Origin of the sequence: Phenylobacterium sp. (assembly GCF_031984885.1) — a bacterium.
In the GTDB taxonomy this organism is placed as follows: domain Bacteria; phylum Pseudomonadota; class Alphaproteobacteria; order Caulobacterales; family Caulobacteraceae; genus Phenylobacterium.
The window spans coordinates 225,878-336,650 of the sequence record NZ_DAMABV010000002.1 but is presented as its reverse complement, the minus strand read 5'-3'; the positions used below and the strand labels follow the sequence as shown (position 1 = coordinate 336,650).

The window sequence follows — 110,773 nt, the reverse complement described above, 5'->3', positions numbered from 1 at the left end:
ACACGGCCTGATCCAGGACGGCCTTCCTGACCCCTTCAGGGGCGCCGGGCGCGCAGGCGCCCAGGGCCGCTGCGGAAAGCACTGCGGCGGAAAGGCCGAGCGCAGCCAGGCGGCGCATCAGGCGGCCTGCTTGATCTCGTTGCCGTCGTCCAGCAGCACGACGCTGGGGGAATAGTTGCGGGCCTCTTCGGCCGGCAGCATGCCGTAGGTGACCACGATCACCTTGTCGCCCTTCTGGACCAGGCGCGCGGCCGCGCCGTTGACGCCGATCACCTTGGATCCGCGCGGAGCCTCGATGGCGTAGGTGGTGAACCGCGCGCCGGTGGTGATGTTCAGAACGTCCACCTGCTCGTGGGGAAGGATGCCCGAGGCGTCCAGCAGATCGCGGTCGATCGCGATGGAGCCTTCATACTCAAGATCGGCCTGAGTCACCGTCGCGCGGTGGAGCTTGGCCTTCATCAGGGTCACCAGCATAGGCGGTCCTTCTAAGTGCGGCGCACAAACCCTCGAAAACGAAGGGCCGCCGGATATAGCGTCGAATGCCCCTGACCACAATTGCGGCGGCGCAGCAAGGTTGACCTAACGGCAATATGTCGCGGGCGAACGGCGGTCTTCGGACATCCATATCATCTGGAATTTCCGACAGTTACGCCCGAAGATTTGCGCTTGTCCTCAAGGCCCGCGATGGGTGACAAACGCGTGAGCGGACGGGGCGTCAGCCACCTGGCCCATGAAGCCCGCGATGTCGTCCAGCACGCTCGCCCGGTCGCGGAACGGGCGCGACATGGCGGCCATGATCTCGTTGTGCCCGACGCCCGGATAGCTGCGGGTCTCCACCTGGCCGCCCGCGGCCCGCAGGGCGCGGCCCAGGGAGTCGGTTTCGGCGGGATCGACGACGGTGTCGGCGTCGCCGGTGACCAGCAGCATCGGCGGGGCGTCGGCCCGCGCCAGCCGCACCGGCTGGGTCTGGCCCAGATCACCGCCCCCGAACACCTCGGCCATGTGTCCCTTCAGGGGCGTGAAGTCGTAGGGGCCGGCGATGCCGACGATTCCGGCGATCCGCGCCGGATCGACGCCGGCCTCTTTCAAGTAGCTCGGCTCCAGGCCCAGCATCACGGCGTTGTAGGCCCCGGCCGAATGGCCCAGCAGCACGATGCGCGAGGGATCGCCGCCATAGGCCCCGGCATGGTCGACGGCCCAGCGCACGGCCTGGGCGCTGTCGTGTAGGAACGCCGGGAAGCGCACCTGCGGATAGAGCCGGTAGTCCGGCAGCACGACCACGAAGCCGCGGGCCGCCAGGGCCTGGGCGACCCATCCGTAGTCCCACTTGCGCCCGCGCTCCCAGCCGCCGCCATAGAGGAACACCGCCACCGGCCGCGCGGCGCTGATCTGGCGGGGCGCATAGACATCGAGGCTCTGGCGACCCAGCGGGCCGTAGGCCTGGTCCCTCGCCGTCAGGATCGCCGGGTCGCGCGGCGTGAAGGTGGCGAACACCCCCAGCGGCGTGCAGGCGGCGCAAGCCGCCGCCGCCAGGGCCACGAGGCCCAGGCGGATCGATCCGAAAGCGCGGCGGGCGTTGCGGGACATGCCTACCGGCTAGGGCCTTTTCTCGACCGCCGCAACCAAGGCTTGGGCGGCGCGCTTTGTGGAGGACGCAAGGAGCAGCCCCATGTCCCCTCCCGCCCATTCCGGTGAAACCATCACCATCTTCAAGGTCGAGCCCCGCGATCCGAGCGGGCTGGTCGTGATGTCGCCCTCCCAGGCCCCGGACGGCCGCCTCGCCGACCGCCATTCGGCCTATCACGAGAATCTCTCCCCGCCCCTGACCTGGACCGAGGTGGAAGGCGCGGAAAGCTACGCCCTGATCGTCGAGGATCCGGACGCGCCGATGGAGAAGCCCTTCATCCACTGGATGATCTGGAACATCCCGGCCGAGGCCGGCGGCCTGCCCGAGGCCGTACCCCAGGCCCAGTACATCGACCCGCCGCATCCGATCATCCAGGGGCGCAACGACGCCGGCGACTATGGCTGGTTCGGGCCGCGCCCCCCGGCCGGCCACGGCATCCACCGCTACTATTTCCAGGTCTTCGCCCTGGACCGGCAGATCGAGGTCGGCCCCGACACCCCGCTGGCCGAACTGCTCAACATCCTGAAGGGCCACACCGTCGCCCAAGGGGAGATGATGGCGACCTACGAGGCGCCGCGTCACCAATAGTTCGAACGAAAAGTACGCTTGACGCGCTCCACGTCAGCCGGGGCATAGCTAGGGAAACGCCTGGGCGGGTGCCCCCGGCGAAATCATCTGGCGAGGCGACATGGACGGCGATCTGGCTCTGGGCGGCTTTTCTTCCGATGGTCTGGCGGCGATCCCCCCGGCCTTGCAGCCGGTGATCGACGCGGGCGACCTCTCCGGCTTCGTGACGCTGCTGTGGCGCAAGGGCGAGGTCGCCCAGGTCAATACGCTGGGCTACCGCGACGTGGCGGGCCAGGCGCCGATGACCCGCGACACCCTGTTCCGCATCGCCTCCATGACCAAGCCGATCACCTCGATCGCGGCCCTGATGCTGGTGGAGGAAGGCAAGCTCCGCCTGGACGACCCGATCACGGCGTGGATGCCGGAATTCAAGGACATGCAGGTCCTGAAGTCGGCGACCGGCCCGGTCGACGACACCGTCCCGGCCGCGCGCGAGATCACGGTCGACGACCTGATGACCCACCGCTCGGGCCTGGCCTACGCCTTCACCTCGATGGGGCCGATCGCCCAGGCGCACGAAGACGCCCTGGGCTCCCCGCTCGGCGGCCACCTTGCGCCCGATGAATGGCTGAAGGCCCTGGGCCAGTTGCCGCTGTCCTACCAGCCGGGCGAGCGCTTCCACTACAGCCACGCCACCGACGTGCTCGGATTCCTGGTCGGCCGGGTCTCGGGAATGGGCTATCGCGAGTTCATCATGGAGCGGATCCTGAAGCCGCTCGGCATGAACGACACCGACTTCTGGTGCCCGCCGGAAAAGCGCGAGCGCATGGCCAAGCTCTACCGGATCAATCCCAAGACCGACGCCATGGAGGACATCTCCTTCCCGCACCTGCCCGGCCCGCCCGCGTTCTGCGGCGGCGGCGGCGGGCTGATCTCGACCGCCGACGACTATCTGCGCTTCGCCCGCATGATGCTGGCCGGCGGCGAACTGGACGGCGTGCGCTATGTGAAGCGCGAGACGCTGGAGCTGATGCGCGAGAACCGCCTGACGCCCGAGCAGCGCCAGGTCCCGTTCATGGGCATCCCGTTCTGGCTGGGCCAGGGCTTCGGCCTCGGGGTCTCGGTCATCACCGACCCGGAGAAGCAGGCCTGGATGGGCGCCGGCTCGGAGGGCGCGTTCGGCTGGCCGGGCGCCTTCGGGACCTGGTGGCAGGCCGACCCGGTCGAAGACATGGTGATGATCTACCTGATCCAGAACTCGATCCCGCTGGAGCCGGAGGCCGCCGCACAACTGGCCACCGGCCAGCGCATGGGCGGCCGCGCCGCCCTGCCGGCGTTCCAGAAGCTGACCTATGCGGCCCTGGGCCGGCCGCTCTAGTAGGTGTTGCGGCCGGTGACGCACATCGGCCGCCCCTCGTACAGGTCGCCGATCAGGCTGCCGTCCTGGGCGGCGGCCTTGCGCGCCTTCTCGTAGGCGAGGTTCTCGACCGGCGGCTTCACGCCGTCCGGGCAGATCGGCGCGTCGACCTGCGTGCCGGTCCGGCAGGTGCAGAAGTCCTCGCGCTTGTCGAGGCGGCTGGCCGGGACCTTGCAGGACACCGGCAGCGTCTGGCCGCCGACGTCCAGGCAGATGATCGTCTGGGTCGGCGGGTTCTGCGACAGCGGCGCCTGGGCCAACGCCGCGCCGGCGGAGCCGACGAGCGTCGCGGCGGCGATCAAGGCGATGCGGATCATCAGGCAATCCTCCAATACGACTTGCCCACGACGCGCTTCGAACGTTCGGGCGCGCCATGGTTGGCGGAGCGTTCATCACGCTCCTGCGCGAAAGCTTAACTGCGGGCGGCGAGGATGGTTGCGGGGAGGCCCGTCATGGATCCGATCGCCACCGCTCAGTACGGCATGCTCGCGGCCAGCCGCCGCTTCGACGCTTCGGCCGGCCGCGTCGCCCGCATGGGCGTCGAAGGCGAGGCCGTCGACCTGCCGGCCGAAATCGTCGAGCAGATCACCGCCGAGACGGCGTTCGCCGCCAACGCCGCGGTGATCCGCAGCGCCCAGGACATGGCCGGCAAACTCCTCGACGTTCTCGCCTAGCTTTGACATCCGGCCTGCGGACCGTTAGCGCCGGGCCATGAGCCTGCGCCCCCTCTTCGTCACCCAGGTCTATGAAGCCAGCCTCGCCGGCGAGCGCGGCTTCGCCGACTTCAACGCCGAGCTCGAGGACGCCTGCCGCATGCTGGCGGACGAGGACATGGCCGGCCAGGCCTGGTGCCGCGAGCACGGCTATGGCGGCTACACCTCCTACGCCTCGCTGGACGACCTGCCGATGCGCGCCAGCATCTTCGAGGACCTCAAGCGCAAGCTCGACAGGCACGCCGCGGCCTACGCCAAGGCCCTGCACCTGGATCTCGGCCGCCGGAAGCTGAAGCTGGACAGCCTGTGGGTGAACATCCTGCAGCCCGGCGCGGCGCACTCGGGCCACATCCATCCGCACAGCGTCCTCTCGGGCACGGTCTATGTCGCCATCCCCAAGGGGGCCAGCGCGCTGAAGCTCGAGGACCCGCGCCTGCCGCTGATGATGGCCGCCCCGCCCCGCGCCGCCGACGCGCCGGAGGAGGCCCGCAGCTTCGTCTACCTGCAGCCCGAGCCCGGCACGGTGCTGATGTGGGAAAGCTGGCTGCGCCACGAGGTCCCGGCCAATGCCGCGCGCAAGGCGCGGATCTCGGTCAGCTTCAACTACGCCTGGCGCTAGCGCCGGGCGCAGGCGCCGGGCTCCTCTTCCTTCTGGCGGTGTGGGGCGTAGGTCTTGCCGTTGTAGCGCACCACCGGGAAGCAGAAGCCCGGGCCGCCCAGCACGATGTCGGGCCAGCCGCCAGCGCCCTTGGTCGGCAGGAATTCGGGGATGCCGGCCGACTGGAACAGGGTGCGCCAGGCGCCCGCGGCGTTGCGCTCCATGATGTAGAAGCCCTGGCCGGTATTGCCGTAGCAGAAGCCGCCGCTTTCGGTGACGATGATCTCCTGACGCCCGTCGCCGTTGAGGTCGCGGATGTCCTGGGGCTCAATGGCAGCTTCACATTCGCCGTGGCTGTTCAGCCATCGGCCGCCCCTGGAAACGAAACCTGCCGCGCGCAGGGCCGCGGTGCGGTCGGCCGCGGTCACGCCGCTCGAAGCTTCGACCTTGGCGAACGAGGCCTCGGCGCACGCGGCCGGGCGCTGGTAGCCGTCGCCGGCATACTTCCAGATACGCACGCAATCGGCCGTGACCTTGATGTCCAGCCAGCCGTTCGATCGTGAGGTTTCGAAGCCCAGGGCTCCACTATCCCTCGCAATGGCGCGCCAGCGGCCGTCGCGCCCCTTGGCGAGGATCGTGAACCAGAAACCCGGCTCGCCGTAGCAGGCGGGGTTCTTGTCGACGGCCGCCGCCTCCAGCGCGCCGTCGCCGTTCAGGTCCATGAAGGCGAACTTCGGCTGCGAAACCCCGCCGCAGACATTGATCGCCTGGCCGCCGGCGACCGTGAAGCCGCCGGCCTCGAAGAGCTGGGCGCCCTCGGCCTGGGACATCTTGGGCGGCGCGACGACCTGCTGGGCGAGCGCCGAGGGTCCGAACGCCAGTACGGCGAACGCCGATGCAAGGATCTTCAAACGCATGCTGGCCGCCTCCAAGGGGAGACGGCCAGCCTGACGCGATAACGACGTTATGTCACGCGCGATGCGGTTTAGCTGTCGAGGAAGCTCCGCAGCTTGCGCGAGCGCGAGGGGTGCTTGAGCTTGCGCAGCGCCTTGGCCTCGATCTGGCGGATCCGTTCGCGGGTGACGCTGAACTGCTGACCGACCTCTTCGAGGGTGTGGTCGGTGTTCATGCCGATCCCGAAGCGCATGCGCAGGACGCGTTCCTCGCGCGGCGTCAGCGACGCCAGCACGCGGGTGGTGGTCTCGCGCAGGTTCGACTGGATCGCCGCGTCGATCGGGAGGATCGCGTTCTTGTCCTCGATGAAGTCGCCCAGGTGGCTGTCCTCCTCGTCCCCGATCGGGGTTTCGAGCGAGATCGGCTCCTTGGCGATCTTCAGGACCTTGCGGACCTTTTCCAGCGGCATGGCCAGCTTCTCGGCCAGTTCCTCCGGGGTCGGCTCGCGGCCGATCTCGTGCAGCATCTGGCGGCTGGTGCGGACGATCTTGTTGATCGTCTCGATCATGTGCACCGGGATGCGGATGGTCCGGGCCTGGTCGGCGATCGAGCGGGTGATCGCCTGGCGGATCCACCAGGTCGCATAGGTCGAGAACTTGTAGCCGCGGCGGTATTCGAACTTATCGACCGCCTTCATCAGGCCGATGTTGCCCTCCTGGATCAGGTCCAGGAACTGCAGGCCGCGGTTGGTGTACTTCTTGGCGATCGAGATCACGAGGCGCAGGTTGGCCTCGACCATCTCCTTCTTGGCCTGACGCGCTTCGCGTTCGCCCTTCTGGACGGTCTGGACGATGCGACGATAGTCGTCGATCGGCACGCCGGTCTCGGTGGCGAGCGCCGCCACTTCCGAACGGATGTCGCCGATCTGGCCGGCGTCGTTCTCGACGAACTTGGTCCAGCGAACGCCCAGCGGCTTCACCTGTTCGGTCCAGTTCGGCGACAGCTCCTGGCCGAAATAGGCCTTGAGGAACTCGGTCCGCGAGATGCCGTAGCTGTCGGCCAGGCGCAGCAGGCGGCCTTCCAGGCCCATCAGGCGCTTGTTGATCGCATAGAGCTGCTCGACCAGCGCCTCGATGCGGTTGTTGTTCAGCTTCAGGGTCTTCAGGTGCTGGACGATGGCCAGCGAGGCGCTGGTATAGGCCTTGCGGTCGGCGTCGGAGAGGTCTTCGCCCTTCAGGCGCTTGCCGACCAGCTTCTCCTGCAGGGCGCGGAACGAGTCGAACTCCGAGGCGATGGCGTCCAGGGTCGCCATGACCCCTTCGCGCAGTTCGCCTTCCATCGCGCTGATGGTCGGACCGGCGCCGTCGTCGAAGTCGTCGTCATCGTCGGCGCCTTCGGCCTTGGCCACGGCCTCGCCGTCCTCGGAGGTCTCTTCTTCTTCGCTCTCGGCTTCCGCGCCGCCGGCCAGTTCGGCCGCCGCGGCGTTGGCGCCGCCATAGGTCTGTTCGAGGTCGATGACCTCGCGCAGCAGGATGCGGCCCGAGCCCAGTTCCTCGCGCCACACCATGATGGCCTCGAAGGTCAGGGCGCTTTCGCACAGCCCGCGGATCATGGTGTCGCGGCCGGCCTCGATACGCTTGGCGATGGCGATTTCGCCTTCGCGCGAGAGCAGCTCCACCGAACCCATTTCGCGCAGGTACATGCGCACCGGGTCGTCGGTCCGGTCGTAGGCCGGCTCCTTGGTCGTCTCGACGACGGCCGTCTCCTCGCGAACGGCGACTTCGCCGCCCTCGGCGTCCTCTTCGGCCTCGACGACGTTGACGCCCATCTCCGAGAGCATGGCCAGCGTGTCTTCAATGGCCTCGGAGGTGACTTCCTCAGAGGGCAAGACCTTGTTCAGCTCGTCCATGGTGACGTAGCCGCGGGCCTTGGCCTGCTTGATGAACTTCTTTACGCCGGCGTCGGTAAGGTCGAGCAGCGGGCCGTCGCCGCCAGTCGATTCAGTGGTTTCCGCTTCAGCCGTGTTGGTGCTCATCTAGGTCTCCGGATTTCGGCGCCGCCCCGTGCAGGGGCTGGGCCGAAGATGCTCCAATAGCGAACAGACGAGTCGTACTCCCTTACGACCCTTCTCCCGCCCAAATCGTTCCCGTTCTGATCGCGCGTTTCAGCGTGTCGCGTTCGCCTTTCAGACGCTCGAGAGCTTCCATATCGGAACGACCGCTAAGGTTTCCCTTCGCGGACGCAATAGCCTCGTCGAGCGCCACGAGCCGTGAGAGGCCCGCGAAAGCTTGCGACCACTGGGATCTAGCGACGTCGAGGGAGACATCCGGTTTCATGATGGGCGCGCCCGATTTCGCGGCGGCCCGGTCGATGTCTGTCAGCAGCGCAGTAAACCCGCAAGACGCCAGATGGCGTGCGAGAGTCGCGGTGTCAAGATGATCAGTGTCCAATCTGAAACTGATGATCTCGGTCATAAGCTTCGCCAGAGCTTGAACACCGAAGCCTTTGGCCAGGAACGAGTTCTCCAGATGTTCGTCCAATACGCTGGGATCACCGACCGCATACTTGGCGAGCGTCGCGGCCGCCGGGTCGATGGAATGGGCCAGCCGCTGGGCCGCCGCGCGCCCGGCCGCGGTGGGCGCGGGGTCGATCCATTCGCGCGCGCCACCGCGCCAACCCCTTGATCCGCCTGCGCTTCCGCGTTGCGGACGCCCGCCTTGCTCGGGTTGCGAGCGCGCCTTGGGGCCTGTTGCGTCGAAGCGCTCCATCAGCGCTTCGCGATAGGCGTGCTGCAGGTCCTTGTCGGCGATCAGCGCAGCGGCGTTGCGCAGCCGGTTCTTGAAACCGGCCCGCCGCTCGGGGGTGTCGAGCGGCTCCAGGTCATGTTCGCGCGTGAACAGCGCGTCGACGAAAGGCGTGGTCTGCGACAACTGGGCGCGGAGGGCCGCCGCCCCCAGCTCGCGCAGCACCTCGTCGGGGTCCTTGCCACCCTCGACGATGGCGAACTTGAAGCTCTTTCCGGGCTTGAGCAGCGGCAGGGCGCGGTCGATGGAGCGCGAGGCGGCCTGGCGCCCGGCCCGGTCGCCGTCGAACGCCAGGGTCGGTTCGCCGTGGAGACGCCAGAGCATCTCCATCTGTTCCTCGGTCAGGGCGGTGCCCAGCGGGGCGACGGCGGCGATCCCGGCCCGCTGGCAGGCGATCGCGTCCATATAGCCTTCGACCACCACCAGCGGCGGGGTCTCATTGCCGGGCGCCGCGCCCAGGATCTTGCGCGCCTCGCCGACGCCGTAGAGCGTTCGTCCCTTGTGGAAGAGCGGGCTTTCCGGGCCGTTCAGGTACTTGGCGCGGGCTTGCGGGTCCATCGCCCGGCCGCCGAACGAGAGGATGCGGCCGCGGTGGTCGGCGATCGGGAAGATGATCCGGTCGCGGAACCGGTCATAGGGCGCGCCGCCCTCCTCCGGCGCGATCAGCAGCCCGGCCTCGACCAGTTCGCCCGGCCTGGCGCCCTTGGTGATCAGATAGTCCTTCAGCGCCGTGCGGCCGGGCGGCGAGAAGCCCAGGCGGAACCGCGCCCACTCCGATTCCGGCAGGCCGCGGCGCTCCAGATAGGCGCGCGCCTCCTTGCCCTCGGGCCGGCGCAGGGCGCCTTCGAACCATTGGGCGGCGGCGTCCATCCACTCCGACAGGCCCTGGCGCTGGCGTTCCTGCTCGGCCGAGCGGGGGTCGGCCTCGGGCATGGTCAGGCCCGCCTCGGCGGCCAGCCGCTCGACCGCCTCCATGAAGGACAGCCGCTCGGTCTCCTGCAGGAAGGTGATCAGGTCGCCGTTCTTGCCCGACGAGAAGTCGAAGAACTGGCCCTTCTCGTCGTTCACGTAGAACGACGGGGTCTTCTCCTTGTTGAACGGCGACAGGCCGACATACTCCCGCCCCTGCTTGCGCAGCTTCACCGTCCGCCCGATCACGTCGGAGGGGCGGAGGCGGGATTTGATCTCGTCCAGAAAGTGTTCGTCGACGCGCACCGCGCGGATGATACAGCGTCCGGGGCCGCGGCGTAGCCCCCTCAGCGATCCAGCAGGCCCGACACCGGCGCCTCCAGGTCGACCTCGACGCCTACGGGCCGGTAGCGCCGCGTCACCGCGCCGCCGGGGCCGAGCCCCAGGTCGATCAGGCGGCTGCCGAACCCGCTGTGCGCCGGCGGCTGGACCAGAGGGCCGCCCGTCTCCCGCCAGTGCAGCTTCAGCATGCCGCCGGCCACCTCCCAGCCCAGGTCGACACGCCCCTCCGGGGCCGACAGCGCGCCGTACTTGGCCGCATTGGTGGCCAGTTCGTGCAACACCAGCGACAGCGCCATGGTCATGCGCGCGCCGATGCGGATGTGCGGGCCGCTCAGCCGTATCTGGTCCAAGCCGTTCAGGGGCGACAGCGTCGCCTCGACCACATGGCGCAGGGCCACCACCGACCAGTTCTCGCGGAACAGCACGTCATGGGCGTGGCCCAGCGTCACGACCCGATCGAGGAAGGCCTCCACCGCGCCGCGTTCGGCGACGCCCTTCAGCGACTGGGAGGCCAGCGCCTGGACCGTGGCCATGGTGTTCTTCAGGCGATGGCCCATCTCCTGGGCCACGGTGTCCAGATCGGACTGCGCGCGGACGGTGGCCGTGGTCTCGACGACGGTGTCCATCATCCCGCAGACGGTCCCGTCCGCCAGCCGCAGCGGGCTGTAGCAGAAGGTGAACCAGACCTGCTCCGGCTGGCCCGAGCGATCGATGACCAGGGGGAAGTCCTCGATGAAGGTCGACTCTCCGGCCAGGGCGCGGCTCGCGATGGGCTCTATCGTGTCCCAGACCTCGGCCCAGACCTCGGAGAACGGGCGGCCCAGGGCCTCGGGCTTGTCGCCGAGGATGGGCAGGAACGCATCGTTGTAGATGGTGGTGAGCGACTTGCCCCAGGCGATCGCGGAAGGGAAACGGGACCCCAGGATGAACCCGACCATCGTCTTCAGTTCCGGCGGCCATGCGGCCACCGGCCCCAGCGGCGTCTTCTCCCAATCGAACTCCCGGACCAACTGCGCCATGCGTCCTTCGCCGACCACGAAGGGGGTTACGTCAAGCGCCTGGGCTATATCGACCGTTTCCATCCACCCGCACCGCCGCCGCTCTCATCGGCGCACAACGACCTGACTGGGGCGCCCGCAAGACGCGGCTTTACGGCTGCGCCCTTCCCCCCTACCGACCTGAGGCATAGGCTCAAGTCTTTCAATCAACAGAGGTTCCCGATGGCTTCCGGTCTTGTGGCGCTGCTGGACGATGTCGCAGGCATCGCCAAGATGGCGGCGGCCTCGCTGGACGACGTGGCCGGGGCCGCCGGCAAGGCGGGGACCAAGGCCGCGGGGGTGGTCGTCGACGACACCGCCGTCACCCCCGGCTATGCGATGGGCTTCACGCCCGAGCGCGAACTGCCGATCGTCCTGCGCATCGCCATCGGCTCACTGCGCAACAAGCTGGTGTTCCTGCTGCCCGGCGCCCTGGTGCTCAGCGCCTTCGCGTCCTGGGCGGTGACGCCGCTGCTGATGGCCGGCGGCGCCTATCTCTGCTTCGAGGCCACCGAGAAGATCATCGAGGCGCTGCGCGGCGAGGACGCGGCCGACGAGCCGCAGGAACTGGCCCTCAGCGCCAAGGAACTGGAGGACCAGAAGGTCAGCGGCGCGATCCGCACCGACTTCATCCTCTCGGCCGAGATCATGGCCATCGCCCTGGCCGACGTGGCCGACCAGCCCATCGCGATCCAGGCCGGCGCCCTGCTGCTGGTCGGCGTCCTGATCACCGCGGCGGTCTATGGCGTGGTCGGGCTGATCGTGAAGATGGACGACATCGGCCTGCACATGGCCAGGCGCCGTGCCCGCGCCGCCCAGGCCGTCGGCCGCCTGCTGGTCAAGGGCATGCCGGTGGTGATGAGCTGGCTGACCGTGGTCGGCACCGCCGCCATGCTGTGGGTCGGCGGCGGCATCATCGTCCATGGGCTGGAGCGCTTCCACCTGACGCCGATCCCGGTGTGGGTGGAGGGGGTTTCGCACTGGGCCGGCGCCGCGCCGGCGATCGGGCCGGTCACCGGCTGGCTGGCCTTCGCGGTCGGCTCGGCGCTGGTGGGCCTGGCCATCGGCGGGACCATCGCCGGCGCGCTGCACCTGCTGCCGCATCGCAAGGCTCACTGATCGATCGGCAGGCGCCCAAGCTTGTCGGGATTGCGGACCAGGTAGATGGCGGCGAGCTTGCCGTCCTCGCCCGGCTGGAAGGCCACGGTCATGGGGCCGTCCTCGTGCTCCATGATCACGCCGGGATAGCCGTTGATCCGCACCGCGCGGAAGCTGAGCGGCCACACCGACACGCCCCCGGCGCGCCAGGCGAGGCCCTCCAGCAGGCGGATGATGTCCTCGCGGCCGGTCATCGGGCGCAGCGCCGCCGCGCGCTTGCCGCCGCCGTCTGAGATCAGCACCGCGTCCTCGGCCAGGACCGCCGACAGGGCCTTCATGTCGCCCTGGACCGCGGCGGCCATGAAGGCGGCGGCCAGCTTGGCGGCGTCCTCCTGGCTGACGGTGAAGCGCGGGCGGTTGTCCTTCACGTGGGCGCGGGCCCGGGCGGCGAGCTGGCGCACGGCCGCCTCGTTGCGGCCCAGGGTCTCGGCGACCGAGGCGTAGTCCTCGTCGAAGACGTCGTGCAGCAGGAAGACGGCCCGCTCCAGCGGCGAGAGCCGCTCCAGCGCCAGCAGGAAGGCGACCGAGACGTCCTCGGCCCGCTCGACCGGGTCGACGGCGAGTTCCTCGATCAGGGGCTCGGGCAGCCAGGGCCCGCGATAGGCCTCGCGCTGGGCCTTGGCCGAGCGCAGGCGGTCGATGCAGAGGCGGCTGGTCACGCGCACCAGCCAGCCGACGGGGTCGCGCACCGCCTCCTCGCTCCGCGTCCAGCGCAGCCAGGCGTCCTGGACCACGTCCTCGGCCTCGGCGACCGAGCCGAGCATCCGGTAGGCCAGCCGGATCAGCCGCGGGCGCTGGGCTTCGAAGATCTCGATGTCTGCGGCCATGACGGGAACCCTACGCCGCCAGCGGGGCGTGGACCACGGGGGTGGCGATCCCCGCCACGGTGACCTTGGAACAGGCCCTGCCGTAACCGAGGGCGTATTTCAGCGTCGGGTACATGCGCCCGGTGGTCAGGGCCAGGCCAAGGGCGACCAGGCCCCTGTCGCCCCAGCGCCGGACGACCTCGTCGCGCAAGGGATCGGCGGCCTCCAGGTCGCGGGCCAGGCTGGCGCGGGCGAAGCGCCAGGCCAGGGCGGCGTCCTGGCCCATGGCGTCTGCGTCCCCGGCCAGGATGGCCCGCAGGACCTCGGGGGCGACGCCCTCGGCGCCGGCCATGTCGACGACGATCTGGGTGCAGGGGCCGCAGTCCTCGGCCAGGGTCCCGACCAGCTTGGCGGCGGCGATGGCCGCGGCGGGCGCGGCCTTGGCGTCGACCATGCCGCTGACCATCCCGAAGCGCAGCAGGCTGGCCGGGCTGGCGGCCAGGACATGGCGCATATAGCCGGCGTCATAGCCCCAGCGGCGTTCCAGCTTGTCGATCTGGCGGGCGAGCAGGGTTCTCAACATCGGGCGTTCCTTCAGGCGGGGCGGCGGAGAATGGCGATCGCCGCGGCGATCAGGGCCGGGGCGTAGACGCCCGGCAGGTCCCGGATCAGGTTGGCGAGCGGATCGGCCGAGCAACTGGCGTCGAAGACGTGGATGGCGGCGTGCAGCAGCAGGAACCCGGCCCCGGCGACCAGGGCCGGCCAGCCCTGGACCGGACGCCAGGCGAACCAGGCCAGGCCGCCTGCCGCGACCAGGTAGGCCGCGCCGATGTCGCGCACGAAATGGGGATTGTAGGGGCCGGTGGCGATGACGCCGGGCACGGCGTTGTACCACCAGAACGACGCCAACAGCATGGCCAGGGCGTTGAGCCCCAGCAGCAGGGCCAGGGCTGCGGCGAGAATGCGCGGCATGTGATTTCTCCGAACCATCGCAGGCAGGACGGTTCGGCGGCGGCGGCTGTGACACGGCCCCCGGAAAAAAGTCAGCCGAGGGTGGCGATCCAGGCCGGCAGGTCGCGGATGCTGGCCAGCTCGGCGAAGCGCGGATGGCCGTTGGGCGCGTCGGCCATCTCGTGCGCCCAGATCAGCGGATAGGGCACGTGGGCGCCGTAGGCCCCCGCCTCGATGGCCGGCAGGATGTCCGAGCGCATGGAGTTGCCGCACATCACCGCCTCGCCCGCGCCGGTGCCGTGGCGAGCGAAGACGCGCGAATAGGTCGAGGCGTCCTTCTCGCTGACGATCTCGACCGCGGCGAACAAGTCGCCCAGGCCCGAGGCGGCCAGCTTCTGCTCCTGGTGCAGCAGATCGCCCTTGGTGATCAGCACCAGGCGGTAGCGCTCGGAGAGCTCGGCCAGGGCGTCGTCGACGCCGGGCAGCGGCTCGACCGGCTCGCTCAGCATCTCGCGGCCGACGGCGAGGATCTCGCGGATCACGTGGCCGGGCGGCTCGCCGCCGGTCATCTCCATGGCCGTCTCGATCATCGAGAGGGTGAAGCCCTTCACCCCGTAGCCGTAGAGCCGCAGGTTGCGCTTCTCGACCTCGGCCAGGCGCTTCTCGAGGGTTTCCTTGTCGGCGACGTCGGACAGCAGCTCGCTGAACCGGTCATGGGTCAGCCGGAAGATCGTCTCGTTGTGCCAAAGCGTGTCATCGGCGTCGAGGCCGACCGTCGTGATGCTCATGGCCGCTGAAATAGACGCTGGCGGGCGAAATGCGAACCCCGGCGCCCAAAGCTTGGGCTTATCGAAAAATTTGCACGCCGAACGGGCGCTGTAAGCATGGCTGCGACCTGGGCGGGCTCATCTGATCGCGGCCCTCGGGGGGCGATTCGTTGGGGATGGGGGAATGCCGAAGGTCGGGCTTCGGGAGCGTATCGCACGCCTGCTGGGCGGACGCGCCCTGGCCAGCGCCCAGGCGCGGGCCGACGTCGCGGGCCAGCGGCTGCGCGAGGCGCTGGACCTGCTGCCCGAGGGCATCGTCTTCCTCGACGCGGACGGCCGCTACATCCTCTGGAACAAGCGCTATGCGGAGATCTACCACCGCTCGGCGGACCTGTTCTCCTCGCAGGCGACCTTGGCCGACACCCTGCGCACGGGGGTGGCGCGCGGCGACTATCCCGACGCGATCGGGCGCGAGGAGGAATGGCTGGCGGCGCGGCTGGCCAAGCTGAAGAACCCCACCGGCGAGCGGCACGAGCAGCGGCTGTCCGACGGCCGCTGGCTGATGATCGAGGAGCGCCGCACCGCCGACGGCGGGGTGATCGGCCTGCGGGTCGACATCACCGAGATGAAGCGCCAGGCCGCGGCCCTGGAGGACGCCCTGCACCGGGCCGAGGTCGCCAGCCGCGCCAAGACCGAGTTCGTCGCCGACATGAGCCACGAGCTGCGCACGCCGCTGAACGGGGTGCTGGGCCTGATCGACGCCCTGGAGCGGACCGGCCTCACCGCCGAGCAGCACGGCCTGGTCGGCGACATCCAGGCCTCCGCGCGCCAGCTCGACCGGCTGGTCGGCGGGCTGCTGGACTATGGCGACGCGGCCCTCGAGGCCGACGCCGCGCATGAACCGATCCAGGACGGCGAGGCCCCGCCCCTGCGCATCCTGGCGGCCGACGACAACGCGACCAACCGCAAGGTGCTGGAGCTGATGCTGGGCGCGGCCGGCGCGGAGGTGACCAGCGTCGAGAACGGCGAGCAGGCGGTCGAGGCCTGGCGGCGGGGCAGCTTCGACCTGGTGCTGATGGACCTGCGCATGCCGGTGATGGACGGGCTGGCCGCCATCCGCGCGATCCGCAAGGCCGAGGCCCCGGGCCTGCCGCGCGCGCCGATCATCGTGATCAGCGCCAACACCTCGCCGGACGACCTGAAGTCCTCGACCGAGGCCGGCGCCGACCGCCACATCGGCAAGCCGGTGCGGGCCGACGCGCTGTTCGAGGCGATCTCGGGCGTATTGTCGGACTGATCGCCATCGGCGCTGCGACGCCGAATCCCGCCGCGCCGCATTGACCCGGCCTCTGCTAGTCATTAGGTAGCCGCCGTTTGCCGAACAAGCGGACGAGTCAAGGAACGGGCGGGGTTCACCCCGGCCCGCCTTTTTGCGAGCATGCACCCTCTAATGGAGACGCCGAGATGACTGTAGAACTTCTCCAAGGTGTCACGGGCGTTCTGGTCCTGGCCGACGGGACGGTCCTGCAAGGGATCGGAGTCGGCGCGACCGGCGATGCGGTCGGCGAGGTGTGCTTCAACACCGCCATGACCGGCTATCAGGAGATCCTGACCGACCCCTCCTACATGTCGCAGATCGTCGCCTTCACCTTCCCGCACATGGGCAATGTCGGGGTGAACCTCGAGGACGTCGAGCAGATGTCGGGCGCGGCCGAGACCTCGGCCCGCGGCGCGATCTTCCGCGACGTGCCGACCGCCCCGGCCAACTGGCGCGCCGACGGCGACCTGGACGGCTGGATGAAGCGCCGCGGCGTCATCGGCCTGGCCGGGGTCGACACCCGCGCCCTCACCCGCTCGATCCGCGAGAACGGCATGCCGCACGGCGTCATCGCCCACTCGCCGACCGGCGAATTCGACATCCCCGCCCTGGTGGAGAAGGCCAAGGCCTGGGCCGGCCTGGAGGGCCTGGACCTGGCCAAGGACGCCTCGTGCCTGCAGCCGTTCGTCTATGACGAGGGCCTGTGGACCTGGCCCGAAGGCTACGCCAAGGCCGGCGAGCCCAAGTACGAGGTCGTGGTCCTGGACTACGGCGTCAAGCGCAACATCCTGCGCGCCCTGACCTCGATCGGCGCCCGCGTCACCGTGGTCCCGGCCAAGACCACCGCCGAGGAGGTTCTGGCCCGCAAGCCCGACGGCGTGCTGCTGTCCAACGGTCCGGGCGACCCGGCCGCGACGGGCGAATACGCCGTGCCGGAGATCCGGAAGCTGGTCGACAGCGGCGTGCCGGTGTTCGGCATCTGCCTGGGCCACCAGATGATGGCCCGCGCCCTGGGCGCCAGCACCGTGAAGATGGACCAGGGCCACCACGGCGCGAACCATCCGGTGAAGGACATCACCACCGGCAAGGTCGAGATCGTCTCGATGAACCACGGCTTCACGGTCGACCGCGACAGCCTGCCCGAGCCGGTGGTCGAGACCCACGTCTCGCTGTTCGACGGCACCAACGCCGGCATCGCCCTGAAGGATCGGCCGGTGTTCAGCGTCCAGCACCACCCGGAAGCCTCGCCCGGCCCGACGGACTCGCTCTACCTGTTCGAGCGCTTCGCCGGCCACATGGACGACGCCAGGAAGTAGGCGGCCCGGGGCGGTCAGAGGCGCGAAAGCCTGCCGACCGCCGCCATCGGCCCCGACGGGACGTCCAGCCGCGAGCCGCCCCGCGGTTCGACCGACACCGCCAGCGAGGCGCCCTCGGTGGTCATGGCGGCCATCGGCTCGCTCATCGGCATGGCCTTGGAAGCGCCCGGATCGACCAGGCCCAGCGAGCGCGGCTTGCCGTCCGCCGGGATCAGCCAGAGCTCGTGGCTGCGGCCCGGATCGGCCCCGGGCGGAACCAGCGAGGCCACCAGGATCGTCCTCCGCTCCGGATCATAGGCCGCCAGGAACAGCGGCCGGTCGCCGTCGCCCATCAGGCGGGCGTTCATCATCGGCCCCATCGGCGGCCGCGGCTGGGTGATCACCTGCGGCGGGCGCGCCGCCAGGAACATGACCGCGGCGAGGCTGGCGGCGGTGAGCGCCATCGAGCCCATCGTCGCCGCGCGCCAGAACCGCAGGCGGCGGCGGACGCCCAGCGCGTCGTCATTGGCCGCCAGCATCCGCTCGATCCGCGGCCAGAGCCCGGCCGGGGCCGGCGCGGGGGCGATCTCGTCGGCCAGCGGGGCGAGCCGCGCGCGCCAGGCCTGGACCTCGGCGGCGAAGGCCGGGTCGCGGGCCATGCGGTTCTCCGCCGCCGCCCGTTCGCGCGCGCCCAGCACGCCCAGCGCATGTTCGCCGGCCAGGGCTTCGTCTGCCGGCAGTTCGGGCGGCGGTTCGGGGCCGATGTCGCTCATCGCTCGAGGCACCCCTTCAGCTTCAGCAGTCCGCGCCGGATCCAGCTCTTCACCGTGCCCAGCGGCGCATCGAGCCGCCTGGCCAGCGCCTCGTAGGTGATCCCCTCGAAGAAGGCCGTGCGGATCGCCGCCTGGATCCGCGCGTCCAGCTCCGAGAGGCAGCGGCCCAGCGCCTCGCCGTCCTGGGCCGCCTCCAGCAGGGCCTGGGCGCCCGGAGCCCCGTCCTCGATCTCCAGGTCCTCGACCGGATCGGCGTAGGCCAGCGGCCCGCGGGCCCGCAGCCGGTCGATGGCGCGGTTGCGGGCGATGGTCGAGATCCACGCCATGACGCTGGCCCGGCCCGCATCGAAGCGGTCGGCCCGCCGCCAGATCGTGAGATAGACCTCCTGCAGCACGTCTTCGCTCTCGTCCCGGTCGGAGAGGATACGCAGGCAGACGCCGAAAAGCTTCGCGGAGGTCGCGTCATAGAGCCGGCGCATGGCCAGGCGATCGCCCGATGCGATGCGCGGCAGCAACTCGGCCAGGGGATCGGTCCGGATGGCGGGCAAGCTCTATAAACCCCGTTCGCCGGAAAGCTGCCCCACTCCGGCGCCCGAGGAAAGGGCCAGGCGCCGCCGCGAAGCCGCCGCTCAGCGTGGCGGCCAACAGCGTGGCCCTTGAAGACCTGACCCCAGTAATTGCCCGCGCCGTTTACGAGCTGCGGCGTGAAGGACCCCCGCGCGCTCCGATTTGTCCCAAACCTGCGATGGTATTGGCGATCCCGGCATCCAGTTCCCCACTCGCTTGAGACGGGAACCTGGTGTGGCATTTGCGACACGAGCCGGCCTGGTGCAAACCACGCGAAACGCGATCGCATCCAACTGTAATACCTCAATAAAACCTGAGATCCGGCGTTCGCGCTCACGAACCCGTGACAACCGTCGATAGGCGCCAGGGCCTCGGGAGCGCCGCCGATCACCGCAAAGATGGAATTGGCCTCTACTTCGCCAAATCGGGCGCCGCGGCCATCTACACTTATGAACGCCGATCACAACTTGACGCGGCACTTTCGGAAGGGGCGAAATCTGCTTCCGAAAAACGCGCGGCGACCTTCCCCACAAGGCGGAATCGACGGAGAGCGACGTTCCATGGATCGCCTTGCGGGGCCTTTGGAAGCGCGCTACGCTGAAAGCGTCAAACTCGTAAGGTTCGGCTGATTTTCGACGCTCCAGACTTCCGGCGCACCGAACCTGCTCTCCGATCCCCCCGAAATTTGATGCGTGACTCAAAAGGCTTGGGTTGCGGAACGACTTACCCAAGGACGACACTTCTATGGCTACCGGCACTGTTAAATGGTTCAACGGAACCAAGGGCTATGGCTTCATCCAACCCGACGATGGCGGCGCGGACATCTTCGTTCACATCTCGGCCGTTGAACGCGCCGGACTCCGCAGCCTGAACGAAGGCCAAAAGATCACCTACGAACTCGAGCAGGACCGTCGCAGCGGCAAGATGGCCGCCGGCAACCTGCAGGTCTAAGCAGTTCCGCAAAAGGCCTTCTGGCCCTTGCATCGAAACGGCTGCGGGCCGGCGGAAACGCCGGCCCGTTTTCGTTGGGGCGGCCCGCGGCGGACGCCTGCGGCGAGATTGCCGCCATCGCCGCTTGCGCGCGAGCGACTCCGTCTCTAAACGGCCCCCTTAACCTGCAGATTGACCGGGACCGGGCGCGCTTGAAGAGTGCGACCGCCCATGCGCGCGAGTGGACATGCCGAAACGCACAGACATCTCCTCGATCCTCATCATCGGCGCCGGGCCGATCGTGATCGGCCAGGCCTGTGAGTTCGACTATTCGGGCGTCCAGGCCTGCAAGGCGCTGCGCGCCGAGGGCTACCGCATCGTGCTGGTCAACTCCAACCCGGCCACGATCATGACCGACCCGGACGTGGCCGACGCGACCTATATCGAGCCGATCACCCCGGAGATGGTCGAGAAGATCATCGCCAAGGAGCGTCCCGACGCCCTGCTGCCGACCATGGGCGGCCAGACCGCGCTGAACACCGCCCTGGCCCTGGAAGCCTCCGGCGCGCTCGCCAAGTACGGGGTCGAGATGATCGGCGCCAAGGCCGAGGTCATCGACAAGGCCGAGGACCGCCAGAAGTTCCGCGACGCCATGGACAAGCTGGGCCTGGAGAGCCCGCGCTCCAAGGCGGCCCACTCGATGGACGAGGCCATGGAGGGCCTGGAGTTCGTCGGCCTGCCGGCGATCATCCGCCCGTCCTTCACCCTGGCCGGGACCGGCGGCGGCATCGCCTACAATGTCGAGGAATTCAAGGAGATCGTCGAACGCGGTCTCGACCTGTCCCCCACCACCGAGGTCCTCATCGAGGAGAGCGTGCTGGGCTGGAAGGAGTACGAGATGGAGGTCGTCCGCGACAAGGCGGACAACTGCATCATCGTCTGCTCGATCGAGAACATCGACCCGATGGGCGTGCACACCGGCGACTCGATCACCGTCGCCCCGGCCCTGACCCTGACCGACAAGGAATACCAGCGCATGCGGGCGGCCTCGATCGCCGTGCTGCGCGAGATCGGCGTCGAGACCGGCGGCTCCAACGTGCAGTTCGCGGTGAACCCGGCCGACGGCCGCATGGTGGTCATCGAGATGAACCCGCGGGTGTCGCGCTCCTCGGCCCTGGCCTCCAAGGCCACCGGCTTCCCGATCGCCAAGGTCGCCGCGCGCCTGGCCGTGGGCTACACGCTCGACGAGCTGATGAACGACATCACCGGCGCGACCCCGGCCTCGTTCGAGCCCAGCATCGACTACGTCGTCACCAAGATTCCGCGCTTCGCCTTTGAAAAATATCCGGGTTCGGAGCCGACCCTGACCACCGCCATGAAGTCGGTGGGCGAGGTCATGGCCATCGGCCGCACCTTCTCCGAGAGCCTGCAGAAGGCCCTGCGGGGGCTGGAGACCGGCCTGACCGGCCTGGACGAGGTCGAAATCGAGGGCGCCCACGACGCCGAGACCGGCCGCGCCGCGGTGGTCCGCGCGCTGGGCCAGCCGACCCCCGACCGCCTGCTGGTGATCGCCCAGGCGTTCCGCCACGGCCTGAGCGTCGAGGAGGTCAATGCCGCCTGCGCCTATGAGCCCTGGTTCCTGCGCCAGATCGAGGCCCTGATCGCCGTCGAGGCGCAGATCCGCGCCCGCGGCCTGCCCGCCACCGCCGCCGAGTTCCGCGCCATCAAGGCCCAGGGCTTCTCCGACGCGCGCCTGGCCAAGCTGACCCACACCACCGAGGCCGAGGTCCGCGAGCAGCGCCGCGCCCATGGCGTGCGCCCAGTGTTCAAGCGCATCGATAGCTGCGCCGGCGAGTTCCGCGCCGCCACGCCCTACATGTACTCGACCTACGAGACCGGCTCGCTGGGCCAGATCCCCGAGTGCGAGAGCGAACCGAGCGACCGCAAGAAGGCGATCATCCTCGGCGGCGGCCCCAACCGGATCGGCCAGGGCATCGAGTTCGACTACTGCTGCTGCCACGCCGCCTTCGCCCTCGACGACATCGGGGTGGAGTCGATCATGGTCAACTGCAACCCCGAGACCGTCTCCACCGACTACGACACCTCCGACCGCCTGTACTTCGAGCCGCTGACGGCCGAGGACGTGCTGGAGCTGATCGCCGTCGAGCAGGCGCGCGGCGAGCTGCTGGGCGTCATCGTCCAGTTCGGCGGCCAGACCCCGCTGAAGCTGGCCAAGCCGCTGGAGGACGCCGGCATCCCGATCCTGGGCACCTCGCCCGACGCCATCGACCTGGCCGAGGACCGCGAGCGCTTCCAGCAACTGCTGCACAAGCTGAAGATCGCCCAGCCGGTCAACGCCATCGCCCGCTCGCGCGAGGAGGCCTTCGCCGGCGCGCACAAGGTCGGCTACCCGATCGTCATCCGCCCCTCCTACGTGCTGGGCGGCCGGGCGATGGAGATCATCCGCGACGACGAGCAGCTCGAACGCTACGTCAACACCGCCGTGCAGGTGTCGGGCGACAGCCCGGTGCTGATCGACCAGTACCTGAGCCGCGCCACCGAGGTGGACGTCGACGCCCTGTGCGACGCCGACGGCCAGGTGTTCGTCGCCGGGGTCATGGAGCACATCGAGGAGGCCGGCGTGCACTCGGGCGACAGCGCCTGCTCGCTGCCGCCGTTCTCGCTGAAGGCCGAGACCATCGCCGAGCTGAAGCGCCAGACCGAGGCCATGGCCCGGGCCCTGGAAGTGCGCGGCCTGATGAACGTGCAGTTCGCCATCGAGGAGCCGCACTCCGACAATCCGCGCATCTACGTGCTGGAAGTGAACCCGCGCGCCAGCCGCACGGTGCCGTTCGTGGCCAAGACCATCGGCCAGCCGCTGGCCGCCATCGCCGCCAAGCTGATGGCCGGCGAGAAGCTGGCCAGCTTCAACCTGGTCGAGAAGCCCTACGACCACATCGCGGTGAAGGAGGCGGTCTTCCCGTTCGCCCGCTTCGCCGGCGTCGACACGGTGCTGGGCCCGGAAATGCGCTCGACCGGCGAGGTCATGGGCCTGGACTGGATCCGCCCGGGCGAGACCAGCGCCCCGGCCTTCGCCCGCGCCTTCGCCAAGAGCCAGCTCGGCGGCGGGGTGAAGCTGCCCAAGGCCGGCAAGGTGTTCGTGTCGGTGAAGGACGCCGACAAGCCGTGGATCCTGGAAGCGGTGAAGCTGCTGCTGAGCCAGGGCTTCAAGATCGTCGCCACCGCCGGCACCGGCGGCTACCTGGCCGAACAGGGCCTGGAGGTCGAGCAGATCAAGAAGGTGCTGGAAGGCCGGCCGCACATCGTCGACGCCATGAAGAACGGCGAGATCCAGCTTGTGTTCAACACCACCGAGGGCAAGCAGTCGCTGGCCGACAGCTTCGAGATCCGCCGCACGGCGCTGATGATGAAGACGCCCTACTTCACCACCGCCGCCGGCGCGCTGGCCGCGGCCCAGGCCATCGTGGCGACCGTCGAGGACACCCTCGACGTGCGCCCGCTGCAAAGCTACGCCTGACGTCCCGGGCGAGGGCGGCGGCGCCGCTCTGGCTCAGGCCTCCTCGGTGAGCAGCGCCAGCAACCGCCGCGCCGCCGCGCTCAGATGGCCGCCGCGGCGCTGAACGGCGAACACCGGATTGAACGCCGTCAGGTCTTCGACGGCGATGACGGCGAGCGTCCCGGCGGCGAGTTCTTCGGCCATGCCGCTCGCCGGCGTCAGGCTGATCCCGAACCCGGCCTCCACCAGGCGCTTCTGCGCGGTCAGGCTGTCGACGGCGCTCCAGCGAAACCCGGCGACGTGGCGGACCAGGAACTGCGCCGAGATCGTTTCGGCGGCGACCTCCCCCTGCTCGTCGCGGCGCGGGAAGGCCAGCCAGTGCTCCCCGGCGAGATCGGCCAGCCCGCTCACCGCGCGCCCCGCCAGCCGATGGCCTGGCGCGCAGGCCACGACCAGTTCTTCGGGGGCCATGGCATGACACTGAAGATCGGGCGAGCGGTCCTCGAAATACCGCAGCCCGAGGGTCGCCTCGCCTCGACGCACAAGGTCGCTGACCTGGCTGCTGGTGGCGGTCCTCAGCGTCAAGGCCGCGTCCGGGGCTTCGGCGGCGAAACGCTTGAGAATGCGGGTCAGGCCCGCGCCCGCCAGGGTGCCGACCGCCGCCAGCGCCACCGGCCCGGCGTCGCCCTCGCGCAGTTCGCGCACGGCCAGATGGGCGTCCTCCAGGGCGGCAAGCACCCGTTCCGCATGCGGCAGCAGCACCTGGCCGAGCTGGCTGAGCATCACCCCCGCGGCGGTGCGCTCGAACACCGGGGCGCCCAACTCGTTCTCCAGCAGCGCGATCCGCCGGCTGATCGCCGGCTGGGACCGGTTGAGCTGTTCGGCCGCCGCCGAAAATCCTCCCGCCCGGTGGATGGCGAGGAAGGTGCGCAGGGAGTCGGTGTCCATCGCCGCCTATACGCTTTCCTGATCATATCGAGAAAATGTATGCATTGGACGGATCGAGCGTCCAGGCCCTAGATCGTCGGCGGTCCCCTTCCCGGAGAGAAGCCTCGATGACCGGACGCCCCACGATGGCGCGCGTGGTCCGCACGCCCGCCCCGCCCTACTATTCGGTGACCACCACCACCGAACTCGCCCCCGGCTACGACGGCGCGGCGCACCGCAGGCTCGGCCGACAGCTCTACGAGCGCGCCAGCGCCCTGGGCGGGTTCCTCGGCCTGGAGGCCTTCTTCGACGAGGGCGCCTCGATCGCGGTGTCCTACTGGGAGAGCCTCGAGGCCATCGAGCGCTGGCGCAACGACCCGCCGCACGGCGCGGCCAAGCGCCTGGCCAAGAGCGAATGGTTCGGCCCCACGATCACCCGCATCGCCCGCGTCGAGGCGGACTACGGCTTCAACCTGGACGGTTCCGCCGCCGGCTAGCGGGCGGTCGAGGCGCAACCCATGGACGTCGCCCATAGCTGACATCGCGTCGCAAGCGCAGGCTTGTGAAGCACTTACGCGCATTTGCTGATTGACCGGCGTTATTCCGGGGCGCAACCTCAGAGCGTCGCCTTGCTGTATGCAGGCGCGTAGTGGGCGAGCTCCGGCGGCCCCTGATGACCAGCCGGAAGGCCCGCTTGGGCGCCTGTCGCAGTCTGGCGAGGACGTGTCCTCTGATTCAGTGTGCGAAGGGAAACGCCATGCAAACCGGACACCACGAGGGTGAGGTCCACCATCACAAGAACAGGCACCTGCTGGAGCGCTTCGAGGGGTACACAGACCTTATCGTCGTGGGTCTGATCATCGCCCTGGGCGCCGCCATGCTGATTGGCTTGCTCACCGCCAACGGCAAGGTCACCTGGTAGTCGCCAGCCCGGGTACGGCGGCCTCTAGAGAGATCTAGTCGACACCAGGTCGTCGTACTCGTCGGCGCCTATGCGAAACGTCCGAACGCCCGCTTCCACATAGCCTGACGCGGGCAGAGGGCGGTTGCGCACAAGTTCCCTCCGAACACTCCCGGCGGCGTGCGCCGGCGCCTGCGGCCCTTTCCATGGCTGACCGGCGCGCCGCTTCCGTTCATCCCCGCCATCCATAGCCGACAACTCCGTCTGGCCGGCCCATCCGCGCAGAGCGCAGGAGGCTGGCCTCGGTCGCCAAGCTGGGCTAGGCGTAGAACAAACTAAACAACGATCACTTAGGGAGATGAAAGCATGGCCGGACGGGTCGAGGGTAAGGTTGCGCTGGTCACCGGCGGGGCCAGCGGCATCGGGCGCGGCTGCGCCGAGCGCCTGGCGCAGGAAGGCGCGACCATCGTCGTCACCGACCTGCAGGACGAAAAGGGCGCGCAGACGATCGCGGCGATCCAGGCCATGGGCGGCAAGGCCGGCTACCTGCACCACGACGTCACCTCCGAGCAGGCCTGGATCGACGTGGTCGCCGCGGTGAAGGCCCAGCACGGCCGCCTCGACATCCTGGTCAACAATGCCGGCATCGGCATCGGCGGCTCGGTCCTGACCATGACGCTCGAGGATTTCCAGCGGCAGACCGCGGTCAATCTCGACGGCGTCTTCCTGGGCGTGAAGCACTCGATCCCGCTGATGCGCGAGAACGGCGGCGGCTCGATCATCAACATGTCGTCGGTCGCCGGCCTCAAGGGCTCGGCCATCCTGGCCGGCTATTGCGCCACCAAGGGCGGGGTGCGCCTGTTCACCAAGGCCGTGGCCATGGAATGCGCCAACGCCAAGGATGGGATCCGCGTCAACTCGGTCCATCCCGGCATCATCGAGACCCCGATCTGGGACACCATCGTCGGCACCGGCGAGATCGGCGACAACGCCCGCCCGCCGCGCGGCGCGGCGCTGGACGCCATGAGCGCCGAGGGCGTGCCCCTGGGCGTGAAGGGCTATCCGGAGGACATCGCCAACGGCGTGCTGTGGCTGGCCTCCGACGAGAGCCGCTACGTCACCGGGGCCGAGCTGGTCATCGACGGCGGGCTGTCGGTGAAATAGCGCCCTGCGGCGTCCCTAGGCGTTTCCGCACCGGCGGAAATGGTCTAGGGGCGGGGCATGACCGCCACGCTTCACGTCGTCTTCGGCCCCTCCGGCGCCGGCAAGTCCACCTACGCCAAGGAACTGGCGCGCCGCGAACCGGCCGTTCACTTCGCCATCGACGACTGGATGGCGCGCCTGTTCGCGGCCGACATGCCCGAGCCCATCGAGTTCCAGTGGATGATGGAGCGGGTCGAACGCTGCGAGGCGCAGATCTGGTCGACCGCCGCCGGGGTCATCGCCGCCGGAACCTCGGTGGTCCTGGACCTGGGCCTGATGCGCCGGTCCGACCGCGCCCGGGTGGCCGAGATCGCCCAGGCGGTGGAGCTGCCGCTGCAGTTCCACTTCGTCACCGCGCCCCAGGACGTGCGCCGCGCCCGGGTGCTGGAGCGCAACGAGGTGCGCGGCGAAACCTTCGCCATCGGGGTCACGCCGGAGATGTTCGAGTTCATCGAGGGGGTCTACGAGGCCCCCGACGCGGCCGAACTGGAAGGCGCCGTGATCTCGGAAAGCGCCTGACCGCACAGGCGTCCGCCGCCCTCCCCGGCGGGTTTCAGAATATGGCGAAAGGGGCCGGCCCAACCCCGCCCCTTGAGTTTTTGCGCCGCGACATCTAATCTCTACCCCCCCGGACGCCTGCGCCCGCGGCCGGCCAACGAACTCCCAAAAGGGCGAACCCGAGTCCTCATCCACGATGGAAAAAGTCCCGATGACCGCCGAGGGCTGGCAAGCTCTCGACGATGAACTGAAGCGTTTGAAGACCGCAGAGCGTCCCGCCGTGATCGCTGCGATCGCGGAAGCACGCTCGCACGGCGACCTCTCGGAAAACGCCGAGTACCATGCCGCCAAGGAACGGCAAGGCTGGATCGAAGGCCAGATCGCCGAGATCGAGGATCGGATGGCCCGTGCGCAGGTCATCGACGTATCCAAGCTCTCCGGCAGCCAGGTGAAGTTCGGCGCCACCGTCTCGGTGGTCGACGAGGACACCGAGGAAGAAGCCCGCTACCAGATCGTCGGCGAACACGAAGCCGACGTGAAGCAGGGCAAGATCTCCATTGTCTCCCCGCTGGCCCGCGCCATGATCGGCAAGGAAACCGGCGACGTCGTCGAGGTGAACACCCCCGGCGGCGGCAAGGCCTACGAGATCCTCAAGGTCGAGTGGCGCTAGGCCGCCAGGCCCGGAGCTTCACCCGCTTGCCAGACCCCCACCCGACGCCTGTCGAACGGCCGCTGACCATCTGGGCGGTGTCCGACGGGCGTGCGGGCATCGAGGCCCAGGTCGTCGGCCTGGCCAATGCGCTCGCGCGCAGGCGCCCCGCCGTGGTCGTCGTCAAGAAGATCGCCTGGAAGAGCTGGATCGGCCGCCTGCCCTGGTGGCTGACCCTGTTCCCGCGCCGGTCCCTGACGCCCGAGAGCGACCTGACCCCGCCCTGGCCGGACATCTGGATCGCGGCCGGCCGCGCCACCCTGCCCCTCTCCATCCGCATCAAGCGCTGGTCGGGCCGCAAGACCTATGTGGTCCAGGTCCAGGATCCGCGCATGCCCACGCGGCTGTTCGACCTGGTCATCCCGCCCCGGCACGACCGGCTGGAGGGCGACAACGTCTTCCCGATCACCGGCTCGCCCGGCCGGGTGAACGCCGAGCGCATGGCCGCCGACCTCAAGCGCTTCGAGGCCGAGCTGGACGCCCTGCCCCGCCCGCGCGTGGCGGTGATCATCGGCGGCAAGTCCAAGGCCCACGACATCTCGCCCGAGCGCGCCGCGGCCATGGCCCGCGAGATCGAACTGCCGGTCGTCCAGGAAGGCGGCTCGGTGATGGTCAGCTTCACCCGCCGCACGCCGCAGCCGGCGCAGAACATCCTCCAGGCCCGCCTGAAGCACCTGCCCGGGGTGATCTGGGACGGCCAGGGCGACAATCCCTACTTCGCCTACCTGGCGGCCGCCGACTACATCCTGGTCACCGAGGACTCCACCAACCTCGCCACCGACGCGGCCTCCACCGGCAAGCCGGTCTTCGTCATGAAGATGGACGGCGAGAGCCTGAAGTTCCGGCTGTTCCACGAGGACCTGGAGCGGCTGGGCGCGGCCCGCCCGTTCGGCGGCGCCTTCCATCGCTGGACCTATGAACCGCTGGCCGAGACCGAACGGGCCGCCGACGAGGTGCTGCGCCGGTTCGACGCCCGGGGCGCCTGATGGCCGAACGGCCTCTTTCCAAGTTGCGGCTTTGAGCGTCCCATGGTTGCGAGATGATTCTGCGGCCTCGCATCCTCTTCATCGCCAACGCCGGCCCGGCGGTCGGCGGCGGCCATGTGATGCGCTCGCTCAGCCTGGCGCGGGCGCTGGGCGAACATGGCGCGGAATGCATCTTCCTGGCCCCGCCCTCGGTCGCCGCCATCCTCGACGCCTTCGCCCCCGACATCGGCCGCGAGGAGGTCACCTCGGTCGAGGCCGAGACCATCCCCGCCACCGTCGCCCGCCTCGCCTTCGACGCCGTGGTGTTCGACCACTACGGCCTGGGCCGCGAAGAGCACGAGGCGGTGGCCCAGGGCCGCCCGGCCCTGGTGATCGACGACCTGGCCGACCGGCCGCTGGGCGCCGACCTGATCCTGGATTCCGGCCCGGCGCGGGTCGAGGCCGACTACGCCCCCTTCGCCGGAAACGCCCGGCTGCTGCTCGGCCCCAGCTACGCCCCCCTGCGCCCCGAGTTCGCCCAGTTGCGCGAACAGGCCATCGCCCGCCGCGGCGGGCCGGTGCAGCGGGTGCTGGTCGCGCTTGGGCTGACCGATGTCGGCGGGGTCACCGCCAAGGTCGTCGACCGCCTGCGCCAGCGCAACGGCCAGTTGGCCTTCGACGTCGTGCTGGGCGGCGGCGCGCCCAGCCTGCCGGGCCTGACGCGGGTGGCGGCCCACGACCCGCGCGTGACCCTGCATGTCGACGCCCAGGACATGGCCCAGCTTACCCTCGACGCCGACGTGGCCATCGGGGCCGGCGGTTCGACCACCTGGGAGCGCTGCACGCTGGGCCTGCCTTCGGTGCTGGTGATCCTGGCCGAGAACCAGCGCCCGGCCGCCCGCGCCCTGGCCGAGCGCGACGCGGCCCTGGTGGTCGACGCCACCGACGAGGATTTCCCCGCCGCCTTCGACCGCGCCTCGGTGCGCCTGCTGAGCGATGCGGCGACGCGCGCGCGCCTGATCGCCTCCAGCCTCGAACTCTGCGACGGCCTGGGGGCCGAGCGCGCCGCTGCGGCCCTGCTGGAGGTGATCTCCGCCCCGCGCGCCGCCGCCAGCGGCGGCCCAAGCTAGGTCCGCTGCCAGGCGCTCCAGAAAACCTGCGCTGACCGACCGCGCCCGCGCCTGTCGCAACCGTCCAGAATCTCGCCTACATAGACGCCATGTCGCAGAACGCCCCTCGCACCACCCGCTGCCTGATCCTGGGTTCCGGCCCGGCCGGCTACACCGCCGCCATCTACGCCGCGCGCGCCCTGCTCAAACCGGTGCTGATCGCCGGCATCCAGCCCGGCGGCCAGCTGACCATCACCACCGACGTGGAGAACTATCCGGGCTTCGCCGACGTCATCCAGGGCCCCTGGCTGATGGAGCAGATGCAGGCCCAGGCCGCCCATGTCGGGACCGAGATCATCAACGACATCGTCATCAAGGCCGACCTTTCCCAGCGCCCGTTCCGCCTGGAGTGCGACAGCGGCGAGGTCTGGCTGGCCGAGACCCTGATCATCGCCACCGGCGCCCAGGCCAAGTGGCTGGGGCTTGAGACCGAGCAGAAGTTCCAGGGCTTCGGCGTCTCGGCCTGCGCCACCTGCGACGGCTTCTTCTATCGCGGCAAGGAGGTCGTGGTGGTCGGCGGCGGCAACACCGCGGTCGAGGAAGCGCTGTTCCTCACCAACTTCGCCTCCAAGGTCACCGTCGTGCACCGCCGCGACGAGTTCCGCGCCGAGAAGATCCTGCAGGAGCGCCTGTTCGCCCATCCCAAGATCGAGGTGATCTGGAACGTCGCCATCGACGAGGTCGTCGGCACGGCCGACCCGCTCGGCGTCACCGGCGTCAAGCTGAAGGACGTCGATACCGGCGAGGTCCGCGAGATCCCCGCCGACGGCGTCTTCATCGCCATCGGCCACGCCCCGGCGTCGGAGCTGTTCAAGGGCCAACTGGAGATGGACGGCTCGGGCTACCTCAAGGTCATCCCCGGCTCGGCCGCCACCGCCATCAAGGGCGTCTATGCGGCCGGCGACGTCACCGACGACGTCTACCGCCAGGCCGTCACCGCCGCCGGCATGGGCTGCATGGCCGCGCTGGAAGCCGTGCGCCTGCTGGCCGAGGAAGACCACGAGAAGGCCAAGCATCCGATCAGCCATAGTGAGGCCCAGCGGATCGGCGCCTGGTAAGGCGCCCCGCTGACCACCAGGATCCACTTCTGAGCGGCGGGGCGTCCCCGCCCCTCGCGAACCTACGAGGCCACGCGCCGCCATGACGAACCTGATCGTGCGAGGCGGCCGCGCCTTGCGTGGGACCATCACGCCGTCCGCCAACAAGAACGCCGTCCTGCCGGTGCTCTGCGCCACCCTGCTCAGCGACGAGCCGATCGTCCTGCACCGCGTTCCCGACATCACCGATGTGCGCAAGCTGCTGGATTTCTTCGGAAAGCTCGGCTCGTCGGTGGAGATGGACTACGCCGCCGGCACCCTGCGGCTGCACCATGGCCGCGACCTGGACCCGAAGTCCGCGCACCTGCCGCTGGGCATGCGCTCCTCGATCATGCTGATCCCGGCCCTGCTGCACCGCTTCGGCCGCGCCAGCCTGGAGGAGGACGTCACCGGCTGCACCCTCGGCTCGCGCGAGATCGACCCGCACATCGACGTCTTCAAGGCGTTCGGGGCCGAGGTCAGCAGCGAGCCGGGCGCCACGGTCATCGCCGCGCCCAAGGGCTTCACCGCCACCCAGCACTGGCTCGACTACGCCTCGGTCACCACCACCGAGAACTTCGTGCTCTGCGCGGCGACGGCCAAGGGCATCTCGCGCCTGACCAACGCGGCCTGCGAACCGCACGTGCAGGAGTTCTGCGAGTTCCTGGCCGGCATGGGCGCGCGCATCCAGGGCGTCGGCGGCTCGCGCCTCACCGTCGCCGGCGTCGACAGCCTGGGCGGGGTGGAGTTCACCTTCGCCGACGACTTCCACGAGGTCGCCACCTTCCTGGCCATGGGCGCGATCACCGGCGGCGAGATCGCCGTCCAGAACGGCTCGGTCGAGCAGTTCCCGCTGCTGGACCGCACCTTCGCCAAGTTCGGCGTCGAGGTGACCCATGAGAACGGCTTCAGCCGCGCGCGCGTCGACGGCGCCCTGAAGGTGCGCGAGCCCTTCACCTCGAACATCCTGACCAAGGTCGAGGCCGCGCCCTGGCCCTATGTGCCGGCCGACCTGCTGCCGATCTTCGTGGCCCTGGGCGTGCGCGCCGAGGGTCAGGTGATGTTCTGGAACAAGGTCTATGACGGGGCGCTGGGCTGGCATTCCGAACTGGGCAAGTTCGGCGCCCACGCCCTGCTCTGCGACCCGCACCGGCTGATCACCTGGGGCGGCAAGCCGCTGACCCCGGCCACGGTGGAGAGCCCCTACATCATCCGCGTGGCCATCGCCCTCTTCATGCTGGCCGCCAGCATCGAGGGCGAAAGCACCATCCTCAACGCCTCCCCGATCCAGCGCGCCCACCCGAAGTTCGTCGAGAACCTCAACGCCCTGGGCGCCGACGTGAGCTGGGTGGCGGGGGACTGACGCCACCTGGTCCCTCCCCTCCTGGAGGTGGGCGAAGGCGCCATAGTCGATCCCCTCAGCGCCCCCTTTCCTCCCCTGCGCAGCGGGGGAGGGGGACCGCGCGTAGCGTGATGGAGGGGGCAAGCCCCAAGCTCATTGCCAGCCGCCGCCCCCTCCACCGGCTTCGCCGGTCCCCCTCCTCCATCACGATGGGGGAGGAAAAACGAGGCGGCCCAGAGGCGGAGCGAAACCTACGCGTTGTCCCGCTTCGCCTGCGCGTTCTTCGTCGCCTGGGAGACGCTGCCGACCTTGGCCGGCGCGACCTTCGAGGCGGTCTTCGTGCTCTCGACCGGGTTCATGCCCTCGCCGGCGGTCTTGCCCGGGGCCGGGCGCGCCGAAGCGCCGGCGGCGCGGCGCATGGCCAGGGCCGTCTTCGAGGCTTCGATGTGCGCGGCGCGCGCCGCCTCGACCTGCATGCGATGGGCCTGCTTGTTCACCCGCCGCAGAGCGCTGGCGAACACCTGCTTGCGTTCCTGGAGGTGATCGGCCGTGCCGCCGCCGCGCGGTTCGCCCTTGCCGCGGACCTCACGGACCTTCTGGCGCGCCAGGGTGCGTTCCTTGTCGCGCAGGTCGCGCAGGCGCTTGCGGGTGTCCGCCAGGCCCTTGGAGTCGAGCTGGGCGATCGCCGGATGGTGCGAGGCGCGGATCAGTTCGCCTTCCTCGTGGTTGAGCAGGCTGAGTTCACGGCGGTTGTTGATGGACATGGTCGCCCCTCTTGGGTTGCGCTGGTCTAAGGGAACGCGCCCCGGGGACGGCGGTTCAGCGTTTGCGCCCGGCGCGGGCGGGCCTAAGCTCGACGCATGATCCGCCACGCCCGTCCCGCCGACCACGCCGCCATCCGCGAGATCGTCGCCGCCGCCTTCGGCCAGCCCGACGAGGCCGACCTCGTCGAGCGCCTGCGCGCCGACGGCGACGTGATGTTCGAGCTGGTCGAGGAGGAGAACGGCGAGGTCGTCGGCCACATCCTCTACAGCCGGCTCTGGGCCGACAGCGTAAACCTCTACGCCGCCCTGGCGCCGCTGGCCGTGCGGCCCGACCGCCAGCGCGGCGGCGTCGGCAAGCGGCTGACCGCCGCCTCGATCCAGACCGCCAAGGACTTCGGCGCCCATGCGGTGATCGTGCTGGGACACCCGGAGTACTATCCGAAGTTCGGGTTCAGCGCGCACGCCGCCGCCACGGTGAAGTCGCCCTATTCGGGCAGCCCGGCGTTCATGGCCCTGGCGCTCGAGGACGGGGCCCTGGCCGCGCCGGTCCTGGTCGCCTACCCCAATGCGTTCGGCGGCGGCCCGGGCTAAGCTCGCACCGTCAGCTTTCTGGAAGGCGGCCATGAAAACCTACCGCATCGGCGTCATCGGCCTGGGCCAGCGCATCGCCCACGTGCTGTCGGCCATGAAGGAGGTCGGCTGGTCGCTGGAGGTCGCCGCCCATGTCGATCCCGCCCCGGTCGGCGCGCCGATCCTGGCGGCCGCCGGGATCGACCCCGGCATCGCCTGCGCCGATCCGGCCGAGCTCTTCGCCCACGGGCCCTACGACCTGGTGATGATCGGCTCGCCCAACCATCTGCACTTCGAGCACATCAACCTCGCCCTCGACGCCGGCTTCCCGATCTTCGCCGAGAAGCCGATCGTGCGGACCCAGTCCGAGACCCTGGCCCTGGCCCACCGCCTGGCCGCCGCCGAGGGGCCGCCGATCCATATCGGCCTGGTGATGCGCTCGATGTCGATCGTGCGCGAGACCATCGCCCGGGTGGATTCGGGCGAGCTGGGCCAGTTGATCTCGATCGACGCCACCGAGCACCTGCCGCCCGAGCACGGCGGCTATCTCGCCCGCAACTGGCGGCGCAAGCAGGCCTATGGCGGCTCCTACCTGCTCGACAAGGTCTGCCACGACTTCGATATCTTCGGCCGCCTGGCCCGCGCGCGGCCGGCCAAGGTCGCCAGCTTCGGCGGCCGGGAGATCTTCACCGCCGCCCGTGCGGGCGCCTACCGCTACAGCGACGGCCAGCCGGCCTACGCCCTGCGCGACGCCGGCTGGGGCGGCGCCAACGACGCCTTCCAGTCCGACATGGACGTCACCGACCACCAGAACGCCCTGGTGCAGTACGAGAACGGCGTGCGGCTGTCGTTCCACGCCAACAGCCATGTGGCCTTGCCCGAACGGCGCTGGTACGTGGCCGGAACCGACGGCACGCTGATCGCCGACCTGGTCCGCAACAAGCTGATGGTCCGCAGGACCATGGACCGCGGCAAGCCCGAGCGCATCGACTATGGCGGCCGCACCGAGGACAGCCACAACGGCGCCGACCAGGCCATGGCCCGCGACCTGCTGGCCACGATGGAGGGACGCCAGCCCTTCCCCGTCACGCCTTTCGAGTCGATGGAGGCCGGCCTGACGGTGATGGCCATCGACGAGGCGATGGAGAGCGGCGACATGCTGGACTGCCGCCCGATGTGGGCGCGCTACGACGCCGCGCGCGGGGCCTGAGCCAGGGGCGCCAGCAGGCGCTCGCCCAGCAGTTCCTGCAGCAGCGGGGTCCGCGGATAGGGATGATGCCGGTACTGGCGGAAGCCCTCGGCCAGGTCGGCGCCGAAGTCCCGCCCCCGCCGGCGGGTCCAGGCCTCCATCGACGCCAGGTGGTCGGGGATGTCGTGCTGGCGCGCGACCCAGCTATCCTGGCTGACATGGCAGGCCAGCATCGCCCGCTTGGTCTCGAACGCCGCCGCGACGTCGGCGCCGAAGTCGGGGACCGTCCAGGCGCCCTGGCGGTCGCGCCCGCCGATCGGGTCCATGAAATAGAGGTGCGGGATGGCCGCCAGCGGCGGCGCCTCGCCGGTCCTGTAGTTCGGCACCGAGGCGGCGAAGCAGGCGTCGCGCACCAGTTGGCTGACCGCTTCGTGGTCGGGATGATAGTCGGCGGGCGAGGCGGTGATCACCACTTCGGCCCCGGCCCAGCGGATCAGCTCGGTGACGATCCGGCGCGTCGGGTCGTCGTTGAACACGCCCAGGTCAGGAACCCCGCCGCAGCGATACTGCGCCCCGATCAGCGCCGCGGCGCGGGCGGCCTCGGCCTGGCGGATGCGGGAGGTCTCGTCGGGCGGCGTCGCCGCCGATCCGAGATCGCCGCCGGTCACCGTGGCGATCCGCACCTGATGCCCCGCCCCGGCCAGCAGGGCCAGGGTCCCGGCGCCGAGGGTCTCGATGTCGTCGGGATGGGCGTGGATGGCGAGAATGGCGGTCATGACCGCCGAGCTTACTCCTGGAGCGTTCCAGCGCCAGCGTCCGGCTCGGCCTGCGGCGGCCTGGCCGGGGGCGCGGCGGTCGTTTCGGTGGCGGCGGCTTCCATCGCCGCCAGCGACTTGTTGATTTCCTGGATCTCTTCGGCCGTCGGCTTGCGGCGCGGCGCATAGAGGGTGCCGAGCACCCGCGTCCGCTCCCCGCTCACGGTGCTGGCGTCGGCCACGTTGTAGGTGCGCACCTCGCCGGCCACGGCCAGGGTCACCTGCCGCCCGCCGCCGATGCCTTGGGTCTCGGGATCGAGCAGGCCGTTGGTCCGCGCGTCCAGGCCGCCGAGGATGGCCGGGGAGATATGGGCCTCGCCCCCGGCGTAGCGTCCGGTGAAGGCCGGCGGCTCGCCCCAGGGCCCGGTCCAGCGATAGAAGATGTGCAGGCCGACCTGCTTCATCTTCACCAGGGTCGGGGCCCAGTACGGCGCCACGTAGTTGGCGTGATAGTGGGTCGCCGAACCCACGCTCTTGTTGACGTGCCCGGCCAGCGCCCGGCGCGCCACGTCCTGGGCCCGCCGCCACAGCACCGGCTCGGGCGCGTAGCGCAGCGACCCGTCGCAGGTGAAGCTGAACTGGCAGCCGGTCGTCCGAGCCGAGCCCTGATAGACCACGCCGCAGACCGACTTCGGATAGGCCGGATGGCGCACGCGGTTCAGCACCACCTGGGCCACCGCCTCCTGGCCGAGCTGCGGCTCGCGGGCGCTCTCGTAATAGACCGCCTCGCTGAGGCACTTGAGCGCCCGGCTCGCGTCCTGGCCGCCGGCCTGCAGCACGAACGGCCGCATCGGCCGGATCGGCAGCTTGGAGAACGCGCGCATGGCGTTGATCTCCTCGGCCGCCTCCACCGAGCTGGCGTCGAGGCCAAGGTCCGGGATCTTGCTGATGTCCAGGCTGGTCCAGCCGATCGTCCGGCCCCACGGATCGGCCTGGCGGCCCAGCGGGTCGTGCCGCCTGGCCAGGGCCAGCATCGCCGGGTCCATGTCGGCGGTGAGGCGGTCCAGGCCGCGGCTCGAGAAGTTGCGCGTCACCTGCGCCAGGCCCTGCGACTTCGCGTCGCTTCCGTCGGCGTAGCGGGAATTTGCGCAGGCGAGCAGGATCACCGCCAACCCGCAGGTCGCCGCCAGGGCCGCAATAAGGCCACGCTGGGAGAGGATCTGCGAAAGAGGCAGCGGCAAGGTCCCAATCTGTTTCGGCTGGCGCTCCATGCAGCCGGAACCTGGCAAGATAGGGGCCAAACCCGCCAAGATCGAGTGTTGCGCCCCGAAGCTGAGGCTCGCATGGTCATCGGACCGGTTCGTGGAATGCCGGCATTGTGGGTACGTCCGTCGCCATGACGCCCTTCAGTTCACCGTTGCGTTTCATCCCTCGGCGCTCGCCGCCGTTCCTGGCGGCCTTGGCGATCAGCGGCGGCGCCATGGCCGCGGCGGTGGTCATCCGGGGCCTGTTCGCGGGCTGGGATACGGCCTTCGCCCTGTCGGTCACCCATTTTCCGGCGTTCATCGTCGCCACCCTGTTCGCCGGCCAGCGCTGGGGCTGGGCCAGCCTGGCCAGCGCCATGACCGTCTCGCTGGTGCTGCGCGGCGGCCTGCCGGGGGAGGCGGCGGTCCGAGCCGGCGTCGTGCTCTACGCCCTTTCCGGCGCGGTGACCGTCATGGTGGCCGCCGCCCTGCGCGAGATCGTGCTGCGGCTGGACGAGGCCCAGGCCGCCCTCGACCGCAGCGAGGCGCGCCTGCAGATGGCCCAGAGCGCCGGCGAGGTCGGCCTCTGGGACTGGGACGCCGAGACCGGCCAAGGCTATTGGTCTCCCACCCTCTACCGGAACCTCGGCCTGCCGATCAGTCACCAGACCGGGGTGCGCAAACTGCTGGACGCCGTCCATCCCGACGACCGCGAACGGGTGCGCCTGAACAACATCGCCGCCATCAAGACCGGCAAGATGGCGCCCTGCGAATACCGCATCGTCCGCCCCGACGGCGAGGAGCGCTGGCTGCTGTCGCGCGGCGAGGTGCTGCTCAACGGCGCCGGGCGCGCCGTCCGGGCGGTGGGCGTCAATATCGACATCACCGATCGCCGCCATGCCTTTGAGAAACTTCGTGAAAGCGAAGAACGCTTCCGCATGCTCGCCGACAGCGCCCCGGCGTTGCTGTGGGTGAGCAGGACCGACGGCCGGCGGGAGTTCGTCAACCAGGCCTATGTCGACTACCTGGGCGTTCCCTACGAGCAGGCGCTGGACTTCGACTGGCGCGAACGCCTGCATCCCGACGACATGGCCCGCGTCCTGAAGGAACAGGTCGCCGGCGAGGCGTCCCGCAAACCCTTCCGGCTGGAGGCCCGCTACAAGCGCCAGAACGGCGACTGGAGCTGGATCCGCTCGGTCTCCCAGCCGCGCTATGGCCCCGGCGGCGCCTTCATCGGCTTCATCGGCATCGGCATCGACATCAGCGACGCCAAGGAGACCCAGCACGACCTGCAGGACATCAACGAGCTGCTGGCCGAGCGCGTCGCCGCGGCCCTGGCCGAACGCGACGAGGCCCAGGCCAGGCTGCACCACGCCCAGAAGCTGGAGGCGGTCGGCCAGTTGACCGGCGGCGTCGCACACGATTTCAACAACCTGCTGACGGTGATCACCGGCGCCCTCGACCTGATCCAGCGCCGGCCCGACGACGCCGATCGCCGCGAGCGCATGATCGAGGCGGCGCTGGGCGCGGCCCGGCGCGGAGAGCGGCTGACGCACCAGTTGCTGGCCTTCTCCCGCCGCCAGGCCCTCAAGCCCGAGGCCGTGCGCATCGACGACCTGCTAGCCGAGAGCGAACCGCTGCTGCGCCGCGCGGTCGGCGAGGCGGTCAGCTTCACCCTCACGCCCGGCGCCGAGGGCGCCGTGGCGATGATCGACCAGGGCCAGTTCGACGCGGCGATCATGAACCTGGTGGTCAACGCCCGCGACGCCGTCTCGCAGGGCGGCTCGATCCGCGTCCTGACCCAGGCGTGCGAACTCGCCGAGGGCGAGGTGCAGGACGTGGCCGCCGGCGCCTATGTCCGCGTCGAGGTCCGCGACGACGGCGTCGGCATGGGGCCGGAAATCCTCTCGCGGGTGTTCGAGCCGTTCTTCACCACCAAGGAGATCGGCAAGGGCACGGGCCTTGGGCTCTCCCAGGCCTACGGCTTCGCCCGCCAGAGCGGCGGCGGAGTGGCCATCCAGACCACGCCGGGCCAGGGCGCCTCGGTCAGCCTCTACCTGCCCCGCTGCGTCGAGGCCGCGCTCGCCCCGCCGCTCCCCACGCCCGACGCCGAACAGCCGACGCCCGCCGCCCGCGCGCTGACGGTGCTGCTGGTGGAGGACGACCCGGAGGTCGGCGACATGGTCTGCGCCATGCTGACGGAGCTCGGGCATGTGGTGGTCCGCGCCGATGGGGTCGACCAGGCGCTGGTCGAACTGGCGGCGCGCCAGGACCTCGACGTGGTGCTGACCGACCTGGTCATGCCCGGCGGGCTTTCGGGCCTCGATCTGGCGAGGACCATATCGGAGCAGCGTCCCGGCCTGCCGGTCATTCTCTCGTCCGGCTACGCCGGCGAGGCCCAGCCGATCGCCGCGGAAACCCAGTGGCCGCTGCTGCGCAAGCCCTACTCGGCCGACGCCCTGGCCCGGGCCCTGGCCGACAGCACCGACCCGCAGAGCCAAGCGGCCTGACAGGCTTTCAAGATAAAGTGGGCTTGTGCGGCTCCTGGCGGGGGTCTATATCATCAGTCATCGGTTTTGCTCGTTTTGAGCATAATCAGGACGCCGACGGGGCGCTGCAGACATCCCGCGGCGTTTTTTGAGGCCGAAGAAATGCTCAATTTGAGCATAAGGAGGGATACAATGGCCGACGGTTCGCAATTCGCGTTTACGCCTGCTGTCGAAGCCGCCACCTCGCCCATGTGGGAGAAGGTGAAGCATCATGTCACTCCGATGGAGTGGCGCCTCCACGCCCCGCTGATCGCCGAGATCAATCGCCTGAAGCGCGAGAAGAACGCGGTCATCCTGGCGCACAACTACATGACGCCCGAGATCTTCCACGGGGTCGGCGACTATGTCGGCGACAGCCTGGGCCTGGCCAAGGAAGCGGCCAAGTCGGACGCGGCGATCATCGTCCAGGCCGGCGTGCACTTCATGGCCGAGACCTCGAAGATCCTGTCGCCCGAAAAGACCATCCTGATCCCGGACCTGACGGCCGGCTGCAGCCTCGCCTCCTCGATCACCGGCGCCGACGTGCGCCTGATCAAGCAGCGCTATCCGGGCCTGCCGGTGGTCACCTACGTCAACACCACCGCCGACGTGAAGGCCGAGACCGACGTCTGCTGCACCAGCGCCAACGCCGTGCAGGTGGTCGAGCACGTGGCCAGGGAATGGGGCGTCGACCGCGTCATCCTGATCCCCGACGAGTTCCTGGCCCGCAACGTCGCGCGCCAGACCGACGTGAAGATCATCGCCTGGAAGGGCCGCTGCGAGGTGCACGAGCGCTTCACGGCCGACGACATCCTGGAGCTCAAGGCCGCCTATCCGAACGCCGAGATCCTGGCCCACCCCGAATGCCCGGCCGAAGTGCTGGAGGTGTCCGACTTCGCCGGCTCGACCGCGGCGATGAACGACTACGTCCTGCAGCGCAAGCCCAAGCAGGTGGTGCTGATCACCGAGTGTTCGATGGCCGACAACGTCGCCGCCGACGCCATCGGGACCGAGTTCGTGCGCCCGTGCAACCTGTGCCCGCACATGAAGAAGATCAGCCTCCAGAACATCTACGAGGCCCTGCTTCACAACCGCTACGAGGTGACCGTCGATCCGGCGATCGCCGACCGCGCCCGCCTGGCCGTCCAGCGCATGGTCGACCTGCCGCCGCCGGCGATCCCGGCCCGCTATGACCTCGTGAAGGCGCGCCATCACGTGGACGTCGAGCTGATCTGATGAACGCCGCAGCCCTTTTCCCTCCCCTTCACGGGGAGGGACAGGCCGCGAAGCGGCCAGGGTGGGGCCTTGCCGAGTCGGCGCCCCCCACCCGTCTCGGCGCTTCGCGCCGATCCACCCTCCCCACGAGGGGGAGGGAAAAGTAATGGAAAGGATCAAGCACGACGGCGTGCTGATCGTCGGCGCCGGCCTGGCCGGGCTGTCCGCCGCCCTGGCCGCCGCGCCGCGAAAGGCCCTGGTCCTGACCGGCGCGCCGCTGAGCCAGGGCTGCTCCTCGGCCTGGGCGCAGGGCGGCATGGCCGCGGCGCTGAGCGGCGAGGATACGCCGCAGCTCCACGCCGCCGACACCATCGCTGCGGGCGCTGGCCTGGTCGATCCGGCCATGGCCGCGATCCTGGCGCAGGAAGGCCCGCAGGCCGTGCGCCATCTCGCCGAGCTCGGCGCCCCCTTCGACCGCGACGCCGACGGCGCGTTCGCCACCAGCCTGGAGGCCGCCCACTCGCGCTCCCGGGTCGCCCGCGTGAAGGGCGACCAGGCCGGCCGCGCGATCATGGACGCGGTGATCGCCGCGACCCTGTCGTCCCGGCACGTCAAGGTGCGCGCCGGCTGCCGGCTGCGCGGCCTGCTGCGCGACGCCGACGGACGCATCCGCGGGGTGCTGGCCGAGGAGGACGGCCAGCTCATCGAGTTCGTCGCCCCCGCCACCATCCTGGCGACCGGCGGCGTCGGCGGGCTCTACGGCGTCACCACCACCCCGCCCGATCTCAAGGGCGAGGGCCTGGCCCTGGCGGCCCTGGTCGGCGCGACCATCGCCGATCCCGAGTTCGTGCAGTTCCACCCGACCGCCATCGACATCGGCCGCGATCCGGCGCCGCTGGCCACCGAGGCCCTGCGCGGCGAGGGCGCCAAGCTGATCGACGGGAACGGCGAGGCGTTCATGGCCCGCTACCACCCCGACGCCGAACTGGCCCCGCGCGACGTGGTCGCCCGCGCCATCCACGCCGAGCGCGAAGCCGGGCGCGGCGCGTTCCTCGACGCCCGCGCCGCCGTCGGCGCGCATTTCCCGGACGAGTTCCCGGCCGTGTTCGCCGCCTGCCTGTCGGGCGGCGTCGACCCGCGCGTGCAGCCGATCCCGGTCGCGCCGGCCTGCCACTACCACATGGGCGGGATCGTCACCGACGCCGACGGCGCCACCAGCCTGCCGGGCCTGTTCGCGGCCGGCGAGTGCGCCTCGACCGGCGTGCACGGCGCCAACCGCCTGGCCTCCAACTCGCTGCTGGAGGCGGCGGTGTTCGGGACCCGCGCCGGCCGCGCCGCCGCCCAGGTCGCAGACCCCAAGACCCGGCCCCTGCGCGCCGCGCCCGCCCCCGACCTGCCGCCCCAGGCCCTGGCCCAGCTTCGCGCCGCCATGAGCCGCGAGGCCGGCGTCGTCCGCGACGCCGAGAGCCTGGGCCGGCTGCTCGCCCTGCTCGATGTGCTGGAGACCGCCCACGGCCGGGCCCTGCCGCTGGTCGCCGCGCGCATGGTCGCCCAGGCCGCCCTCGACCGCCCGGCCAGCCTGGGCGCGCACTTCCGCGCCGACGGGCCGCCCGACACGGCGCCGGCCCGCACCTTCGTTCACCTGGCCTCACCCGCCGCCAGCCTCGCCGCCGAATGATTGCTCCGATCCCCGACCTCCTGATCCAGCCGGTGGTCGCCGCCGCCCTGGCCGAAGACCTCGGCCGCGCCGGCGACGTGACCGCCCAGGCCTGCATCGAGGCGCACGCGCGCCTGTCCACGGTGTTCGCCGCCCGCCAGAACGGCGTCGTCGCGGGCCTCGCCTGCGCGCGCCTGGCCGTGCTGGCGCTGGACCCAGCCGCGACCTTCGAGGCGATGGTCCGCGACGGCGACGAGGTTCGGCCCGGCGAGGTGCTGGCCAAGGTCGAGGCCAACGCCCGCGCCCTGCTGTCGGCCGAGCGCACCGCCCTCAACCTGCTGGGCCGGCTGTCGGGCGTCGCCACCCTCACCCGCGCCTATGTGGACGCCGTGGCCGGGACCGGCGCGCGCATCGCCGACACCCGCAAGACCACGCCGGGCCTGCGCCACCTGGAGAAGTACGCCGTGCGCTGCGGCGGCGGCCTCAACCACCGCTTCGGCCTGGATGACGCGATCCTGATCAAGGACAACCACGTCGCGGCCTGCGGCGGGGTCGGCGAGGCCCTGAAGCGCGCCCGCGCCGCGGCCGGCCACCTGATGAAGATCGAGGTCGAGGTCGACAGCCTGGCCCAGCTCGAAGAGGCCCTGCCCCACCGGCCCGACGTCATCATGCTGGACAATTTCAGCCTCGAGGACCTGCGCAAGGCCGTGGCCATGACCGGCGGCGGCGTCACCCTCGAAGCCTCGGGCGGGGTGAACCTGCAGACCGTCCGCGGCATCGCCGAGACCGGCGTCCAGGTGATCAGCGTCGGCGCCCTCACCCATTCGGCCAGCGTCCTCGACATCGGCCTCGACGCCGTCTGAGCGGGGAACAAGCCGCCCCGCGGGCTGTTCCTTCCTGGTCACGGAAAGGAACTCTCCGATGAGCAAGGCGCCCCCGATCCCGAAGGAACAACGGTCCTTCCGCGGCCAACGGCCCGACATCCAGGGCGATGGCCGCGACCGCCGCGACGCCAAGACCGGCGTCCACTCGTCCGGCCACGGCGACGACTTCAACCTCAAGAGCCAGGGGCGGCAGGGCAACATCCACCAGAATGTCGACACCGTGCACGCCCGCACCCAGGACCGCTGACCCGCTCGCCCTCAAATAGCAACGTTACCCGGACACTACCTTTAGGGCGTTAAGCCTATTTTGCCCATTCGCGGGCAAGCTGCGCGGCATTCAGTCGGGCGGCGTGATGAGAGTTCCGGTTTTCGAGTTTGACGAGGGCTTCGACGGGGTCGCGCGCGCGGCCCGCCGGATGGCGGCTTCGCGCTGGATCACGGTCGGGGTCTACGCCGTGCTGGTCGCATGGACCCTGTCCCCGACCATCGCCGCCGCCTGGGTCGCCATCTTCGCGGTCGCCGAGGCCTGGAGCATGGCGGCGACCGCGCCGCACGCCAAGGGCGTCCCCACGCGCAGGCAGCGGCAGTTCTATTTGAGCTCGGCCCTGGCCCTCAACGGCGTCTGGGTCGGGCTGGGCCTCGCCTACTGGCTGGCGGACTTCGCGGGCTCGGAGTACTTCGCGCTGCTGGTCTGGTCGGCGCTGCTGTTCAACGGCATCAGCCACGCCTACCGCTCGCCGCTGGCCGCCCTGGTGTTCGGCGCGCCCAGCGGGCTCTGCATCCTGCTCGCGCCGCTGCTCGCGCCCCGCTTCCACGGCGCCCATCAGGTGTTCGTCGCCCTCGGCGTCGTCGTCTATGTCGGCTATGCGATCATCTCGGCGGCCCGCGCCGTCCACGCCTCGCGCAATCTCGCCGCCGCGCTGAAGGACCTGGAGGAGCAGACCCGCGCGGCCCGCGCCGCCAGCGAAGCCAAGTCCGCCTTCCTGGCGATGATGAGCCACGAGCTGCGCACGCCGATGAACGGGGTGCTGGGCATGGCCCACGCCCTCGACCGCACCGACCTCACCGACCGCCAGGCCCAGTACGTGAAGACCCTGCTGCGCTCGGGCGGCGGCCTGATGACCATCCTCAACGACGTCCTCGACCTGGCCAAGATCGAGGCCGGCAAGTTCGACATCGAGACCCGGCCGTTCAATCTTCACCAGACCGTGGCCCGCACCATCGACCTCTGGAGCCACGCGGCCGAGGACAAGGGCCTGGCCCTGGTCTGCGACATGGCCGACGACATCCCGCGCTGGACCGCCGGCGACGACGCCCGCCTGCGCCAGATCCTGCAGAACCTGCTCTCCAACGCCGTGAAGTTCACCACCGGCGGCGAGGTGCGGCTGTCGATCCGCCCGACCTCGACCGGGATCGCCTTCACCGTCGCCGACACCGGCCCGGGGCTCGACGCGGCGACCCAGGCGCGGCTGTTCCAGGGCTTCACCCAGGCCGACACCAGCATCTCGCGGAAGTTCGGCGGCACCGGGCTGGGCCTGGCCATCTCGCGCGAGCTCGCAAGGCTGATGGGGGGCGACCTCGTGGTCGACAGCGCCCTGGGCCAAGGCGCCCGCTTCACCCTGGACCTGCCGCTTCAGGCGACCGCGCCGCAGGAGGACCTCGCCGCCGGTCCCGATGAGCTCGTGGACGCGCTGCGCGTGCTGGTCGTCGACGACAACCACACCAACCGCGAAGTGGCCCGCGCCCTGCTCGAAGCGGTCGGCGCCACGGTCGGCACCGCCGCCAGCGGCGCCGAGGGACTGGCCGCCCTGGAGGCCGCCGAGTTCGACGTCGTCCTCATGGACATCCACATGCCCGACATGAACGGCATCGAGACCCTGGCGGCGATCCGCGCCGGCGGGCGCGAGGCCCTCCCCGTCGTCGCCCTGACCGCCGACGCCATGGCCGGCGAGCGCGAACGCCTGCTGGCCCTGGGCTTCAACGGCTATGTCAGCAAGCCCATAGAACCGGCCGCCCTGGTCCGCGCCCTGGCCGCCTAGCGACCCGCCGTCCAGCGGGGGTGCTCCAGTTGCAGGGCGACGAACTGCGCCGTGGATCGTCCATAGGCGGCCTCGACGTCATCGAGCATCACCTCGATCGGCGCATGCCCCGCCAACCGCACGTGCCGCGAAAAGCCCGGCAATCGGTCTGAGGCGAAGACCGTCAGGCCCCCGCGCGAGGTGACCCCGCCCGTGGGCGCAACGGCGTAGGCCTTGGCGCGATAGGTGCGGGTCCAGCCGTCCAGCGCCGCGCCGAAGGCCAGTTCGTCGAACCCTTCGCTCAACTCGATCGCCACCCGCTCGTGCCGCCAGAATCCCAGCACGTTGCCGGCGGCGGTCCTCATCGCCTCGCCATCGAGCCTGTAGGCGGCTGCATCGTGCGCGCGCACCGGCGCGGGCAGACCCAGCCGACGCGCCGTATCGTGCATGGCCTCGTCCCCGGCCAACTCGCCGAGCAGGATGAGCGACGCAGGAGCCGAGGCGCTGACTCCGGCCGTCGTGGTGATCTGGCCGTCAGTCACCCAGCGTGCGTCGCGCCGCCAGGTCACCGTGGGGAAGCGACGCTCACGCGCGCCTTGCGAGGCCCAATGCGCCGTGGCCTGCCGCCCGTCCAGCAATCCGGCCTCGGCCAGCACCAGCGCGCCGTCGCAGATCGAAACGATCCGCGCGCCGCGCTCGGCCTGGGCCCGCAGCCAGGCCAAGCGCGCGGGGTTCTTGGGGTTCATCAGGAACGGCACGATGATCATGTCCGCGCCCTGCCGATAGCGGCGGTCGAACCCGGCCTGGGTCTCCTGCGGCTTGATCCAGGCGACGCCGGGCATCAGCCGCACGGGCGCCATGGTGGGCGAGACCACCTTCACCTCGACCACGCCGGACGCCGCCAGGATCGCGTAGGGCGCGGTGAGATCCGTCGTTTCCACGCCGCCGGGGTCCGCCAGGATCGCCACGACGGGCCGCGCCGCCGCCGGCCCTGCGGCCAGCAACAGCAGGGCCGCCAGCCACAGGCGGATCACTGCGCCGCCTCCAGGCGCGCAGCCACCGCCCTGACCGCGTCCAGCCGTCCCTGGGCCAGCGGCTCCAGGCGGCCCTTCACCGCCGCCAGCACCTCCGGCGACGCCAGTTCCGGGCGGCCCGACGCGAAGGGCGGCGAAGGCGCGTACTCCAGGCCGAGCTGGATCGACTTGGCCACGGTCTCGCCGGCCAGCTCGGCCAGGACGACGAAGGCGAAGTCGAGGCCGGCGGTGACTCCGCCGCCGGTGATGATGTTCCCGTCCCGCGCCACCCGGCTCTCGTCCACGATGGCGCCGAACGGGACCAGCAGGTCGCGCCAGGCCCAGTGGCAGGCCGCCCGCTTGCCCTTCAGGAAGCCCGCGGCGGCCAGGATCAGCGATCCGGTGCAGACGCTGGTCAGGTACTTCGCGCCCAGCCCCAGCCGGCGGACCTGCGCCATGAACGCCTCGTCCAGCATGGCGTCGGTGGTCCCCAGCCCGCCGGGCACGCAGAGCACGTCGCAACGCTCGACCTTCGCCAGGTCGGCCAGGTTCGAGAAGGTCAGCCCCTCGGCCTCGATGTCGACGCCGCCCATCGAGGCGACGACGATCTCGGCGTTGGGCAGGCGCGAGAGCACCTGGTGCGGACCGGTGAAGTCCAGGTGGGTGACGTCCGGATAGAGCGGGATGACGATCTGCAGCTTGGACATGGCGGGCTCCAAAGGATTGACGCCCACATGATGCCCGGCCTAGCGTACGGCAAAAATGACAAAGAACCCTCGTTTTTCGCCATGACCCGCACGATCGGCGTCCTGATCTTCCCCGAGTTCCAGATCCTCGACGCCAGCGGCCCGATCGCCGCGTTCGAGATCGCCGCCCGCTATGTCCCCGGCGCCTACGACATTCGCGTGGTGGCCTACGAGCCCGGCCCGGTGGCTTCCAGCTCGGGGCTGCAGGTGGTGGCCGCGCCGTTGTCCGACGAGCCGCTGGACACGCTGGTGATCGCAGGGGGCGAAGGGACCCGGCGTCCCGCCATCTGCGGCCGGACCCTCGACTGGGTGCGCAGGACGTTCCATTCGGCGCGGCGCACCGCCAGCGTCTGCTCGGGAGCCTATATCCTGGCCGAGGCGGGGCTGCTGGACGGTCGGCGCGCCACCACCCACTGGCAGCGCTGCCCCGACTTCGCCCGCCGCTATCCCAAGGTTCGCCTGGAGCCGGACCGCATCTTCGTCCGCGACGGGGACGTCTGGTCGTCGGCCGGGATCACCGCCGGCATCGATCTCTCGCTGGCGCTGATCGCCGAGGACCTGGGCGAGGACGTCGCCCGCTCGGTCGCCCAGCAGTTGGTCGTCTACCACCGCCGTCCGGGCGGCCAGTCGCAGTTCTCGGCGCTTCTGGAGCTGGGCGGCCAGGGCGGGCGCTTCGCCGACCTGCTCGACTGGATGCGCGAGCGGCTGGCCGAACCGCTCAATGTCGAGCGGCTGGCCGACCAGGCGGCCATGAGCCCGCGCCACTTCGCCCGCGCCTTCACCGCCGAGACCGGCATGACCCCGGCCAAGGCCGTCGAGCGCCTGCGCCTGGAAACCGCCCGCGAGCGGGTGGAGAGCTCGGCCGAGCCGATCGACCGCGTGGCCGCCGCCACCGGCTTTGGCGACCCCGAGCGCATGCGCCGCGCCTTCCTGCGCGCCTTCGGCCAGCCGCCCCAGGCGCTGCGGCGCGCCGCCCGCGCCTAGCGCCCGGCGGCGGGGATCAGCTACCGCCGACCATCGCCTCGGGTTCGGAGAGGGCGCGCTGCGTCTTGACCGGAGCCATGACGTTCACCGGCAACAGCTTGGGCGCGGTCTTGGCGCTGTCGGCCTCCCTGACCAGTTCGGCCTGCCTGTCGGCCTTGGGCGCGTCGGCCGCGTCGGCTTGGCGCTCGCCCTTCAGCAGCGCCGCGCGCATGTCGCCCGAAACCTCGATCGAGGCCGGGGCCGGCGTCGCCGCGTAACTGGCGTAGAGCACCCGATCCTCGGCCTTCGGCGTCGTGCGGCCGCCGCCGAAGCGGTAGAAGACGTGCATGCCGACCTCGGCCGTGCGCACCAGGCGCGGTCCCCAGTTCGGGGCGACGTTGGTGGTGTGGAAGTGGGTGGCGTCGCCGATGCTGGCCATCACGCCGCCGGACAGCGCGCGCGAGGCGACTTTCTGGGCCCGTTGCCAGGCCGCGGTCTCGCGGCCGCGGCGCATGGAGCCGTCGCAGGCGAAGCTGAACTGGCAGCCGACGCGCTTGCCGGCGCCCTGGAACACCACGCCGCAGACGCTCTTGGGGAACGCCGGATGACGCACGCGGTTGAGCACCACCTGGGCGACCGCCGCCTGACCGGCCGGGGTCTCGCCCCGGGCCTCGAAATAGACGGCCTGGGTCAGGCATTCGAGCTCGCGCGAGCTTTCCAGCGCCCCGACCAGGTGCATGGGCGCCGGGGCCGGCAGAGCCGCCGCATCGATGGCGCCGCGCAGTTGCACCCGCCGCGCAGGCTCTTGCGGGGCCTGCTCCAGGCGCGCGGCCAGGATGGCGTTCTGGCGGTCGCGTTGGGCCGCGCCGCTGCTGGTGAAGGGGTCATGGCGGCTGGCGACGCGCATCACGCCCGGGTCCATGGCGGCGGCTTCCCGCTGCAGGGTGGACTCCGAAAAGCCGCCCGCCGCCGCCTCGGCGATGCGCGCGTTGCGGGCGTAGTCGGTGGCCGCGCGGGCCATGCCGCCGGCCATGTATGTCGCGCCCAGGGCCAGGCCGATGCCTGAACCGATCAATGCGGCGCATGTCGGCGCACGCCAATCGGCGCGGGCCTTACTATTGAAATTCAAGAAGATCGTGTCCCGTGTGGCGAGGGCGGATGCGCCCCCCGACATCGTCGTCACGATCGCCCCTGCTCATGCTGGCGGCGTGTGACCAAGGGCCCGTCGATTACACGTGGAGTGACAGGCTACGGCGAAGTTAAGGGGGTTTATGACCATCGCCGAGAAGATTCGCAAGGCGGTATTGCGTCGCAGCATGGGATATTTTTCAGGTTTCGTTAACGCCGCCGGCCCGCCTCGGGGAACCTCGGCCGTAGCTCCCCGTTCCCGCTGCGATGCTTTTTGAAACTCGGGAGGCCATCATGCGCACGACCCTCACCCTGCTCGCCGCCGCCGGTTTCGCCCTGACCCTCGCCGCCTGCGGCCACAATGTCGAGCAACGCGCCGCCACCGGCGCAGCCGCCGGCGCCGTCGTCGGCGGCCCGGTCGGCGCGGTGGCCGGCGCCGCCGCCGGCACGGCGGTCAGCAAGGCCGCCGACAAGGAATAGACGACAGGATCCCTTCCCTCGGGAGGGGATCGCCCGCGCGCCGCGAGGACAGGCCCCCTGCCCTCGCCGGCGCGCCCCGGCCCTCCCGCGCCCCGCGTTCGTCGAACTTGGGTCTGGCGAGCGGCGATGGCGCATGCCACCTTGCGTCGGCGGTCGCGTCCGCCACGGACACGCCCCATTTCTGATGCCAAACTGACGCTGATGCTGAAGCACGTCATACTGCTGACCCTCGCGGCTGGCCTCGCCACGCCCGCGATCGCCGCGCCGGACTGGCGCGTGCAGCAGGCCTGCGCCATGCAGCGCTATCTGCGCGCCACCCCCGCCTTCCCCGTCACGAACTGGGGCCGCGACACGGCCAACGTCTCCATCGACGGCGCGCGCACCGCCCTCCCCCGCCGCGAGGACGTCGCCGCCCGGGCGCAGTTCGACAATGCGATGCGATCCGGCCGCGCCTTCGCCGACCGCGCGGCCTCCCAGCTCGCCGCCCTTGACGGGATCAGCCAGGACGAAGCCTTCCGCCGCATCGGCGCCGACCCCGGCCCCTGGCCCCAGGTCACCCCCGCCAGGTGCGAAACCCTGGAACGCCGCGCCGCCCGCAGCGCCGCGCGCTGAGCCTCCCGCCACCCTGCTGACAGGTTCTGACACTCGCGCGCGCTAGCGTCGGGGCATGATCGATCCTACCTTGGCGTCCATGCCCCGTTCCGCCGATCCCGGTCCTGGCGTCGCCGATATGTCGGCGAGCTTCGACTACGACGAATCCGCCATGCCGATGCTGTGGAAGCCGCACCGGCCCGCTCGCCCGGAGAAGTCCGAGGGCGGCAAGCGGTTCAAGCTGGTCAGCGACTTCCAGCCGGCCGGCGACCAGCCGACCGCCATCGCCGACCTCGTGGCCGGCCTGGAGGGGCGCGAGCAGGACCAGGTGCTGCTGGGCGTCACCGGCTCGGGCAAGACCTTCACCATGGCCAAGGTGATCGAGGAGACCCAGCGCCCGGCGCTGATCCTCGCCCCCAACAAGACCCTGGCCGCCCAGCTCTATTCCGAGTTCAAGGCCTTCTTCCCCGAGAACGCGGTCGAGTTCTTCGTCTCGTACTACGACTACTACCAGCCCGAGGCCTACGTGCCGCGGACCGACACCTATATCGAGAAGGACTCGTCGATCAACGAGCAGATCGACCGGATGCGCCACTCGGCCACCCGCGCGATCCTGGAGCGCGACGACGTCATCGTCGTGGCCTCGGTCTCCTGCATCTACGGCATCGGCTCGGTCGAGACCTATACGGCCATGACCTTCACCATCGAGCCCGGCCAGCGGCTCGACGAGAAGCAGCTCATGGCCGACCTCGTGGCCCTGCAGTACAAGCGCAACGACCAGGCCTTCGAGCGCGGCTCGTTCCGTCGCCGCGGCGACACCATCGAGGTCTTCCCCGCCCACTACGAGGACCGCGCCTGGCGCATCTCGCTGTTCGGCGACGAGGTCGAGGCGATCAGCGAGTTCGACCCGCTGACCGGCAAGAAGACCGCCGACCTCGAAGGCGTCAAGATCTACGCCAACAGCCACCACGTCACCCCGCGCCCGACCCTGAACCAGGCGGTCATCCAGATCCGCCAGGAGTTGAAGGAACGGCTCGACTGGCTGGTCGCCAACGGCAAGCTGCTGGAGGCCCAGCGGCTGGAGCAGCGCACTACCTTCGACCTGGAGATGATCCAGGCCACCGGCTCCTGCGCCGGCATCGAGAACTACAGCCGCTTCCTTTCGGGCCGCCGCACCGGCGAGCCGCCGCCGACCTTCTTCGAGTACATTCCCGAGAACGCCCTGCTGTTCATCGACGAGAGCCACCAGGCGGTGCCGCAGATCGGGGCCATGTACCGGGGCGACTACCGCCGCAAGTTCACCCTGGCCGAATACGGCTTCCGCCTGCCCTCCTGCCTCGACAACCGTCCGCTGAAGTTCGAGGAGTGGGACGCCATGCGCCCGCAGACCGTCTCGGTCTCGGCCACGCCGGCGGCCTGGGAGCTGGAGCGGTCCGGCGGCGTCTTCGCCGAGCAGGTGATCCGCCCCACCGGCCTGATCGACCCGCCGGTCGAGGTGCGCCCGGTCTCCAAGGACAACCACAGCCAGGTCGACGACGTCATCGCCGAGGCCCGCGAGACGATCGCCAGGGGCTATCGCACCCTGATCACCGTCCTGACCAAGAAGATGGCCGAGGACCTGACCGAGTACATGCACGAGCAGGGCCTGCGCGTGCGCTACATGCACTCCGACATCGACACCATGGAGCGCATCGAGATCATCCGCGACCTGCGGCTCGGGGCCTTCGACGTGCTGATCGGCATCAACCTGCTGCGCGAGGGCCTCGACATCCCCGAGGTCGGGCTGGTCGCCATCCTCGACGCCGACAAGGAGGGCTTCCTGCGCTCGGAGACCTCGCTGATCCAGACCATCGGCCGTGCGGCCCGGAACGTCGACGGCAAGGTCATCCTCTATGCCGACCACATCACCGGCTCGATGGAGCGGGCCATGGCCGAGACCCAGCGCCGCCGCGAGAAGCAGGAGCAGTACAACATCGAGCACGGCATCACGCCCGAGAGCGTGAAGAGCCAGATCAAGGAGATCCTCGCCTCCCCCTACGAGAAGGACCGCGTGCTGGTCCCCGTCGGCGTGGCCGAGGACGCCGGCAAGCCGTTCCTGGGGGACAACTTCAAGGCCACCCTGCGCGACCTCGAGGCCAGGATGCGCCAGGCCGCCGCCGACCTGGAGTTCGAGACCGCCGCGCGCCTGCGCGACGAGATCAAGCGCCTCAAGCTGCTCGACCTGGAGTTCGCCAACGACGCCCTCACCGGCGAAGGCGAGACCGCTGATCGCGAGGTCGTGAAGAAGGTCCGGGCCGAGGCGCGGGCCGAGAGCCAGGAGCGGTTCCGCAAGGGCAAACGCTAGCTCCGCAATAGGGACAACCCCTTGTTCACGCTGGGAAAACAACCGAGCGTGGCGCCGGATCGGCTGTACGCCTGTAACCCAAACTCCACAGTACGAAAGACCGTATCGTTAAGTTTCGGAAGCCCGGAACCACGGCCCCGCTTCGCGCGTAGAGTCCCGCGAATGGGGGAGCGCTGTCGAGGCGGTCCGTAGTGGGTCGCGGGCATGACGCTCTGCCTGGGGATCATCCCATGACGCCTCCGCTTTCCGTGGTGGCCGACAATTCGGCCGACAAGACCAAACCCCTTTCAGGCCACGACCTGTCCGAGCGCATTCGCCGATTGCAGGCCGAGGCCAAGTCCCTGGCGCGCGAGCACATCCACGCCCTCGGCCTGGCTCTGATCGAGGTCGAGCGGCTGTCGGCCGAGATCGCCGACGGCGGCGAGGCCTATCCGGCCGGCGTGCGCGACCTCGCGCGGCGCATGGCCGAGGACTGCGAGATGAAGGTCCAGACCCTCGAGGCGATTTCTTCCCGGACCTGAAGCCGAACGCGCACCGCCCCGCTGGCGCGACTCCTGCAGCACAGGGCTCAGACTGTGCAGCTTTGGGAGCGTCAGATGGTGAATCGGATGCGTGCGTCAGCGGCCCTCAGCATTGTGGCCGACAATCCAGCCGCTGCGGCGGCGCCCTCGGTGGCCGACCGGATCCGTCGGTTGCAGGCCCAGGCCAAGAACCTCGCCCGCGAGCACATCCTGGCGCTGGAAACGGCCATGGCCGAGGTCGAGCGGCTGTCGGCCGAGATCGCCGGCGGCGGCGAAGCCTATCCGGTCGGGGTGCGCGAGATCGCCCGCCGCGTGGCCGCCGACTGCGAGGCCAACGGCAACACGATCAAGGCGCTGGCCGGGCGGGCCTAAGCCACCAGGTCGCGGAACTCGTGGCTGCGACGCAGCCACGCCGCGGCGAACCCGCAGATCGGCACGATCTTCAGCCCGCGCTCGCGCGCGTTGGCGGCCAGAGCCGCCATCAGGCGGCCGGACGCGCCCGTGCCGCGCAGCGGAACCGGGCTCTCCACGTGGTCGATGAACAGCCGGTCGCCGGACAGCCGATAGTCGGCCCAGGACGTCATGCCCTGCTCGGTCATCTCGAACCGCTGCTCGGCGGCGTTGTCTCTCAGTGCTTGGCTCATGGGCCTAATTTAACGTTTGTCACGGACAATCGGTCCGGAAATCTTCAACCGCACCGTGTCGGGGGGCGCGAATGTACGCAATTCGGACCGTGGGCGTCGCCGCCCTGGCGATCCTCGCCCTGGGCGCCTGCCAGCCCGCCGCCGTGGTCGACGCCGACGGCGTCGCGCGCGCCAACCTCAAGCGCCCGCCCCCCCGCCAGCCCGGCATCTGGGAAACCCGGGTCGTCCTCGGCGACGTCGTCCAGACCACGCTGATCTGCATCGACGAGAAGGTCGACAGGAAGGTCGACTGGATGGGCGCCCAGGGCACGCGCGAGACCTGCAGCGAAAGCTCCATCACCCGCCAGGACGACAATTCCCTGCGCTTCTCGTCGGTCTGCGACATGGGCGCCCGCGGCAAGGTGACGACCAGCGGCGTGGCCCGCGGCGACTTCTCGCTGCGCTACGAAGCCGAGGGGACCCAGGTCACCACCGGCGCCGACCTGCCGGTCACGAACGGCGTGCACGCGGTCAAGGTCACCTCCGTCTGGAAGGGGCCCTGCCCCAAGGACTGGCGCCCGGGCGATATGTCGGTCCCCGGCGGCATCCAGTACAACGCCGCCGCCACCGGCCAGACCGCGCAGGCGGGCGCTGCGGCCCGGCCTTAGGTGGTCCCGGCCTTCGCCGGGATGACTGGTTGGGTCAGACCAGCTCCACCGCCATCGCCGTCGCCTCGCCGCCGCCGATGCACAGGCTGGCCAGGCCGCGCTTGCCGCCGCGGGCTTCCAGGGCCGAGATCAGGGTGGCCAGGATGCGGGCGCCGCTGGCGCCGATCGGGTGGCCGAGGGCGCAGGCGCCGCCGTTGACGTTCAGCCTGACGCGGTCGATGCCCAGCTCGCGCTCGGCGATCATCGCCACCACCGCGAAGGCCTCGTTGACCTCGAACAGGTCGACGTCGTCGACGCTCCAGCCGGCCTTCTTCAGCGCCTTCTGCATGGCCGGAACCGGCGCGGTGGTGAACAGGCCCGGCTCATGGGCGTGGGCGGCGTGGCTGACCACCCTGGCGACCACCTTCAGGCCCAGCCTCTCGGCCACCGAGGCCCGCGTCATCACCAGGGCCGCGGCGCCGTCCGAGATCGACGAGGCGTTGGCGGCGGTGATCGCGCCGTCCTTGCCGAAGGCCGGCTTCAGGGTCGGAATCTTGGCCGGATCGGCCTTCAGCGGCTGCTCGTCGGTCGAAACCGTCTCGCTGCCCTTGCGGGTGACGACCTCGACCGGAACGATCTCGCGGGCGAAGGCCCCGTTCTGCGTCGCCGCCTTGGCGCGGGCCAGCGAGGAGATCGCGAACTCGTCCATCGCCTCGCGGGTGAACTGGTAGGCGCGGGCCGTCTCGTCGGCGAAGGAGCCCATCAGCCGGCCAGGCTCGTAGGCGTCCTCCAGGCCGTCCAGGTACATGTGGTCGAAGGCGGTGTCGTGGCCGATCCGGGCGCCGCCGCGGTGCTTGTTCAGCAGGTACGGCGCGTTGGTCATGCTTTCCATGCCGCCGGCGACGATGATGTCGGCGCTGCCGGCCGCCAGGGCGTCGTGGGCGATGATCGCTGCCTGCATGCCCGAGCCGCACATCTTGTTGAGCGTGGTCGCCTCGACCGACCTGGGCAGGCCCGCGCCCAGCGCCGCCTGGCGGGCCGGCGCCTGGCCAAGGCCGGCCGGCAGCACGCAGCCCATGAAGATCTGCTCGACGGCTTCGGGCGAGACGCCCGCCCGCTCGACCGCCGCGCGCACGGCGGCGGCCCCGAGCTCAGTGGCCTTGAGCGCGCTGAGCGCGCCCTGGAAGCCCCCCATCGGGGTGCGGGCATAGGCGGCGATGACGACGGGATCGGCGGCTTGGGTCATGCCGCCGATATAATTCTCCAACCGGCGAAATGAAATGCTGCCGCAGCGTCAGGCGCCGGCGCGTTCCGTCGTATCGATGAAGCCGCCGCCCAGCACCCGGTCCGGCTGCTCGGGCGCGTAGAGCACGCAGGCCTGGCCCGGCGCCACGCCTTCTTCCGGCGTGTCGAGTTCGACGGCCGCCACGCCGCCGCGCAGGGCCAGGCGCCCAGGGACCGGCTCGCGGGTGGAGCGCACGCGCGCCAGCACCGCCCGGCCGGCGGCGCCGGCCATGTCGCCGCCTTCGCCCAGCCAGTTGGTTTCCTTCAGCGTCAGGGCGCGGGTCAGCAGCGCCTCGCGCGGCCCCACCACCACCTGGCGCCTGTCGGCGTCGATCCTCACCACGAACAGCGGGTCGCCGACCGCGATGTTCAGGCCCCGGCGCTGGCCGATGGTGTAGCGGGTCACGCCCTCGTGGCGGCCCAGCACCCGGCCGTCCATGTGCACGACGTCGCCCGCTTCCGCGCCGTGCGGGCGCAGGCGGTCGATGATCGTGGTGTAGCGGCCTTCCGGCACGAAGCAGATGTCCTGGCTGTCGGGCTTGTCGGCCGCGGCCAGGCCCAGCTCCGCCGCCACCCGCCGCACTTCGGGCTTGGGCAGGCCGCCCAGCGGGAAGCGCAGGAAGTCGAGCTGGTCGCGCGTGGTGGCGAACAGGAAATAGCTCTGGTCGCGCGCCGGGTCGGCGGCGCGCAGCAGTTGCGCGCCATCCGCCGCATCGGCCCGTTGCACGTAGTGCCCGGTGGCCATGGCCTCGGCCCCCAGGTCGCGCGCCACGTCCAGCAGGTCGCGGAACTTCACCGTCTGATTGCAGCGGATGCAGGGGACCGGCGTCTCGCCGCGCAGGTAGGCGTCGGCGAAGTCCTCGATGACCTGTTGCTTGAACTTGCTTTCGTAGTCGAGGACGTAGTGTGGGATGCCGATGACGTCGGCGGCGGTCCGCGCGTCATGGATGTCCTGGCCCGCGCAGCAGGCGCCCTTCTTCTGGATCGCCGCGCCATGGTCGTAGAGCTGCAGGGTCACGCCCACGACGTCGTAGCCGGCCCTGGCCAGCAGGGCGGCGGTGACGGTGGAATCCACACCGCCGGACATGGCCGCGACCACCCGCGCGCCGGGCTTCAGGCCCACGGCGGCGCGCGCGGCTTCCACGGCGGCGTCTGTGAAAAGCGCGTTCATGGCGCGCTATGTAGCGTCTGGCGGCCCGATTTGCGAGGCGCCGCCGTCACCGGGCCTTAGCGCAGCGCGTTCAGCAGCGAGGAGTCGCGCAGGGTGATGAACACCTGGGTCGAGGCCTGCAGCGCCAGGGTCGCCTTCTCCAGCTCGACGGCGGCCAGCGGCATGTTGGCGTCGACGATGTCGCCGATCATGCCCTTCAGGCTGTTCTGCCGCGCGGTCAGGTCGGTTCTCACGTCGTCGACGCGGGCCTGCACCATGCCGTTGCGGGCGGTCTTGTCGATGATGTCGCTGGCCGCAGTGTCCCATTTGCTGAGCTCGTCGGTCAGGAACGTCCGCTGGGCGTCGGTCATGGTGCCGCCGAACGGCGTCGCCTCGTGGAAGGCCTGCAGGGTCTTGTAGGCCGTGAGCAGCTCGGTCCCCAGGTCGCTGGCCAGCAGTCCGGTCCTCACCGTCGTGGCGTCGTCGACCTTGTGCTCGGTGATGAAGTTGTCGTTCTGGAAGAAGTCCGAGATCAGCGGGTTGAGCGGGTCGGTCAGGTCCGACAGCGCCTGGGCCGTCACCGGCATGGTGTCGATCTTGCCGCCGGCGAACAGGTACTTGCCGCCATAGCGCGAGTTCATCGCCGCGACCGCGTTGCGGAACTGCGCCTCGATCTCCTGCATCAGGGTGTCAGTGCGGCCGGTGGCGATGGCTTCCTCGATCGCCTGCTTGGTCCCGGCCGCCGCGTCGCCCAGTTGGGTCATCGCGAAGTCCTGGGTAGTGAGCTTGTCGGCGATCAGCTTGTTCTGGTCGAGATAGCCGCCGATCCGCGCCTCGACGGACCGCATCGCCGTCAGCATCTCGGCGTTGCGCGAATAGTCCTTGAGGTTGGCCCCGTTCTCCTGGGTCGCCACGCGGTCGCCCGCATTCATCTGCTTCTGCTGGGCCAGCATGATGTTCCGAAGAACCAGGCTGTAATTGCCGCCGGTCGTGACGCGATACATCGTCAGTCTCCGCTAAACCATGTTGGTCAGGACGTCGAACAGCTCTCTGGCCGCCTGAATCATGCGGGCCGAAGCGTTGAAGGCCTGTTGATAAGTCGTCAGTCGGACGAGTTCCTCGTCCACGTTCACGCCCTCGACCGCCTCGCGGCGGGCCCTGGCCTCGTTGGCCACCGACTCCGCCGCGCTCCTGCGGTTGTCCGCCGCCTCGGCCTGGCGGCCGATGGAGCCGCCGAATTCGGCGGCGTAGCGGCTCAGCGTCATGCTCACGGCGCCGAGCGTGCCGGCCGGCGAGAAGCTGGTGGTGACGTCGCCGGCTCCGGCCAGCAGCCGCGCGCCGCGGCCGTCGCCAGCGGTGACCGCGGGCTGGCCGGCCGCCACCGAGAGATCCAGCGTCGCCAGGCCCAGCTTCATCGGATCCTGCGAAATGGCCGCATCGACCTGGTAGCGCCCGGCGCGGGCGTTGCGCTCGATCACCCCCAGGCCGAACATCTGGCTCATCGAGGGGCCGGTGGCGCCGCGCTGGGTCTGGTCCAGGGTGATGGACAGGGTCGCATTCTGCGGCGGCGAGCCGGCGAAGGTCAGGGCGCCCTTGGAGTCCAGCGTGAACTGGCCGTTGACGCCCACGCCGGTCACCGGGTCGTTCAGCGCCGCCAGCAGGTCGGACATGCTGTCGGCCGGAGGCGGCGGCACGGTGAAGGTCAGGTCGCGGATCGGCTTGCCGTCCGCCGCCGCCAGCCGGAAGCTTATCGTCTGGCCGGGCGTGAAGCCGTGCGGATCGGTCCCCTTCAGCCCGGTCTCGTAGCTCATCATCCCGCCGGACCGCACGAGGTCGTTCAGGCCGAAGAAGTGCGAGAAGCCCCGCCCGGTCTTGACCGAGGTGCCCTCGTCGACGGCGATGCGGTTGTCGCCCGTCCCGGCGATGCTCAGCGCCCCGTCGGTGAAGCTGGCCGTGGCCGCGCCGCCCATGGCGGTGTTCAGGGTGGCCAGGAAGGTGGCCGGCGTGAACGCCCCGCCCGGAACCATCGAGCCGGTGTCGAAGTCGATGTCGACCCGGCTCTGCAGCACGCCGTCCTTGTCCAGGATGGCGACCGTGGTCTTGCCGGTGAAGCCGTCCACCGCGGTCGGCAGGTCGAGGCCGGTGTCGCGGCCGTTCAGGACCTTCGGCGGCGGCGAGGACGTGGTCTTGTTATGCGCGGCGTTCAATTGCTCGACCGTGCGCGAGATGAACTCGCCCAACTGGTCGGCCATGCCGGGCAAGGTGGTGTCGCGCAGATCCAGCAGGCCGCGGATCTCGCCGCCCATGACCTGGATGGGCTGGGGGAAGCCCACCCCGCCATCGGGCTCGACCGCGATGTAGCCCTTGGTGGCGTCGGTGCGGTTGTAGCTCAGCGTCGCGGCCTTGCCGTCGCCGGCCAGCAGCAGGCCCTCGGCCGAGCGGACGGTCACCCCGCCGTTCGGACGCAGCGCGACCTGCACGTTCATCAGGGTCGAAAGCTCGTCGACCAGTTGGCTCTGGATGTTCTCCGACCCCGAGGCGTCGCCGCTGGTCAGCTTGGCGCGGCTGATGTCGGCGTTCATCTGGTTGATCTGCCGCAGCAGGTCGTTGGCGCGGTTCACATTGGCCGAGATGCGCGCGTCGACCGTCTCTTCCAGCTCCCGGATCTGCGCGTTGATGCGGCCGGTTTCGGTCAGGAAGTCCTCGACCTTGGAGATGCCCTGGCTGCGCAGCAGGCTCGACGAGGGATCGTCCGCCGCCGCCGCGAAGGCCGTGAAGATCTGGTCCAGCCGCGAGAAGTAGAAGGTGTCCTTGCCCGGATTGCCGAACAGGCTCTGGGCGTTGTCCATGTATTGCGAGAACACGTCCCAGCGCGAGGCGTCGGAAGAGGCGGTCAGCGTCGCCAGTTGCAGGTACTGGTCGGTGACCCGCCGCACGCCCTGGATGTCGACGCCCATCCCCTGGCCCCCGACCACCAGCGGGGCCTGGTCGACCTGCTTTCGGACGTAGCCGGGCGTGTTGACGTTGGCGATATTGTCCGACGTGACGCGCAGGTTCATCTGGGCTGCATTCAGCCCGGACGCCGCCGTCTTCAGCGTAGCCGTCAGTGACACGGTTTACCCTCCGCCCGGCAAAGCCTGTCGCGCAACCCGGCCAAATCTGCCGAGACAAGGGTGAACGCCCGCGCGAGGACCATGCAAAAATCCAATCTTTTCAACGCCGTCCGTTTTGGACGTCGCCGAACTTGGATTCCACGGCGCAAGACCGGCGCCACTTGCGCGGCCATGGGGAGGCGGCGCGTTCCCGACAGGGCGGCAGGGACGACCCATCGTACAGCTTCGGCTCGGCAAAAAACGCCTCGACGGCCCATCGGCGCCCACAGCCAAAACCGTCTTTTCCTTTTATTTTCAATGCACTGACGAGTTGGCGCAAAGGTTGCTCAGAAGGGTCCGAATGTATGCGGCGCAGAAGCGCTCCCATTGAGAAGCCCCGGCCAGGCCAGGGCGGATTCACCGGAAGCCATGACAGCGCCCCTGTTCAATTTGCCGATGACCAGCCCGATCGCCGGGCCCTCCGCCGCCGCTCCCGGCGGCGAGGGCGCGCTGGGCGGTTTCGAGGCGCTGCTCGCCGCGTTCTTCGGCGCGCCGGCCGACCCGGCGGAAGACGGCCTCTTCGCCGCCCAGCCGGACGGCGAAACCGTCATCGACCCCGACGCCAAGCCGGCAGGCGACGCGCCCAGCGCCGATCCCCTCGCCCCGGCGCCGGGCGTTCCCATCGACGCCATGACCCTGGCCGCGATGCTGGCCGCGCCGCAGCCTGCACAGTCCCAGCCCATCCAGGCGCAGCCAGCGGGCGAAGGCCAGGCCCCGGCGCCTGGCCCAGCCACGCCGTTCACGCCGCAGCCGGCCTCGGCCGCCGCGCCGGTCGCCGCCCCTGTCGCCGGCCAGCCTGCGCCCCTCGACGCCGAACCGCTCGCCGAAGCCGGGATCGCCCCGCCGGCGACCGAACCCCAGCTCGCCGCCGCGCCGCAGGCCCGGCCGCAGGCGCCCGGCGCGACCGAGACGCCCGAGGCCAAGACCGCCGATCCTGCCGCCCAGCCCGCCCCCTCGCCCGTCGCCAAGCCCCAGGCGCAGCCGCCTCTGGCCCAGCCGGCACAGGCCGCCGCTCCGCCCGTCGCGCCGCCGCGGCCGGCCACGCCGACGACCGACATGCCCGCTTCCGAGCTCGCCCAGGCCGAAGCCGCCGTCGCGGCCCAGGTCGACGGCGAAGCCAAGCCTCCCGAGGCCCAGCCGGCGCCGCGCTCCACCCGTCAGGCCGACGCGACCCGCCGCCAGGGCGCCGTCCCGGCGGCGACCGATAGCGCCGCGCCCGCCCAAGGCGCGGTGCTGCCCAACGCCGTGACCGCCGCCGCAAGCGCCGAGGCCAAGGGCCAGCCGGCCTCGACCCTGGAGACCGCCGCGCCGCTCGCGGCCGCCTCCGACGCCAAGACCGATCCGGCCGCCGCCGACGCGCCCGACTTCCAGCCGCCGGCGCCTGTCGCGACGGCCCAGGCCCCGGCGACGCCGGCTCAGGCCGCGCCGGCCCGCGTCACCTCCGAGACCATCGCCAACCTGACCGCCCAGATCGGCCAGAAACTGGAAGGTCGGGCGACGAAATTTGACGTTGAGCTGACCCCGGCCGGCCTCGGCCACGTCAGCATCTCGGTCGAGATCGCCGCCAGCGGCAAGATGACCGCAGCGATGTCCTTCGACTCGCCCCAGGCCGCCGCCGAGCTGCGCGCCCGCTCGCACGAGCTGCAGCGCGCGCTGGAACAGGCCGGCTTCGACCTGGCCGGCGGCCTGTCGTTCGACGTCACCGGCGACCGCGGCGGCGACGGCCGCGGCCTGGCCCAGCAGCAACAGCAGAACGACGGCGCCTGGCGCGGCCGGGCCTTCCAGGCGGTGCTCGGCACCGCCGGCGAAGTCGCCGAGGCCGCGGCGTCCGCCGCCCTTCAATACGCACGCCGGTCCGACGCCGGCGTCGACATCCGGATCTAGGGAGACTCCCATGGCGATCGATCCGACCGCAGCGGCAGCCTACGGGGGCGCCTCGAGCACCGGGCGCACGCGCCTGGCCGACAGCTACGAGACGTTCATGAACCTGCTGACGGCGCAGATCAAAAACCAGGACCCGCTGTCGCCGATGGACTCCACCCAGTTCACCCAGCAGCTCGTCCAGATGACCGGCGTGGAGCAGCAACTGCTGACCAACGACCTGCTGGAGAAGCTGGTGACCAACACCGGCTCGGGCATCCAGACCTCGGTCAGCCTGCTCGGCCGCGAGGTCCGCGCGCTCCACAACGAAGCCAAGCTGACCGCCGGCAAGGCCGAGTGGTCCTACAAGCTCGACCGGGAAGCCGCCGACGTGACCGTCGAGGTGGTCAACCAGTTCGGCAAGGTCGTCCAGGTCGTCAAGACCAGCGGCGACGACCTGAAGGCCGGCGACCACACCTTTTCCTGGGACGGCAAGGACCGCACCGGCGCCCAGTTGTCGAACGGCGAAACCTACACCCTGCGCGTCACCGCCAAGGACTCGGCGGGCGCGACGGTGGGGGTCACCAACTTCCTCAAGGGCCTCGTCACCGGCGTCGAGCAGGCCGACGGCAAGACCTACATCACCATCAACGGCGTGAAGGTCGGCTGGGAGAAGGTCACCTCCATCGCCGAACCGACGCCCAAGGAGACCGCGTCCACCGGGACGCCAACCCCCGACAACCAGGACGACGAGACCCCGCCGTCCGAGCAGGCCGCCTGACGGCGCCTCATCCCAGCATTCGTATAGAAAGGTAGACACCCATGAGCATCAACAGCGCCATGCTCTCCGGCGTTTCCGGGCTGATCACCAACTCCTCGGCCCTGGCGGCGATCTCCGACAACATCGCCAACGTCAACACCACCGCCTACAAGCGCAACCAGGTGAACTTCGCCAACGTCGTCACCGCCCAGGCGGTCAAGGGCCGCTACTCGGCCGGCGGCGTGCAGGCGGTCACCCGCCAGTTCATCAGCCAGCAGGGCCTGATCCAGAGCGCCACCTCGCCCACCGACCTCGGCATCTCGGGCGACGGCTTCTTCGTCGTCGCGACCAAGGGCGGCACGCTCACCCCGAACGACGAGCGCGTCTTCACCCGCTCGGGCTCGTTCAGCGTCGACGCCGACGGCTTCCTGGTCAACGACGCCAAGCTCTACCTGCAGGGCTGGCCGGTCCAGAACGACGGCACCTTCAACACGAACCCGTCCGATCTCAGCCTGATGGAGTCGATCAACGTGAAGAACCTGGGCGCCGCGGTGCGGGCGACCAGCAACATCGTGGTCAACGCCAACCTCAACAAGAGCCTGGTCGCCGACGCCGCCAAGAACGCGGCCTATGCGGCCGGCGGCATGGCCGACTGGGCGGTCAACCAGGATCCCGCCACCGGCGTGCAGCCCGACTTCACCTTCGAGATGAACGTCATCGACTCGGTGGGCGCGACCCACAAGGTCGCCGTGGCCTTCATCAAGGACGACACGACGCCGAACATGTGGAAGGCCGAAATGTACGCGGTGCCGGCGTCCGACGTGGACGGCGCCGCCAACGGCCTGATCGCCTCGGGCGACATCATGTTCACCGCCGACGGCCAACTCGACCTCGCTCACGCCGACACCACCCTGTTCGGTCCGACCGCCAAGCTCAACCTGGGCGCCTCGGGTACTGCGGCGACCCCGCGCTGGGCCGACAACCTCGGCATCCAGGCCTCGGACATCGACCTCGACTGGAGCAAGGTCACCCAATACGCCTCGCCCTCGACCCTCAACGCAGCCAACTCCGATGGCGCCAACGTCGGCAACGTGGTCGGCGTCGAAGTCAGCGAGGACGGCGTTGTTTCGGCCATCTTCGACAACTCCGAAGTTCGCAAGATTGCGAAGATCGGCCTGGCCAGCTTCGCCAATCCTGACGGCCTGGCGGCGGTCAGCGGCAACGCCTATCGCGCCACGATCCCTTCGGGCGAGTTCGTGATCAAGCAGCCGGGCATCGGCGGCGCCGGCGAAATCGCCGCCGGGACGCTGGAAGCCTCGACAGTTGACCTGTCCGCAGAGTTCACCGGATTGATCACGACCCAGAAAGCCTATTCAGCATCTTCGAAGATCATCACCACCGCCGACCAGATGCTTGAAGAGTTGATCAATATTAAGAGGTAATATTTGGCGTTAAGCCCTCTTAACATCGATCAATAACTTAGACTGTACCAAAAACGGACAACGGCGAATCATGAGTAGGGAATTGTTTACTATCGTGATTCACCGGCTGTTATGGCCCGTCCGCTACGTTCGGCCTGAACAGTGATGGTCGGAAAGGCGTAAAGCCATGTTGCAACAACAGCAGACGCGCACGAACAGCCGCGGCGAGGCGTACGTCATCGGCCCGACGGGCGCGCCTCTGACGCTCAGGGATCTGCCGCCGCCGGACACCGGCCGCTGGGTGATCCGCCGCAAGGCCGAGGTGGTCGCCGCCGTGCGCGGCGGGCTGCTGACCCTGGACGAGGCGTGCGAACGCTACTCGCTGACCAACGAGGAATTCCTCGCCTGGCAGAAGTCGATCGATCGCCACGGCCTGGCCGGCCTGCGCACCACCCGCCTGCAGCAGTACCGCTGATCCCTTCGCCCTCTGGCGGATCAGCGAACCGCGGCCGCGCCCCACAAGGGCGCGGCCGCCTTCGTTTCAGCGCTGGTAGGCGGCGCCCAGCAGGTTGACGTCCGACAGCTTGCGGACCGTGACGGTGATCTGTTCGCGGTCCCCGCCGCGCCGCTCGACCAGCAGGCGGGCGACCTGGGCGTCGTCGTGGAACGTATAGCCCTTGATGGCGTCGAGGATCGCCTTGGCCAGGTTGTCGAGGTCGATCCAGGGCGGGTCGCCGACATATTCCATGACGATGTCGACCGAGAACTCGCCCCAGCTCGGCCGCGAGCCGCGCCAGGCCTTGCGGAAGAACTCGTAGACCAGCGGCTTGTAGTACTTCGCCTGGGTGGTCAGGCCATCGACCACCACCTCCACGACGCCTTCGGCCTCGCGGGCGCGCACCTTCCCATGGGATATCCAATCGCCGTCCATGCCCCTCCATAGGGCCTGCGCGCCTTGCAGTCTCGCGCGCGTTCGCTAAACCGGCGCTGCGAACATATCGGAGCTGAAGACATCATGACCGCGACCCGCACCGAGACCGACACCTTCGGACCCATCGAGGTCGCGACCGACGTCTATTGGGGCGCGCAGTCGCAGCGCTCGATCGGCAACTTCAAGATCGGCTGGGAAAAGCAGCCCAAGCCGGTGATCCGGGCCCTGGGCATCGTCAAGCGCGCCGCGGCCGAGGCCAACATGGAGCTCGGCAAGCTCGACCCGAAGATCGGCGCGGCCATCGTCGCCGCCGCCCAGGAGGTCATCGACGGCAAGCTCGACGACCACTTCCCGCTGGTGGTCTGGCAGACCGGGTCCGGCACCCAGTCGAACATGAACGCCAACGAGGTGATCTCGAACCGCGCGATCGAGATGCTGGGCGGGGTCATGGGCTCCAAGACCCCGGTCCACCCGAACGACCACGTCAATATGAGCCAGTCGTCCAACGACACCTATCCGACGGCCATGCACATCGCCTGCGCCGAGCAGGTGGCCAAGGAGCTGATGCCGGCGCTGGAGCACCTGCACGCGGCCCTGAAGGTCAAGGTCAAGGCCTTCGACCACATCATCAAGATCGGCCGCACCCACACCCAGGACGCCACGCCCCTCACGCTCGGCCAGGAGTTCTCCGGCTATTCGCAGCAGGTCGCCAACGGCGTGCGCCGGATCAAGGACACCCTGCACGGCCTCTATGAACTGGCCCAGGGCGGCACCGCCGTCGGCACCGGCCTCAACGCCCCGGTCGGCTTCGCCGAACTGGTGGCCAAGAAGATCGCCGACATCACCCACCTGCCCTTCGTGACCGCGCCGAACAAGTTCGAGGCCCTGGCCGCCCACGACGCCATGGTCTTCAGCCACGGCGCGATCAACACCATGGCCGGCTCGCTGTTCAAGATCGCCAACGACATCCGCTTCCTGGGCTCGGGGCCCCGTTCGGGCCTGGGCGAACTGGCCCTGCCGGAGAACGAGCCCGGCTCGTCGATCATGCCGGGCAAGGTCAATCCGACCCAGTGCGAGGCCCTGACCATGGTCTGCACCCAGGTGTTCGGCAACAACGCCACGCTCACCTTCGCCGGCGCCTCGGGCCACTTCGAGCTGAACGTCTTCAACCCGGTGATGGCCTACAACTTCCTGCAGTCGTGCCGCCTGCTGGCCGACGCCTCGATCTCGTTCACCGACAACTGCGTGGTCGGCATCGAGGCCCGCGAGGACAACATCAAGGCCGCCCTCGAGCGCTCGCTGATGCTGGTCACCGCCCTGAACGGCAAGATCGGCTACGACAACGCCGCCAAGATCGCCAAGACCGCCCACAAGAACGGCACCACCCTGCGCGAGGAAGCCGTCGGCGGCGGCTACGTCACCAACGAAGAGTTCGACGCCCTGGTGCGCCCCGAAAAGATGATCAGCCCGGGCTGATCAGCCCCCTGCGTGACGGAGGCGCCCATCTGGGTTAGCCTCCGCCCATGGGCAAGGCGGAACTGAAGATTACGATCGACGAAGACCTGCTGGCGCAGGCCGTGGAACTCGGCCTCGACGTCAACGCCCTCACCGAGGCGGCGGTCCGAGCGGCCCTGCGGGACAACGCCGACGAAGCCAAGGCCCGCCGGTGGGCGAGCGACAACGCCGAGGCCATCGAGGCCAATCGCGAACGGATAGAACGGTACGGCGTCTTCGGCGAAGATCTGCGGACCTGGTAGTTGCGCCAGTTCGAGGTCTATCCGAACCCCTCGCCCCGGTCGCGATCGGTCGTCCCCTTCGTCGTCGTCCTGCAGTCGCACTTGCTGGCCGCCGCGCCGACGACGCTCGTCGCCCCGCTGATCGTTGACGACGGCCGCTCCGGCTATTCCGAGATCAGCGCGCTCGTGCCGTTCGACGGACGGCGCTTCATCGTCCTGGTCGCGGAACTTGGCGCGGTGGATACGAGGCTCCTGACCACGCCCCTCGGCGACCTGAGCACCCACGAAGACGCCATCCGCCGCGCCCTCGATCGCCTGTTCACGGGCTTCTAGGCTCTTAAGCCTTCCGCTGGACCGCGAAGTCGGCGAGGTCTTCCAGCGCCGGGCGCCAACTGTTGTTGGCCACGAACTCGGCGAGCTGCGCCTTGGCGGCGGCGGCGTAGTCGGCGGCCAGGGCCAGGGTCGCCCCGTCGGCGCCGGTCGAGGCGACGAGGCCGCGGGCGCGCTCGAAATCCTCGTCGGTCTGCTCGCGGCGGCCGACGGTGCGGTCCCAGAACGGCTTCTCGGCCGCGCCGGTCTTGGCGATGGCCAGCAGCAGCGGCAGCGTCGCCTTGCCTTCGCGGAAGTCGTCGCCGGCGTTCTTGCCCAGGGTGGCGCTGTCGCCCGAATAGTCGAGCGCGTCGTCGACCAGTTGGAACGCCAGGCCCAGGTCCTGGCCGAACCTGCGCAGCGCCAGGCAGCGCTCGGGGCTGGCCCCGGCCGAGACCGCGCCGGCCTCGGCGGCGGCCGCGAACAGCTCGGCGGTCTTGGCCTTGATGATCTCCAGGTAAAGATCCTGGCTGAGGTTCAGGTCATGGGCGCGGGTCAACTGCAGCACCTCTCCCTCGGCGATCACGCGGCTGGCGCGGGCCAGGATCTCCAGCGCCTGCATGGAGCCGGCCTCGACCATCAGTTCGAAGGCGCGGGCGAACAGGAAATCGCCCACCAGCACGCTGGCCGGCGCGCCCCAGATCAGGTGCGCGGCGACCTTGCCCCGCCGCAGTTGCGAGGAATCGACCACGTCGTCGTGCAGCAGGGTGGCGGTATGGATGAACTCGACCGCGGCGGCCAGCTTCAGGCAGGCGTCGTCCTGCGCGCCGGCCACCCGCGCGGCGGCGATGGTCAGCAGCGGCCGCAGACGCTTGGCCGATCCGCCGATCAGGTGCTCGGCAAGCGCCGGGATCACCGACACCGGACTTTGCATGCGGTCGCGGATCAGGGCGTCGACCTTGGCCATGTCGGGCTTCGCGAGCTCGAGGAGCCCGTCGATCGAGACGGGTTTTTCGCGGGCGATCGCGGCGCTGACGGCGTCCAAAATACCGAAACTCCAAGGCGTTCGACGTCGGCGGGGAGGGCCGGCGTTTGCGGGCGACAATGGTCACGGGATAGACCAGGGTCAAGGCGGGCTTAGCCGTCTCCGAACGCAAATGGAACCAGTGTCAGACCTGACAGACGCCACAGTTTCCGAGGATCACCTGCTCGGCGGGCGAGTTCTGCTACGCCAGGGTGCAAGGGGCTACCGGGCCGGCATGGACGCGGCCCTGCTGGCCGCCGCCTGTGATGCGTCCGAGGGCGCGCGCGTGCTCGAAGCCGGCTGCGGCGCGGGCGGCGCCCTGCTGGCCGCGGCCGTTCGCCGGCCGGGCGCGAGCTTCCTGGGCGTGGAGCGGGACGCCGCCGCCGCCGCCCTCGCCCGGCTCAACGCCCAGGCCAACGGCCTGCAGGACCGGGTCGAGATCGTCGAGGGCGACGTCGCAACGCCCTTCAAGCGCCTGGCGCTTCAGCCCTTCGACGCCGTCATGGCCAACCCGCCGTTCTTCGATGATCCCGGCGCCCTGCGCGCGCCGACGCCGGAAAAGCTCGGCGCCTGGATGGCCGACGGCGGGCTCGCCGCCTGGATCGGCTTCCTGTCGAAGGCCGTGCGCGAGGGCGGCTCGATCACCGTGATCCACCGCGCCGACCGCCTGGCCGACATCCTCGCCCTGCTCGCCCCCAAGGCCGGCTCGTTCCAGATCCGGCCGATCCATCCCCACGCCGACGCCCCGGCCAAGCGCGTGCTGGTCCGTGCGCTCAAGACCGGCAAGGCCCCGCTGCAACTGCTGCCGGCCCTGGTCCTCCACCCGCGCGAAGGCGCCAAGCACACCGACGAGGCCGAGGCGATTCTGCGGGGCGAGGCGGCGCTGGCCTGGGCCTAGCTCTTGAACCACACCACCTGGTGCGAGACCGCCAGCAGATGGCCGTCGTCGGACCAGATCTCGGCGCTCTGGTCGTTGAAGCCGTGGCGGAAGACCCGCGCGTCGCTGACGCCCAGCACCGGCCGCGCGCCCTGCCGGGCCAGCGCCGCCTCGTCGGCCATGAAGTAGGTCGACAGCGACACCGTCGCGACCGGCGGAATGTCGCCGCGCACCTGCAGGATCTTCACCACGAAGGTGTCGCAGATCGCCGCCAGCGACACGTAGTCCAACGGCCGCGCCGGCTCGTCGCGGATCCAGTTGTGCGACAGGGCCGGTTGCGGGGTCTCCGCACTGGCCGCGCCCGGGATCGGCGCGCCGCGCTCATAGCGGAACTCGTAGCGGCCCCGCCATCCGGCCCGGCCGCTGGTGTCGAGCACCGGCGTCTGCTCGGCGCGCGGCACGCTCGGCGGCGCGCCGGGCGCATGGTTCCAGGTCTCGCGATCCGGCCCGGTGACGGTGCTGGCGGTGGTGACCACCACGCCGCCCTGCAGCATCTCCACCTGCCAGTGCTGGGTGGAGCGGCCGTCGCGCACCAGGCGCACCGTCACGTCGAAGGCGCCCTCGGCGATCGCCGCGCAGAAATTGACCGTCTGGGCCACCGGCCGGCCGCGCCGCTCGGGGTGATCGAGCACCGCCTTCATCAGCACCGCCGCCGTGGTCCCGCCGAACGGGCCGGCCATGTTCCAGTAGGCGGGCGAGGTCGCGCCGCGATAGGCGCCGGGCCCCGTGGGCTCCAGGCGGATGGCGTCGTCGAGCGGGTGCAGGGCGGTCAGGGTCTCGGTCATGGCCGCACCATGGACGGGGTTTTCCTGAACGTCGATAACCTCGCACGTCATCGCTTTTTGCAAAGCTGATAGTTTACAAAAATAGTCGGGCATTTTAGGAAAGCATTACCTTTCCAAATCAGGAGGCCCCGATGTCGACCATCGCCCTTGAACGACCGCAGCTCGCCGGTTGCATCCTGCGGGTGGCGCGGCCGACGGACCGGATGGAGGCGGTGGTCGGCTTCTATCGCGACGGGCTGGGCTTTCCCGAACTGACCCGCTTCGCCGACCACGACGGGTTCGACGGCGTGATCCTGGGCTTCCCCGGCGCGCCTTATCACCTGGAGTTCACCAGCGCCCGCGGGCGCCTGGCCGGCCGCGCCCCGACCCGGGACAACCTGCTGGTCCTCTACATGCCCGATGCGCGCGCCTGGAGCCGGATGATCGGCGTCATGCAGCGCCGCGGCCACCGGCCGGTGGAGTCCGCCAATCCCTACTGGGACCGCGAGGGCGTCACCTACGAAGACCCCGACGGCTACCGCGTGGTGCTGCACCAGGGGATCTGGCCGGTCTGATCAGCCGCGGGCGGTGGTCATCAGCGCCTTGACGAAGTCGTCGCGCCAGGCGGCCACGTCGCTGCGGCGCAGGCCGTCCATCAGCACGCGCCAGCGCGCGATCCGCTCGGCCTTGTCCATGCTCAGCCCGCGCACGATGGCCTCGGCCACCTCCTCGCGGTTGAACGGATTGACGATCAGCGCCTCGCCCATCTGCTCGCTGGCCCCGGCGAACTGCGACAGCACCAGCACGCCCGGATCCTCGGGGTCCTGGGCGGCGACATATTCCTTGGCCACCAGGTTCATCCCGTCGCGCAGCGGCGTCACCAGCCCGATCCGCGCCGCCCGGTAGACCCCGGCCAGCTCGTCGCGGCGATAGCCCCGGTTCACATAGCGGATCGGCACCCAGTCGACGGTGGCGAAGGCGCCGTTGATCCGCCCGGTCACCGCGTCCAGCCGGGCGCGGATCTCCTGGTAGGCGCCGACCTCCTCGCGGCTGGGCGTCGCGATCTGCAGCAGGAAGACCTGCTCGCGCAGTTCCTCGTGGTCGGTCAGCACCTGCTCGTAGGCCAGGAACCGCTCCTCCAGCCCCTTGGAGTAGTCCAGCCGGTCCACGCCGATGATCATCGCCCGGCCGTTGAGGCTGGCCTGCATGCGATCGAACTCGGCCTTGGCGACCTCGCCGCTCGCCGCGGCTTCGAAGCTCTCGACGTCCAGGCCGATCGGAAAGGCGCCGACCCGCGCCGTCCGGCCGAACGCGTGGGCCAGGCCGTCCTCGTCCACCGTCCCGCCGGCCTCGGCGGTCACATAGTCGCGGAAGGCGCTGGCCGAGTCCTCGGTCTGGAAGCCCAGCAGGTCGTAGTCGAACAGCGCCTCCACCAGCGCCTCGTGCTCGGGCAGGGTCAGCAGCAGCAGCCGCGCCGGCCAGGGGATGTGCAGGAAGAACCCGATGCGGTTGCGCAGGCCGCGCCGGCGCAGCTCCTGGGCCAGCGGGATCAGGTGATAGTCGTGCACCCAGATCACGTCGTCCTCTCCCACCAGCGGCGTCAGCGCATCGGCAAACCGCGCATTGACCCGGGCATAGCCCTCGCTGAACGAGCGCTCGTAGGAACTGAGGTCCACCCGGTAGTGGAACAGCGGCCAGAGCGTGCGGTTGGCGTAGCCGTTGTAGTATTCCTGGCGGTCCTGCTCCTCCAGGTCGACCGTCGCCACGGTCACCCCGCCGACCTTCTGGATGGCGATCTGGCCGGTGTATTCCTCGACCGTCTGGCCGCTCCAGCCGAACCAGACGCCGCTGTGCTCGCGCAGCGCCGCGGCCAGCGCCATGGCCAGGCCGCCGACGGCGCCCTCGCCGCCGTCGCCGGGCGGCTGCACGCGATTGGACACCACGATCAGCCGACTCATCGCGCGCGCCCGATCATCAGTCGACAGAAGCTCACACGTATAGTTTTGACAATGAATAACAGTATTTAAGTCTTTCCTTTGGACACGCCAGAACATCTGGCGAAGTTGTCCATATGCGGTGAGATCGACACTGGCGACCCGGACGCGCACCCGCCCCGAAGTCGAGACGTTACTGCGAACAACCCGCAATCCATTTGTAACACACGCAGGGCCTTCGTCGCCCGACCTCACGCAACCGTGACCTTGGGCGGCGAAACCAGCGACACCCGGTCACATGCTGCGGCGCGGCGCGAGCCTCCATATGGGACCCCAGGGGCGAAATCGGAGCCCGGCGCCCGTCGCCGGTCAGCCGCCATTCGATGAGGAAACGACCGACGCATGATCCGCGCCACGACGACGCCTGCCGCTGACCGCATCCATATCTGGCTCACCCAGACCTGGCTGACCCTTGGCGCCGCCGTCCTGGCCGCCGGCTTCCTGCAGGCCGGCGCCCACGCCGCGGCCCGGGCCGATTTCATCAGCGCCCCCGGGACCAGGCCCCTGGCGCTCGCCCTCGACCCCGTCGCACCGCCCGCCGCGGCGACCAAGGTGCTCGCCTGGCAGGGCAAGGACGTCGACGGCGACGGCGCGCCCGACTTCGTCAATCCCACCGGCCAGGCGCCGCGCACCCACGACGCCTACGGCTTCGGCGCGTTCGGCGCCTCGCGCGACGGCGGCTCGCGCAAGCACGAGGGCGTCGACTTCATGGCCCAGGCCGGCCAGCCGGTCGCCGCGCCGATCTCCGGCTACGTCACCAAGGTCGGCATGGCCTATGCCGACGACAAGCGGCTGAAGTTCGTCGAGATCACCAATCCCGCCATCAGCTACGTGGCCCGCGTCTTCTATGTCGACCCCGACGTGGCCGAGGGCGACGTCGTGCGGCTGGGCCAGGAGATCGGCGTCGCCCACGGCCTGCAGGCCCGCTACCCGGGCGGCATGACCGACCACGTCCACCTGGAGCTGACGGGCCCCGACCAGAAGCGGATGGACGCCACCGCCGTGCTCACCGAGCGCTACGTCACCCGCTTCGGCGCCTAAAGAGAAAGGCCCGGGCTTTCGCCCGGGCCTTTCCAATGTTCGGCCGTGTCCGGCGCACTTAGTTGCGGGCGGTGTCGACCAGCTTGTTCTTGGTGATCCAGGGCATCATGGCGCGCAGGCGCTGGCCCACTTCCTCGATCTGGTGCTCGCTGGCGCGGCGACGGGTCGCCTTGAGGCTCGGCTGGCCGGCCTCGTTCTCCAGCATGAAGTCGCGCACGAAGCGGCCCGACTGGATGTCTTCCAGCACCCGCTTCATCTCCGCCTTGGTGTCGGCGGTGACGACGCGCGGACCGGTGACGTACTCGCCGTACTCGGCCGTGTTCGAGATCGAGTAGTTCATGTTCGAGATGCCGCCTTCGTAGATCAGGTCCACGATCAGCTTCACCTCGTGCAGGCACTCGAAATAGGCCATTTCGGGCGCGTAGCCCGCCTCGACCAGGGTTTCGAAGCCGGCGCGGATCAGTTCCACCAGGCCGCCGCAGAGCACGGCCTGTTCGCCGAACAGGTCGGTCTCGCACTCTTCACGGAAGGTGGTCTCGATGACGCCCGAGCGGCCGCCGCCGATGGCCGAGGCGTAGGCCAGGCCGAAGTCCAGCGCATTGCCGGTGGCGTTGGCGTGGATGGCGATCAGGCACGGCACGCCGCCGCCCTTCTGGTATTCGCCGCGCACGGTGTGGCCCGGGCCCTTCGGCGCGACCATCAGCACGTCGATGGTGTCCTTGGGCTCGATCAGGTTGAAGTGCACGTTCAGGCCGTGCGCGAACAGCAGCGCCGCGCCGTCCTTGATGTTCGGGGCGATCTCGTTGGCGTAGATGCCGCGCTGCAGCTCGTCGGGCGCCAGCACCATGATGGCGTCGGCCCAGGCCGAGGCGTCGGCCACGGTCATCACCTTCAGGCCGTCGGCTTCCACCTTCTTGGCGGTGGCCGAACCGGGGCGAAGCGCCACCACTACGTCCTTGACGCCGGAGTCCTTGAGGTTCAGCGCGTGAGCGCGACCTTGGCTACCATAGCCTACGATCGCAATCTTCTTGTCCAGGATGCGGGCGAGGTCGGCGTCGCGGTCATAGTAGACGCGCATGATCATTCTCCTGAAGTCGAAGGTCGCTGCGGTTCCGCGCAACGGCGCCGCAGCAAAGGCCGGGCTATGGAGGGGAATTTTGCGCGGAGGTCAAGGGAAGCTCGCCCCGATGCGGCGTTTCGTCGGAAATTCCGCCGCCGGGCCGCCGCCCTTGAACCGAAAGCGCCGCCGTCGGACATAGGCAATCCAGACTGGAGGACCCTGCATGGCGGCGACACCCAAGGACGTGATCGGCTTCTGGACGGCGGCGGGACCCGCAAAGTGGTTCGCCAAGAACGCCAGGTTCGACGAGGCGATCGCCCTCAGGTTCGAGCCGGTGCATCACGCCGCCGCCCGCGGCGAGTACGACGCCTGGATGGCCGACGCCGAGGGCTCCCTGGCCCTGCTGATCCTGCTCGACCAGTTCCCGCGCAACCTCTACCGCGGCTCGGGCCACGCCTTCGCCACCGACCCCAAGGCCCGCCACGTCGCCCGCAACGCCATCGCCGCCGGCCACGACCGCGCCAGCGAGCCTGGCCTGCGCCAGTTCTTCTACCTGCCCTTCGAGCACTCCGAGGACCTGGCCGACCAGGACGAGGCCGTGCGCCTGTTCACCCGCCTGAAGGACGAGACCGGCGACGCCGAATCCCTGCGCTGGGCCGACCTGCACCGCGAGATCATCGTGAAGTTCGGCCGCTTCCCGCACCGCAACGCCTGCCTGGGGCGGATCTCCACCGCCGAGGAGCAGGCGTTCCTGAACGAGGGGGGCTTTGCGGGCTGAAGAGCGGAAGACGCGCTCGCCTCAAGGCGCGATCCCGGCCTTGGTCTGGATGTCGGACACGGTCTTGCGGGCCTCGTCCTGCCGGGCCTTCATCTGCGATTGGGTCAGGCAGACCTTCTTGGAAAACCGGCTGCCGGTTTCCGTCTCGTACCTGCAGATCGGCTTCTCTTGCTTGGCGGCCGGCTTGGGCGGCTCCGCCGGCGTTGCAGCGGGAGCCGGGACGGCCTGCGCGGCCGGGGCGCTGGAAGCCGCCAGCAAGGCGGCGATGGCGATGGAAACGAGCATCGACTTGTCCCTCGGAATGATGCGCCCTGCGACGACGCAACTGCGGAGGCCATTTCGAATATCTGCGTTATTCCAGATGGATCGTCTAGATGTGGATGAACATCCCTCGGTGATTCGACAGGCGCCACGACTCAGTCGCGAATCGGCCGCAGTCATGAGCTCTGGGTCGCCCGCATGAACGCGCACGTCGCCATCGCCGAAACCTCGGCCGCCGCCGACCATCCCGAGCGGCAGTATCTCGACCTGCTGGCCGACATCCTGGCCAACGGCGTGCAGCGCGGCGACCGCACCGGCACCGGCACCCTGGGCGTCTTCGGCCGCCAGATGCGCTTCGACCTGGCCAAGGGCTTCCCGCTCCTCACCACCAAGAAGCTGCACCGCAAGTCGATCATCCTGGAACTGCTGTGGTTCCTGCGCGGCGACACCAACGTGAAATGGCTGCAGGAGCGCGGCGTCAGCATCTGGGACGAGTGGGCCGACGCCGAGGGCGAGCTCGGCCCCGTCTACGGCAAGCAGTGGCGCTCCTGGACCGCGCCCGACGGCCGGGTGATCGACCAGATCGCGAGCGTGGTCGAAGGGCTGAAGACCATGCCCAACTCGCGCCGCCACATCGTCTCGGCCTGGAACCCGGCCGATGTCGACGACATGGCCCTGCCGCCCTGCCACTGCCTGTTCCAGTTCTTCGTCGCCGACGGAAAGCTGAGCTGCCAGCTCTACCAGCGCTCGGCCGACGTGTTCCTGGGGGTGCCGTTCAACATCGCCTCCTACGCCCTGCTGACCATGATGGTCGCCAAGGTGACGGGGCTTCAGCCCGGCGAGTTCGTGCACACCCTGGGCGACGCCCACCTCTACCTGAACCACCTCGACCAGGCCCGCGAGCAACTGGCCCGCGAGCCGCTGCCCCTGCCGGTCATGGAGATCGCCGACAAGCGCGACCTCTTCGCCTTCGAGTTCGAGGACTTCAAGCTGCGCGGCTACAAGGCCCACGACCGGATCGAAGCCCCCATCGCGGTCTAGGCCGGCGGCCTGCGTCGCAAGCCGCAGCCCCAATCTTACAGATTTGCGAGTTCGCCGACCGGAGGCTGAGGGGCCGCGGCGGTCTTCTCTCCTGGTCCGGAACGATCCGGCCGATGCTTCAAGGAGAGCCCCATGCGCAATCTCATCGCTCCCGCCGCCCTCGCCTTCAGCCTGGCGATCGGCTCGGCCGCCTTCGCGGCGGCGCCCGCCCCGGCGACCACCGCCATGGCCGCGGCCAAGCCTACCCCCGCCGCCAAGAAGGCCGAGTGCGAGAAGTCCTGGAACAGCCAGAAGACCCACACCGGGGACAAGGCCGCCTTCGTCAAGGCGTGCGTCGCCAAGGGGTAGTCCCCGCCCCTCAGGCGCCGGTCGGGCGGCCGGCCTCCCGCGGCCGCCCGACTGTCTTGGAGCCCGGCCGAAACCGGGTCATCCTGGCCCCGAGCAACCGGAACGACCGCCCATGAGCCGCCGCATCCTGCTGGTCGAGGACGACGCCGAAACGGCCGACTACGTCCTCAAGGGCCTGCGCGAGGAAGGCTACACGGCCGAGCACGTCGCCGACGGCCGCGACGGCTTCTACGCCGCCTCCGGCGAGGGCTTCGACGCCATCATCATGGACCGCATGGTCCCCGGCATGGACGGGCTCAGCGTCATCAAGGCGCTGCGGGCCGCCTCCATTTCCACCCCGATCATCATCCTCTCGGCCCTCAGCCACCTCGACGAGCGGGTGAAGGGCCTGCGCGCCGGCGGCGACGACTACCTCACCAAGCCGTTCGGCTATTCCGAGCTCTCGGCGCGGCTGGAGAACCTGATGCGCCGCCGCCCCGGCCCCGAGGTCGAGACCAGGCTCGCCTGCGGCGACCTCTCCATCGACCTGCTCTCGCGCCGGGTCAGCCGCGGCGGCCGGGCGCTCGACCTGCTGCCGCGCGAGTTCAAGCTGCTGGAGTACCTGATGCGGCACAAGGACCGCGTCGTCACCCGCACCATGCTGCTCGAACAGGTCTGGGACTACCGCTTCGATCCCCACACTAGCGTCATCGACACCCACATCAGCCGCCTGCGCAAGAAGATCGACGACGGGTTCGCCCAGCCCCTGCTGCACACCCTGCGCGGCACGGGCTATCGCCTGTCGCAGGAGCCATGAGGCCGCCCGGCTCGCGCCTGCGCCCGGGCGCGGTGTTCTTCGTCCTGCTGGCGATGGCGCTGTCGGCCCTGGCCGTGGGCCTGCTGATGGTCGACGGCATCGGCGAGGCGATCATCGGCAAGCGCCAGCGCGAGGTGGCCGAGGCCGCCCGCGACTACTTCGTCGCCTTCGCCCACGAAGAGGGGCTCGCCCCCCTCGCCCGCGCCCTCGACCTGCGCGAGCGGACCGATCCCGGCGGCGGCTTCCGCTATGCGCTCTACGCCGCCGACGGGCGCCTGCTGGGCGGCGCGCGGCTGGAAGCCCGCGAGCCGCTGCCCGCCTCCGGGGCCGCGCGCCTGGACATCTTGGCGGACGGCCGCGGCTCGCCCTGGCGGGTGCTGGTCCAGCCGCTCTCCGTGGGCGGCGCCCTGGTGGTCTACGAGGACATCGGCGAGCGCATCGCCTTCCGCCGCGCCCTGGTGGCCAGCGCCGGCGTCGCCCTGCTGGCCGCGGTCGGCGCGGTGCTGCTGGCGGCCCTCTGGTTCAACAGCCTGCTGCTGCGGCGGATGGAGACGCTGGCCGCCACCGCCCGCCGCATCGCCGACGGCGACCTCTCGGCCCGCACCGAGGTCCACCCCAAGGGCGACGTCTTCGATCGCCTGGGCGAGGCGATGAACGGCATGCTCGACCGTATCGAGGAGCTGATGACCGGCATGCGCACGGTCACCGACAGCCTGGCCCACGACCTGCGCTCGCCGCTCACCCGCATGCGCGCCGACCTGGCGCGGGCCATGCAGCCGGACCTGCCCCAGGACGCGCGGCTGGACGCCATCGAGCAGGCCCACGACGAGGCCGACCGCGCCCTCTCCACCCTCTCGGCCCTGATGGACATCGCCCGCGCCGAGGCGGGCCTGTCGCGCGACATGATGGCCCCGCTGGACCTCGCCGCCCTGGCGGCCGAGGTCGGCGAGTTGTTCGCCCCGGTCATCGAGGACGCCGGCCAGACCTTCGTCGCCCCCGACCCGCGCCCGGCCCTGATCGTGAAGGGGCACGAGCTGATCCTGCGCCAGGCGGTCGGCAACCTGCTGCACAACGCCGCCCACCACGCCGGCCAGGGCGCCGTCGTCCGCCTGGCCGTCGAGGACGTCCCCGGCCGCATCCGCATCGTCGTCGCCGACACCGGCCCCGGCATCGCGCCCGAGCACCGCGGCCGCGTGCGCGAACGCTTCGTGCGCCTGGACGCGGCCCGCTCCCGGCCGGGCGGCGGGCTTGGCCTGGCCATCGCCGCGGCCTGCGCCAAGCTGCACGGCGGCGCGCTGGAGCTGGAGGACGCCCATCCGGGCCTGCGCGCGGTGATCGACCTGCCGGCGCAGAGTTTGGGCCGCCCGCCGCCAGACTCTGTTATGACCGCGCCATGAGCACCCCGATCCTCACCGCCGGGCCCATCGCCCGCGACCGCAACGGCGTCATCGGCAAGGACGGCGCCCTGCCCTGGCGGCTCAAGACCGACCTGGCCAACTTCCGCGTCGTCACCATGGGCAAGCCGGTGATCATGGGCCGCAAGACCTGGGAGAGCCTGCCCCGGAAGCCGCTGCCCGGCCGCACCAACATCGTCCTCACCCGCGACGGCTCGTTCGAGGCCAAGGGCGCGGTGATCTGCGACAACTTCAGCGAGGCGGTCTCCATCGCCCGCGAGCAGGCGGCCGAGGACGGCGTGGACGAGTTCTGCGTGATCGGCGGCGCCTCGCTGTTCGAGCTGGCCCTGGCGAGGGCCCAGCGCATCTACCTCACCGAGGTCGACGCCGAGGTGGCGGGCGACGTCACGCTCTCGCCCATCGACGAGGCCCGCTGGACCGAGGTCAGCAGCGTTTCCCACCCGGCCGGCGAGGGCGACGAACACGCGTTTAAAATTCGGGTGTTGGAACGGCGCTGATCGGTCATAGTCGGCCCCTCAACGCCACCATTGCGAGTGGCGAGCCGCAGGAGGGAACGCGACCATGGACATGCAGCTTGTCGCCGAGGGCTTCGAATTTCCCGAAGGGCCCATCGCCATGAACGACGGCTCGGTGATCCTCACCGAGATCAAGGGCCAGCGCCTGACCCGCGTCCATCCCGACGGGCGCAAGGAAACGGTGGTCGAGACCGGCGGCGGCCCGAACGGCGCGGCCATCGGCCCCGACGGCGCCATCTACATCACCAACAACGGCGGCTCGTTCACCTGGCCGACCCAGGACGGCCTGACCATCCCCGGCCCGACGCCGGACACCCACAAGGGCGGCTACATCCAGCGCTTCGACCTCGCCACGGGCGAACTGAAGACGCTCTATGATAGCTGCGAGGGGCGGCCCTTCGTCGGCCCCAACGACCTGGTGTTCGACAAGCAGGGCGGCTTCTGGTTCTCCGACCACGGCGCGGGCACGGCCGACGGGCGCCGGTTCGGCGCGCTCTACTACGCCAAGATCGACGGCAGCCACGTCAGCCGCCAGCGCGACCACCTGATCTCGCCCAACGGCGTCGGCCTCTCGCCGGACGAGAAGACCGTCTACCTGGCCGACACCCAGCTCGGCCGCCTCTGGGCCTTCGACGTGGTCGAGCCCGGCGTGCTCGCCCCGCCGGCCGGCTTCGCGGCCGGGCGCGCGGTCTGCAACCTGCCGGGCGTGCAGTTCCTCGACAGCCTGGCCGTCGAGGCGTCGGGCAAGGTCTGCGTCGCCACCATCCTCAACGGCGGCATCACCGCCTTCGACCCGAACGGCACGGTCGAGCACTATCCCGTGCCCGACCTGATCACGACCAACATCTGCTTCGGCGGCCCCGACATGAAGACGGCCTGGATCACCGCCTCCTCCACCGGCAAGCTCTACAAGACCACCTGGCCGCGCCCGGGCCTGAAGCTGAACTTCAACGCCTGACTCGCTCCCCCCTCATGGCGGGGGCGTCGCCTATAACCCCCTATGGTTCGTCATGGCCGGGCCGCCAGGTCCCGGCCATCCATGGACGCCGAGTCCTGCCGGCGATCCCAGGCGCGTATGGATCCCCGGCACGCCTACGCGGCCGGGGATGACGATCGGAGACGATCTAGGCGGCCATCAATACAGCGTCGCCAGCGCCGCCCGTTCGAAGTTCTTCAGTTCGCCGGTGCGGCCTTCGCGGATCTTCACCGCCCACTCGGGGTCCTGCAGCAGCGCACGCCCCACCCCGACCAGGTCGAAGTCGCCGCGGTCCAGCCGGCGCTCCAGTTCGTCCAGCGAGGCGGGCTTGGAGCCCTCGCCCGCGAAGGCGGCGATGAACTCGCCGCTCAGCCCCACCGAGCCGACCGTGATGGTCGGCGCGCCGGTCAGCTTCTTGGCCCAGCCGGCGAAGTTGAGGTCCGAGCCCTCGAATTCCGGCTCCCAGAACCGCCGCTGCGAGCAGTGCAGGATGTCGGCGCCGGCGTCGACCAGCGCGCCCAGCCAGGCTTCCAGCGCCGCCGGGTCCTGGGCCAGCTTCACGTCGTAGTCCTGCTGCTTCCACTGGCTGATGCGGATGATCACCGGATAGTCCGGCCCGACCGCCTTGCGCACCGCCTTCAGGATGTCGGCGGCGAACCGCGCGCGGCCCGGCAGGTCCTTGGCCCCATAGGCGTCCTCGCGCTGGTTGGTGCCTTCCCAGAAGAACTGGTCGATCAGGTAGCCGTGGGCGCCGTGCAGCTCGATGGCGTCGAAGCCCAGGGCCTTGGCGGCGGCGGCCGCTTCGGCGAAGGCGCGGATCGCGTCGGCCACTTCTTCCTCGGTCATCGGCGCGCCGAATTCCTTGCCGGGGCGCGACAGGCCCGAGGGGCTGTCATAGGGGCCGGGCGGCGTCCATTCGGGGTCGCGGGTGCGCACCGCGCCGACGTGCCAGAGCTGGGGCGCCATGACGCCGCCGACCGCGTGGACCTCGTCGATCACGTGCTTCCAGGCGGCCAGTTCCTTCTCGCCGTGGAAGCGCGGCACGTCCTTGTCGTTGAGCGAAGCGGGCCGGTCGACGCCCGTTCCTTCCGAAACGATCAGCCCGACCTGCGCCGCGGCGCGACGCTTGTAATACTGGGCCACCTCGTCGGTCGCCACGCCGCCGGGCGAGAACGAGCGCGTCATCGGCGCCATGACGATGCGGTTGGGAAGGCGCAATCCCTTGAATTCAAAGGGCTTGAAGAGGCTGTCGGCCGACATGGTCGCTCCGGTTTCAAACAGGTGTTCGCAGATGCGGAATTACCGCACGACCGGTCGTTTTGTCAGTTCAATTTTTCTGTTGCTCACCTGCAACTTCCCCTCAGGCCATTCCGGCGCCATTGTCAGGTGAACAGCGGTCACCCAAGGCCGGACCTCGGAGGAAATGTGATGAGCGACGGCGCCGTCGATCTTAAGTCTGAAGCTCGCGCCAAGGCCTACGCCCTGCCGCTTGACGAGTTCAATGTGGCCGATGCGGAGCTGTTCCGCTCCGACACGATGTGGCCCTACTTCGAGCGCCTGCGGAAGGAGGACCCGGTCCACTACCACAAGGAAGGCCTGCACGAGGACGGCCCCTACTGGTCGGTGACCAGGTACAACGACATCATGGCGGTCGACACCAATCACGAGGTGTTCTCGTCGGAGCCGTCGATCACCATCTTCGACCCCAAGGAAGACTTTCAGCTTCCGATGTTCATCGCGATGGACCCGCCCAAGCACGACGTCCAGCGCAAGACCGTCAGCCCGATCGTCTCGCCGGCCAACCTGCACATGCTCGAGCCGCTGATCCGCGAACGCATCCAGCGCACGCTCGACGGCCTGCCGATCGGCGAGGAGTTCGACTGGGTCGACAAGGTCTCGATCGAACTGACCACCCAGATGCTGGCCACCCTGTTCGACTTCCCCTGGGAGGAGCGCCGCAAGCTGACCCGCTGGTCGGACGTGGCCACCGCCGGGCCGGAGTCGGGCCTGTTCAGCTCCACCGATCCCGAGGTCGCCGAGCAGGAACGCAAGATGGAGCTGTTCGAGTGCGTGGACTACTTCACGCGGCTCTGGAACGAGCGGGTCAACGCCCCGCCGAAGGGCGACCTGATCTCCATGCTCGCCCACGGCGAAGCCACGCGGAACATGGACCGCATGGAGTACCTCGGGAACCTGATCCTGCTGATCGTCGGCGGCAACGACACCACCCGCAACACCATGACCGGCTCGGTCCTGGCCCTGCACCAGAACCCCGACCAGAAGAAGAAGCTCTACGACAACCCCTCGCTGATCCCCTCGATGGTGTCGGAGACCATCCGCTGGCAGACCCCGCTGGCTCACATGCGCCGCCGCGCGACCCAGGACTTCGAGTTCCAGGGCAAGCAGATCCGCGAAGGCGACAAGGTGGTCATGTGGTACGTCTCGGGCAACCGCGACGAGGAAGTCATCGAGCGTCCGAACGACTACATCATCGACCGCGAACGGCCCCGGAACCACATGTCCTTCGGCTTCGGCATCCACCGCTGCGTGGGCAACCGCCTGGCCGAACTGCAGCTCAAGATCCTCTGGGAAGAGATCCTCCAGCGCTTCCCCTCGATCGAGGTGGTCGAGGAGCCCAAGCGCGTCTTCTCGTCCTTCGTGAAGGGCTACGAGACGATGAAGGTCGTCATCCCGACCCGCTACTGAGCGACCGCGCCCCCTTCGTGGCAGGGTGATAGCTCATCGCCTTGGCCCCGTTTTCCTCCCCTGCGCAGCGGGGGAGGGGGACCGCCCGAAGGGTGGTGGAGGGGGCGAGCCCCAGGCTCATCGCCAGCCGCCGCCCCCTCCACCGGCTGCGCCGGTCCCCCTCCCCCATGAATGGGGGAGGAAAAATAGGGCGACCTCCATACGCCATCGCCTTGCCGTGTGTGGAGGGGTTGGCGTCGGCCGAGCCGCCGCCTGCGCGCAAGCCGGGACGACAGCCGCTCAGCTAGAACGAGATCTGCAGCCGCCCGGCCAGGCTGTCGCCCTCGTCGGTCCCGACATAGGGGCCGGCGCGGTTCGTCACCTCCCAGTGGCTGAGATTGACCATCAGCCGCAGCCAGTCCTCCAGCCGCCAGTTCACGCCCAGCTCGGCCTCGCGGCCCTTGCCGCCCAGCGGCGCGTCGGTGTTGTCCAGCGTCTGGTAGCGGACCGCCACCTCCCAGGCGCCCGGCCCGCCCTTGGACACCGGCGCCTGCGGGCCGATCTTCACGAACGTGCCGCCGCGGCTGGAATAGGCCGGCGTCTCGCCGGTGATCATCCAGCCGGCGGTCCAGGCGCTCGCATCGACGGCGACATGGTCGCTGCGGGTCTCGATCTCGCGCCGCCCGGCCTCGACGAAGCCCCAGACCGGCCCGCGCACCGCGCCCAGCTCCATCCCATAGCCCGCGCCGTGCACCGGGTCGCGCAGCACGCCCAGCGGCACCTGCACTTCCTTGTTGATGTGCCCGGCCCAGGCGACATTGCGGCCGTGGCTGGCCAGGTCCGGCGGGAAGTCCTCATAGAATCCCCAGCCGCCCACATGCACCACCCCGGCCGCCGACTTCACCGGGTTCCAGTGCGCCCGCGCCAGATACGAGGTCACGTCCCGCGCCACGCCGAGATTGCCCGGATCATCGCCCGCCACCTGGCCGGTCACGTGCCAGTCGCGCCCATAGACCTTGGCGATCCCGCCCCAGCCGTAGAAGCCCTTCAGCGGGATCACCGCCAGGGCCACCGCGTTCCGCTCCAGGAACGGCGTGCCGTCCGAACTGCTCGACCCGTCCACCCCGCGCTCGCTCAGCCGGTTGCCCAGCACCAGCTCCACGTCCTTGCCGGCCCAGCGGTCGCGCCAGGCCAGGTACGTCCCGCGCAGGATCGCCTTGCCGCCGGCGAAATCGCCCTCGGCGGTATAGAAGAGATGCGGCCCGACCATGCCCTCGACCCCGATCCGCGCGGCGCGGACCTCGTCGCCGGCGAGGTTGCGCTCGTCGTGGCGGGACCCCTGGGTGGTCGAGGCGTCCAGCAGCAGCCGTCCCTTGGGCCGCAGGCTGAAGCCGCCGTCACCCGTCACGAACTGCCGCCCGTCCCAATGGAAATCGACGTCCGACGCCGCGGCCGGCCCCGCGCATACGGCCAGGCCCGCGGCGCAGGCCAAGGCTGACAACTTGAAGATGGCGACGCCCCCCAGCGGATCGACAGACTGCGAGCCCCCGCCCCACGCGGCGTGCCTGCTCGTCTGTTAGACGCAGCCGGTCAAGCCACCAGCAGCCCCAGGCGCGCTTTTTCTGCATTCCTTCGGCGCCCCCGTCTGCACGCGACCGATCCGCGCATTAAATGCAAACGCCTCGCAACCGCATTGACAGCTTGAGATATCGCCGCTACGCGCACCTGCTTCTCATTCTTAAAAGCAGATCCTCCCCATGACGCGCCTGCTCACCTCGGCCCTGCTCGCCGCCACCGCCCTCTCGGGGCTCTGCGCCGCCACCGCCCGCGCGGAGGTCATGGAAGCCGCCGCGGGCGCCGGCGACGCCAGCGAGGTCGAAGGGGTGCTGGTCCAGGGCAACCGGCTGACGACCGCCGCCGTCGGCCTGGACCTGTCGCTGCGCGAGACGCCGCAGTCGGTGACCGTGGTGCCGCGCGAGCAGATCCAGGACTTCGCGCTCGACACCGTCAACGACCTCCTGGCCCATGTGCCCGGGATCAATGTCGAGAAGATCGAGACCGACCGGACCTATTACAACTCGCGCGGCTTCGACATCACCAACTTCCAGGTGGACGGCATCGGCCTGCCGCTGATCTGGGGCATCCAGTTCGGCGACCTCGACACCGCGCTGTTCGAGCGGGTCGAGGCGGTGCGCGGCGCCAGCAGCATGATGACCGGCTCCGGCAATCCGTCGGCCACCATCAACTATGTGCGCAAGCGCCCGACCAAGACCTTCCGCGCCGACGCCTCGATCCAGTACGGATCCTGGGAGGACATCCGGCTGGAGGCCGACGTCTCCGGCCCGCTCAACGCCGACGGGACCGTGGCCGGGCGGCTGGTCTACGCCAACCAGGATAGGGATTCCTACCTCGACTATTACGGCGTGAACCGGAACGTCTATTACGGCGTGCTGTCCTGGGACCTGACCCCGAACCTCACGGTCACCGGCGGCTACTCCTACCAGGACAACCGCGCCCGCGGGGTCCTCTGGGGCGCCCTGCCGCTGGTCTATTCCGACGGGACCTTCGTGGACTATCCGGTCTCGGCCTCGACCTCGGCCGACTGGACCTACTGGCATACGCAGGACCAGACCGCGTTCGGCGAGGTGAAGTACGCCTTCGCCAACGGCTGGGCGATCCGCGGCGTGCTGACCCACCAGGAGTTCGAGGAGCACGCCAAGCTGCTCTACGCCTTCGGCGCCCCGGAGCCGGACACCGGCCTGGGCGTGTTCGGCATGACCGGCGTCTATCCGTCCACCTACAAGCGCACCATGCTCGACGTCTACGCGTCCGGGCCGTTCAGCGCCTTCGGCCGCGAGCACGAGCTCGTGGTCGGCGGCCACGTCTCGCGCTCGCACGGGCTGGAGTACGAGAACTTCGCCGAGGACTATCCGGCCTATCCGGCCGTGGGCCTGTGGGGCCGCGAACAGGTGGCCCAGCCCGCCTATCCCGGCGAGTACCTCGCCGCCGACCAGACCGACCGCATGCAGCGCGTCTACGCCGCCGCGCACCTCAACCTCACCGACCGCCTGAAGGGGATCGTCGGCTTCAACGCCCTGAAGGTGAAGTCGAAGGGCTTTTCCTACGGCGTCGACACGCCGCGCGACGAGGACGCGATCAGCCCCTATGTCGGCGTGGTGTTCGACCTGACGCCGGACGTCTCGCTCTACGCCAGCTACACCGACATCTTCAATCCGCAGTCGGAAGTCGACGTCAACCACCAGACCCTGGAGGCCGCCCAGGGCAAGAGCTACGAGGCCGGGATCAAGAGCCAGTGGTTCGGCGGCAAGCTCTACGCCACGGCGTCGATCTTCAAGTCCGAGCAGATGGGCCTGGCCGAGTTCGCCGGGACGTTCGACGACGGCAAGAGCTACTATTCGGGCGTCGACACCTACGCCAAGGGCTACGAGCTGGAAGTGGCCGGGCGGGTCACCGACCAGTGGACGCTCGCCGGCGGCTGGACGGACCTGTCGATCGAGGGCCAGGACGATCAGGACGTGCGCACCTATCTGCCGCGCAAGACCCTCAAGCTCTCGACCACCTACACCGTCCCCGAGCTGCGGAACCTCAAGCTGGGCGCGGCCCTGCGCTGGCAGGACGACATCCACATCGAGGACATCGTGACGATCGCGCAGGACGCCTATGCGATCCTCGACCTGATGGCGTCGATCGACATCACCGACCAGGTCCGCGCGACGGTGAACGTGAAGAACGCCACCGACGAGAAGTACCTCTCCAGCCTGATGTGGAACCAGTCCTACTACGCCGCGCCCCGCAGCGTGTCGGTGCGGCTGAACTACAGCTTCTGATCGCCCAGGCGCCTGTCGTCGTTGCAAGCGCCTCGCAACAGCAGTCGCAACCTGCTAAACGCGATCTCGACGTCCGGAGTTGAAAGGCCGAGCCCGTGCGCCCCTTTTTCGGTTTCCTTCACCGCTGGGTCGGGTTGCTGATCGCCGGCTTCCTGTTCGTCTCGGGCGTCACCGGCGCGGTGATCTCCTGGGACCACGAGCTCGACGACCTGCTCAACCCGCACCTGATGCACGCCGACACGGCCGGGACGCCGATCGCGCCCCTGACGCTCGCCGCCCAGGTCGAGGCCCGCGATCCGCGCGTGCAGGTGACCTTCGTGCCCCTGGCGGTCGAGCCTGGGGAATCGATGGCCCTCGGCGTCACCGGCCGGGTCGACGCCAGGACCGGCAAGCAGATCGAGCCCGGCTACAACCAGGTCTTCCTCGACCCGGTCAGCGGCCAGGAGCTGGGCCGGCGCAACTGGGGCGCGGTCTGGCCGATCACCGCCGAGACCTTCGTCTCGTTCCTCTATGTGCTGCACTACACCCTGCACATCCCGGAGATGTGGGGGATCGACCACTGGGGCCTGTGGCTGATGGGCGCCATCGCCATGCTCTGGACGATCGACTGCTTCGTCGGCTTCTACCTGACCCTGCCGATGAACAAGGGCGCCCGCCCCGCCCGCCAGAGCTTCTGGGCGCGCTGGAAGCCGGCCTGGAAGATCAAGACCAGCGGCAGCGCCTATCGGATCAATTTCGACATCCACCGCGCCTTCGGCCTCTGGCTCTGGGGGGTGCTGTTCACCGTCGCCTTCACCGCCTTCTCGCTGAACCTCTACACCGAGGTGTTCTACCCGGTGATGTCGAAGATCTCCCAGGTCACGCCGGGCCCGTTCGACGTGCGCAAGCCGCGCGACCACGACGATCCCGTCATCGCGCAGATCGGCTACGCCCCGGTGATCGCCAAGGCCTCGGCCGAGGCCGCCGGGCGCGGCTGGACCGAGCCGGCCGGCAGCGTCTTCTACAGCCCCGAGTTCGGCATCTACGGCGTCGGCTTCCATGTCCCGGGCGGCGACCATGGCGCGGCCGGGGTCGGCCCGCCCTACCTCTATTACGACGGCGTGACCGGCGCCCTGCTCGGCGCGCGCCAGCCCTGGAAGGGCACGGCCGCCGACATCTTCGTCCAGGCCCAGTTCCCGCTGCATTCGGGCCGGATCCTCGGCCTGCCCGGCCGGATCCTGATCTCGTTCATGGGCGTGGTGGTCGCGGCCCTCAGCGTCACCGGCGTGGTCATCTGGTGGAAGAAGCGCCAGGCGCGGGTCCTGCGCCAGCGCCGCCACGCCGCCGTCCGCCCGCGCCCCCCCGCGCCGGCCGGTTCGGGATACCCCGCCGAGTGACGCGCCCTGCCCGACGTCAATCCAGGCGCCCGCGCGGGCCGTCCCCAAATCCCCCGGCGAAGGCCGGGGTGACCAACAGCTCGTTGCACCCAGGCGGCCGATTGCGTTAGGCCGTAGTCCAGGAGCCGCACATGGATTTCTCGAAGCTGCAGGCGACCAGCAAGGTCACCGACCAATGGTCCTATCCGCTGGCCAGCGCCAACCGCTCGGGCCTGCTCCAGGTCGCCCCCGCCCACAAGCTCTACTGGGAGGAATACGGCGCGCCCGACGGCGAGCCGGTCATGTTCCTGCACGGCGGCCCGGGCGGCGCCTGCGCCCCGGTGATGTCGCGGTTCTTCGATCCCGCCCGCTACCGCGTGATCCTGTTCGACCAGCGCGGCTGCGGAAAGAGCGAGCCGACCGTCGCCTCGGCCGGGCCGCAGGTCGCCCTGGCCGACAACACCACCGACCACCTGGTCGCCGACATCGACGCCCTGCGCCAGGCGCTGGGGATCACCGGCAAGATGCACGTGTTCGGCGGCAGTTGGGGCAGCACGCTGGCCCTGGTCTACGCCATCCGCCACCCGCAGAACGTCGCCTCGCTGATCCTGCGCGGCATCTTCCTCGGCACGCGCGAGGACCTGCTCTACATGTACCAGGGCAATGCGGCGGTGTTCGAAGAGACCCCGTTCGAGATTTCCGAGCCGGGCTCCTACGTGACCTATCCCGACGAGTGGAAGGCCTTCGTCGAGGTCATCCCGCCGGCCGGGCGCGGCGACATGATGGGCGCCTACAAGGCGATCTTCGACATGGTCCCGCAGACCGACGCCGAGCGCGAACGCCAGCTTCGCGCCGCCCTGGCCTGGTCGGTCTGGGAGGGCGCGATCTCCAACATGATCCCCGAGAGCGCCGATGCCGGAAAGTTCGGCGAGGCCGACTTCGCGCTCTGCTTCGCGCAGATCGAGGCCCATTTCTTCGCCAACCAGCTCTTCCTCGAGCCGGACTACATCGTCCGCAACGCCGGCAAGCTGGCCGGCGTCCCGATCCACATCGTCCACGGCCGCTTCGACCAGGTCTGCCCGCTGCCCCAGGCCTCGCGCCTGGCGGCGACCCTGACCGACCTCGGCGCGCCGCCGGCCAGCTTCGTGATCACCAACGCCGGCCACAGCGCCATGGAGGGCGAGACGGTGCTGGCCCTGACCGCGATCATGGACGGCCTGCCGCGCCTCTGAGGCCCGCTAGCCCTTCGCGGCCTTGGCGACGTCGGCCGCCAGCTTGGCGAAGATCGCCTCCGGCTCGACCTCCGGCGTCCGCGAATGCTCGTAGGCGTGGGCCGACCGCGCCGCGCGGTCGAACCACAGCGCGCCAGGAACAGGCGCCGGCCGCCGGGCCGCCAGCCAGAGCGCGGTGTCCGCCCCCTGCGCCCCGGTGCGCAGGATGGGCCCCAGATGGCGGTTGAGATCGGGCAGCGCCGTGCGCACGCCCTCGGTGGCGACCCATCCCGGATGCATGGTGTAGGCGGGCGCGCCCTGCGCGCTCCACCTGTCGGACAGCGCCAGTTGCGCGCGCTTGTGCGCGGCATAGGCCATGACGCCGCTGTACCTGGCCGGCGACTGTTCCAGCCGGCGCAGGCTGAGCGCCGAGTTGTAGAGGCCGCCCGAAGCCATGTTGATGATCCGGCCCGAGCCCAGCGCGCCCAGTTCGATCAGGCGTTCGGTCAACGCGAAATGGCCCAGCAGGTTGATGGCGTAGGTGCTCTCGAACCCGTCGGGCGAGGTGCTGTACGCATGCTCCAGGCGCCCGACATTGTTCACCAGGACGTCCAGCCCTCCGACGCTCGCCGCCACATGCTCGGCCAGGCTCAGATTGTCCGCCACCCGGTCCAGGTCGAACTTCAGGGGTTTGACGCCCGCCACGCCTTCCAGCGCCGCCAGCGCCTCCGGGTTGCGCCCCACCGCATAGACGCTGGCCCCTCGCCGCGCCGCGCCCAGCGCAATCGACCGCCCGATGCCGCCCGTCGCCCCGGTCACCAGCCAGGTCTGGCCTTCGAACGCCCGCCCGATCGGGCGCAGCGGCAGCCCCCGCGCCACGAAGCCGACCGCCGTGAAGGACGGCGCGAAGCGGCCATAGAAGTTCAACAGTTTGCTCGGCATCGAATCCCCGCCCTCGCCGCCCGCCGCGGCCTGACGCCAGCTAGGCCCAACCCGCCTTAACTTGCAATATAAGACTTAATATCGGAGCGAGAATTCGGCTTTCCGCCGGGGCCTCAGCGCGGCCGGCGCTGGGCGACGAGCCGCGATATGCCCTCCACGAAGGCCTCATGCGTCATCACGCCGTTCCAGTCGGCGATCTGCGCGGCGAGGTTTTCGAGGCGATCGATCTGGTCGCCGGCGGCCTGCGCCCGGTCGGTCCGCCGCCATCGGAGCGTATCGACGATCATCGCGCGCAGCAGCAGCGAGGCGGCGATCGGATGGCGCGCTTCGAGCAGATCGGCCGCGGCCTCCAGCAGCTCGGTCCTGGCCGGGTCGATCTCCCCGGCGCGTTCGAGCACGAGCTGGGCCGCGTCCGGAATCGACGGCCAGGCGATGAGGAAGGCCAGGGCGTCGGAGAAGCGCGCGTGCGCCTTCGCGCTCGCCATGGCGCGCTCTTCGGCCTCGACGTCGTCGAAGCCCGACAGGCGCTTCAGGTGATCGCGCAGCGGGGCCGTGCGCAGGGCGCGCTCGAAGGCGGCCCATCGGAGTTCCTGGGCCTCGTCAGGGCGCCCCTGCGCCTCGGCCAGCGCGATCTGGGCGTCTTCCCAGGCGGCCCGGCCCTGTCCCACGCCCTGCTTTGGCGCGGCCGATCGCAACGCCGCCTCGGCCTCCTGCAGGCGGCCCGCGGCGATCAGGCGCCGGGCGATGGTTCCGCCGGTTTCGGGCTCGCTCCGCTCGGCGTCCGTGAAGGTCGCGAGATAGGCGTCCACGTCTGCGTCCAGATCGGCCAGGAGCCGCACCGCCCGGCGCAGCCGGTCCATCCGCCGGTGCTCGCCCCACCGCTGTTCGAGCTCGGTGCGCAGCGCCTTGCGCGCGGCGGCCTCCAGGCCCGGCGCGACTTGTTCCAGCAGGTCCGGATAGAGGCCGCCCCGGTCGCCTTCCACCAGCGCTCCGAGCGCCCGCGCCACGGTCGCGGGCTCGACGCGCGCGACCTTGACCAGCGCCGGAGCCGACTGCGCCGCGGCGGCGAACACGTCGGCGACAAGCCCGCGCGGATCGCGCGTGAGGCTCAGCATCGCCGGGCCCATGGCCAGGAAGCGGCAGAGATGGGCCAGGGCCAGGCCCGGGTCGAGCCCCGCCAGTGGGCCGACGATCATCGCCCGCTGCAGGTCAAGGTCGCGGGCGAAGCCCTTGTAGCCCCGCGCGCTGACCCGCGCACGCCGGGCCTCCAGCGCCGCCATGCGCTTGGCGACTTCCCCCGCCAGGTCCTCGGCGCCGACCTCGCCGGCCAGGTTCATGCGCAGCCTGCGCTTGAGGTGAGCGTCCTCCTCGGCCGCCGCGAGCAGCAGCAAGGCCAGCTTCTCGGCGCCCAGCGCCTCGAGATTGGCCTGGGTGAGGGTCTTGCGGGAGCCGGACCGCTTGGCGGCCCGCGGAGTCGGGGTCATGGCGCAAGGATGCCGGCGACTTGCCCTTGCGCCTATCCCCGAAACCGCCCGCTACAGCCCCAGCACCATCTTGGCCATGATGTTGTGCTGGATCTCGTTCGAGCCCGCATAGATCGAGGTCTTGCGGTAGTTGAAGTAGGTCGGGGCGACCGTGGCCGCATAGTCCGGCCCGGCCCGCGGCTCGTTGCGCTCGCCGCGGATCTCGGCCCAGGTGTCGCGGACGAAGGGCTGGGCGTAGATGCCCGCCGCCTCCAGGGCCAGCTCGGTCACCGCCTGCTGCGCCTGGCTGCCTTCCAGCTTCAGCATGGAGGACGCCGCCCCCATCGCCTCGCCCGAGGTGCGGGCCGAGAACATCCGCAGCTCGGTGGCGTTCAGCACGTCCACCTTGATCTGCATCTCGCTGAGTTTCCTGCGGAAATCGGGATCATCGATCATCCGCCCGCCGCCGTCCGACGGCTCCAGGCTGGCGATCTTGCGCACCTTCTGCAACTGGTTGGTCAGGCCCGCCGCATAGGGGTTGCCCCGCTCGAACTGCAGCAGGTACTTCGCATAGGTCCAGCCCTGGCCTTCCTCGCCGATGCGGTTGGCGACCGGCGCCCGGACGTTCTCGAAGAACACCTGGTTGATCTCCTGGTCGCCCTCGGGCGGGCCGTCCAGGGTCGGCAGGGGCACGATGGTGATCCCCGGCGTCTTCATGTCCAGCAGCAGGAAGGAGATGCCCTTCTGGCGGATTTCCTCGTTCGAGGTCCGCACCAGACAGAACATCCAGTCGGCCCACTGTGCGTAAGTTGTCCAAATTTTTGAACCATTTAGCACATAATGGTCGCCGTCCCGCTCAGCCTTCATCGACAGCGAGGCGAGGTCCGATCCCGAGCCCGGCTCGGAATAGCCCTGGCACCACCAGACGTCGGTCGAGAGGATCTTCGGCAGGTGCTGGGCCTTCTGCTCGGGCGTGCCGAAGGCCATCACCACCGGGGCGCACATCTTCAGCCCCATGTTCGAGGTCGAGGGCGCGCCCGCCAGGGCCATCTCCATGTCGAAGATGTACTTCTGGGCGTGGCTCCAGCCGGTGCCGCCGTACTCCTTGGGCCAGTCGGGGGCGATCCAGCCCTTGTCGTTCAGCCGCTTGAGCCAGCGGACTTGGCCGGCCTTGTCGATGTGGGCGTTCTTCGACTGCGCCGAGTGCGCCCGCATGTCGTCGTCGAACGCCTCGGCGATGAACGCGCGCACCTCGTCACGGAACGCCAGGTCTTCCTTCGAGAATTCGAGATCCATGGTCCCTACTCCACGGCGTCGAGGTACTCGATCTCCGGACGCCCGCCCATGCAGGGGCCCATCTTGGCGCCGGCGGCCTTGAAGTAGTCGGTCCCGCCGTGGGCCTTCAGGGCGTCCTCGTCCTTGTAGAGCTCCAGCACCTTGTAGACCGTCGGGTCGGTGCGGCTCTTGGTCAGTTGATAGGCGATGTTGCCCGGCTCGTTGGCCCGGACCTGCTTGGCCAGATCGATGAAGATCGCCTCGAACTCGGATTGCTTGCCGTCCTGGACCTTAAGGGTCGCCACCACGCCGATCATGCCGTTCTCCCAACGTTTGTTTGAACGGGAGCCTAGAGCCGCCGGCCGGCCCCGGCAAGCTGCCGATAGGGCGTTTTCTCGGCAGGTTTTCGCGGCGGCCCCGCAGAAAGCCGCCGCTTTGAACGGCGACTACGGGATCGACCCGAGAGACGGCCCCCGCCCGCCGGGGGAGACTGCCCGCTCCCCCAGCCAGGAGCCCGTCATGACCCTGCTCGACACCCCGCAGCCCGAACGCGGCCGCAGCTTCGCCCCCAAGGGAGGGGAGACCGAAACCCGGATCGGCCCGCTGGGGCTCAACGCCCATGGCCTGCCCGACCAGCCGACCATCGACAGGCTCTATGAGGAACGCGACTTCCAGCGCGCCTGCCAGGCCTATCTCTGGGCGCTGCCGATCGTCGCCTACGGCCAGTGGCAGAACCAGCACGAGACGGTGTTCGGGGCCGGCGACGGCGACATCGTCAAGTACGTGTCCGTCCGCGACAAGCTGGGGCTGATCACCGCCAACGCCACCACGCCCTATGTCCTGGGGTTCGTGAACACCGCCCGCACCGGCCCGGTGCTCGTCGAGGTCCCGGCCGGGGAGATCGCCGGCGGCTTGGGCGACTTCTGGGAGCACTCGATCGTCGACTGCGGCCTGACCGGCCCGGACAAGGGCAAGGGCGGCCGCTACCTGCTGCTGGGCCCCGGCCAGGAGCCGCCGGCCGGCGTGGAGTACGACTACGAGGTCCGCTCGCCGACCTTCAACGTCTTCCACGCCTTCCGCATCCTCACCACCGATCCGGCCGAGGGCGAGCGGATCCTGAACGGCTATCGGGTCTACCCCGCCAAGGACGCCGCCAACCCGCCCAGGACCAGGATCGTCACCCCGGACGGGCGCCCGTGGAGCGGGACCCAGCCCAAGGGCATGGCCTATTGGCGGCGGCTCGACGAGTTGCTGCAGATCGAGCCGGTCAAGGAGGAGGATCGCCTGTTCATGGCCATGCTGAAGCCGCTGGGCATCGAGAAGGGCAAGCCGTTCAACCCGACGCCGGCCCAGACCGCAGCGCTCACGGACGGCGCCGAGATCGGCCAACTGATGGCCATCGCCAACTCGTTCGACAAGCGGTTCGAGACCGCCCGCTACGGCAAGGGCCGCTGGGACCGGGTCGTCAACGTGGCCATGAGCCAGCAGTCGGAGTTCTATTCCCAGCTCGATGAGCGCGCCTCGTGGTTCTACGAGGCGGTCGGCCTGTCCGAGGGCATGACCACCAAGACCCCGGGCGAAGGCCAGGCCTATCTCTCGACCTATCGCGACGCCGGCGGCCAATGGTTCGACGGCGGCAAGACCTATCGCCTGCACGTGCCGCCGAACGTCCCGGCCGGCCAGTGGTGGTCGGTGGCCCTCTACGACATCGAGACCCGCTGCTTCATGGACACCAAGTACGACAAGGTCGAACTGGGCTCGCGCAGCGACATCGTCAAGAACGCCGACGGCTCGGTGGACTTCGTCTTCGCGCCCGAGCCGCCCAAGGACTCGCCCGAAAGCAACTGGATACCCACCGTCCCGGGCCGCGCCTGGTTCACCTATTTCCGGCTCTATGCGCCGCTGCAGCCCTATTTCGACGCCAGTTGGGCGCTGCCGGACATCGAGGCGACGTAGAGGGCCTCAGGCCAGCGGCTTCTCCAGCAGCAGGGTGGTCAGGCCGCTGTCCCATTCCTCGTCGGGAAGGGCCGCAGGACGCGCCGCCTAACGCCCCTGGCGCTCGTTCCAGCCGTAGGCGACCCAGTGATGGCCGCCTAGGTGGCGCGCTTCGATCACGCCGTCGTCGCGACGCTGGGCGCGGGCCTTCTTGGCGCGCAGGGCCAGGCCCGCCAGGGCCAGCAGGGCCGAGGCCATGACCGCGATCACCACCACGGTGGCGGCGAAGAACACCGCCAGCAGGGCGCCGATCGCCACGGCGGCGGCAGTGGCCAGGGCGCCTCCGACCGCGGCGAGACCGCGAAGGGTCGAACCATGCTTCCGGGCGAAATCGCGAACCATGAGAGTCCTCAAGGGCGCCGCTTGTTACGGCTAAACGAATAATTTGGCCGAGCGATCCCGGCCGTCAACGATAACCCGACAAAACACGACAAAGTGGCGTCATCATGCCGCCCCTTCGAGCGCCATCGCCCGTCGTTCGCGCATGATGTCGTCGAACGCCGCGTTGATCGCCGCCGACTTGGCCTCCGCCACCTCGATGAACTCGTTGGGCAGGCCGCGGGCGCGGGCGCGGTCGGGGTGCGCTTCGGACAGCGCCGCCTTCCAGATGGCGCGCACCTCCTCGTCCGTGGCGTCGTGCGGCGCCGACAGTACGCCATAGGGATCGTCCGCGCCGATCCCCAGGTGCACGGCCTTGAGCCGGCGGAAGACCAGCGGCGAGAAGCCGAACAGGTCGGAGACCTGCTCCAGGTATTCCAGCTCGTCGGGGCTCACCACCCCGTCGGCGGCGGCGATATGGAACAGGCCGTCCAGCACGTCCTCCAGCAGGGTCGGGCAGCCGGCGTAGCGCTTGGCCAGGCGCCGCGCATAGCTCTCGAAGCCGCGCGTCGTCTGCCGGGCCAGGTCATAGAGCCGGTGGATGTTGCGCTCGGAGGCCGCGTCCGGCTGGAAGACCTGGGAAAAGGCGTCGAACTCCCCGACGCTGGCGCGGCCGTCGACCTTGGCCAGCTTCGCCCCCAGCGCGGTGACGGCGGTGGAAAAGGCGGGATCCTCGCCCGGCCGGGTGGCGGGACAATCAGCGCAGTCGCCGGCATCGGGCTTCTTGACTGCGAGCCCAGCAATGTTGCGCCAGAAGCTCATGGGAGTATCCAAGCTGTAAGGCCCGCAGTCGGTCCTGACAATGCAGATCAGCCCCCGGAAAGGTTACGGTTTGGACAGGCTTTGGAGCTTCTGGATCGATCGCGGCGGCACCTTCACCGACGTGATCGCCCAGGCCGACGACGGCGAGGAAGTCTCCATGAAGCTGCTGTCGGCCTCTCCGGCCTACGACGACGCCGCGGTCGAGGCCATGCGCCGGGTGCTGGGCGCAGGGCCTGGCCAGCCCTTCCCCGCCGCCCGGGTGAGGGCGATCAAGATGGGCACCACCGTCGCCACCAACGCCCTGCTGGAGCGGGCCGGGGCCAGGACCCTGCTCGTCACCACCGCCGGCTTCGCCGACGCCCTGGTGATCGGCGACCAGGCCCGCCCCGACCTCTTCGCGCTCGACATCGTGCGGCCCGAGCCGCTCTATTCCGGCGTCGTGGAGGCCAAGGAGCGGCTCGCCGCCGACGGCGCCGTGGCGGCGCCGCTGGACGAGGACGCCCTGCGCGCCCGGCTCGCCGCCGCCCGCGCCGAGGGCTACGCCGCGGTCGCCGTCGCCTTCCTGCACGCCGACCTCAACCCGGCCCACGAGGCCCGCGCCGGCGAGCTGGCCCGCGAGGCCGGCTTCGCCTTCGTCGACCTCAGCCACGAGGTCTCGCCCCTGCCCCGCTTCGTGCCGCGGGCCGAGACCACCGTCGCCGACGCCTACCTGACCCCGATCCTGCAGGCCTATGTCGAGCGGGTGGCCAGGGCGGTCGAGGGCGCGCCGCTCTACTTCATGACCTCGGCCGGCGGCCTGGTCCGCGCCCAGGCGTTCCGCGGCCGCGACGCGGTGGTCTCCGGCCCGGCCGGGGGCGTGGTCGGGGTCGCCCGCACCGCCCAGGCGGCCGGCGCGGCCCAGGCGCTGGGCTTCGACATGGGCGGCACCTCCACCGACGTCTGCCGCTACGCCGGCCTGCTGGAGCGCCGCGACAGCGCCCGCATCGCCGGGGTCAAGCTGCGCAGCCCGATGTTGGACGTCGAGACCGTCGCGGCCGGCGGCGGCTCGATCCTGGCCTTCGACGGCCTGCGCGCCCGGGTCGGGCCGCAGAGCGCCGGCGCCGATCCCGGCCCGGCCGCCTATGGCCGCGGCGGCCCGGCGACGGTGACCGACGCCAACCTGGTGCTGGGCCGGCTCGATCCGCGCTTCTTCCCGGCGATCTTCGGGCCGAACGCCGACGCCCCGCTGGACGTCGAGGCGGCCCGCGCCGCGCTGCAGACGCTGGCCGAGGCCATGGGCGCGCCCAGCGTCGAGGCCGCCGCCGAGGGCTTCGTCGCCATCGCCGTCGAGCAGATGGCCCGCGCCACCGACCGCATCTCCACCGAGCGCGGCTTCGATCCGCGCGACCACGTCCTGACCGCCTTCGGCGGCGCGGCCGGCCAGGTGGCCTGCGAGGTCGCCGAGGCGCTCGGCCCGTCGCAGGTGATCTGCCCGCGCTATGGCAGCGTGCTGTCGGCCTGGGGCATCGGCCAGGCCCAGGTCGCCAGCCTGCGGCAGGTCGGGGTCGACGCCGTGCTGGACGAGGCCGGCCTGGCCCACGCCCAGGCCGCCGCGCGGGAGGCCGACGCCGAGGCCCGCGCCGCCCTGGCGCAGCAGGGCGCGCAGGCCCACGAGGTCCGCCAGGTCCTGCGCCTGCGCTACGAGGGCGCCGACGCCGAGCTGCCCATCCCCATCGGCCCGCTGGCCGAGGTGAAGGCCGCCTTCGAGGCCGCCCACAAGCGCCTGTTCGGCTTCATCGAGGCGAACCTGCCCATCGTCGTCGCCTCGGTGGAGGCGGAGGCGGTGAGCGGCGAATCCCCCTCTCCCCGGCGCGGAGAGGGAGGGGTGAGGGGCGCGTCGCAAGCCGACGCCATGCAGCCCCTCCCACACGCCGGCGCATCCGAAAGTCCCCCCTTACCCTCCCCTCTCCCCCGGCCGGACGGGGGGAGAGGGGATACCGCCCGCATGTTCTTCCACGGCGCCTGGCATGACGCGCCGATCATCGCCGCCGACGCCCTGACCGCCGCCGAAGGCCCGGCCCTGATCGTCCGCGCCGACACCCAGATCGCGCTCTCGCCCGGCTGGAGCGCGACCCAAGGGCCAGGCGGCATGGTGCGCCTGGAGCAGGCCGGCCGCCGCAAGGCCGCGGCCCTGGCCCTCGACAAGCCCGACCCGGTCACCCTCGAACTCTTCAACAAGCGCTTCATGGGCGTGGCCGAGGCGATGGGCGCGGCCCTGGAGCGCACCGCCCATTCGGTGAACATCAAGGAGCGGCTCGACTTCTCCTGCGCCCTGTTCGACACCGGCGGCGGGCTGGTGGCCAACGCGCCGCACATGCCGGTCCACCTCGGCTCCATGGGCGCCAGCGTGCGCGCCGTGCGCGAGCGCCATCCGCACCTGAAGCCCGGCGAGGCGTTCGCCCTCAACAACCCCTATGCCGGCGGCACCCACCTGCCCGACATCACCGTGGTCATGCCGGTGTTCGTGGCGGAGGAAGCGTCCCTTTCTTCCCGGCTGGGCAGGGAAGGAGAGGCAAGCCCCGCCTTCTACGTCGCCGCGCGCGGCCACCATGCCGACGTCGGCGGCATCCAGCCCGGCTCGATGCCGCCCTTCTCCCATACGCTGCAGGAGGAGGGCGTCCTGCTCGACGCCCTGCCGATCATGGCCGGCGGGGTCTTCCTGGAAGAGGCGGTGCGCGCGGCGCTGGGCGCCGGGCCCTATCCGTCCCGCGCGCCGGACCGCAACATCGCCGACCTCAAGGCCCAGATCGCCGCCTGCCAGGCCGGCGCCGCCGCGGTCAGCGCCATGATCGAGACCTATGGCGGCCCGGCGGTCGCGGCCTATATGGGCTTCGTCCAGGCCAACGCCGCCGCCTCGGTCCGCCGCGCGGTCGGCAGGCTCAAGGACGGCCAGGCGCGGGTTCCGATGGACGGCGGCGGCGAGATCGTCGTCACCACCACCGTCGACGCCGCCGCCGGCGAGGCGGTGCTGGACTTCCGCCAGTCCGCCGACCAGCTCGGCTCCAACTTCAACGCCCCCTCGGCCATCGTCGACGCCGCCGCGCTCTACGTCTTCCGCAGCCTGGTGGACGACGACATCCCGCTCAACGCCGGCTGCCTGGAGCCGCTGAAGATCCTCACCCGCGAGGGCTCGATGCTCGCCCCGCGGTTCCCGGCCGCGGTCGTCGCCGGCAATGTCGAGACCAGCCAGCACGTGGTCGACGCCCTCTATGCGGCGCTCGGCGTGATGGCCAACGCCCAGGGCTCGATGAACAACTTCACCTTCGGGGACGAGGCCCGGCAGTATTACGAGACCATCTGCGGCGGGGCCGGCGCCACCGCCGGCCGGGCCGGGACCAGCGCCGTCCACACCCACATGACCAACTCGCGCCTCACCGACCCGGAGATCCTGGAGCGGCGCTTCCCGGTGCGGGTCGAGGCCTTCGCCATCCGTCAGGGATCGGCCGGCGCCGGCGCCATGCCCGGCGGCGAGGGCGCCGTCCGGCGGATCCGCTTCCTGGCCCCGATGGAGGCGGCCCTGCTCTCCACCCGGCGCGACCACGCACCGCGGGGAATCGCCGGCGGCGGGGCCGCCCTGCCCGGCGCCCAGCGTTTGATCGCCGCCGACGGCGCGGTAAAGGAACTGCCGGGCTGTTTTTCGCTTACAGTCGAGCCCGACGACGTCATCGAGATCGAGACCCCCGGGGGCGGGGGTTTCGGGGCCGCCACCTGATCCAGTCTGCAACGAGGTTCCATGCCCGCGCTACTCATCGCTCTCGCCCTTATGGCCGTCGACCAGGCCGCCGAACCGGCCGAACCCACCGCCGCCACACCGCCCGGCGCCGAGGAGCTGCCCTGGCCGGTCGGCGCCCCGCGCGACGACTACGGCCTGGTCTCCTGGTGCCACGGCGCGCTGAGCGGCTATCTCGAACTGCACGACCAGGTGATGCCCGAGGTCACCCGCATCGAGACCACCTACCGCCCGCCGGGCCGCTCGGTGGCCGCCGACCTCAAGGTCTATGCCGACATGCAGAAGCAGAGCCGCAAGGACCTGAAGGCGTTCGAGCGCGCGATCGAGGCGGCCGAGAAGGCCAGCGTCCGCCCGCTCGGCCCGATCGGCGCGGCGGCGATCAAGAAGGGCCAGGCCGTCTGGGCCGGCGCCCCGAACCTGACCAAGGCGCGCCTGGCCCAGGAGTGGATGAGCTGGTCCCTGCCCGTGCGCTGCGGCCCCACCGCCGAGCGCCTGGAAAAGAACGCCAAGCTGCTGGGCGCCGCCTTCGACCCCACCGCCAGCCTGGAGCCGGCGGCCACGGACGCCGAGGCCCCGGCCGAAGCGCCGACGAGCTGATTTCCCCCAGGAGCGTCATCCCGGTTTGCGCAGCAGGACCGGGATGACGCCGGAGGGCGAGCATCTTTCCCCGCCCCCACGGACAAAGTAGCGCCGCATAGCCGCTCGATAGTCCGGCCGCGGACCGCTATGGTTTACGCCAAGGTCCCGCCGGGGGGCGCTCCAACAGAGAGACCGGCTTGCCGACAGTCGCCTTTGTCAATCCGAAGGGGGGCGCGGGAAAGACCACCGCGGCGCTGCTGCTTGCGCTCGGCCTCGCCCAGCGCGGCCAGCGGGTGGCGATGATCGATTCCGATCCCAACAAGCCGCTGGTGCACTGGGCCTCGCTGCCCGGCCGCCCCGACCGGATCAGCATCCATCCCGCCCCGATGATGGAGGACATGCGCGACGCCCTGCGCGAGGCCCAGCGCAAGCAGCCCGACTGGCTGATCCTCGACACCGAGGGCTCGATCCGCGGGGCGATGGCGTTCACCACCATGCGGCTCGACCTGGTGGTCACGCCGCTGGCCGCCTCGCAGCTCGAGGCGATCCAGGCGATCAAGGCCGCCGAGATGGTCAGCCAGTTCGGCCGCCGCGCCGGGCGGCCCCTGCCCCATCGCTGCCTGCTGACCCGCGTGCCCGCCGCCCTGCGCCCGCGCTCGCTGAAGGAAGTGGTCGCCCAGCTCCGCACCAGCGACATCGAGATCCTGCCCACGCCGCTGATCGAGAAGGAGGCGTTCCGCGTCCTGTTCGCCGTGGGCGGCGGCTTCGACCAGCTCCAGGCCAGCGGCGTCAGCGGCGTGCCCGCCGCGCGCGCCAACGCCGACGCCTACCTGGCGTCGATTCTCGACCTGCTGAAGCAACCTACCGAAGTCTCAAATTAGCCGGCCCCAAACGGCCTGACCGATCCCCCGAAATGCGGTCGAACGCCGTTTTTCAGCCGGGGATGCCGACATACCGCTCACTCGAATGAGATTCCCGTCGCCGTGTGGCGCCGAAGCGACATTTCTGGGCGCCGCGAACAAATCGACGTTCGCGGCAAATTCGGGGTCTGATTTATATAGGAAAATCGGCCTTAAATTCGAATTATAGGTATGATTTTACGTTTACGTTAGAAATTGATGCGGGATTTTTGAGCTTCTCGCCGCGAAACGCCGTCCGATAGCAGCGTTATTCTCACCATGACAGAATTGAGACTTGCTTTGGGCGAGCCTCGCCGCTCTTTCCTGCGCCACGTTCAGACGACATTTGACGCGTAACGTGGTTATATTAGGGGAAACGAATGTTGCATTGTAAGTACCTTGCAGGAGCCTCCTCCCTGGCGCTCCTCGCGGTGCTCGGTCTTGCGGCTCCTGCCAACGCCCAAGACGAAATCTCGGTCGAGGAAGTGGTCGTCACCGGCTCCTTCATCGCCGGCACGCCCGAAAACGCCGCCCTCCCGGTCAACGTGATCGGCCAGGACGAGATGCAGAAGCAGGGCTCGCCGAGCACGGTCGACCTGCTGAAGTCGATCCCGGCGGTCTCGGGCGTCCTGGGTGAAGCCAACCAGTACGCCGCCGCCCAGTCGACCGGCGTGGGCAACGTCAACCTGCGCGGCCTCGGCTCCGAGCGCACCCTGGTGCTGATGAACGGCCGCCGCATGGCGATCTCGCCCGGCGCCATCTATGTCGACACCAACATGATCCCGTCGGCCGCCATCGGCCGCGTGGAAGTGCTGAAGGACGGCGCGGCCGCCACCTACGGCTCGGACGCCGTCGCCGGCGTCGTGAACTTCATCACCCGCAAGAACCTGAACGGCCTGGAAGTCTCGGGCGGCTACTCGTTCATCGACGGCTCGGACGGCGAGTACAACCTCAACGCCGCCTACGGCTGGCAAGGCGAGCGGGGCGACATCCTGCTGACCGCCGGCTACCGCAAGCGCAACCAACTGCCGGTCACCGAGCGCGACTTCGCCATGCGCTCGCTCGAGGACAACCCGCAAGGCGGCTGGTCCAGCTTCGGCAACCCGGGCCTGTACCTGACCAGCGCCAACGGCGGCGTGACCTACACCAACCCGCTGCTCGACCCGGGCTGCGCCACCATCTCGGGCCCGGCCACGGCCTCGGGCTGCCAGTTCCAGTTCGTCGGCTTCAACAACCTGATCGAAGAAGAAGATCACTGGCAGCTCTACGGCGAGATCAACTTCGAGCTCACCGAGAAGACCAAGTTCCACGCCGAGGTGCTGTACGCGGCCCACGACGTCGCCCAGGAACACTCCTCGCCGTCCTATCCGCCGAACAACTACCCGACCTCGGCGCTGACCGGCAAAGTCCAGGGCAACGGCTTCTTCATTCCGTCGGCCAACCCCGGCCTGCAGGCCCTGCTCGGCCAGATGACCCCGGCCCAGGCCGCGGCGGCCGCCAACGGCCTCTTCACCACCGTGGCCTGGCGTCCGATCGGCGTCGGCGGCAACGACCTGTTCGGCGGCGGCGCCAAGCATGACCGCCGCTACTTCGAGACCTACCGCATCTCGGCCGGCCTGAAGGGCGAGTTCGACGTCGCCGGCGGCATCGGCTGGGACGCGGCCGTCACCTACATGGACTCCAACTCCGACGTGGCGACGTCCGACATCCTGGTCGGCAAGCTGCAGCGCGCGATGATGGGCCTGGGCGGCGCCAACTGCCAGGGCACGACTCCGGGCGCCAACGGCTGCCTGTGGTTCAACCCGTTCTCGACCGGCGTCGAAGGCAACGTCATCGACGGCCGCACCAACCCGGGCTACGTCGCCTCCACGGCCAACAGCCGTGAAGTGCTCGACTACATCTTCGGCGAATACGGCTACAAGCAGCGCTCGCGGATCTTCACCGCCGACCTGGTGTTCAACGGCCAGGTCGAAGCCGTCGACCTCGGCGCGGGCCCGCTGGCCTGGGCCGCCGGCGCCCAGTACCGCTGGAGCGGCGTGGAGCGTCAGAACAACGACGACACCAACATCGCGGTCAGCCCCTGCGCCGACTCGTCGGTGAACCCGGGCGCCACCTGCGTCGCCCAGAACGGTCCGTTCAGCTTCTTCGGCGCCCTGGCCGACTACGACCTCGACTACTCGGTCGGCGCGGCCTTCGTCGAAGCCCAGATGCCGTTCACCGACAGCCTGACCGGCACCCTGGCGATCCGCTACGAGGACTACGGCGGCAATATCGGCGCGACCACCAACCCGAAGGTCGCTCTGAAGTGGCAGGCCACCGACTGGCTGGCGTTCCGCGTCTCGGCCGGCTCGACCTTCCGCGCCCCGCCGCAGACCCAGATCGCCGCGACCGCGACCACCAACCTGTCGTACACCACCGCGGCCGGCGGCTATCGCGCCTACGACCTGTGGGGCAACCCGAACCTGGAGCCGGAAAAGGCCAAGACCATCAACCTCGGCGCCCTGTTCGACTTCGGCGACTTCCGCGCCTCGGTCGACTACTGGTCGTTCGACTTCGAGGGCCCGATCCGGGCGGAAAGCGGCTCGCAGATCGTCAACGCGATCTTCCCGAACGGCTCGGCCGGCGCGAACAACTGCGGCAACCCGGCCTACGCCGCGCTGCAGGATCGCATCTCCTTCACCGGCGCCTGCTCGGCCGGCGCCATCAACCGGGTCCGCCAGTATTACGTGAACGGTCCGGACGTGAAGACCAGCGGCATCGACGTCTCGGCCAACTACACGGCCCGCGACGTCTTCGGCGGCGACATGAACTTCGGCGTCGACGTCACCTACGTCATCGAATACGTGGTCGCCCAGAACACGATCGAAGGAGTCGTCACCGCGCCTGAGACCGACTACGTCGGCACCATGGACTACCTCGGCTACGGCTCGCAGCCGCAGTGGAAGGGCAGCGCCTTCGCCGAATACACCCGCGGCGAGCACAACGTCCGTTGGACCGTCCGCTACGTGGACGACATGGTCGACACCCGTGGCGGCACCTCGACCTTCGCGACCAACCAGAACGGCCGCAAGATCGACGCTTTCGTCACCCATGACCTCGCCTACCGCGTCTTCCTGCCCTGGGAGACGACGCTGACGGCCTCGGTCATCAACGTGCTCGACGAAGATCCGCCGTTCGCCCGTCTTGACCTCAGCTACGACCCGTTCACGGCGAACCCGCTGGGCCGGTACTACAAGCTGGGCGTCACCAAGAAGTTCTAGAGGTCTTCCCCCTCGAGAACAGCGACTGGGGCGGCTCCCAAGGGAGCCGCCCTATTTTTTTGCCGCCAGCACCTCCGCCTTGACCGCCTCGATCACCTTGCCGAACGGCAGGTGCTGGCTTGGCGAGGTGTTCACCAGCCCCGCCACCACGACGTCAGGTCCGGTGAAGATGCTGAGCGTGCCGGTGAAGCCGTCGATCGCGCCGTCGTGCGACAGGTTCGGCCGATCCGCTGGGCCGTCGATCCAGACGCCCAGCCCGTAGCTGATCGAGCGCCGCGTCCCGTCCGCCCGCGTCCGGACGGGCAGGCTCCCGTCCTTCAGGCGAACCGGCGTGATCATCTGCCGGTAGCTTTCGGCCTTCAGCACCCGGCCGTGGGTCAGCGCGTGGCCCCATACCAGCAGGTCTACGGCGCTGGAACGCATCGCGCCCGCCGCGAAGGGGACCGACATGCTGACCTCGCGGGCGTTGGCGTATCCAGGGGCCTCCGCCTTCAGCCGGTCGTAGCCCGAGGCCCGGTGCGGCACGACATCGCGCGCATCGTCCATGGCCGTGGCGTTCATGCCCAGCGGGTCGAAGATTCGCGCCTTCAGGAACGCAGCCAACGGCTGGCCGGAAACCTCCTCGACGATCGCTCCCGCCAGGGCGTAGTTCGAACTGGAGTACCGCCAGTCCGCACCGGGCTCGAAGCCGTGCAGCGGCGTCCGGGCCAGCACGAAGGCCACGAGCTGGTCGGTGGTGTGAGGCAACCACTGCTCCCGGTCGAAGCCCTCGCCGCCCACATAGTCGACGATCCCCGACGTGTGGGTCAGCAGTTGGCGGATCGTGGTGGGGTCCTCCGCCGGAAACTGCGCCAGGCGCCGGGAGACCGGGTCGTCCAGCGACAGCTTGCCGTCTTCTGCGAGCAGCAGCACCGCGGCGGCCGTGAACTGCTTGGTGATCGAGCCGATGCGGAAGACGCTGTCGCTCGCGATCGGCGTCCCGGTTTCCAGATTGGCCAGGCCATAGCCCCTGGCGAAGACCACCTCCCCTTGGCGCATCGCCGCGACGACGCCCCCTGCGGTCCAGCCGGTGCTCACCGCCTCGCGCATGGCTTCGTCGATGGCCCGCTCGGTCTCGGGCTTGAGGGGCTGTCCCAAGGCCGGGCCGCCGGCCAGGGCGAGGCCCAGCAGGCTCACGGTCAACACGCGTCGCAACATTCGCAAGCTCCCCATGGAGCCATGCTGCTGGGTTTCACCGCAGGCCGCAACGCCCAGTTGCGGGCGGCTACACCAGCACCGGCAGCCCCTCGGCCACCCGCCGCGCGTAGCAGGCGTCCCAGAAGGGCTCGCCGCCGAAGCGTTCGATCATCAGGTCGGTCAGGGCGCGCACCTTGGCCGGCATGTGCGCGGCCGGCGGCGGGCGCACCACGTAGAGCCCGGCCGGCGGGGTCGGGAAGTCGAGCAGCAGCGGGACCACCTCGCCCCTGTCGATGGCCGGCCCGACCAGGAAGGTGGGCAGCATCGCCACCCCCAGGCCCGCCGCCGCCGCCGCCAGGATCGCCGGGCCGTTGTCGGCCTTGAACCGCCCGTCCGGCCGCACGGTGATGGTCCGCTTGCCGTCCTGGAAGCGCCAGGCCTCCGAGCCGCTCATCACCGCCGGCAGGTTGTCGAGATCCTCCGGCCGCGCCGGCGTCCCGTGGGCCGCGATGAAGGCCGGGCTGGCCACCGCCGCGCCGCGGATCGGCGCGATCTTGCGCGCCACCAAGCTGGAATCCTCCAGCACCCCGATCCGCACGGCGACGTCGTAGCGCTCGCCGATCAGGTCGACATAGCGGTCGCTGTAGGAGACCTCGACCTGCAGCTTGGGATGGCGCACGGCCAGCTCGGCCAGCACCGCCGACAGGTGGGTCATGCCGAACGACAGCGGCGCGGAGATGCGCAGCGAGCCGACGATGTCCTCGCCGCGCTGGGCCAGGTCGTCGCGCGCGGCCTCAAGCTCGGCCAGCACCCGGTCGGCCCGCTCCTTGAACTCCAGCCCCGCCTCGGTCACCGAGACGCCGCGGGTCGTGCGGCTCAGCAGTTGGGCGCCGAGCTCGGCCTCCAGCCGCGCCACCCGCCGGCTGACCATGGATTTCGACAGCCCCAGCCGCTGGCCGGCGCGGCCGAAGCTCTGCGCCTCCACCACCTCGGCGAAGGCCTGGATGTCCTCGAGGTCAAGCATCTATCGTTCCTGGATATGCAACAATCTGGTTCGAAATATCGGGCTACTGTTGCATGGTTCAAGCCCTCACCTCTGTCGGCGTCAATTCACCAGCGCCCCGGAGGGTGGTCATGTCCAATATTCTCGTTCTCAACAGCAGCGTCAGCGGCGACGGCTCGATCTCGCGACTGCTGGTCGCCGACGCGGTCGCCGAACTGACCGCCCGCGATCCCAACGCCAAGATCGTCTTCCGCGACTTGGCGGCCGATCCGATCCCGCACCTGCTGCCCTCGACCGTGGCCGGCGTCCGCGCCCAGGCCTCCAGCCCGGCCGAGCTGGAAGCCCGCGCCCTCAGCGACAAGCTGATCGCCGAGCTGCGCACGGCCGACGTCATCGTCATCGGCGCCCCGATGTACAATTTCAGCGTCCCGACCACCCTGCGCGCCTGGTTCGACCACGTGCTGCGGGCCGGCGAGACCTTCCGCTATTCCGAGGCCGGCCCCGAAGGCCTGCTGACCGGCAAGAAGGTGATCGTGGTCGAGAGCCGCGGCGGCCTCTACAGCGAAGGCCCGGCCCAGGCCCTGGACTTCCAGGAGCCCTATCTGCGCCAGCTCCTGGGCTTCATCGGCCTGACCGACGTGACCTTCATCCGCGCCGAGAAGATCGGCTACGGCCCCGAAGCCCGCGACCAGGCGCTCGCCGACAGCCGCGCGGCCCTGGCCAGGCTGGAGGCGTAGGCTCTCGGCGCCTCAAGGCCATATGCGATCGCCCGGCGCCGGAGTCCCCTAAACCTCCCGCCGCATGAACAGGCGCGCGGTCTCGTCGAGGCCGCGCGCTTCGTGTTCGGCGCGGATCTGCGCCATCCCCGGCGTCAACGCCTCGACCTCCGTAAAGCCCAGCCGCGCGTAGTAGGGCGCGTTGAACGGCACGTCCCGGAAGGTCGACAGCGTCAGGGCCGGCCAGCCCCGGGCCCGCGCCAGCCCCGCCACCGCCTCCAGCAACGCAGCCCCGATCCCGCGCCGCGCATGGCTGGGCGCCACGTCGATCTGCTCGACATAGGCGCAGCCCTCGAGCGGCCGGAACATCACGAAGGCGACGGCCGCCCCCGCCTCGGCGGCGACCAGCAGCCCGCCCTGCGCGATGCGCTCGGCCAGGGTCGCGGCGTCGGTCGGCTCGTCCTCGGCCAGTTCGGCGCGGTCGGTTCCCAGGAAGCGGGTCGCGGAGATGCGTTCGATGTCGCGCGCGCGTTCGATCTCGTCGGCGCGCGCAGGGCGGATATGGATCATGGGAATGCCCGGTCAGGAGGGATCGCCGCGCCGGCCCGGCGCGGGTGAAAGCTGGTTCGCGAAGGTTGCGGCGTCAGGCTCTCAAGGATCGTGGTCTCCATCCGGCTCGCCGAGGCGGCCGCTGCGCATTACATAGACCCGACGAGAGGAAGCCGCCATGCAGACGCCCCGCCTGATCTATTTCGCCGATCCGATGTGCTCGTGGTGCTACGGCTTCTCGCCGGTGATCACCCAGATCCGCCAGACCTTCGGCCGCGCCCTGCCGATCCAACTGGTGATGGGCGGCCTGCGCCCCGGGACCGACACGCCCTCCACCGAACAGGCGCGGACCGAGCTGAAGGTGCATTGGGAACACGTCCACGAGGCCACCGGCCTGCCGTTCGACGACGCCATCCTCGACCGGCCGGGCTTTCTCTACGACACCGATCCGGCCGCCCGCGCCGTGGTCCGCGTGCGCCGCCATGACGGCGAGAAGGCGGTGCTGTTCCTGCGCCGCCTGCACCACGCCTTCTACGCCGAGGGCCAGGACGTGACCAAGGCCCAGGTGCTGGCCGATCTGGCCGCCGAGTTCGGGGTGGAGCAGGACGCCTTCCTCGCCGACTTCGACACCGACGATCTCAAGCACGAGACCTGGAACGACTACGCCACCGCCCAGCGCGCCGGCGTCACCGGCTTCCCGACCCTGGTCGGCGGCCCGAACGAGGAAGGCCACTACGGCATCGTCAACCGCGGCTACCAGCCGGCGCCCGCCGTGCTCTCGGTCCTGCACCAGTGGCTGGGGACCGAGCCGGACGCCCCTACTCCAGCGTGAAGCCGACCTTCAGCAGCGCCTGGTAGTGGGCGACCTTGCCGTCCTCGACATGGCCGCGCACCTGGATCACCTCGAACCAGCGGATGTTGCGCACCGTGGCGCTGGCCTTGGAAATCGCCGTCTGGATCGCGTCCTCGACGCCGACGCTCGAGGATCCGGCCAGTTCCAGCACCTTGTAGACATTGTCGTCCGCCATCTTCGTCTCCCTGGTCATATGAAGGGAGAACGGGCGTCCGCGCGGGGGAGTTGCGCTCGCTAGGCCGCCGGCCCCGGCGTCGCCGGACGCTGCGCGGCCCATTCGAGCAGGGAATCGAGCGCCGGGCACATGGCCTGCCCCCAGGGCGTCAGGCGATATTCGACCTTCGGCGGCACCTGCGGATAGACCGTCCGCACGACGATGCCGTCCGCCTCCAGCTCGCGAAGCTGCTGGATGAGCACCTTCTGCGACACCTTCGGGATCGCCCGTTCGAGTTCGGAGAAGCGCAGCACCTCCTTGTCGAACAACTGGAAGATGATGACCATCTTCCAGCGCCCCTCCAGAATGCGGAACGCGGTCTCGACGCCCGTGGCCGCCATGTCGGGCGTCACGTCCTCCAGCTTACCTGTAGGTGAGTACCCTACTTTTTTGTCGGTTCTTGCCACTGAGGGAGCATAGGCCCAGTTCATCGGTCCAGCCAGTCCCGAGGACAGACCGATGACCGTCAAGCTTCCCGCCCCCATCGCCGCCTATTTCGCGGCCGCCAACAGCGACGACGCCGACGCGATCGCCGCCGGCTTCACCGCCGACGCCCTGGTCCGCGACGAGGCGCAGGACCACCGGGGCCGCCAGGCCGTCCGCGCCTGGGCCGCCGACGCCCGCCGCCGCTACCGCTTCCAGGCCGAGCCGCGCAGCCTGGAGCCCGCCGCCGACGGCGCAACCGTGACCGCGCACCTGACCGGCGACTTCCCCGGCGCGCCCGCCGATCTGCGCTATCGGTTCGTGCTGGCCGGCGAGCAGATCGCCGAGCTGGAGATCACCCTGCGCGACCCGCGGCAGGACCTGCAGGGCCGCCGCGTCCTGGTCACCGGCGGAACCCAGGGCATCGGGGCGGCGATCGTCGCGCGGCTGCGGCGGCTGGGGGCCGTGGTGTTCGTCGCCGCCCGGACCGCGCCTTCGGACCTGGACCAGCCCGAGCTCTTCGCCGCCGCCGATCTGGGCCGGCCCGAGGGCGTTGCGGCCGTGGCCGAGGCGGCGCTGGGCGCGCTCGGCGGGGTCGACGTCGTCGTCCACAATATCGGCGGCTCCTCCGCGCCCGGCGGCGGCTTCGCCGCGCTCACCGATGCGGACTGGGACGCGGCCCTCAGCGCCAACCTGCTGGCCGCGGTGCGCCTGGACCGGGCCCTGCTGCCGCACATGATCGGCCAGGGCTACGGCGTCGTCGTCCACGTCTCCTCGATCCAGCGGACCTTGCCGCTCTACGAATCCACCCTCGCCTACGCCGCCGCCAAGGCCGCCCTCAACACCTACAGCAAGGCCCTCTCCAACGAGGTCGGGCCCCAGGGCGTGCGCGTGCTGCGGGTCGCCCCCGGCTTCACCGAGACCGACGCCGCCGCCCGCATGATCGAACGCCTGGCCCAGGCCGACGGCGTCGATGTCGGCGCCGCGCGGAACGGGCTGATGGCGGCGCTCGGCGGCATCCCGGTCGGCCGCCCCAACCGCCCCGAGGAGGTGGCCGACCTCGTCGCCTTCCTGGTCAGCGACCGGGCCGCCACCCTCCACGGCGCGGAGTACGTCATCGACGGCGGCACGGTGCCGACCGCCTGAGCCGCCGCCTTCGGCGGGTCAGAACTTGTAGTCCAGCCCGATCCTCAGGAGATTGGCGCGGGTGTCGCCCTCGGTCGTGAACGCGGCATAGCCGTTCGGCGTCACCCAGGAGGCGCGCACGTCGCCGAAATCGGTATAGAGCCACTCGGCCCGCGCCGACATGTTGTCGGAGACGGCGTAGGCGCCGCCCAGGCCCGCGGCCCAACCGGTCTTGGTGTCCTTGTCGCTGAAGCTGGCGTTGTTGGCGATCGTCCGGTTGTCGGCGTAGCTGGCCTTCACCTGGACCTTCGAGACCGCCAGCCCGGCCGTCCCATAGATCATGTACGGACCGCTGGCGTAGCCGATGCGCGGACGAAGCGTCCAGACCCAGTCGGTGCTGACCTCCTGGCTGATCGTCGCCGCGATCGGCGGGTTGAGGATCGAGGGCAGGGCGTAGGTGTTCGACCGGCTCTGGCCGATGTCCATCCAGCCGACGTCGGTCTCCAGCCCGAACACCCAGTTGCCGGACTGATAGTTGTAGCCGCCCTGGATTCCTCCGGTGAAGCCGGTGTCGTTATCGTCGTCGGAGGTCGCCGCGTTGAGCGCCGCGACGTCGCGCGGATCGATGGGGGTCGTCCCATTGCCTGGCTCGACCTTGGTCTTGATCGACGTATCGCCCCAGCTCGCACCGAGATTTCCGCCGATGTAGAAGCCGGTCCAGTCGTAGAAGTCTTGCGCCATGGCCGAGGCCGGCGCGAGCAGGCTGGCGCAGCCGGCCGCGGTCAGCAGGAACTTGAGAGTCATCTTATCCCCTCTCATTGTCAGGTGATTGCAATCAAAACGGCGAGGCGCGTGTGGCGGCGATACCGGCGCCGCCGGAGGTCGGGTCTCGACGCGTCGCTGGCCGTACCGCCAGCGTTCGAATTGTCGCATTCGGGCTGCACCGGGCCTAGATCAGGTCAATACCCGAGCGGGTGCTCGGGGTCGCAGCTCAACCTTAAGGCTGCGCCGTGGCGCGGCGGCCCGGCGCCCGCCGCGCGGCGGGGACCGGGCGCCGGACGCCCTATCCGGGCAGTTGAT

Annotated in this window: 109 protein-coding genes (2 of these 109 cut by a window edge); 62 read left to right on the top strand and 47 right to left on the bottom strand. The window is 69.9% G+C overall.

Annotated elements, in window-relative coordinates:
• The 3 genes from RTL41_RS05045 to RTL41_RS05035 all read right to left on the bottom strand — a co-directional run.
• Positions 1–118, bottom strand: the 5' portion of a protein-coding gene (locus RTL41_RS05045) for a hypothetical protein (RefSeq protein WP_312161976.1). Its footprint begins 383 nt before the window's first position; only the first 118 of its 501 coding nucleotides appear in the window; the start codon lies at positions 116–118; its stop codon lies beyond the left edge, outside the window.
• Positions 118–474 carry an aspartate 1-decarboxylase gene (panD, locus tag RTL41_RS05040; RefSeq protein WP_056025476.1) on the bottom strand — a complete coding sequence of 119 codons (357 nt, stop codon included), beginning with the start codon at positions 472–474 and terminating at the stop codon, positions 118–120. The genes RTL41_RS05045 and panD overlap by 1 nt, the downstream gene beginning before the upstream one ends.
• Positions 475–672: 198 nt before the next feature.
• On the bottom strand, positions 673–1,587 hold the full coding sequence (locus tag RTL41_RS05035) for an alpha/beta hydrolase (RefSeq protein ID WP_312161970.1): 915 nt from the start codon (positions 1,585–1,587) through the stop codon (positions 673–675).
• An 82-nt stretch (positions 1,588–1,669) separates the two neighbouring features.
• Between RTL41_RS05035 and RTL41_RS05030 the strand changes: the two genes are divergently transcribed.
• Both RTL41_RS05030 and RTL41_RS05025 read left to right on the top strand, forming a co-directional pair.
• Positions 1,670–2,215 (top strand): YbhB/YbcL family Raf kinase inhibitor-like protein, encoded by a 546-nt coding sequence (locus tag RTL41_RS05030; protein ID WP_312161968.1) that lies wholly within the window; start codon positions 1,670–1,672, stop codon positions 2,213–2,215.
• 100 nt (positions 2,216–2,315) lie between these two features.
• Positions 2,316–3,572, top strand: a complete 1,257-nt coding sequence (locus RTL41_RS05025) for a serine hydrolase domain-containing protein (protein WP_312161965.1) — start codon at positions 2,316–2,318, stop codon at positions 3,570–3,572.
• On the opposite strand, the gene RTL41_RS05020 is transcribed toward RTL41_RS05025, so the two are convergent.
• Positions 3,569–3,928, bottom strand: coding sequence for a hypothetical protein (locus RTL41_RS05020; protein ID WP_312161963.1), 360 nt, complete (start codon positions 3,926–3,928; stop codon positions 3,569–3,571). The genes RTL41_RS05025 and RTL41_RS05020 overlap by 4 nt on opposite strands.
• Positions 3,929–4,063: 135 nt before the next feature.
• On the opposite strand from RTL41_RS05020, the gene RTL41_RS05015 reads away from it, so the two are divergent.
• Entirely contained in the window at positions 4,064–4,285 is a 222-nt protein-coding gene (locus RTL41_RS05015) for a flagellar basal body rod C-terminal domain-containing protein (protein WP_312161961.1), read from the top strand.
• A 37-nt stretch (positions 4,286–4,322) separates the two neighbouring features.
• Complete coding sequence (locus RTL41_RS05010; protein ID WP_312161959.1) at positions 4,323–4,943, top strand: TIGR02466 family protein; 621 nt, start codon at positions 4,323–4,325, stop codon at positions 4,941–4,943.
• On the opposite strand, the gene RTL41_RS05005 is transcribed toward RTL41_RS05010, so the two are convergent.
• The 4 genes from RTL41_RS05005 to RTL41_RS04990 form a co-directional block, all read right to left on the bottom strand.
• The gene (locus RTL41_RS05005) at positions 4,940–5,839 is read right to left on the bottom strand and encodes a hypothetical protein (protein WP_312161956.1); all 900 of its coding nucleotides are present in this window, start codon (positions 5,837–5,839) and stop codon (positions 4,940–4,942) included. The genes RTL41_RS05010 and RTL41_RS05005 overlap by 4 nt on opposite strands.
• A 68-nt stretch (positions 5,840–5,907) precedes the next feature.
• Positions 5,908–7,851, bottom strand: coding sequence for an RNA polymerase sigma factor RpoD (gene rpoD, locus RTL41_RS05000; RefSeq protein WP_312161953.1), 1,944 nt, complete (start codon positions 7,849–7,851; stop codon positions 5,908–5,910).
• 82 nt (positions 7,852–7,933) lie between these two features.
• Positions 7,934–9,835, bottom strand: a complete 1,902-nt coding sequence (dnaG, locus tag RTL41_RS04995; RefSeq protein ID WP_312161950.1) for a DNA primase — start codon at positions 9,833–9,835, stop codon at positions 7,934–7,936.
• Between the two features lie 41 nt (positions 9,836–9,876).
• Positions 9,877–10,890 (bottom strand): HWE histidine kinase domain-containing protein, encoded by a 1,014-nt coding sequence (locus RTL41_RS04990; protein ID WP_312161948.1) that lies wholly within the window; start codon positions 10,888–10,890, stop codon positions 9,877–9,879.
• A 201-nt stretch (positions 10,891–11,091) separates the two neighbouring features.
• Between RTL41_RS04990 and RTL41_RS04985 the strand changes: the two genes are divergently transcribed.
• Positions 11,092–12,027, top strand: a complete 936-nt coding sequence (locus RTL41_RS04985; protein WP_312161946.1) for a DUF808 domain-containing protein — start codon at positions 11,092–11,094, stop codon at positions 12,025–12,027.
• On the opposite strand, the gene sigJ is transcribed toward RTL41_RS04985, so the two are convergent.
• The 4 genes from sigJ to RTL41_RS04965 all read right to left on the bottom strand — a co-directional run bounded on the left by sigJ (position 12,021) and on the right by RTL41_RS04965 (position 14,611).
• A complete protein-coding gene (gene sigJ / locus RTL41_RS04980; protein WP_312161944.1) occupies positions 12,021–12,893 on the bottom strand; it encodes an RNA polymerase sigma factor SigJ in 873 nt (290 codons plus the stop codon). The two genes, RTL41_RS04985 and sigJ, sit on opposite strands and share 7 nt — an antisense overlap.
• A 10-nt stretch (positions 12,894–12,903) precedes the next feature.
• Positions 12,904–13,455 (bottom strand): hypothetical protein, encoded by a 552-nt coding sequence (locus RTL41_RS04975; RefSeq protein ID WP_312161942.1) that lies wholly within the window; start codon positions 13,453–13,455, stop codon positions 12,904–12,906.
• Positions 13,456–13,466: 11 nt separating this feature from the next.
• A complete protein-coding gene (locus tag RTL41_RS04970) occupies positions 13,467–13,844 on the bottom strand; it encodes a hypothetical protein (protein WP_312161940.1) in 378 nt (125 codons plus the stop codon).
• A gap of 71 nt (positions 13,845–13,915) precedes the next feature.
• On the bottom strand, positions 13,916–14,611 hold the full coding sequence (locus RTL41_RS04965; protein ID WP_312161939.1) for an HAD family hydrolase: 696 nt from the start codon (positions 14,609–14,611) through the stop codon (positions 13,916–13,918).
• Between the two features lie 163 nt (positions 14,612–14,774).
• Here RTL41_RS04965 and RTL41_RS04960 point away from each other — a divergent pair, with 163 nt between their 5' ends.
• Together RTL41_RS04960 and carA are read left to right on the top strand one after the other, a co-directional pair.
• The gene (locus RTL41_RS04960) at positions 14,775–15,887 is read left to right on the top strand and encodes a response regulator (RefSeq protein WP_312161937.1); all 1,113 of its coding nucleotides are present in this window, start codon (positions 14,775–14,777) and stop codon (positions 15,885–15,887) included.
• 167 nt (positions 15,888–16,054) lie between these two features.
• Positions 16,055–17,224, top strand: a complete 1,170-nt coding sequence (gene carA, locus RTL41_RS04955) for a glutamine-hydrolyzing carbamoyl-phosphate synthase small subunit (protein WP_312161935.1) — start codon at positions 16,055–16,057, stop codon at positions 17,222–17,224.
• A 14-nt stretch (positions 17,225–17,238) separates the two neighbouring features.
• Here the strand turns inward: carA and RTL41_RS04950 are convergent, their stop codons facing one another.
• Together RTL41_RS04950 and RTL41_RS04945 are read right to left on the bottom strand one after the other, a co-directional pair.
• The gene (locus RTL41_RS04950) at positions 17,239–17,976 is read right to left on the bottom strand and encodes an anti-sigma factor domain-containing protein (RefSeq protein ID WP_312161933.1); all 738 of its coding nucleotides are present in this window, start codon (positions 17,974–17,976) and stop codon (positions 17,239–17,241) included.
• Positions 17,973–18,524 (bottom strand): sigma-70 family RNA polymerase sigma factor, encoded by a 552-nt coding sequence (locus RTL41_RS04945; protein WP_312161931.1) that lies wholly within the window; start codon positions 18,522–18,524, stop codon positions 17,973–17,975. Before RTL41_RS04945 ends, RTL41_RS04950 begins: the two co-directional genes overlap by 4 nt.
• 763 nt (positions 18,525–19,287) lie before the next feature.
• Here RTL41_RS04945 and RTL41_RS04940 point away from each other — a divergent pair.
• Positions 19,288–19,494, top strand: a complete 207-nt coding sequence (locus tag RTL41_RS04940; RefSeq protein ID WP_183774102.1) for a cold-shock protein — start codon at positions 19,288–19,290, stop codon at positions 19,492–19,494.
• A gap of 226 nt (positions 19,495–19,720) precedes the next feature.
• On the top strand, positions 19,721–23,011 hold the full coding sequence (gene carB, locus RTL41_RS04935; protein ID WP_312161925.1) for a carbamoyl-phosphate synthase large subunit: 3,291 nt from the start codon (positions 19,721–19,723) through the stop codon (positions 23,009–23,011).
• Between the two features lie 33 nt (positions 23,012–23,044).
• Here carB and RTL41_RS04930 read toward each other — a convergent pair whose 3' ends face one another.
• Positions 23,045–23,938, bottom strand: coding sequence for a LysR family transcriptional regulator (locus tag RTL41_RS04930; protein ID WP_312161923.1), 894 nt, complete (start codon positions 23,936–23,938; stop codon positions 23,045–23,047).
• Positions 23,939–24,045: 107 nt separating this feature from the next.
• Between RTL41_RS04930 and RTL41_RS04925 the strand changes: the two genes are divergently transcribed.
• The 9 genes from RTL41_RS04925 (at position 24,046) to RTL41_RS04885 (ending at position 31,801) form a co-directional block, all read left to right on the top strand.
• The gene (locus tag RTL41_RS04925) at positions 24,046–24,414 is read left to right on the top strand and encodes an antibiotic biosynthesis monooxygenase (protein WP_312161921.1); all 369 of its coding nucleotides are present in this window, start codon (positions 24,046–24,048) and stop codon (positions 24,412–24,414) included.
• Positions 24,415–24,674: 260 nt separating this feature from the next.
• Positions 24,675–24,839, top strand: coding sequence for a hypothetical protein (locus tag RTL41_RS04920; protein ID WP_293399576.1), 165 nt, complete (start codon positions 24,675–24,677; stop codon positions 24,837–24,839).
• Positions 24,840–25,184: 345 nt separating this feature from the next.
• Positions 25,185–25,982: a glucose 1-dehydrogenase gene (locus RTL41_RS04915; protein ID WP_312161918.1), complete on the top strand. Its 798-nt coding sequence runs from the start codon at positions 25,185–25,187 to the stop codon at positions 25,980–25,982.
• Between the two features lie 57 nt (positions 25,983–26,039).
• Entirely contained in the window at positions 26,040–26,540 is a 501-nt protein-coding gene (locus RTL41_RS04910; RefSeq protein ID WP_312161915.1) for an ATP-binding protein, read from the top strand.
• Positions 26,541–26,715: 175 nt separating this feature from the next.
• Entirely contained in the window at positions 26,716–27,189 is a 474-nt protein-coding gene (gene greA / locus RTL41_RS04905; protein ID WP_312161913.1) for a transcription elongation factor GreA, read from the top strand.
• A gap of 26 nt (positions 27,190–27,215) precedes the next feature.
• Positions 27,216–28,214: a mitochondrial fission ELM1 family protein gene (locus tag RTL41_RS04900; protein ID WP_312161911.1), complete on the top strand. Its 999-nt coding sequence runs from the start codon at positions 27,216–27,218 to the stop codon at positions 28,212–28,214.
• Positions 28,215–28,267: 53 nt separating this feature from the next.
• Complete coding sequence (gene pseG, locus RTL41_RS04895; RefSeq protein ID WP_312161909.1) at positions 28,268–29,323, top strand: UDP-2,4-diacetamido-2,4,6-trideoxy-beta-L-altropyranose hydrolase; 1,056 nt, start codon at positions 28,268–28,270, stop codon at positions 29,321–29,323.
• Positions 29,324–29,412: 89 nt separating this feature from the next.
• Positions 29,413–30,420: a thioredoxin-disulfide reductase gene (gene trxB, locus RTL41_RS04890; protein ID WP_312161907.1), complete on the top strand. Its 1,008-nt coding sequence runs from the start codon at positions 29,413–29,415 to the stop codon at positions 30,418–30,420.
• Positions 30,421–30,502: 82 nt separating this feature from the next.
• Positions 30,503–31,801 (top strand): UDP-N-acetylglucosamine 1-carboxyvinyltransferase, encoded by a 1,299-nt coding sequence (locus tag RTL41_RS04885; protein ID WP_312161905.1) that lies wholly within the window; start codon positions 30,503–30,505, stop codon positions 31,799–31,801.
• 230 nt (positions 31,802–32,031) lie between these two features.
• On the opposite strand, the gene RTL41_RS04880 is transcribed toward RTL41_RS04885, so the two are convergent.
• Positions 32,032–32,544: a hypothetical protein gene (locus tag RTL41_RS04880; protein ID WP_312161903.1), complete on the bottom strand. Its 513-nt coding sequence runs from the start codon at positions 32,542–32,544 to the stop codon at positions 32,032–32,034.
• A 96-nt stretch (positions 32,545–32,640) separates the two neighbouring features.
• Between RTL41_RS04880 and RTL41_RS04875 the strand changes: the two genes are divergently transcribed.
• Positions 32,641–33,135 carry an N-acetyltransferase gene (locus RTL41_RS04875; RefSeq protein ID WP_312161901.1) on the top strand — a complete coding sequence of 165 codons (495 nt, stop codon included), beginning with the start codon at positions 32,641–32,643 and terminating at the stop codon, positions 33,133–33,135.
• A gap of 31 nt (positions 33,136–33,166) precedes the next feature.
• Positions 33,167–34,324: a Gfo/Idh/MocA family oxidoreductase gene (locus RTL41_RS04870; protein ID WP_312161899.1), complete on the top strand. Its 1,158-nt coding sequence runs from the start codon at positions 33,167–33,169 to the stop codon at positions 34,322–34,324.
• Here the strand turns inward: RTL41_RS04870 and RTL41_RS04865 are convergent.
• Positions 34,300–35,079 carry a PIG-L family deacetylase gene (locus RTL41_RS04865; RefSeq protein ID WP_312161897.1) on the bottom strand — a complete coding sequence of 260 codons (780 nt, stop codon included), beginning with the start codon at positions 35,077–35,079 and terminating at the stop codon, positions 34,300–34,302. The two genes, RTL41_RS04870 and RTL41_RS04865, sit on opposite strands and share 25 nt — an antisense overlap.
• A gap of 11 nt (positions 35,080–35,090) precedes the next feature.
• Positions 35,091–36,299 (bottom strand): cell wall hydrolase, encoded by a 1,209-nt coding sequence (locus tag RTL41_RS04860; RefSeq protein WP_312161895.1) that lies wholly within the window; start codon positions 36,297–36,299, stop codon positions 35,091–35,093.
• Between the two features lie 176 nt (positions 36,300–36,475).
• On the opposite strand from RTL41_RS04860, the gene RTL41_RS04855 reads away from it, so the two are divergent.
• From RTL41_RS04855 to RTL41_RS04830, 6 genes are all read left to right on the top strand, one after another.
• Positions 36,476–38,812 carry a PAS domain-containing protein gene (locus RTL41_RS04855; protein WP_312161894.1) on the top strand — a complete coding sequence of 779 codons (2,337 nt, stop codon included), beginning with the start codon at positions 36,476–36,478 and terminating at the stop codon, positions 38,810–38,812.
• 171 nt (positions 38,813–38,983) lie between these two features.
• The gene (gene nadA, locus RTL41_RS04850; protein WP_409418306.1) at positions 38,984–40,066 is read left to right on the top strand and encodes a quinolinate synthase NadA; all 1,083 of its coding nucleotides are present in this window, start codon (positions 38,984–38,986) and stop codon (positions 40,064–40,066) included.
• A 145-nt stretch (positions 40,067–40,211) separates the two neighbouring features.
• On the top strand, positions 40,212–41,723 hold the full coding sequence (locus RTL41_RS04845; protein WP_312161890.1) for an L-aspartate oxidase: 1,512 nt from the start codon (positions 40,212–40,214) through the stop codon (positions 41,721–41,723).
• A complete protein-coding gene (nadC, locus tag RTL41_RS04840; RefSeq protein WP_312161888.1) occupies positions 41,720–42,565 on the top strand; it encodes a carboxylating nicotinate-nucleotide diphosphorylase in 846 nt (281 codons plus the stop codon). Before RTL41_RS04845 ends, nadC begins: the two co-directional genes overlap by 4 nt.
• A 58-nt stretch (positions 42,566–42,623) precedes the next feature.
• Positions 42,624–42,833: a hypothetical protein gene (locus RTL41_RS04835; protein ID WP_312161887.1), complete on the top strand. Its 210-nt coding sequence runs from the start codon at positions 42,624–42,626 to the stop codon at positions 42,831–42,833.
• A gap of 106 nt (positions 42,834–42,939) precedes the next feature.
• Positions 42,940–44,625 (top strand): ATP-binding protein, encoded by a 1,686-nt coding sequence (locus tag RTL41_RS04830; protein WP_312161885.1) that lies wholly within the window; start codon positions 42,940–42,942, stop codon positions 44,623–44,625.
• Here the strand turns inward: RTL41_RS04830 and RTL41_RS04825 are convergent.
• Both RTL41_RS04825 and RTL41_RS04820 read right to left on the bottom strand, forming a co-directional pair.
• A complete protein-coding gene (locus RTL41_RS04825; RefSeq protein WP_312161883.1) occupies positions 44,622–45,638 on the bottom strand; it encodes a DJ-1/PfpI family protein in 1,017 nt (338 codons plus the stop codon). The two genes, RTL41_RS04830 and RTL41_RS04825, sit on opposite strands and share 4 nt — an antisense overlap.
• Complete coding sequence (locus RTL41_RS04820; protein WP_312161881.1) at positions 45,635–46,324, bottom strand: DJ-1/PfpI family protein; 690 nt, start codon at positions 46,322–46,324, stop codon at positions 45,635–45,637. Before RTL41_RS04820 ends, RTL41_RS04825 begins: the two co-directional genes overlap by 4 nt.
• A gap of 81 nt (positions 46,325–46,405) precedes the next feature.
• Between RTL41_RS04820 and RTL41_RS04815 the strand changes: the two genes are divergently transcribed.
• Positions 46,406–47,347 carry a GlxA family transcriptional regulator gene (locus RTL41_RS04815; protein ID WP_312161879.1) on the top strand — a complete coding sequence of 314 codons (942 nt, stop codon included), beginning with the start codon at positions 46,406–46,408 and terminating at the stop codon, positions 47,345–47,347.
• A 16-nt stretch (positions 47,348–47,363) separates the two neighbouring features.
• On the opposite strand, the gene RTL41_RS04810 is transcribed toward RTL41_RS04815, so the two are convergent.
• Complete coding sequence (locus tag RTL41_RS04810) at positions 47,364–48,401, bottom strand: cell wall hydrolase (protein WP_312161877.1); 1,038 nt, start codon at positions 48,399–48,401, stop codon at positions 47,364–47,366.
• Between the two features lie 347 nt (positions 48,402–48,748).
• Between RTL41_RS04810 and RTL41_RS04805 the strand changes: the two genes are divergently transcribed.
• The 5 genes from RTL41_RS04805 to RTL41_RS04785 all read left to right on the top strand — a co-directional run bounded on the left by RTL41_RS04805 (position 48,749) and on the right by RTL41_RS04785 (position 52,762).
• Complete coding sequence (locus tag RTL41_RS04805) at positions 48,749–48,934, top strand: hypothetical protein (protein ID WP_312161875.1); 186 nt, start codon at positions 48,749–48,751, stop codon at positions 48,932–48,934.
• 201 nt (positions 48,935–49,135) lie between these two features.
• Positions 49,136–49,546 (top strand): hypothetical protein, encoded by a 411-nt coding sequence (locus RTL41_RS04800; RefSeq protein WP_312161873.1) that lies wholly within the window; start codon positions 49,136–49,138, stop codon positions 49,544–49,546.
• Between the two features lie 79 nt (positions 49,547–49,625).
• A complete protein-coding gene (uvrB, locus tag RTL41_RS04795) occupies positions 49,626–51,869 on the top strand; it encodes an excinuclease ABC subunit UvrB (RefSeq protein WP_312161871.1) in 2,244 nt (747 codons plus the stop codon).
• Positions 51,870–52,099: 230 nt separating this feature from the next.
• Complete coding sequence (locus tag RTL41_RS04790; protein WP_312161870.1) at positions 52,100–52,390, top strand: hypothetical protein; 291 nt, start codon at positions 52,100–52,102, stop codon at positions 52,388–52,390.
• A gap of 87 nt (positions 52,391–52,477) precedes the next feature.
• Entirely contained in the window at positions 52,478–52,762 is a 285-nt protein-coding gene (locus RTL41_RS04785; RefSeq protein WP_312161869.1) for a hypothetical protein, read from the top strand.
• On the opposite strand, the gene RTL41_RS04780 is transcribed toward RTL41_RS04785, so the two are convergent.
• Complete coding sequence (locus tag RTL41_RS04780) at positions 52,759–53,034, bottom strand: GNAT family N-acetyltransferase (protein WP_312161867.1); 276 nt, start codon at positions 53,032–53,034, stop codon at positions 52,759–52,761. The two genes, RTL41_RS04785 and RTL41_RS04780, sit on opposite strands and share 4 nt — an antisense overlap.
• A gap of 71 nt (positions 53,035–53,105) precedes the next feature.
• On the opposite strand from RTL41_RS04780, the gene RTL41_RS04775 reads away from it, so the two are divergent.
• Positions 53,106–53,681 (top strand): DUF3617 family protein, encoded by a 576-nt coding sequence (locus tag RTL41_RS04775; protein ID WP_312161866.1) that lies wholly within the window; start codon positions 53,106–53,108, stop codon positions 53,679–53,681.
• 34 nt (positions 53,682–53,715) lie between these two features.
• Here RTL41_RS04775 and RTL41_RS04770 read toward each other — a convergent pair whose 3' ends face one another.
• From RTL41_RS04770 to flgK, 4 genes are read right to left on the bottom strand one after another with little or no spacing between them, the layout of a single operon-like run.
• Positions 53,716–54,906, bottom strand: coding sequence for an acetyl-CoA C-acyltransferase (locus RTL41_RS04770; RefSeq protein WP_312161863.1), 1,191 nt, complete (start codon positions 54,904–54,906; stop codon positions 53,716–53,718).
• A 48-nt stretch (positions 54,907–54,954) separates the two neighbouring features.
• Positions 54,955–56,115, bottom strand: a complete 1,161-nt coding sequence (mnmA, locus tag RTL41_RS04765) for a tRNA 2-thiouridine(34) synthase MnmA (protein ID WP_312161862.1) — start codon at positions 56,113–56,115, stop codon at positions 54,955–54,957.
• A gap of 56 nt (positions 56,116–56,171) precedes the next feature.
• Complete coding sequence (locus RTL41_RS04760) at positions 56,172–57,098, bottom strand: flagellin (protein WP_312161861.1); 927 nt, start codon at positions 57,096–57,098, stop codon at positions 56,172–56,174.
• Positions 57,099–57,110: 12 nt separating this feature from the next.
• The gene (flgK, locus tag RTL41_RS04755) at positions 57,111–59,207 is read right to left on the bottom strand and encodes a flagellar hook-associated protein FlgK (protein WP_312161860.1); all 2,097 of its coding nucleotides are present in this window, start codon (positions 59,205–59,207) and stop codon (positions 57,111–57,113) included.
• A 408-nt stretch (positions 59,208–59,615) separates the two neighbouring features.
• Here flgK and RTL41_RS04750 point away from each other — a divergent pair, with 408 nt between their 5' ends.
• The 4 genes from RTL41_RS04750 (at position 59,616) to RTL41_RS04735 (ending at position 63,762) form a co-directional block, all read left to right on the top strand.
• Entirely contained in the window at positions 59,616–61,130 is a 1,515-nt protein-coding gene (locus tag RTL41_RS04750) for a flagellar hook-length control protein FliK (protein WP_312161858.1), read from the top strand.
• A gap of 10 nt (positions 61,131–61,140) precedes the next feature.
• On the top strand, positions 61,141–61,887 hold the full coding sequence (locus RTL41_RS04745; protein ID WP_312161856.1) for a flagellar hook assembly protein FlgD: 747 nt from the start codon (positions 61,141–61,143) through the stop codon (positions 61,885–61,887).
• 41 nt (positions 61,888–61,928) lie between these two features.
• Positions 61,929–63,308, top strand: a complete 1,380-nt coding sequence (locus tag RTL41_RS04740) for a flagellar hook protein FlgE (protein WP_312161854.1) — start codon at positions 61,929–61,931, stop codon at positions 63,306–63,308.
• A gap of 166 nt (positions 63,309–63,474) precedes the next feature.
• Positions 63,475–63,762, top strand: a complete 288-nt coding sequence (locus tag RTL41_RS04735; RefSeq protein ID WP_312161852.1) for a DUF1153 domain-containing protein — start codon at positions 63,475–63,477, stop codon at positions 63,760–63,762.
• A 66-nt stretch (positions 63,763–63,828) separates the two neighbouring features.
• Here RTL41_RS04735 and RTL41_RS04730 read toward each other — a convergent pair whose 3' ends face one another.
• Positions 63,829–64,218, bottom strand: a complete 390-nt coding sequence (locus RTL41_RS04730; protein ID WP_409418305.1) for a RusA family crossover junction endodeoxyribonuclease — start codon at positions 64,216–64,218, stop codon at positions 63,829–63,831.
• Between the two features lie 84 nt (positions 64,219–64,302).
• On the opposite strand from RTL41_RS04730, the gene fumC reads away from it, so the two are divergent.
• The 3 genes from fumC to RTL41_RS04715 are packed head-to-tail and all read left to right on the top strand — an operon-like array spanning position 64,303 to position 66,287.
• On the top strand, positions 64,303–65,694 hold the full coding sequence (gene fumC / locus RTL41_RS04725) for a class II fumarate hydratase (RefSeq protein WP_312161849.1): 1,392 nt from the start codon (positions 64,303–64,305) through the stop codon (positions 65,692–65,694).
• A gap of 47 nt (positions 65,695–65,741) precedes the next feature.
• Entirely contained in the window at positions 65,742–65,975 is a 234-nt protein-coding gene (locus RTL41_RS04720; protein WP_312161846.1) for a type II toxin-antitoxin system CcdA family antitoxin, read from the top strand.
• Positions 65,976–66,287 (top strand): CcdB family protein, encoded by a 312-nt coding sequence (locus RTL41_RS04715; RefSeq protein WP_312161844.1) that lies wholly within the window; start codon positions 65,976–65,978, stop codon positions 66,285–66,287. It abuts the gene before it with no gap.
• A 4-nt stretch (positions 66,288–66,291) separates the two neighbouring features.
• Here the strand turns inward: RTL41_RS04715 and RTL41_RS04710 are convergent, their stop codons facing one another.
• A complete protein-coding gene (locus RTL41_RS04710; RefSeq protein WP_312161841.1) occupies positions 66,292–67,308 on the bottom strand; it encodes a polyprenyl synthetase family protein in 1,017 nt (338 codons plus the stop codon).
• 121 nt (positions 67,309–67,429) lie between these two features.
• Here RTL41_RS04710 and RTL41_RS04705 point away from each other — a divergent pair, with 121 nt between their 5' ends.
• Positions 67,430–68,185 (top strand): tRNA1(Val) (adenine(37)-N6)-methyltransferase, encoded by a 756-nt coding sequence (locus tag RTL41_RS04705; RefSeq protein ID WP_409418304.1) that lies wholly within the window; start codon positions 67,430–67,432, stop codon positions 68,183–68,185.
• Here RTL41_RS04705 and RTL41_RS04700 read toward each other — a convergent pair.
• On the bottom strand, positions 68,182–69,009 hold the full coding sequence (locus RTL41_RS04700; RefSeq protein WP_312161839.1) for a thioesterase family protein: 828 nt from the start codon (positions 69,007–69,009) through the stop codon (positions 68,182–68,184). The two genes, RTL41_RS04705 and RTL41_RS04700, sit on opposite strands and share 4 nt — an antisense overlap.
• Positions 69,010–69,140: 131 nt before the next feature.
• Here RTL41_RS04700 and RTL41_RS04695 point away from each other — a divergent pair, with 131 nt between their 5' ends.
• Positions 69,141–69,563: a VOC family protein gene (locus tag RTL41_RS04695; RefSeq protein WP_312161837.1), complete on the top strand. Its 423-nt coding sequence runs from the start codon at positions 69,141–69,143 to the stop codon at positions 69,561–69,563.
• Here RTL41_RS04695 and otsA read toward each other — a convergent pair whose 3' ends face one another.
• A complete protein-coding gene (gene otsA, locus RTL41_RS04690) occupies positions 69,564–70,946 on the bottom strand; it encodes an alpha,alpha-trehalose-phosphate synthase (UDP-forming) (protein ID WP_312161835.1) in 1,383 nt (460 codons plus the stop codon).
• 378 nt (positions 70,947–71,324) lie between these two features.
• Here otsA and RTL41_RS04685 point away from each other — a divergent pair, with 378 nt between their 5' ends.
• Positions 71,325–72,023, top strand: a complete 699-nt coding sequence (locus tag RTL41_RS04685; protein WP_312161832.1) for a peptidoglycan DD-metalloendopeptidase family protein — start codon at positions 71,325–71,327, stop codon at positions 72,021–72,023.
• A 58-nt stretch (positions 72,024–72,081) separates the two neighbouring features.
• On the opposite strand, the gene ilvC is transcribed toward RTL41_RS04685, so the two are convergent.
• Positions 72,082–73,101, bottom strand: coding sequence for a ketol-acid reductoisomerase (gene ilvC, locus RTL41_RS04680; protein ID WP_312161831.1), 1,020 nt, complete (start codon positions 73,099–73,101; stop codon positions 72,082–72,084).
• 205 nt (positions 73,102–73,306) lie between these two features.
• On the opposite strand from ilvC, the gene RTL41_RS04675 reads away from it, so the two are divergent.
• Positions 73,307–73,861: a DUF924 family protein gene (locus RTL41_RS04675; protein WP_312161829.1), complete on the top strand. Its 555-nt coding sequence runs from the start codon at positions 73,307–73,309 to the stop codon at positions 73,859–73,861.
• Positions 73,862–73,882: 21 nt separating this feature from the next.
• On the opposite strand, the gene RTL41_RS04670 is transcribed toward RTL41_RS04675, so the two are convergent.
• The gene (locus RTL41_RS04670) at positions 73,883–74,146 is read right to left on the bottom strand and encodes a hypothetical protein (protein WP_312161828.1); all 264 of its coding nucleotides are present in this window, start codon (positions 74,144–74,146) and stop codon (positions 73,883–73,885) included.
• Positions 74,147–74,320: 174 nt separating this feature from the next.
• Here RTL41_RS04670 and RTL41_RS04665 point away from each other — a divergent pair, with 174 nt between their 5' ends.
• The 6 genes from RTL41_RS04665 (at position 74,321) to RTL41_RS04640 (ending at position 79,195) form a co-directional block, all read left to right on the top strand.
• Entirely contained in the window at positions 74,321–75,163 is an 843-nt protein-coding gene (locus RTL41_RS04665) for a thymidylate synthase (RefSeq protein ID WP_312161827.1), read from the top strand.
• A 132-nt stretch (positions 75,164–75,295) separates the two neighbouring features.
• Positions 75,296–75,511 carry a hypothetical protein gene (locus tag RTL41_RS04660; RefSeq protein WP_312161826.1) on the top strand — a complete coding sequence of 72 codons (216 nt, stop codon included), beginning with the start codon at positions 75,296–75,298 and terminating at the stop codon, positions 75,509–75,511.
• Between the two features lie 112 nt (positions 75,512–75,623).
• On the top strand, positions 75,624–76,307 hold the full coding sequence (locus RTL41_RS04655; protein ID WP_312161825.1) for a response regulator transcription factor: 684 nt from the start codon (positions 75,624–75,626) through the stop codon (positions 76,305–76,307).
• Positions 76,304–77,704 carry a HAMP domain-containing sensor histidine kinase gene (locus RTL41_RS04650; RefSeq protein ID WP_312161823.1) on the top strand — a complete coding sequence of 467 codons (1,401 nt, stop codon included), beginning with the start codon at positions 76,304–76,306 and terminating at the stop codon, positions 77,702–77,704. Before RTL41_RS04655 ends, RTL41_RS04650 begins: the two co-directional genes overlap by 4 nt.
• The gene (locus RTL41_RS04645; protein WP_312161820.1) at positions 77,701–78,219 is read left to right on the top strand and encodes a dihydrofolate reductase; all 519 of its coding nucleotides are present in this window, start codon (positions 77,701–77,703) and stop codon (positions 78,217–78,219) included. The genes RTL41_RS04650 and RTL41_RS04645 overlap by 4 nt, the downstream gene beginning before the upstream one ends.
• A gap of 64 nt (positions 78,220–78,283) precedes the next feature.
• On the top strand, positions 78,284–79,195 hold the full coding sequence (locus tag RTL41_RS04640; RefSeq protein ID WP_312161818.1) for an SMP-30/gluconolactonase/LRE family protein: 912 nt from the start codon (positions 78,284–78,286) through the stop codon (positions 79,193–79,195).
• A gap of 177 nt (positions 79,196–79,372) precedes the next feature.
• On the opposite strand, the gene RTL41_RS04635 is transcribed toward RTL41_RS04640, so the two are convergent.
• Positions 79,373–80,473, bottom strand: a complete 1,101-nt coding sequence (locus tag RTL41_RS04635) for an NADH:flavin oxidoreductase (RefSeq protein ID WP_312161816.1) — start codon at positions 80,471–80,473, stop codon at positions 79,373–79,375.
• A 168-nt stretch (positions 80,474–80,641) separates the two neighbouring features.
• Between RTL41_RS04635 and RTL41_RS04630 the strand changes: the two genes are divergently transcribed.
• Positions 80,642–81,919, top strand: coding sequence for a cytochrome P450 (locus RTL41_RS04630; protein ID WP_312161814.1), 1,278 nt, complete (start codon positions 80,642–80,644; stop codon positions 81,917–81,919).
• 283 nt (positions 81,920–82,202) lie between these two features.
• Here RTL41_RS04630 and RTL41_RS04625 read toward each other — a convergent pair whose 3' ends face one another.
• Positions 82,203–83,306: a porin gene (locus RTL41_RS04625; protein WP_312161812.1), complete on the bottom strand. Its 1,104-nt coding sequence runs from the start codon at positions 83,304–83,306 to the stop codon at positions 82,203–82,205.
• A gap of 349 nt (positions 83,307–83,655) precedes the next feature.
• On the opposite strand from RTL41_RS04625, the gene RTL41_RS04620 reads away from it, so the two are divergent.
• From RTL41_RS04620 to pip, 3 genes are all read left to right on the top strand, one after another.
• Positions 83,656–85,746, top strand: coding sequence for a TonB-dependent siderophore receptor (locus RTL41_RS04620; protein WP_312161810.1), 2,091 nt, complete (start codon positions 83,656–83,658; stop codon positions 85,744–85,746).
• Positions 85,747–85,841: 95 nt separating this feature from the next.
• Positions 85,842–87,122, top strand: coding sequence for a PepSY-associated TM helix domain-containing protein (locus RTL41_RS04615; protein ID WP_312161808.1), 1,281 nt, complete (start codon positions 85,842–85,844; stop codon positions 87,120–87,122).
• A gap of 131 nt (positions 87,123–87,253) precedes the next feature.
• Positions 87,254–88,333: a prolyl aminopeptidase gene (gene pip, locus RTL41_RS04610; protein WP_312161806.1), complete on the top strand. Its 1,080-nt coding sequence runs from the start codon at positions 87,254–87,256 to the stop codon at positions 88,331–88,333.
• Positions 88,334–88,339: 6 nt separating this feature from the next.
• Here pip and RTL41_RS04605 read toward each other — a convergent pair whose 3' ends face one another.
• From RTL41_RS04605 to RTL41_RS04590, 4 genes are all read right to left on the bottom strand, one after another.
• On the bottom strand, positions 88,340–89,254 hold the full coding sequence (locus tag RTL41_RS04605) for an SDR family NAD(P)-dependent oxidoreductase (protein WP_312161804.1): 915 nt from the start codon (positions 89,252–89,254) through the stop codon (positions 88,340–88,342).
• A 113-nt stretch (positions 89,255–89,367) separates the two neighbouring features.
• On the bottom strand, positions 89,368–90,738 hold the full coding sequence (locus RTL41_RS04600) for a DUF6880 family protein (RefSeq protein WP_312161801.1): 1,371 nt from the start codon (positions 90,736–90,738) through the stop codon (positions 89,368–89,370).
• Positions 90,739–90,789: 51 nt separating this feature from the next.
• The gene (locus RTL41_RS04595; protein ID WP_312161798.1) at positions 90,790–92,013 is read right to left on the bottom strand and encodes an acyl-CoA dehydrogenase family protein; all 1,224 of its coding nucleotides are present in this window, start codon (positions 92,011–92,013) and stop codon (positions 90,790–90,792) included.
• A gap of 5 nt (positions 92,014–92,018) precedes the next feature.
• A complete protein-coding gene (locus RTL41_RS04590) occupies positions 92,019–92,309 on the bottom strand; it encodes a putative quinol monooxygenase (protein WP_056015703.1) in 291 nt (96 codons plus the stop codon).
• Between the two features lie 202 nt (positions 92,310–92,511).
• Between RTL41_RS04590 and RTL41_RS04585 the strand changes: the two genes are divergently transcribed.
• Entirely contained in the window at positions 92,512–93,948 is a 1,437-nt protein-coding gene (locus RTL41_RS04585; RefSeq protein WP_312161794.1) for a DUF1254 domain-containing protein, read from the top strand.
• Positions 93,949–94,035: 87 nt separating this feature from the next.
• On the opposite strand, the gene RTL41_RS04580 is transcribed toward RTL41_RS04585, so the two are convergent.
• On the bottom strand, positions 94,036–94,329 hold the full coding sequence (locus RTL41_RS04580) for a hypothetical protein (protein ID WP_312161792.1): 294 nt from the start codon (positions 94,327–94,329) through the stop codon (positions 94,036–94,038).
• 102 nt (positions 94,330–94,431) lie between these two features.
• Entirely contained in the window at positions 94,432–95,127 is a 696-nt protein-coding gene (locus RTL41_RS04575; protein WP_312161790.1) for a DnaJ family molecular chaperone, read from the bottom strand.
• 70 nt (positions 95,128–95,197) lie between these two features.
• On the opposite strand from RTL41_RS04575, the gene RTL41_RS04570 reads away from it, so the two are divergent.
• The 4 genes from RTL41_RS04570 (at position 95,198) to RTL41_RS04555 (ending at position 103,634) form a co-directional block, all read left to right on the top strand.
• Positions 95,198–98,878, top strand: a complete 3,681-nt coding sequence (locus tag RTL41_RS04570; protein WP_312161788.1) for a hydantoinase B/oxoprolinase family protein — start codon at positions 95,198–95,200, stop codon at positions 98,876–98,878.
• A gap of 21 nt (positions 98,879–98,899) precedes the next feature.
• Positions 98,900–99,493, top strand: a complete 594-nt coding sequence (locus RTL41_RS04565) for a hypothetical protein (protein WP_312161786.1) — start codon at positions 98,900–98,902, stop codon at positions 99,491–99,493.
• Positions 99,494–99,672: 179 nt separating this feature from the next.
• Positions 99,673–100,356, top strand: coding sequence for a ParA family protein (locus RTL41_RS04560; protein WP_312161784.1), 684 nt, complete (start codon positions 99,673–99,675; stop codon positions 100,354–100,356).
• A 449-nt stretch (positions 100,357–100,805) separates the two neighbouring features.
• Positions 100,806–103,634 carry a TonB-dependent receptor gene (locus RTL41_RS04555; protein ID WP_312161782.1) on the top strand — a complete coding sequence of 943 codons (2,829 nt, stop codon included), beginning with the start codon at positions 100,806–100,808 and terminating at the stop codon, positions 103,632–103,634.
• Positions 103,635–103,685: 51 nt separating this feature from the next.
• On the opposite strand, the gene RTL41_RS04550 is transcribed toward RTL41_RS04555, so the two are convergent.
• Entirely contained in the window at positions 103,686–104,831 is a 1,146-nt protein-coding gene (locus tag RTL41_RS04550; RefSeq protein WP_312161780.1) for a serine hydrolase domain-containing protein, read from the bottom strand.
• A 67-nt stretch (positions 104,832–104,898) separates the two neighbouring features.
• A complete protein-coding gene (locus RTL41_RS04545) occupies positions 104,899–105,834 on the bottom strand; it encodes a LysR family transcriptional regulator (RefSeq protein WP_312161778.1) in 936 nt (311 codons plus the stop codon).
• Positions 105,835–105,944: 110 nt separating this feature from the next.
• Between RTL41_RS04545 and RTL41_RS04540 the strand changes: the two genes are divergently transcribed.
• A complete protein-coding gene (locus RTL41_RS04540; protein WP_312161776.1) occupies positions 105,945–106,550 on the top strand; it encodes an FMN-dependent NADH-azoreductase in 606 nt (201 codons plus the stop codon).
• A 48-nt stretch (positions 106,551–106,598) separates the two neighbouring features.
• On the opposite strand, the gene RTL41_RS04535 is transcribed toward RTL41_RS04540, so the two are convergent.
• On the bottom strand, positions 106,599–107,099 hold the full coding sequence (locus RTL41_RS04535) for a GNAT family N-acetyltransferase (protein WP_312161774.1): 501 nt from the start codon (positions 107,097–107,099) through the stop codon (positions 106,599–106,601).
• Positions 107,100–107,256: 157 nt separating this feature from the next.
• Between RTL41_RS04535 and RTL41_RS04530 the strand changes: the two genes are divergently transcribed.
• The gene (locus RTL41_RS04530; protein ID WP_312161773.1) at positions 107,257–107,910 is read left to right on the top strand and encodes a DsbA family protein; all 654 of its coding nucleotides are present in this window, start codon (positions 107,257–107,259) and stop codon (positions 107,908–107,910) included.
• Here RTL41_RS04530 and RTL41_RS04525 read toward each other — a convergent pair.
• Both RTL41_RS04525 and RTL41_RS04520 read right to left on the bottom strand, forming a co-directional pair.
• Positions 107,897–108,106 carry a dodecin gene (locus RTL41_RS04525; RefSeq protein WP_312161771.1) on the bottom strand — a complete coding sequence of 70 codons (210 nt, stop codon included), beginning with the start codon at positions 108,104–108,106 and terminating at the stop codon, positions 107,897–107,899. The genes RTL41_RS04530 and RTL41_RS04525 overlap by 14 nt on opposite strands.
• Positions 108,107–108,165: 59 nt before the next feature.
• Positions 108,166–108,498, bottom strand: a complete 333-nt coding sequence (locus RTL41_RS04520; protein WP_312161769.1) for a helix-turn-helix domain-containing protein — start codon at positions 108,496–108,498, stop codon at positions 108,166–108,168.
• Between the two features lie 106 nt (positions 108,499–108,604).
• Between RTL41_RS04520 and RTL41_RS04515 the strand changes: the two genes are divergently transcribed.
• Positions 108,605–109,714, top strand: coding sequence for an SDR family oxidoreductase (locus RTL41_RS04515; RefSeq protein ID WP_312161768.1), 1,110 nt, complete (start codon positions 108,605–108,607; stop codon positions 109,712–109,714).
• An 18-nt stretch (positions 109,715–109,732) separates the two neighbouring features.
• Here the strand turns inward: RTL41_RS04515 and RTL41_RS04510 are convergent, their stop codons facing one another.
• Positions 109,733–110,497 (bottom strand): porin family protein, encoded by a 765-nt coding sequence (locus RTL41_RS04510; protein WP_312161765.1) that lies wholly within the window; start codon positions 110,495–110,497, stop codon positions 109,733–109,735.
• Between the two features lie 259 nt (positions 110,498–110,756).
• Positions 110,757–110,773 carry the 3' portion of a nuclear transport factor 2 family protein gene (locus RTL41_RS04505; RefSeq protein WP_312161764.1) on the bottom strand. The gene runs 346 nt beyond the window's last position, so the window shows 17 of its 363 coding nt (coding positions 347–363); its start codon lies off the right edge, out of view; it ends in the stop codon at positions 110,757–110,759.

What these genes read in the sequence shown, in the direction of transcription:
- RTL41_RS04595 (WP_312161798.1), bottom strand. Translation starts at nt 92,013, where the DNA reads ATGGATCTCGAATTCTCGAAGGAAGACCTGGCGTTCCGTGACGAGGTG.
- carA (WP_312161935.1), top strand. Translation starts at nt 16,055, where the DNA reads ATGACTGTAGAACTTCTCCAAGGTGTCACGGGCGTTCTGGTCCTGGCC.
- RTL41_RS04770 (WP_312161863.1), bottom strand. Translation starts at nt 54,906, where the DNA reads ATGACCCAAGCCGCCGATCCCGTCGTCATCGCCGCCTATGCCCGCACC.
- RTL41_RS04785 (WP_312161869.1), top strand. Translation starts at nt 52,478, where the DNA reads ATGCGTGCGTCAGCGGCCCTCAGCATTGTGGCCGACAATCCAGCCGCT.
- RTL41_RS04695 (WP_312161837.1), top strand. Translation starts at nt 69,141, where the DNA reads ATGTCGACCATCGCCCTTGAACGACCGCAGCTCGCCGGTTGCATCCTG.
- RTL41_RS04540 (WP_312161776.1), top strand. Translation starts at nt 105,945, where the DNA reads ATGTCCAATATTCTCGTTCTCAACAGCAGCGTCAGCGGCGACGGCTCG.
- RTL41_RS04965 (WP_312161939.1), bottom strand. Translation starts at nt 14,611, where the DNA reads ATGAGCATCACGACGGTCGGCCTCGACGCCGATGACACGCTTTGGCAC.
- RTL41_RS04750 (WP_312161858.1), top strand. Translation starts at nt 59,616, where the DNA reads ATGACAGCGCCCCTGTTCAATTTGCCGATGACCAGCCCGATCGCCGGG.
- RTL41_RS04780 (WP_312161867.1), bottom strand. Translation starts at nt 53,034, where the DNA reads ATGAGCCAAGCACTGAGAGACAACGCCGCCGAGCAGCGGTTCGAGATG.
- RTL41_RS04885 (WP_312161905.1), top strand. Translation starts at nt 30,503, where the DNA reads ATGACGAACCTGATCGTGCGAGGCGGCCGCGCCTTGCGTGGGACCATC.
- RTL41_RS04915 (WP_312161918.1), top strand. Translation starts at nt 25,185, where the DNA reads ATGGCCGGACGGGTCGAGGGTAAGGTTGCGCTGGTCACCGGCGGGGCC.
- RTL41_RS04880 (WP_312161903.1), bottom strand. Translation starts at nt 32,544, where the DNA reads ATGTCCATCAACAACCGCCGTGAACTCAGCCTGCTCAACCACGAGGAA.
- RTL41_RS04940 (WP_183774102.1), top strand. Translation starts at nt 19,288, where the DNA reads ATGGCTACCGGCACTGTTAAATGGTTCAACGGAACCAAGGGCTATGGC.
- RTL41_RS04740 (WP_312161854.1), top strand. Translation starts at nt 61,929, where the DNA reads ATGAGCATCAACAGCGCCATGCTCTCCGGCGTTTCCGGGCTGATCACC.
- RTL41_RS04530 (WP_312161773.1), top strand. Translation starts at nt 107,257, where the DNA reads ATGCAGACGCCCCGCCTGATCTATTTCGCCGATCCGATGTGCTCGTGG.
- RTL41_RS05010 (WP_312161959.1), top strand. Translation starts at nt 4,323, where the DNA reads ATGAGCCTGCGCCCCCTCTTCGTCACCCAGGTCTATGAAGCCAGCCTC.
- RTL41_RS04645 (WP_312161820.1), top strand. Translation starts at nt 77,701, where the DNA reads ATGAGCACCCCGATCCTCACCGCCGGGCCCATCGCCCGCGACCGCAAC.
- RTL41_RS04930 (WP_312161923.1), bottom strand. Translation starts at nt 23,938, where the DNA reads ATGGACACCGACTCCCTGCGCACCTTCCTCGCCATCCACCGGGCGGGA.
- RTL41_RS04735 (WP_312161852.1), top strand. Translation starts at nt 63,475, where the DNA reads ATGTTGCAACAACAGCAGACGCGCACGAACAGCCGCGGCGAGGCGTAC.
- RTL41_RS04515 (WP_312161768.1), top strand. Translation starts at nt 108,605, where the DNA reads ATGACCGTCAAGCTTCCCGCCCCCATCGCCGCCTATTTCGCGGCCGCC.
- RTL41_RS05035 (WP_312161970.1), bottom strand. Translation starts at nt 1,587, where the DNA reads ATGTCCCGCAACGCCCGCCGCGCTTTCGGATCGATCCGCCTGGGCCTC.
- RTL41_RS04650 (WP_312161823.1), top strand. Translation starts at nt 76,304, where the DNA reads ATGAGGCCGCCCGGCTCGCGCCTGCGCCCGGGCGCGGTGTTCTTCGTC.
- RTL41_RS04605 (WP_312161804.1), bottom strand. Translation starts at nt 89,254, where the DNA reads ATGCCGAGCAAACTGTTGAACTTCTATGGCCGCTTCGCGCCGTCCTTC.
- RTL41_RS04585 (WP_312161794.1), top strand. Translation starts at nt 92,512, where the DNA reads ATGACCCTGCTCGACACCCCGCAGCCCGAACGCGGCCGCAGCTTCGCC.
- RTL41_RS04525 (WP_312161771.1), bottom strand. Translation starts at nt 108,106, where the DNA reads ATGGCGGACGACAATGTCTACAAGGTGCTGGAACTGGCCGGATCCTCG.
- RTL41_RS04910 (WP_312161915.1), top strand. Translation starts at nt 26,040, where the DNA reads ATGACCGCCACGCTTCACGTCGTCTTCGGCCCCTCCGGCGCCGGCAAG.
- RTL41_RS04545 (WP_312161778.1), bottom strand. Translation starts at nt 105,834, where the DNA reads ATGCTTGACCTCGAGGACATCCAGGCCTTCGCCGAGGTGGTGGAGGCG.
- RTL41_RS04790 (WP_312161870.1), top strand. Translation starts at nt 52,100, where the DNA reads ATGACGCCTCCGCTTTCCGTGGTGGCCGACAATTCGGCCGACAAGACC.
- RTL41_RS04990 (WP_312161948.1), bottom strand. Translation starts at nt 10,890, where the DNA reads ATGGCGCAGTTGGTCCGGGAGTTCGATTGGGAGAAGACGCCGCTGGGG.
- RTL41_RS04720 (WP_312161846.1), top strand. Translation starts at nt 65,742, where the DNA reads ATGGGCAAGGCGGAACTGAAGATTACGATCGACGAAGACCTGCTGGCG.
- RTL41_RS04800 (WP_312161873.1), top strand. Translation starts at nt 49,136, where the DNA reads ATGCTGAAGCACGTCATACTGCTGACCCTCGCGGCTGGCCTCGCCACG.
- RTL41_RS04985 (WP_312161946.1), top strand. Translation starts at nt 11,092, where the DNA reads ATGGCTTCCGGTCTTGTGGCGCTGCTGGACGATGTCGCAGGCATCGCC.
- RTL41_RS04655 (WP_312161825.1), top strand. Translation starts at nt 75,624, where the DNA reads ATGAGCCGCCGCATCCTGCTGGTCGAGGACGACGCCGAAACGGCCGAC.
- nadC (WP_312161888.1), top strand. Translation starts at nt 41,720, where the DNA reads ATGATTGCTCCGATCCCCGACCTCCTGATCCAGCCGGTGGTCGCCGCC.
- RTL41_RS04630 (WP_312161814.1), top strand. Translation starts at nt 80,642, where the DNA reads ATGAGCGACGGCGCCGTCGATCTTAAGTCTGAAGCTCGCGCCAAGGCC.
- RTL41_RS04920 (WP_293399576.1), top strand. Translation starts at nt 24,675, where the DNA reads ATGCAAACCGGACACCACGAGGGTGAGGTCCACCATCACAAGAACAGG.
- uvrB (WP_312161871.1), top strand. Translation starts at nt 49,626, where the DNA reads ATGCCCCGTTCCGCCGATCCCGGTCCTGGCGTCGCCGATATGTCGGCG.
- RTL41_RS04665 (WP_312161827.1), top strand. Translation starts at nt 74,321, where the DNA reads ATGAACGCGCACGTCGCCATCGCCGAAACCTCGGCCGCCGCCGACCAT.
- otsA (WP_312161835.1), bottom strand. Translation starts at nt 70,946, where the DNA reads ATGAGTCGGCTGATCGTGGTGTCCAATCGCGTGCAGCCGCCCGGCGAC.
- RTL41_RS04640 (WP_312161818.1), top strand. Translation starts at nt 78,284, where the DNA reads ATGGACATGCAGCTTGTCGCCGAGGGCTTCGAATTTCCCGAAGGGCCC.
- sigJ (WP_312161944.1), bottom strand. Translation starts at nt 12,893, where the DNA reads ATGGCCGCAGACATCGAGATCTTCGAAGCCCAGCGCCCGCGGCTGATC.
- RTL41_RS04670 (WP_312161828.1), bottom strand. Translation starts at nt 74,146, where the DNA reads ATGCTCGTTTCCATCGCCATCGCCGCCTTGCTGGCGGCTTCCAGCGCC.
- RTL41_RS04760 (WP_312161861.1), bottom strand. Translation starts at nt 57,098, where the DNA reads ATGTATCGCGTCACGACCGGCGGCAATTACAGCCTGGTTCTTCGGAAC.
- RTL41_RS05025 (WP_312161965.1), top strand. Translation starts at nt 2,316, where the DNA reads ATGGACGGCGATCTGGCTCTGGGCGGCTTTTCTTCCGATGGTCTGGCG.
- RTL41_RS04815 (WP_312161879.1), top strand. Translation starts at nt 46,406, where the DNA reads ATGACCCGCACGATCGGCGTCCTGATCTTCCCCGAGTTCCAGATCCTC.
- RTL41_RS04510 (WP_312161765.1), bottom strand. Translation starts at nt 110,497, where the DNA reads ATGACTCTCAAGTTCCTGCTGACCGCGGCCGGCTGCGCCAGCCTGCTC.
- RTL41_RS04960 (WP_312161937.1), top strand. Translation starts at nt 14,775, where the DNA reads ATGCCGAAGGTCGGGCTTCGGGAGCGTATCGCACGCCTGCTGGGCGGA.
- pseG (WP_312161909.1), top strand. Translation starts at nt 28,268, where the DNA reads ATGATTCTGCGGCCTCGCATCCTCTTCATCGCCAACGCCGGCCCGGCG.
- RTL41_RS05015 (WP_312161961.1), top strand. Translation starts at nt 4,064, where the DNA reads ATGGATCCGATCGCCACCGCTCAGTACGGCATGCTCGCGGCCAGCCGC.
- fumC (WP_312161849.1), top strand. Translation starts at nt 64,303, where the DNA reads ATGACCGCGACCCGCACCGAGACCGACACCTTCGGACCCATCGAGGTC.
- RTL41_RS04700 (WP_312161839.1), bottom strand. Translation starts at nt 69,009, where the DNA reads ATGACCGAGACCCTGACCGCCCTGCACCCGCTCGACGACGCCATCCGC.
- RTL41_RS04590 (WP_056015703.1), bottom strand. Translation starts at nt 92,309, where the DNA reads ATGATCGGCGTGGTGGCGACCCTTAAGGTCCAGGACGGCAAGCAATCC.
- RTL41_RS05020 (WP_312161963.1), bottom strand. Translation starts at nt 3,928, where the DNA reads ATGATCCGCATCGCCTTGATCGCCGCCGCGACGCTCGTCGGCTCCGCC.
- RTL41_RS04835 (WP_312161887.1), top strand. Translation starts at nt 42,624, where the DNA reads ATGAGCAAGGCGCCCCCGATCCCGAAGGAACAACGGTCCTTCCGCGGC.
- RTL41_RS04675 (WP_312161829.1), top strand. Translation starts at nt 73,307, where the DNA reads ATGGCGGCGACACCCAAGGACGTGATCGGCTTCTGGACGGCGGCGGGA.
- RTL41_RS04830 (WP_312161885.1), top strand. Translation starts at nt 42,940, where the DNA reads ATGAGAGTTCCGGTTTTCGAGTTTGACGAGGGCTTCGACGGGGTCGCG.
- carB (WP_312161925.1), top strand. Translation starts at nt 19,721, where the DNA reads ATGCCGAAACGCACAGACATCTCCTCGATCCTCATCATCGGCGCCGGG.
- mnmA (WP_312161862.1), bottom strand. Translation starts at nt 56,115, where the DNA reads ATGAACGCGCTTTTCACAGACGCCGCCGTGGAAGCCGCGCGCGCCGCC.
- RTL41_RS04535 (WP_312161774.1), bottom strand. Translation starts at nt 107,099, where the DNA reads ATGATCCATATCCGCCCTGCGCGCGCCGACGAGATCGAACGCGCGCGC.
- pip (WP_312161806.1), top strand. Translation starts at nt 87,254, where the DNA reads ATGGATTTCTCGAAGCTGCAGGCGACCAGCAAGGTCACCGACCAATGG.
- nadA (WP_409418306.1), top strand. Translation starts at nt 38,984, where the DNA reads ATGGCCGACGGTTCGCAATTCGCGTTTACGCCTGCTGTCGAAGCCGCC.
- RTL41_RS04875 (WP_312161901.1), top strand. Translation starts at nt 32,641, where the DNA reads ATGATCCGCCACGCCCGTCCCGCCGACCACGCCGCCATCCGCGAGATC.
- RTL41_RS04620 (WP_312161810.1), top strand. Translation starts at nt 83,656, where the DNA reads ATGACGCGCCTGCTCACCTCGGCCCTGCTCGCCGCCACCGCCCTCTCG.
- RTL41_RS04845 (WP_312161890.1), top strand. Translation starts at nt 40,212, where the DNA reads ATGGAAAGGATCAAGCACGACGGCGTGCTGATCGTCGGCGCCGGCCTG.
- RTL41_RS05030 (WP_312161968.1), top strand. Translation starts at nt 1,670, where the DNA reads ATGTCCCCTCCCGCCCATTCCGGTGAAACCATCACCATCTTCAAGGTC.
- RTL41_RS04925 (WP_312161921.1), top strand. Translation starts at nt 24,046, where the DNA reads ATGACCGGACGCCCCACGATGGCGCGCGTGGTCCGCACGCCCGCCCCG.
- RTL41_RS04805 (WP_312161875.1), top strand. Translation starts at nt 48,749, where the DNA reads ATGCGCACGACCCTCACCCTGCTCGCCGCCGCCGGTTTCGCCCTGACC.
- RTL41_RS04685 (WP_312161832.1), top strand. Translation starts at nt 71,325, where the DNA reads ATGATCCGCGCCACGACGACGCCTGCCGCTGACCGCATCCATATCTGG.
- panD (WP_056025476.1), bottom strand. Translation starts at nt 474, where the DNA reads ATGCTGGTGACCCTGATGAAGGCCAAGCTCCACCGCGCGACGGTGACT.
- RTL41_RS04565 (WP_312161786.1), top strand. Translation starts at nt 98,900, where the DNA reads ATGCCCGCGCTACTCATCGCTCTCGCCCTTATGGCCGTCGACCAGGCC.
- RTL41_RS04870 (WP_312161899.1), top strand. Translation starts at nt 33,167, where the DNA reads ATGAAAACCTACCGCATCGGCGTCATCGGCCTGGGCCAGCGCATCGCC.
- RTL41_RS05005 (WP_312161956.1), bottom strand. Translation starts at nt 5,839, where the DNA reads ATGCGTTTGAAGATCCTTGCATCGGCGTTCGCCGTACTGGCGTTCGGA.
- RTL41_RS04550 (WP_312161780.1), bottom strand. Translation starts at nt 104,831, where the DNA reads ATGTTGCGACGCGTGTTGACCGTGAGCCTGCTGGGCCTCGCCCTGGCC.
- rpoD (WP_312161953.1), bottom strand. Translation starts at nt 7,851, where the DNA reads ATGAGCACCAACACGGCTGAAGCGGAAACCACTGAATCGACTGGCGGC.
- RTL41_RS04600 (WP_312161801.1), bottom strand. Translation starts at nt 90,738, where the DNA reads ATGACCCCGACTCCGCGGGCCGCCAAGCGGTCCGGCTCCCGCAAGACC.
- ilvC (WP_312161831.1), bottom strand. Translation starts at nt 73,101, where the DNA reads ATGCGCGTCTACTATGACCGCGACGCCGACCTCGCCCGCATCCTGGAC.
- RTL41_RS04820 (WP_312161881.1), bottom strand. Translation starts at nt 46,324, where the DNA reads ATGTCCAAGCTGCAGATCGTCATCCCGCTCTATCCGGACGTCACCCAC.
- RTL41_RS04975 (WP_312161942.1), bottom strand. Translation starts at nt 13,455, where the DNA reads ATGTTGAGAACCCTGCTCGCCCGCCAGATCGACAAGCTGGAACGCCGC.
- RTL41_RS04635 (WP_312161816.1), bottom strand. Translation starts at nt 80,473, where the DNA reads ATGTCGGCCGACAGCCTCTTCAAGCCCTTTGAATTCAAGGGATTGCGC.
- RTL41_RS04575 (WP_312161790.1), bottom strand. Translation starts at nt 95,127, where the DNA reads ATGAGCTTCTGGCGCAACATTGCTGGGCTCGCAGTCAAGAAGCCCGAT.
- RTL41_RS04775 (WP_312161866.1), top strand. Translation starts at nt 53,106, where the DNA reads ATGTACGCAATTCGGACCGTGGGCGTCGCCGCCCTGGCGATCCTCGCC.
- RTL41_RS04865 (WP_312161897.1), bottom strand. Translation starts at nt 35,079, where the DNA reads ATGACCGCCATTCTCGCCATCCACGCCCATCCCGACGACATCGAGACC.
- RTL41_RS04745 (WP_312161856.1), top strand. Translation starts at nt 61,141, where the DNA reads ATGGCGATCGATCCGACCGCAGCGGCAGCCTACGGGGGCGCCTCGAGC.
- RTL41_RS04580 (WP_312161792.1), bottom strand. Translation starts at nt 94,329, where the DNA reads ATGGTTCGCGATTTCGCCCGGAAGCATGGTTCGACCCTTCGCGGTCTC.
- RTL41_RS04950 (WP_312161933.1), bottom strand. Translation starts at nt 17,976, where the DNA reads ATGAGCGACATCGGCCCCGAACCGCCGCCCGAACTGCCGGCAGACGAA.
- RTL41_RS04660 (WP_312161826.1), top strand. Translation starts at nt 75,296, where the DNA reads ATGCGCAATCTCATCGCTCCCGCCGCCCTCGCCTTCAGCCTGGCGATC.
- trxB (WP_312161907.1), top strand. Translation starts at nt 29,413, where the DNA reads ATGTCGCAGAACGCCCCTCGCACCACCCGCTGCCTGATCCTGGGTTCC.
- RTL41_RS04970 (WP_312161940.1), bottom strand. Translation starts at nt 13,844, where the DNA reads ATGCCGCGCATTCTCGCCGCAGCCCTGGCCCTGCTGCTGGGGCTCAAC.
- greA (WP_312161913.1), top strand. Translation starts at nt 26,716, where the DNA reads ATGGAAAAAGTCCCGATGACCGCCGAGGGCTGGCAAGCTCTCGACGAT.
- RTL41_RS04730 (WP_409418305.1), bottom strand. Translation starts at nt 64,218, where the DNA reads ATGGACGGCGATTGGATATCCCATGGGAAGGTGCGCGCCCGCGAGGCC.